The 88,151-nt window shown below is 68.3% G+C and carries 88 protein-coding genes (1 of these 88 cut by a window edge); 24 read left to right on the forward strand and 64 right to left on the reverse strand.

Annotated elements, in window-relative coordinates:
• The 3 genes in view from DID98_RS20645 to imuA are tightly spaced (at most 6 nt apart) and all read right to left on the reverse strand, a layout consistent with a single transcriptional unit that may run on beyond the window.
• Nucleotides 1–454, reverse strand: partial view of an error-prone DNA polymerase gene (locus DID98_RS20645; RefSeq protein ID WP_124571324.1) — the beginning only. 2,762 nt of this gene lie to the left of the window's left edge; 454 of the gene's 3,216 nt are visible here — the first part of the coding sequence; its start codon is at nucleotides 452–454; its stop codon lies off the left edge, out of view.
• Nucleotides 455–460: 6 nt separating this feature from the next.
• Nucleotides 461–1,957, reverse strand: coding sequence for a DNA polymerase Y family protein (locus DID98_RS20650; protein WP_124571325.1), 1,497 nt, complete (start codon nucleotides 1,955–1,957; stop codon nucleotides 461–463).
• Entirely contained in the window at nucleotides 1,890–2,597 is a 708-nt protein-coding gene (gene imuA, locus DID98_RS20655) for a translesion DNA synthesis-associated protein ImuA (RefSeq protein ID WP_124571326.1), read from the reverse strand. The genes DID98_RS20650 and imuA overlap by 68 nt, the downstream gene beginning before the upstream one ends.
• 292 nt (nucleotides 2,598–2,889) lie before the next feature.
• Between imuA and DID98_RS20660 the strand changes: the two genes are divergently transcribed.
• Complete coding sequence (locus DID98_RS20660) at nucleotides 2,890–3,198, forward strand: VF_A0006 family four-cysteine protein (protein WP_044848207.1); 309 nt, start codon at nucleotides 2,890–2,892, stop codon at nucleotides 3,196–3,198.
• Nucleotides 3,199–3,298: 100 nt separating this feature from the next.
• Here DID98_RS20660 and DID98_RS20665 read toward each other — a convergent pair whose 3' ends face one another.
• From DID98_RS20665 to DID98_RS20675, 3 genes are all read right to left on the reverse strand, one after another.
• Nucleotides 3,299–3,631, reverse strand: a complete 333-nt coding sequence (locus tag DID98_RS20665) for a DUF1493 family protein (RefSeq protein WP_124571327.1) — start codon at nucleotides 3,629–3,631, stop codon at nucleotides 3,299–3,301.
• Complete coding sequence (locus tag DID98_RS20670) at nucleotides 3,625–4,080, reverse strand: STM2901 family protein (protein ID WP_124571328.1); 456 nt, start codon at nucleotides 4,078–4,080, stop codon at nucleotides 3,625–3,627. The genes DID98_RS20665 and DID98_RS20670 overlap by 7 nt, the downstream gene beginning before the upstream one ends.
• Before the next feature lie 437 nt (nucleotides 4,081–4,517).
• The gene (locus DID98_RS20675; RefSeq protein ID WP_044848208.1) at nucleotides 4,518–5,333 is read right to left on the reverse strand and encodes a MetQ/NlpA family ABC transporter substrate-binding protein; all 816 of its coding nucleotides are present in this window, start codon (nucleotides 5,331–5,333) and stop codon (nucleotides 4,518–4,520) included.
• Between the two features lie 242 nt (nucleotides 5,334–5,575).
• Here DID98_RS20675 and DID98_RS20680 point away from each other — a divergent pair, with 242 nt between their 5' ends.
• The gene (locus DID98_RS20680) at nucleotides 5,576–5,866 is read left to right on the forward strand and encodes a YciI family protein (protein ID WP_044848209.1); all 291 of its coding nucleotides are present in this window, start codon (nucleotides 5,576–5,578) and stop codon (nucleotides 5,864–5,866) included.
• 158 nt (nucleotides 5,867–6,024) lie between these two features.
• Here the strand turns inward: DID98_RS20680 and DID98_RS20685 are convergent, their stop codons facing one another.
• From DID98_RS20685 to DID98_RS20705, 5 genes are read right to left on the reverse strand one after another with little or no spacing between them, the layout of a single operon-like run.
• Complete coding sequence (locus tag DID98_RS20685; protein ID WP_124486528.1) at nucleotides 6,025–6,642, reverse strand: SCO family protein; 618 nt, start codon at nucleotides 6,640–6,642, stop codon at nucleotides 6,025–6,027.
• Nucleotides 6,643–6,660: 18 nt separating this feature from the next.
• A complete protein-coding gene (gene cyoE / locus DID98_RS20690) occupies nucleotides 6,661–7,563 on the reverse strand; it encodes a heme o synthase (protein ID WP_006477738.1) in 903 nt (300 codons plus the stop codon).
• An 8-nt stretch (nucleotides 7,564–7,571) separates the two neighbouring features.
• Entirely contained in the window at nucleotides 7,572–8,684 is a 1,113-nt protein-coding gene (locus tag DID98_RS20695; RefSeq protein WP_124571329.1) for a heme A synthase, read from the reverse strand.
• Nucleotides 8,685–8,709: 25 nt separating this feature from the next.
• On the reverse strand, nucleotides 8,710–9,336 hold the full coding sequence (locus DID98_RS20700) for a cytochrome C oxidase subunit I (protein WP_124571330.1): 627 nt from the start codon (nucleotides 9,334–9,336) through the stop codon (nucleotides 8,710–8,712).
• Nucleotides 9,337–9,396: 60 nt separating this feature from the next.
• Entirely contained in the window at nucleotides 9,397–10,107 is a 711-nt protein-coding gene (locus tag DID98_RS20705) for an SURF1 family protein (protein ID WP_260428100.1), read from the reverse strand.
• A gap of 84 nt (nucleotides 10,108–10,191) precedes the next feature.
• Here DID98_RS20705 and DID98_RS20710 point away from each other — a divergent pair, with 84 nt between their 5' ends.
• A complete protein-coding gene (locus tag DID98_RS20710; protein ID WP_044848213.1) occupies nucleotides 10,192–10,401 on the forward strand; it encodes a twin transmembrane helix small protein in 210 nt (69 codons plus the stop codon).
• A gap of 186 nt (nucleotides 10,402–10,587) precedes the next feature.
• Here the strand turns inward: DID98_RS20710 and DID98_RS20715 are convergent, their stop codons facing one another.
• The 8 genes from DID98_RS20715 to DID98_RS20745 form a co-directional block, all read right to left on the reverse strand.
• Nucleotides 10,588–11,445 carry a cytochrome c oxidase subunit 3 gene (locus DID98_RS20715; RefSeq protein WP_044848214.1) on the reverse strand — a complete coding sequence of 286 codons (858 nt, stop codon included), beginning with the start codon at nucleotides 11,443–11,445 and terminating at the stop codon, nucleotides 10,588–10,590.
• A gap of 138 nt (nucleotides 11,446–11,583) precedes the next feature.
• Nucleotides 11,584–11,784: a DUF2970 domain-containing protein gene (locus DID98_RS20720; protein ID WP_006760730.1), complete on the reverse strand. Its 201-nt coding sequence runs from the start codon at nucleotides 11,782–11,784 to the stop codon at nucleotides 11,584–11,586.
• A 16-nt stretch (nucleotides 11,785–11,800) separates the two neighbouring features.
• On the reverse strand, nucleotides 11,801–12,409 hold the full coding sequence (locus DID98_RS20725) for a cytochrome c oxidase assembly protein (protein WP_044848216.1): 609 nt from the start codon (nucleotides 12,407–12,409) through the stop codon (nucleotides 11,801–11,803).
• A gap of 37 nt (nucleotides 12,410–12,446) precedes the next feature.
• The gene (locus tag DID98_RS35890) at nucleotides 12,447–12,587 is read right to left on the reverse strand and encodes a cytochrome oxidase small assembly protein (RefSeq protein WP_027789063.1); all 141 of its coding nucleotides are present in this window, start codon (nucleotides 12,585–12,587) and stop codon (nucleotides 12,447–12,449) included.
• 91 nt (nucleotides 12,588–12,678) lie between these two features.
• Entirely contained in the window at nucleotides 12,679–14,286 is a 1,608-nt protein-coding gene (gene ctaD, locus DID98_RS20730; protein WP_044848217.1) for a cytochrome c oxidase subunit I, read from the reverse strand.
• Between the two features lie 43 nt (nucleotides 14,287–14,329).
• Nucleotides 14,330–15,925 (reverse strand): cytochrome c oxidase subunit II, encoded by a 1,596-nt coding sequence (coxB, locus tag DID98_RS20735; protein WP_124486532.1) that lies wholly within the window; start codon nucleotides 15,923–15,925, stop codon nucleotides 14,330–14,332.
• Nucleotides 15,926–15,981: 56 nt separating this feature from the next.
• Nucleotides 15,982–16,503: a DUF2244 domain-containing protein gene (locus DID98_RS20740; RefSeq protein WP_044848219.1), complete on the reverse strand. Its 522-nt coding sequence runs from the start codon at nucleotides 16,501–16,503 to the stop codon at nucleotides 15,982–15,984.
• 195 nt (nucleotides 16,504–16,698) lie between these two features.
• Nucleotides 16,699–17,664, reverse strand: coding sequence for a methyltransferase domain-containing protein (locus tag DID98_RS20745; protein WP_044848220.1), 966 nt, complete (start codon nucleotides 17,662–17,664; stop codon nucleotides 16,699–16,701).
• 83 nt (nucleotides 17,665–17,747) lie between these two features.
• Between DID98_RS20745 and DID98_RS20750 the strand changes: the two genes are divergently transcribed.
• Nucleotides 17,748–18,560, forward strand: a complete 813-nt coding sequence (locus DID98_RS20750) for a ComF family protein (RefSeq protein WP_124571332.1) — start codon at nucleotides 17,748–17,750, stop codon at nucleotides 18,558–18,560.
• A gap of 106 nt (nucleotides 18,561–18,666) precedes the next feature.
• Nucleotides 18,667–19,137: a tRNA (uridine(34)/cytosine(34)/5-carboxymethylaminomethyluridine(34)-2'-O)-methyltransferase TrmL gene (trmL, locus tag DID98_RS20755; protein WP_044848221.1), complete on the forward strand. Its 471-nt coding sequence runs from the start codon at nucleotides 18,667–18,669 to the stop codon at nucleotides 19,135–19,137.
• A 44-nt stretch (nucleotides 19,138–19,181) separates the two neighbouring features.
• Here trmL and DID98_RS20760 read toward each other — a convergent pair whose 3' ends face one another.
• The 5 genes from DID98_RS20760 to DID98_RS20780 all read right to left on the reverse strand — a co-directional run bounded on the left by DID98_RS20760 (nucleotide 19,182) and on the right by DID98_RS20780 (nucleotide 22,107).
• Nucleotides 19,182–19,706, reverse strand: a complete 525-nt coding sequence (locus DID98_RS20760; RefSeq protein WP_124571333.1) for an O-acetyl-ADP-ribose deacetylase — start codon at nucleotides 19,704–19,706, stop codon at nucleotides 19,182–19,184.
• 106 nt (nucleotides 19,707–19,812) lie between these two features.
• Nucleotides 19,813–20,811 carry an NAD(P)H-dependent glycerol-3-phosphate dehydrogenase gene (locus DID98_RS20765; protein WP_044848223.1) on the reverse strand — a complete coding sequence of 333 codons (999 nt, stop codon included), beginning with the start codon at nucleotides 20,809–20,811 and terminating at the stop codon, nucleotides 19,813–19,815.
• Nucleotides 20,812–20,837: 26 nt separating this feature from the next.
• Nucleotides 20,838–21,320, reverse strand: a complete 483-nt coding sequence (gene secB / locus DID98_RS20770) for a protein-export chaperone SecB (RefSeq protein ID WP_014895954.1) — start codon at nucleotides 21,318–21,320, stop codon at nucleotides 20,838–20,840.
• 107 nt (nucleotides 21,321–21,427) lie between these two features.
• Nucleotides 21,428–21,688, reverse strand: coding sequence for a glutaredoxin 3 (gene grxC / locus DID98_RS20775; RefSeq protein ID WP_044848224.1), 261 nt, complete (start codon nucleotides 21,686–21,688; stop codon nucleotides 21,428–21,430).
• Nucleotides 21,685–22,107 carry a rhodanese-like domain-containing protein gene (locus DID98_RS20780; protein WP_050014781.1) on the reverse strand — a complete coding sequence of 141 codons (423 nt, stop codon included), beginning with the start codon at nucleotides 22,105–22,107 and terminating at the stop codon, nucleotides 21,685–21,687. Before DID98_RS20780 ends, grxC begins: the two co-directional genes overlap by 4 nt.
• A gap of 136 nt (nucleotides 22,108–22,243) precedes the next feature.
• Between DID98_RS20780 and gpmA the strand changes: the two genes are divergently transcribed.
• The 3 genes from gpmA (at nucleotide 22,244) to DID98_RS20795 (ending at nucleotide 25,663) form a co-directional block, all read left to right on the forward strand.
• Nucleotides 22,244–22,990 carry a 2,3-diphosphoglycerate-dependent phosphoglycerate mutase gene (gpmA, locus tag DID98_RS20785; RefSeq protein ID WP_044848226.1) on the forward strand — a complete coding sequence of 249 codons (747 nt, stop codon included), beginning with the start codon at nucleotides 22,244–22,246 and terminating at the stop codon, nucleotides 22,988–22,990.
• Between the two features lie 246 nt (nucleotides 22,991–23,236).
• Nucleotides 23,237–24,778: a S41 family peptidase gene (locus DID98_RS20790; protein ID WP_124486538.1), complete on the forward strand. Its 1,542-nt coding sequence runs from the start codon at nucleotides 23,237–23,239 to the stop codon at nucleotides 24,776–24,778.
• Nucleotides 24,779–24,910: 132 nt separating this feature from the next.
• Nucleotides 24,911–25,663, forward strand: a complete 753-nt coding sequence (locus DID98_RS20795) for a molybdopterin-synthase adenylyltransferase MoeB (protein ID WP_124571334.1) — start codon at nucleotides 24,911–24,913, stop codon at nucleotides 25,661–25,663.
• Between the two features lie 100 nt (nucleotides 25,664–25,763).
• Here the strand turns inward: DID98_RS20795 and ptsP are convergent, their stop codons facing one another.
• The 7 genes from ptsP to DID98_RS20830 form a co-directional block, all read right to left on the reverse strand.
• Nucleotides 25,764–27,536: a phosphoenolpyruvate--protein phosphotransferase gene (gene ptsP, locus DID98_RS20800; RefSeq protein WP_044848237.1), complete on the reverse strand. Its 1,773-nt coding sequence runs from the start codon at nucleotides 27,534–27,536 to the stop codon at nucleotides 25,764–25,766.
• A gap of 207 nt (nucleotides 27,537–27,743) precedes the next feature.
• Nucleotides 27,744–28,013 (reverse strand): HPr family phosphocarrier protein, encoded by a 270-nt coding sequence (locus DID98_RS20805; protein WP_006752075.1) that lies wholly within the window; start codon nucleotides 28,011–28,013, stop codon nucleotides 27,744–27,746.
• A gap of 74 nt (nucleotides 28,014–28,087) precedes the next feature.
• Nucleotides 28,088–28,558, reverse strand: a complete 471-nt coding sequence (locus DID98_RS20810; RefSeq protein WP_044848229.1) for a PTS sugar transporter subunit IIA — start codon at nucleotides 28,556–28,558, stop codon at nucleotides 28,088–28,090.
• A 231-nt stretch (nucleotides 28,559–28,789) separates the two neighbouring features.
• Nucleotides 28,790–29,746, reverse strand: a complete 957-nt coding sequence (gene gshB, locus DID98_RS20815; RefSeq protein ID WP_124571335.1) for a glutathione synthase — start codon at nucleotides 29,744–29,746, stop codon at nucleotides 28,790–28,792.
• 25 nt (nucleotides 29,747–29,771) lie between these two features.
• Nucleotides 29,772–31,061, reverse strand: a complete 1,290-nt coding sequence (gene gshA / locus DID98_RS20820) for a glutamate--cysteine ligase (protein ID WP_044848231.1) — start codon at nucleotides 31,059–31,061, stop codon at nucleotides 29,772–29,774.
• Between the two features lie 241 nt (nucleotides 31,062–31,302).
• Nucleotides 31,303–32,820 carry an ammonium transporter gene (locus DID98_RS20825; protein ID WP_124571336.1) on the reverse strand — a complete coding sequence of 506 codons (1,518 nt, stop codon included), beginning with the start codon at nucleotides 32,818–32,820 and terminating at the stop codon, nucleotides 31,303–31,305.
• A gap of 33 nt (nucleotides 32,821–32,853) precedes the next feature.
• On the reverse strand, nucleotides 32,854–33,192 hold the full coding sequence (locus DID98_RS20830; RefSeq protein WP_006398175.1) for a P-II family nitrogen regulator: 339 nt from the start codon (nucleotides 33,190–33,192) through the stop codon (nucleotides 32,854–32,856).
• A gap of 365 nt (nucleotides 33,193–33,557) precedes the next feature.
• Here DID98_RS20830 and DID98_RS20835 point away from each other — a divergent pair, with 365 nt between their 5' ends.
• Nucleotides 33,558–33,809, forward strand: coding sequence for an accessory factor UbiK family protein (locus DID98_RS20835; protein ID WP_006398174.1), 252 nt, complete (start codon nucleotides 33,558–33,560; stop codon nucleotides 33,807–33,809).
• Nucleotides 33,810–34,101: 292 nt separating this feature from the next.
• Nucleotides 34,102–35,766, forward strand: a complete 1,665-nt coding sequence (locus DID98_RS20840) for a YifB family Mg chelatase-like AAA ATPase (protein ID WP_124571337.1) — start codon at nucleotides 34,102–34,104, stop codon at nucleotides 35,764–35,766.
• Between the two features lie 334 nt (nucleotides 35,767–36,100).
• Here the strand turns inward: DID98_RS20840 and DID98_RS20845 are convergent, their stop codons facing one another.
• A complete protein-coding gene (locus tag DID98_RS20845) occupies nucleotides 36,101–36,673 on the reverse strand; it encodes a hypothetical protein (RefSeq protein WP_044846738.1) in 573 nt (190 codons plus the stop codon).
• A 163-nt stretch (nucleotides 36,674–36,836) separates the two neighbouring features.
• Here DID98_RS20845 and DID98_RS20850 point away from each other — a divergent pair, with 163 nt between their 5' ends.
• Nucleotides 36,837–37,373, forward strand: a complete 537-nt coding sequence (locus DID98_RS20850) for a peroxiredoxin (protein ID WP_124571338.1) — start codon at nucleotides 36,837–36,839, stop codon at nucleotides 37,371–37,373.
• Nucleotides 37,374–37,476: 103 nt separating this feature from the next.
• Here DID98_RS20850 and DID98_RS20855 read toward each other — a convergent pair whose 3' ends face one another.
• The 9 genes from DID98_RS20855 to DID98_RS20895 form a co-directional block, all read right to left on the reverse strand.
• On the reverse strand, nucleotides 37,477–38,832 hold the full coding sequence (locus DID98_RS20855) for a sigma-54 dependent transcriptional regulator (protein WP_044846740.1): 1,356 nt from the start codon (nucleotides 38,830–38,832) through the stop codon (nucleotides 37,477–37,479).
• Between the two features lie 72 nt (nucleotides 38,833–38,904).
• Entirely contained in the window at nucleotides 38,905–40,929 is a 2,025-nt protein-coding gene (locus DID98_RS20860; RefSeq protein ID WP_124486543.1) for an ATP-binding protein, read from the reverse strand.
• Nucleotides 40,930–40,933: 4 nt separating this feature from the next.
• Complete coding sequence (locus DID98_RS20865; RefSeq protein WP_044846742.1) at nucleotides 40,934–42,223, reverse strand: dicarboxylate/amino acid:cation symporter; 1,290 nt, start codon at nucleotides 42,221–42,223, stop codon at nucleotides 40,934–40,936.
• 361 nt (nucleotides 42,224–42,584) lie between these two features.
• The gene (locus DID98_RS20870; RefSeq protein ID WP_124571339.1) at nucleotides 42,585–44,270 is read right to left on the reverse strand and encodes a cation acetate symporter; all 1,686 of its coding nucleotides are present in this window, start codon (nucleotides 44,268–44,270) and stop codon (nucleotides 42,585–42,587) included.
• An 11-nt stretch (nucleotides 44,271–44,281) separates the two neighbouring features.
• Nucleotides 44,282–44,587 carry a DUF485 domain-containing protein gene (locus DID98_RS20875; protein ID WP_014895931.1) on the reverse strand — a complete coding sequence of 102 codons (306 nt, stop codon included), beginning with the start codon at nucleotides 44,585–44,587 and terminating at the stop codon, nucleotides 44,282–44,284.
• Between the two features lie 97 nt (nucleotides 44,588–44,684).
• Nucleotides 44,685–45,890 carry a CaiB/BaiF CoA-transferase family protein gene (locus DID98_RS20880; protein WP_124571340.1) on the reverse strand — a complete coding sequence of 402 codons (1,206 nt, stop codon included), beginning with the start codon at nucleotides 45,888–45,890 and terminating at the stop codon, nucleotides 44,685–44,687.
• Between the two features lie 30 nt (nucleotides 45,891–45,920).
• Complete coding sequence (locus tag DID98_RS20885) at nucleotides 45,921–47,066, reverse strand: acyl-CoA dehydrogenase family protein (RefSeq protein ID WP_124571341.1); 1,146 nt, start codon at nucleotides 47,064–47,066, stop codon at nucleotides 45,921–45,923.
• A 14-nt stretch (nucleotides 47,067–47,080) separates the two neighbouring features.
• A complete protein-coding gene (locus DID98_RS20890) occupies nucleotides 47,081–48,277 on the reverse strand; it encodes an acyl-CoA dehydrogenase family protein (RefSeq protein ID WP_044846745.1) in 1,197 nt (398 codons plus the stop codon).
• Nucleotides 48,278–48,306: 29 nt separating this feature from the next.
• Nucleotides 48,307–50,442 (reverse strand): 3-hydroxyacyl-CoA dehydrogenase NAD-binding domain-containing protein, encoded by a 2,136-nt coding sequence (locus tag DID98_RS20895; RefSeq protein WP_124571342.1) that lies wholly within the window; start codon nucleotides 50,440–50,442, stop codon nucleotides 48,307–48,309.
• Between the two features lie 244 nt (nucleotides 50,443–50,686).
• Here DID98_RS20895 and DID98_RS20900 point away from each other — a divergent pair, with 244 nt between their 5' ends.
• Together DID98_RS20900 and ggt are read left to right on the forward strand one after the other, a co-directional pair.
• Complete coding sequence (locus DID98_RS20900) at nucleotides 50,687–51,649, forward strand: LysR family transcriptional regulator (protein ID WP_124486547.1); 963 nt, start codon at nucleotides 50,687–50,689, stop codon at nucleotides 51,647–51,649.
• 71 nt (nucleotides 51,650–51,720) lie between these two features.
• The gene (ggt, locus tag DID98_RS20905) at nucleotides 51,721–53,613 is read left to right on the forward strand and encodes a gamma-glutamyltransferase (RefSeq protein ID WP_124571343.1); all 1,893 of its coding nucleotides are present in this window, start codon (nucleotides 51,721–51,723) and stop codon (nucleotides 53,611–53,613) included.
• A gap of 61 nt (nucleotides 53,614–53,674) precedes the next feature.
• Here ggt and DID98_RS20910 read toward each other — a convergent pair whose 3' ends face one another.
• The 6 genes from DID98_RS20910 to DID98_RS20935 form a co-directional block, all read right to left on the reverse strand.
• Nucleotides 53,675–54,640, reverse strand: a complete 966-nt coding sequence (locus DID98_RS20910) for an ABC transporter permease subunit (RefSeq protein WP_124571357.1) — start codon at nucleotides 54,638–54,640, stop codon at nucleotides 53,675–53,677.
• The gene (locus tag DID98_RS20915) at nucleotides 54,640–55,437 is read right to left on the reverse strand and encodes a taurine ABC transporter ATP-binding protein (protein WP_124571344.1); all 798 of its coding nucleotides are present in this window, start codon (nucleotides 55,435–55,437) and stop codon (nucleotides 54,640–54,642) included. Before DID98_RS20915 ends, DID98_RS20910 begins: the two co-directional genes overlap by 1 nt.
• Nucleotides 55,438–55,465: 28 nt before the next feature.
• Nucleotides 55,466–56,482, reverse strand: coding sequence for a taurine ABC transporter substrate-binding protein (gene tauA, locus DID98_RS20920; protein ID WP_124571345.1), 1,017 nt, complete (start codon nucleotides 56,480–56,482; stop codon nucleotides 55,466–55,468).
• A gap of 252 nt (nucleotides 56,483–56,734) precedes the next feature.
• Nucleotides 56,735–57,727 carry a lipoyl synthase gene (gene lipA / locus DID98_RS20925; protein ID WP_124486554.1) on the reverse strand — a complete coding sequence of 331 codons (993 nt, stop codon included), beginning with the start codon at nucleotides 57,725–57,727 and terminating at the stop codon, nucleotides 56,735–56,737.
• Nucleotides 57,720–58,475, reverse strand: coding sequence for a lipoyl(octanoyl) transferase LipB (gene lipB / locus DID98_RS20930; protein ID WP_124571346.1), 756 nt, complete (start codon nucleotides 58,473–58,475; stop codon nucleotides 57,720–57,722). The genes lipA and lipB overlap by 8 nt, the downstream gene beginning before the upstream one ends.
• Before the next feature lie 83 nt (nucleotides 58,476–58,558).
• Complete coding sequence (locus tag DID98_RS20935) at nucleotides 58,559–58,885, reverse strand: DUF2917 domain-containing protein (protein ID WP_044846777.1); 327 nt, start codon at nucleotides 58,883–58,885, stop codon at nucleotides 58,559–58,561.
• Nucleotides 58,886–58,987: 102 nt separating this feature from the next.
• On the opposite strand from DID98_RS20935, the gene DID98_RS20940 reads away from it, so the two are divergent.
• Entirely contained in the window at nucleotides 58,988–59,977 is a 990-nt protein-coding gene (locus DID98_RS20940; RefSeq protein ID WP_044846754.1) for a transcriptional regulator GcvA, read from the forward strand.
• Here the strand turns inward: DID98_RS20940 and DID98_RS20945 are convergent.
• From DID98_RS20945 to DID98_RS20990, 10 genes are all read right to left on the reverse strand, one after another.
• Nucleotides 59,961–60,269: a YbeD family protein gene (locus DID98_RS20945; RefSeq protein WP_044846755.1), complete on the reverse strand. Its 309-nt coding sequence runs from the start codon at nucleotides 60,267–60,269 to the stop codon at nucleotides 59,961–59,963. The genes DID98_RS20940 and DID98_RS20945 overlap by 17 nt on opposite strands.
• Nucleotides 60,269–61,195: a D-amino acid aminotransferase gene (locus DID98_RS20950; protein ID WP_124571347.1), complete on the reverse strand. Its 927-nt coding sequence runs from the start codon at nucleotides 61,193–61,195 to the stop codon at nucleotides 60,269–60,271. Before DID98_RS20950 ends, DID98_RS20945 begins: the two co-directional genes overlap by 1 nt.
• Nucleotides 61,196–61,243: 48 nt before the next feature.
• On the reverse strand, nucleotides 61,244–62,560 hold the full coding sequence (locus DID98_RS20955) for a D-alanyl-D-alanine carboxypeptidase family protein (RefSeq protein ID WP_044846757.1): 1,317 nt from the start codon (nucleotides 62,558–62,560) through the stop codon (nucleotides 61,244–61,246).
• A 485-nt stretch (nucleotides 62,561–63,045) separates the two neighbouring features.
• Entirely contained in the window at nucleotides 63,046–63,690 is a 645-nt protein-coding gene (locus tag DID98_RS20960) for an alpha/beta hydrolase (protein ID WP_124486557.1), read from the reverse strand.
• Between the two features lie 13 nt (nucleotides 63,691–63,703).
• Nucleotides 63,704–64,021 (reverse strand): ferredoxin, encoded by a 318-nt coding sequence (locus DID98_RS20965; RefSeq protein WP_044846759.1) that lies wholly within the window; start codon nucleotides 64,019–64,021, stop codon nucleotides 63,704–63,706.
• A gap of 146 nt (nucleotides 64,022–64,167) precedes the next feature.
• Nucleotides 64,168–65,319, reverse strand: a complete 1,152-nt coding sequence (locus DID98_RS20970; protein WP_124571348.1) for a VanZ family protein — start codon at nucleotides 65,317–65,319, stop codon at nucleotides 64,168–64,170.
• 19 nt (nucleotides 65,320–65,338) lie between these two features.
• A complete protein-coding gene (locus DID98_RS20975; RefSeq protein WP_044846778.1) occupies nucleotides 65,339–65,962 on the reverse strand; it encodes an ABC-type transport auxiliary lipoprotein family protein in 624 nt (207 codons plus the stop codon).
• Nucleotides 65,963–66,051: 89 nt separating this feature from the next.
• Nucleotides 66,052–66,987 (reverse strand): MlaD family protein, encoded by a 936-nt coding sequence (locus DID98_RS20980; protein ID WP_044846761.1) that lies wholly within the window; start codon nucleotides 66,985–66,987, stop codon nucleotides 66,052–66,054.
• Between the two features lie 27 nt (nucleotides 66,988–67,014).
• Entirely contained in the window at nucleotides 67,015–67,944 is a 930-nt protein-coding gene (locus tag DID98_RS20985) for an ABC transporter ATP-binding protein (protein ID WP_124571349.1), read from the reverse strand.
• The gene (locus tag DID98_RS20990; protein WP_044846763.1) at nucleotides 67,941–69,065 is read right to left on the reverse strand and encodes an ABC transporter permease; all 1,125 of its coding nucleotides are present in this window, start codon (nucleotides 69,063–69,065) and stop codon (nucleotides 67,941–67,943) included. Before DID98_RS20990 ends, DID98_RS20985 begins: the two co-directional genes overlap by 4 nt.
• A 331-nt stretch (nucleotides 69,066–69,396) precedes the next feature.
• Between DID98_RS20990 and DID98_RS20995 the strand changes: the two genes are divergently transcribed.
• The gene (locus tag DID98_RS20995) at nucleotides 69,397–71,466 is read left to right on the forward strand and encodes a bifunctional 2',3'-cyclic-nucleotide 2'-phosphodiesterase/3'-nucleotidase (RefSeq protein ID WP_124486561.1); all 2,070 of its coding nucleotides are present in this window, start codon (nucleotides 69,397–69,399) and stop codon (nucleotides 71,464–71,466) included.
• Nucleotides 71,467–71,480: 14 nt separating this feature from the next.
• Nucleotides 71,481–72,326, forward strand: coding sequence for a tetratricopeptide repeat protein (locus DID98_RS21000; RefSeq protein WP_124571350.1), 846 nt, complete (start codon nucleotides 71,481–71,483; stop codon nucleotides 72,324–72,326).
• A gap of 43 nt (nucleotides 72,327–72,369) precedes the next feature.
• Here the strand turns inward: DID98_RS21000 and DID98_RS21005 are convergent, their stop codons facing one another.
• Nucleotides 72,370–72,879 (reverse strand): hypothetical protein, encoded by a 510-nt coding sequence (locus DID98_RS21005; RefSeq protein ID WP_044846766.1) that lies wholly within the window; start codon nucleotides 72,877–72,879, stop codon nucleotides 72,370–72,372.
• Nucleotides 72,880–73,447: 568 nt separating this feature from the next.
• Between DID98_RS21005 and DID98_RS21010 the strand changes: the two genes are divergently transcribed.
• From DID98_RS21010 to DID98_RS21020, 3 genes are all read left to right on the forward strand, one after another.
• Nucleotides 73,448–74,368 (forward strand): biotin--[acetyl-CoA-carboxylase] ligase, encoded by a 921-nt coding sequence (locus DID98_RS21010; protein WP_124520671.1) that lies wholly within the window; start codon nucleotides 73,448–73,450, stop codon nucleotides 74,366–74,368.
• The gene (locus tag DID98_RS21015; RefSeq protein ID WP_124486564.1) at nucleotides 74,365–75,153 is read left to right on the forward strand and encodes a type III pantothenate kinase; all 789 of its coding nucleotides are present in this window, start codon (nucleotides 74,365–74,367) and stop codon (nucleotides 75,151–75,153) included. The genes DID98_RS21010 and DID98_RS21015 overlap by 4 nt, the downstream gene beginning before the upstream one ends.
• Before the next feature lie 249 nt (nucleotides 75,154–75,402).
• A complete protein-coding gene (locus tag DID98_RS21020) occupies nucleotides 75,403–75,645 on the forward strand; it encodes a hypothetical protein (RefSeq protein WP_124571358.1) in 243 nt (80 codons plus the stop codon).
• 16 nt (nucleotides 75,646–75,661) lie between these two features.
• Here the strand turns inward: DID98_RS21020 and rfaE2 are convergent, their stop codons facing one another.
• The 6 genes from rfaE2 to DID98_RS21055 form a co-directional block, all read right to left on the reverse strand.
• Entirely contained in the window at nucleotides 75,662–76,147 is a 486-nt protein-coding gene (gene rfaE2, locus DID98_RS21025; RefSeq protein ID WP_060110665.1) for a D-glycero-beta-D-manno-heptose 1-phosphate adenylyltransferase, read from the reverse strand.
• 162 nt (nucleotides 76,148–76,309) lie between these two features.
• Complete coding sequence (locus DID98_RS21030) at nucleotides 76,310–77,188, reverse strand: ferritin (protein ID WP_059451551.1); 879 nt, start codon at nucleotides 77,186–77,188, stop codon at nucleotides 76,310–76,312.
• 486 nt (nucleotides 77,189–77,674) lie between these two features.
• The gene (locus DID98_RS21040) at nucleotides 77,675–78,901 is read right to left on the reverse strand and encodes a patatin-like phospholipase family protein (RefSeq protein WP_044846772.1); all 1,227 of its coding nucleotides are present in this window, start codon (nucleotides 78,899–78,901) and stop codon (nucleotides 77,675–77,677) included.
• Nucleotides 78,902–78,925: 24 nt separating this feature from the next.
• Entirely contained in the window at nucleotides 78,926–79,675 is a 750-nt protein-coding gene (locus DID98_RS21045) for a PhaM family polyhydroxyalkanoate granule multifunctional regulatory protein (RefSeq protein ID WP_124571351.1), read from the reverse strand.
• Between the two features lie 79 nt (nucleotides 79,676–79,754).
• Nucleotides 79,755–80,582, reverse strand: a complete 828-nt coding sequence (locus DID98_RS21050; RefSeq protein WP_124571352.1) for an enoyl-CoA hydratase/isomerase family protein — start codon at nucleotides 80,580–80,582, stop codon at nucleotides 79,755–79,757.
• A 130-nt stretch (nucleotides 80,583–80,712) separates the two neighbouring features.
• Complete coding sequence (locus DID98_RS21055; RefSeq protein ID WP_059465886.1) at nucleotides 80,713–81,705, reverse strand: fumarylacetoacetate hydrolase family protein; 993 nt, start codon at nucleotides 81,703–81,705, stop codon at nucleotides 80,713–80,715.
• A 127-nt stretch (nucleotides 81,706–81,832) separates the two neighbouring features.
• On the opposite strand from DID98_RS21055, the gene DID98_RS21060 reads away from it, so the two are divergent.
• The 5 genes from DID98_RS21060 to DID98_RS21085 all read left to right on the forward strand — a co-directional run.
• Nucleotides 81,833–82,708: an IclR family transcriptional regulator gene (locus DID98_RS21060; protein WP_124571353.1), complete on the forward strand. Its 876-nt coding sequence runs from the start codon at nucleotides 81,833–81,835 to the stop codon at nucleotides 82,706–82,708.
• 146 nt (nucleotides 82,709–82,854) lie between these two features.
• Nucleotides 82,855–84,138 carry a DUF3108 domain-containing protein gene (locus DID98_RS21065; protein WP_124571354.1) on the forward strand — a complete coding sequence of 428 codons (1,284 nt, stop codon included), beginning with the start codon at nucleotides 82,855–82,857 and terminating at the stop codon, nucleotides 84,136–84,138.
• Nucleotides 84,139–84,381: 243 nt separating this feature from the next.
• Complete coding sequence (locus DID98_RS21075; RefSeq protein ID WP_006477667.1) at nucleotides 84,382–84,639, forward strand: DUF3567 domain-containing protein; 258 nt, start codon at nucleotides 84,382–84,384, stop codon at nucleotides 84,637–84,639.
• A 319-nt stretch (nucleotides 84,640–84,958) separates the two neighbouring features.
• Nucleotides 84,959–86,026, forward strand: coding sequence for a homocysteine S-methyltransferase family protein (locus tag DID98_RS21080; RefSeq protein WP_044846194.1), 1,068 nt, complete (start codon nucleotides 84,959–84,961; stop codon nucleotides 86,024–86,026).
• Between the two features lie 46 nt (nucleotides 86,027–86,072).
• Nucleotides 86,073–88,151 (forward strand): dihydropteroate synthase (locus tag DID98_RS21085; protein WP_185640883.1); only part of this gene is annotated, 2,079 nt, incomplete at its 3' end.

Genomic DNA, 88,151 nt, shown 5'->3' on the forward strand with positions numbered 1-88,151 from the left:
CGAGAATCGCGAAACAGTCGGGCATGCCGCGCAGATGAGCGAAAGCCTCCGGCGGCCTCGACAACATCCTCGACGTCAGCCGGTAGGTTCCCTTCGGCGCCTCCATCCGCCGCCATGAAATCAGCTCGGACAGGTTGCCGTAGCCCTCGCGGTTCTGCGCCAGCAACACGAGTCCGAACGCACCGGGGCCCGGATCGTGACCCGGGGCGACTTCATCCGGCGTGACGTCGAAATACGAACCGATGACGAGCGGCAGCCCTTGCGCTTTTGCCGCGACATGCATGCGCGGCGCGCCGGCGAGCGAGCATTCGTCGGTGATCGCGATCCCTCGATAGCCGAGTTCCACCGCGCGCTCGACCAGTTCCTCCGCATGCGACGCGCCATGCAGAAACGAGAAGTTCGAGCGGCAGAACAACTCCGCGTAATCGGGCAGCAAACCGAATTCCGCAACCATCGCCGCTCACCCGAACAGGCCGTGCAGGAACCAGTGCGGTTCGGCCTCGCTCCTCGCCCGCTCCCTGAACACCCAATAGCACGCGCCCTCTTCGTCCTGCGCGACGCAATAATCGCGCGCCACGTGCTGACCGTCGAACCACCCTGCCTCGATCCGTTCGGGTGACGACATCATTCTCAGCGGCGTATGAAATACCGGCCGTTCCCCGCGCATCAGCAGCGGCAGCGGTTCGGCCAGCAGCCACGCGGGACGCGGCGGCGCAGCCGGCAGTCCGTCAGCCGGCTTGCCCGCCGGTGCATCGAGCGGCAGCCAGCGGTTCGCGGCCTCGGGCCGATAGTCGGCCACCGGCGCCGCGCGCAGCACGTTATCCGCGCCGAGCCGCGCGACCAGCAGTTCGAACAGCCGCGCGCGCGTCTCGCGCGTGCCGCCCGGCTCGGGGAAGAGATCGTCGGCCGGCGGTGCGACCGATTCGACGCGCGTGGCCTTCAGCCGCACCGCGATCACCGCGGCCGGCAACTCGACGCGTGCGAGCCGCTCGCCGAGCAGCCGCATGAAGTGCGTCTCGTCGCGCACGGGCGCGGCGAACGCGAGTTCGAGCGGCGTCGGCGGCACCGCCTGGCGGCCGCGCTCGTGCTCGAGATCGAGCGTCATCGCGGCCAGCGACAGCTGCCGCGCGGCCAGCCACCCGCAGAGCTGCACGACGAGCCGCCGCGCGGCGAACAGCACGGCTTCCGCGTATTCGACGCGCTCCGGCAATTCGAGCCGCACGTCGAACACGGGCGGCACCGCCATCCACGCGAGCGGCTCGACCGCATCACCGTACGCACGATCGAGCGCGGCCAGCAGCGCGGGACCGCAGCGCCGCTGCAGCCCCGCGCGCGGCAGGCGGCGCAGATCGGCGAGCGTGCGGCAGCCGAGGCCGTCGAACCAGCCCGCATACGGGCGCGCGTCGGGCAGCAGCACGCACGGCAAGCGATCGAGCGTACGAACGAGCGAAGCCGGCCCGGCCACGCGGCGCCGGCTGCGCGCACGCGCCGACGTGCGCGCGAGCAGCCACGCGCCGCGCCCGGTCGGCGCGGCGGACAGGCGCGCCGCATAGCCGAGCGCCGCAAGCGTCGCGCGCACCTGGCGGCACAGCGACGGCAGGCCGCCGAACAGGCGCAGGCTCGGGCCGACGTCGACGATCAGCGTCGCTTCGTCGTCGAGCGCAACGCACGGCGAGAAGCGCAGCAACGCGAGCGCGACCGCGCGCAGCGCATCGGCCTCGCGGGCGGGATCGCGTTCGACGAGCCGCGTGTCGGGCGAAAGCGTCAGCACGCCGCCGCGCTTCATGCCCGCGCGCACGCCCTGCCGGCGCGCGGGCGGGTCGGCAATCAGCACGACACCCTGCTCGAGCACCGCGCAGCCTGCGTCGTCTGCGTCGTCCGCCGCGCCGTCAGACGGCGGCGGGGCGCACACGTCGAGCGGCAGGCGCGGCAGATGGATGCCGAGCAAGACGCGCATAGCGGCTCTCCACGATGGGCGACGGCAAATCGAGCGCGAGCGGCTCGCCGCGCGCGGGCCCGCGACGCTTGACGATGTCGAGCGACACGCCGCCCGGCACCGGATGCAGCGCGACGCGCAGCACGGCCGGCGACGGCTGTTTGGCCGCCGACAGCGGGCGCAGCATCACGAACAGCGTGTCGCCGGTGCGCGCGGCCGCGAGATGCAGGCGGCGCAGCGCATCGGGCCGCGCGTCCTGCCAGAGCAGCAGCGCACCGCAGCAGCCGGTCCTGAGCGCCTGCTCGGCGGCCCACAACGCATCGGTACGGCTGCCGGCGCGCAGCCACAGCAGCGCGTCGGCCGGCACGCCGAGCGCGGCCAGCGCGGTCGCATGCGGCGACTGCGGCGGCGCGACGAGCGCGAGCGGCCGCCGCGCGCTGACGGTGCGCGCGAGCGCCGGCGCGAGCAGCCGCATCTCGCCGCAGCCCGGCTGCGCGGCCAGCAGTTCGACGAGCCCGCCGACCGGCCAGCCGCCGCCCGGCAGCTCGGCGGACAGCGGCGCGAAACCCGTGTCGATCGTGCGCGAATCGCCGCGCGCGAGCTGCGAGCCGCGCCAGAGCGATGGATGAAGGGATTCGGGAGAAATGGAGGATGCGAGCATGACGCCACCCACAACTGTATGGATATACAGTATATGGCAATGCGCTCGCGTCGCACAGTACTGGTACGAAACCGGCCTTTTCGTCCGAGAAAAGCGCGGGAAAAGCCGGCGCCCCCGTCATGTGACGGCGCGCCGTCCCGGGCGCGGCTGGCTCGTGTCGGCGGAACGACCGCCGCCGCAATCCTCCGGCTCCGAAGCGACGCCGGCGCACCGCCCCGGCGCAACGCGTCAGCCGCTCTTGCCGCTTTACGTTATGCTGTCCGCCGACCCGATCCACACCATCGGAGGGCCTATGAAACGGGGGATCCGTGCGATCGCATGCGCGGCCGTCGCGCTGGCGCTGCCGGGTGCGGCATTCGCGCTGACCGACGGCTACGCGCAATACGACGACTGCATGCTGGGCGCGCTGCGCGAGAGTCGCAACGGCGTGGCCGCGCAGCTGATCCAGCGCTCGTGCGACGCGCTGTACCGCAACAACGCGATGCTGCTGCCGCGCGAGCGGCGCTTCCACGAGTGCGTCGTGCAGTCGCTGCCGGGCGTACGCGACAACTACGCGATCCAGCAGATCATGGCGATCTGCTCGCGGCGCGGCGAGATGTGAGGGGGTAGCGCGTGTCAGCCGACGCTGGACCTGCCGCGCCTCTAAAGGAGTCGGCACGATGCCGCCGCCCGGACACAGACAAATGCAAAGCGGTGAGCAGTCAGCTGTAGAGCCAGTGCCCAGCCTTGGCCGATGCAATCAACATTCGGACGTTCAGGTCCGGAACATGATGAACGACTCTTTTCTTGAACGGATTGATCAAGTCAAGAAATGAAGAGTCCTCTTCGGGGTAATATTTTTTAATGTCGAATCTACTCATATCGACACCAAACTCCTCCGAATACTCCTTCATCATTTCTCCGACTTCAGCAGCATCAAAGCCCAGGTCAACATCCAGATCGGTATTTTCGGTTATATCCACATTCCTCGACAACATGGAGAAGCCAATCCTCTTCTTCACGAAGTCAACTACTTCATCCTCAATGTCTACCATAACCTGTCACCCTCCCTCGCGACCCTATTGTAATGATTAGCTGCCTTATGAGCGATAATACAAATGTCACTCGCGAGAATTACCCAGCCTGCGACGGGTATCGTTCTCCCCACAAAAGTGCCGATGTTCCTCACCATCTTGACTTTCAGATCCTTCACCGGCCCGCCCCCCAGGGTGGGCAACTTAAGACCAAACGGAAACTGCGCCTTCTGAAAAACCCTTCTCGAAAACTGGCTTGCACGCGAGGTCCCTTTTATTGCTCCGCCGGGTTTCACACGGGTCGATAAATTGTTTTTACCAAGCAGAATCATGCCAACCGACACCGCATCGTCGACACCCAACTGATTCATGGATTCGTCGACCATTATCCAGAAGAACAATTCCCCGGCAGTCAGATTATCCATTCCATAATAATAGTAAACGCCGCCCAACTTTTCGGCCGCCCCCATTCAATATCCTCGCGTGTAATTTCCAGAACTGTTTTTCAGTCTAACGAAGACATATGGCTACCGCGCGGACAAATTCCTGCCGATCTTCCGGCCGTTCTCTATGCAACGACGGTGGAATATCCCGCGAAACTTTTGTCATGCGGCTCGACGTGAGCAATGACGGGGCACAGCGGGATACCGGCTCGAGAAAAGGCATACCGGTTCCGCACTCGAGCAACGACGCACCGGCTCGATGGCAACGTAACAGACCGTTACCAGACGGCGCTTACCAGCGAGTACGCAGCAATTGCGTTGTGTGATCTTCCCTGCGCTGGCGAATCTCGGGCATGTTAAAGCCAGCGAGGCGGCGCCTGCGCAGCGTCAATAGAACATCCCTCACCGCACAAACAAAAAAGGCCTGCGCACATGCAGGCCTTCGTTCGGTCAATCGATCGCGTTCAGAACGACGCGACCATCGAGCCCTTGAACTGCTTCTTGATGAACTCCCGCACTTCCGCCGACTGGTACGCCTTGACCAGCTTCTTCACCCACGGCTGATCCTTGTCCTTCGCGCGCACGGCGATCAGGTTCGCATACGGGCTCGTCAGCGATTCGAGCGCGATCGCGTCCTTGGTCGGCTGCAGGTTCGCGGCGAGCGCGTAGTTCGTGTTGATCACGGCGGCGTCGACGTCCGACAGCACGCGCGGCAGTTGCGCGGCGTCGAGCTCGGAAATCTTCAGCTTCTTCGGGTTCTCGGCGATGTCGAGCACCGTCGCGTTGTTGCCGCCCGTGCCGGCGCCCGTCTTCAGCTTGATCACGCCTTGCGTCTGCAGCAGCAGCAGCGCGCGGTTCTCGTTCGACGGATCGTTCGGCACCGCGAGCTTCGCGCCTTGCGGCAGGTCCTTCAGCGCCTTGAACTTCTTCGAGTACACGCCGATCGGCGAGATGTAGGTCAGGCCCGCGCTGACGATCTTGTAGCCGCGCTGCTTCACCTGGCTGTCGAGGTAGGGCTGGTGCTGGAAGCTGTTCGCGTCGAGGTCGCCCGAGTCGAGCGCCGCGTTCGGCTGCACGTAGTCGTTGAACTCGATGACCTTCACGTTCAGGCCTTCCTTCTCCTTCGCGACCTTCTGCACGACCTGCCACACTTCCGCATCCGGGCCGGCCACCGTGCCGACCTTGATGACCTTGTCCTCGGCGTGCGCGCCCGCCGACAGCGTCAGCGCGGCACCGGTGGCCAGCACGGAAAATACCTTCAGGAGACTGCGACGCTTCATCTGTTTCTCGCTTTCTTGCTAACTGAAAATGGGGCGCGATACGGGTATCCCCGGACTCGCAGGAAGGGGCAAATGGTGTCACAGGATCGGCCGGAAGTGAAATACATCCCGCTCATATGGGTATGCACGGCGGTGCTGGTGGACGATGCGCGACGACGGCCGGCACGACAGGGAACGGCCGCTGTGCTAAAAAGACCGGCCGACCGGCACACCACGCGCCGGCGACAATTCCAGGGCCATCCATGTACGTCATCGACATCCATTACAACGCATCGCTCGAGCGCATCGACGATGCACTCGAACGCCACCGCGCGTATCTTCAGCCGCTGTTCGAGCGCGGCATCTTCATCGCGGCGGGGCCGAAGGTACCGCGCGAAGGCGGCGTGATCCTCGCTGCCCGCATCGACCGCGACGAACTGGACGCGATCCTCGAGACCGATCCGTTCGTGACCGAAGGGCTCGCGACGTATCGCGTGACGGAATTCCGGATCACGCGTGCCGCGCAAGGCTTCAACGTGCCGGCGCTGCCGTAACGCGCGCAAGCGCATCAGCGCCCGAATGTTCATACGCAGCCGCCCCGCGAGGCGGCGCATGCAGATCGAGGGGGAGAAGGAGGAATGCGTGACGGCGCGTCGCGGCCGTCACGCGTAGCGCCAGGCGAGCGCCCGGGCGAACCTGCGGCGTACGCCGTTCAGTCGACCAGCAGCTTCAGGTCGTGGACCCACGGGCCGGGGCCCTGGCCGTCGCGCACGAACAGGCGCAGCTTGCCGTCGCGATCGAACACGTAGCTCGCGGCGGTGTGATCCATCGTGTAGCTGCCGGGCGTCTTGCCGGGCACCTTCGCGTAGTACACGCGGAAATCCTTTGTAACCTTCTTGAGCTGCGCCTCGTCGGCCGGCCGCAGGCCGATGAACGACGGATCGAACGCAGGCACGTACTGGCCGAGCAGCGCGGGCGTGTCACGCTCCGGATCGATGGTGACGAACAGCACCTGCACACGCTTCGCGGCATCGGGGCCGAGCTGCTTCAGCGCTTCGGACAGTTCGGCCATCGTCGTCGGACATACGTCCGGGCAGTGCGTATAGCCGAAGAACACCACGACCGCCCGGCCCTTGAAGTCGCCGAGCGTGCGCACCTTGCCCGCCGTATCCGGCAGCGAGAAATCGCTGCCGAACTGCGTGTTGCCGGTGATGTCGAGATTCTGGAATTTCGGCGCGTTGTCGCAGCCGGCGAGCAGCGTGGCTGCCGCGAATGCGCACGCGAGCATCCAGCCTTGGCGCGCGCGGCGCCCGAACCATGAATGGAGCATTGCGTTCAAACCGTGCGGTTACACGCCGAGCAGCGGGCGCGCATAGTGATCGACGAGCAGCGCGGCGAACAGCAGCGACAGGTAGACGATCGAGTAACGGAAAGCCTTGCGGGCGAGTTCGTCCGAATAGTCGCGATGGATCTTCCACGCATACGCGAGGAACACCGCGCCGAGCAGCACCGCGCTCGTCAGGTAGACGGCGCCGCTCATCCCGGAGATGAACGGCATCAGCGTGACCGCGAACAGGATCACCGTGTACAGCAGGATGTGCAGCCGCGTGAACTTCTCGCCGTGCGTGACGGGCAGCATCGGCAGGCCCGCGTTTTCGTAGTCCTTGCGGCGATAGAGCGCCAGCACCCAGAAATGCGGCGGCGTCCACACGAAGATGATCAGCACGAGGATCCACGCGTCGCCGGGCACCGCGCCGGTGACCGCGGCCCAGCCGAGCGCCGGCGGCATCGCGCCCGATGCGCCGCCGATCACGATGTTCTGCGGCGTCATCGGCTTGAGCAGCAGCGTGTAGATCACCGCGTAGCCGACGAACGTCGCGATCGTCAGCCACATCGTCAGCGGGTTCGTGAAGGTATAGAGCGTCCATGCGCCGACGCTGCCCAGCACGGCCGAGAACAGCAGGATCTGCGGAGTCGTGATCTCGCCGCGCGCGGACGGACGCCACGCGGTACGGCGCATCATCGCGTCGATCTTCTGCTCGACGAGGCAGTTGATCGCGAACGCGGCGCCGGCCAGCAGCCAGATGCCGACCGTGCCGCCGATCAGCACATGCCACGGCACCATGCCCGGCGTCGCGAGAAACATGCCGATCACCGCGCAGAACACCGCGAGCTGCGTGACACGCGGCTTCGTCAGCGCCATGTACTGCGAGAACCGGCTACCGGGCGATTGGGAAAGGGTGCTTTGCATGGGGACGGTCACGCCGGGGCGGCGTCGCGCGCGGGCTGCACGACACGGCCGGGGCGGCTTGAAAGGATGCGAAAGTTTAACATGACGACGAGCAGCAGCAGGATCGCGGCACCGCCGTTGTGCGCGACGGCGACCGGCAGCGGCCACTGCAGCACGATGTTGGTCAGGCCCGTCAGGAACTGCAGCAGAACCACCAGCAGCACGCCGTTCGCGGGCCGGCGCAGCGACTCGAAGCGGCGCATCCTCAGCGCGAACGCGACCAGGTATGCGACGACGACGAACGCGAACGTGCGGTGGGTCCAGTGGATCGCGACCAGCGCGTCCTGCGTGATCGCGTCGCCGTCCTTCGTCATGCCGAGCGCGCGCCACAGATGGAAGCCCTGGCCGAAGTTCATCGGCGGCATCCACTGACCGTTGCAGGTCGGGAAGTCGGTACACGCGAGCACCGCGTAGTTGGTGCTCACCCAGCCGCCGAGCGCGATCTGCACGACCAGCAGCACCAGTGCCGCGAGCGCGGCCGTGCGGTAGCGGCCGGCCTCCGGGTCATGCGACGGCAGCGGCGTCTGCCGCGCCGCGAGCCAGCCGAGCGTGCCGAGCAGCATGAGGCCGAGCAGCAGGTGGGTCGTGACGATCACCGGCTGCAACTTCATCGTGACCGTCCACGCGCCGAACACGCCCTGCACGACGATCAGCAGCAAGAGGCTCGTCGGCCACCACGGCGACACGTGCAGCGGGCGGCGGCGCAGCCGCGCGGACCAGGCGATCACGACCTGCGCGATGATCAGCACGCCGATCGCCATCGCGAAATAGCGGTGGATCATCTCGATCCATGCCTTCGTCATGCTGACGGGGCCGGTCGGCATCGCCTGGTGCGCGGCCGTGATCGCGGCGTGCGCGATGAACGGCGACGACGTGCCGTAGCAGCCGGGCCAGTCGGGGCAGCCGAGGCCCGAATCGGTCAGCCGCGTGAAGCCGCCGAACATCACCAGGTCGAGGGTCAGGAACGTGGTGATCCACACCAGCTTGCGGAACTTGTCGTCGTCGGCCTTCACCCACACGTACGACAGCGGCAGCAGCGCGATGCAGAGGCCGATCAGGCCGAGTTGCAGTAGATACGACATCGAATGGTTGCCTCGTCGTCTCGCCTTAGCCGATGCTCGACCACTTCAGCAGCTTGGTCACGTCCGACTTGATCTTGCTGGGATTCGGGTCCTTCGGGAAACGCATCATCAGGTTGCCGTTCGGATCGACCATGTAGAGGTGGTCGCTGTCCTTCGTGCCGGCGTCGGCCGGCAGCCATGCAGCCACCGCGGCCGGATCGGCGACCAGCCGGCGCGTGTCCGGATAGGCTTCCAGAACCTTCTGCGGAATCGCGTCCGCATCGCTGCGCAGCCACACCATCGTGATCCGGTGCCGCTCGCCCGCCTGCGTGACGCGGATCTGGCGCATGAAGTAGAGCTTTTGCGCGCATGCATCGTCGCACGCGCTGCGGTCGGTCATCACGAACAGCCACACGCCGCGCAGCGACGACAGCGGCACCGTCTTGCCGGTTTCGTCGGTGACCTGCAGGTCGGCCGGGATCGGCCGCTGCGGCTCGATCAGCGTGCCGTAGTTGGTCGAGCCACCCTTCGGCTTGATCACGTAATAGGTGAAGTACGACGCGATGATCGGCGCCGCGCACACGAGACCCAGCAGCACGAGCATCCAGCGGCCGCGCTTGCGGGCCGCGGGCGAGATCGGCGCGGCGGCCGGACCCTGACGGGAAGATTGCATGGACAAATCAGACCTCTCGAAACGAACCCGCGGCGCGTGCGCCGCGTCCTGCCATGGCGCTCACGCGCCGGCCGACTTCTTCGCCGCACGCCGCGCGGCGTACAGGCCGAAGCCGAGCGCGACCGCCGCCATGGCCCACCACTGAAACATGTAACCGTAATTGCGCTCGACGCCGGTCGTCGCCGCCGGCCAGTCGCGCACGAGCTTGTCGCCGTCGTCGCTCGTCTGCTGGATCACGAACGGCTGCAGCGGCAGCCCCGTTTCCTTCGCATACGCGGCGACGTCCAGGTTCTGCCGGATCTTCTGGTGCGCGGCCGAGCCACCTTCGCCGAGCTCGAACGCGCGCGACGCGTCGGCGCGCGCGATGCCTTCGATCTCGATCTCTCCGTCGGGCGTCGGGAACGGCTCGATCGCCGTGCGATCGGCGATGTTGCGCGGCAGCCAGCCGCGGTTCACCAGCACGGCGCCGCCGCCCGTGAGTTTAAACGGCATCACGACGTAAAAACCCGGCTGGTCGTTATACGGCCGATTGTCGAGGAACACCGCCTGCTCCGGCAGGAAGCGGCCCTTCGCCCGCACGCGGTGGAACTCGATCGACGCGAGCGGAATCGGCTGCGCACCGACGTCGACGGGCACCGCGTGCTCGTAACGCACGACGTTCGCCTGCAGCGCTTCCTTCTGGTGCGCGCGGTCGCGCTGCCAGAACCCGAGGCGAATCGTGACCGCGACGACGACGAGAATCAGCAGCGCAGGCAGCCAGCGGATCTTCATCGGGCCACCCGCGAGGCGCCTTCGCGAAAGCGAAGTGCGATAATTATCCTCTTCCTTTCGAATTGCCGTCGTCCGGTTCGTGACATGCACATCCTCGTTCCCATCGCCTTCGTCCTCATCGTCGCCAGCATGGGCTCGGCGCTCTACTTCATGATGCAAGACCGCGGCCATACGAAACGCATGGTGTGGTCGCTTGCCACCCGTGTCGGGCTGTCGATCTCGCTGTTCCTGTTCATCCTGTTCGCGAACTGGATGGGCTGGATCCATTCGACCGGCCTGCCGATCGGGCGTTGATGCCTTCACCGCGCCGGCCTCTGTAATCGCTGTGACATTTCGCCGCACAGCGGCGCTACCAAGCAAAAGCGCCGCCTGACTGAGTCGCGGCGGCGCCGGATTGGCGTTGAGCGCAAGCAGCCGGCCGCTGCCCCGTCCCCGCCAATGAAAACGGCCCGCGCATCGCTGCGCGGGCCGTTGTTGCATTTACAGCCAGTAGACGACGACGTACAGGCCGAGCCAGACGACGTCGACGAAGTGCCAGTACCACGCGGCGCCTTCGAATGCGAAGTGGTGATCAGGCTTGAAGTGGCCGCGGATCATCCGCACCAGCACCACCGCGAGCATCGTGCCGCCGAGGAACACGTGGAAGCCGTGGAAGCCCGTCAGCAGGAAGAACGTCGAGCCGTACACGCCCGAATTCAGCGTCAGGTTCAGTTCGTTGTACGCGTGGTAGTACTCGAAGCCCTGCGTGAACAGGAAGCAGACGCCGAGCACGAGCGTCGCGGCCAGCCACGCGATCGCCTTGTTGCGATGATTGTCGCGCAGCGCGTGGTGCGACACCGTCAGCGTCGCGCCCGACGACAGCAGCAGCGCCGTGTTCAGCGTCGGGATCGGCCACGGGCCCATCGTCTTGAAGTGACCGGCGAGCGCGGCCGGGCCTTCGTTCGGCCACACGGCGGAGAAATCCGGCCAGATCAGCTTGTAGTCGAGGCTGCCGAGCTGGTGCAGCGCGATTTCGCGCGCGTAGAACAGCGCGCCGAAGAATGCGCCGAAGAACATGACTTCGGAGAAGATGAACCAGCTCATGCTCCAGCGGTACGACTTGTCGACGTTCTTGCCGTAATGACCGCCTTCCGACTCGGCGATCGAATCGCCGAACCAGTGGTACAGCGTGAAGAGCAACCACAGCAGGCCAAGCAGCGCCGTGTACGGAGCCCAGTCGTGACCGTTGATCCACAGCGCCACCGACGCGAGCATGACCAGCAGGCCGCAGGCCGCGCTGATCGGATGCTGCGACGGATGCGGCACGAAATAGTACGGGGTCTGGTTTTGACCGCTCATGCTTGATTCTCCACTTCAGTCCAATTTGTGTACCGGAAACCGCTCCGGCTTTATTTCTTGCACGGCACGACCGCCGCCGCTCTTTCCCGCACGCAGCGCCCGGGCGCTACGCACTGCATTCTTTCGTGGCCGCGAGCCTCAGCCCACGACCGCACGCACGATCAGGATCAGCACGCCGATGAACACACCGGCCGCGATCAACGCGACGATCAGCACGTGCAGCGGATTGAGCTGCGTCGCGTCGGCCTCCAGGTCGCGCCGCTTGCGCACCCCGAAGAACGACCACAACACCGCTCGCAACGCCTGGCCGAACGACCCGCTCCGCTTGGTCTCTGTCACTGCCCCGTCTCCGTCGTCATGCGTCCGGCTTCGCGTCGCCCTGCGCCGCCGTCTTGCGCGGTGCCGGCGCCGGCGCGGCCGGCGTGTTCAGCTCGAAGAACGTGTACGACAGCGTGATCGTCTTCACGTCCTTCGGCAGCTTCGGATCGATCACGAACACCACCTGCATCTTGCGCGACTCGTTCGCAGCCAGCGTCTGCTGCGTGAAGCAAAAACACTCGATCTTCTTGAAGAACTCCGTCGCCTGCTTCGGCGCGTAGCTCGGAATCGCCTGCGCCACCACCGGCCGGCCCTGCCCGTTGGTCACGTCGTACACGATCGTCGTCAGCTCGCCCGGATGCACGTCGAGGCTGTTGCGCTCCGGCTTGAAACCGAGCGGGCCGCGCGCATTCGCATCGAACTCGACCGACACCGTGCGGCTCATGTCGACCTGCGAGTTCTTCACCTCGCGTTCGCTGACATCGCGCTGCACCAGGTTGTTGATGCCGGTGATCTGGCAGATCGCGCGATACATCGGAATCAGCGCGAAGCCGAAGCCGAACATCAGTCCGGCCACGACGAAGAGCTTCACCAGCATCGAACGATTGAATGCGCGATCGACGGCGCCCTCTTCCGGCTTCGACATACGACGACTTCCTCGCTACTGCGTCAGTTACTGCATATCAGTGAGTGGACAGCCACCACTGCTTGATCACGACACCCACAAAAAAAACGGCGGCGATGACGAGCAGGATGAGGCCGAGCCGCTTGTTGCCCGCGCGAATCTGCTCGGGCGTTCGTCTTTGTTGTGGATTCCGGTTCATCTGAAACTTCGCTGAAACTTCGCTGAAACATCGATTCGGCGCCCGCCGCGCCTGCCTGCGCGGCAGGCAGCGGCGGAACGCCGGGTGAAACTTATTCGACGTGCGGCGGTTGCTCGAACGTGTGGAAGGGAGCCGGGCTCGGCACCGTCCACTCGAGGCCCGTCGCGCCATCCCACGGCTTGTCCGACGCCTTTTCCAGGTCGCCGCCGCCACGGTAGGCCGGCAGCGCGACCGCGAACAGGAAGTACACCTGCGCGAGGCCGAAGCCGAATGCGCCGATCGTCGCCACCTGGTTGAAGTCCGTGAACTGCGCCGGGTAGTCCGCATAACGACGCGGCATGCCCGCGAGACCGACGAAGTGCATCGGGAAGAACGTCAGGTTGAAGAAGATCATCGACGACCAGAAGTGGATCTTGCCGCGCGTCTCGTTGTACATCCAGCCCGTCCACTTCGGCGCCCAGTAGTACCAGCCCGAGAACAGCGCGAACAGGGAGCCTGCCACCAGCACGTAGTGGAAGTGCGCCACCACGAAGTAGGTGCCGTGGTACTGGATGTCGAGCGGCGCCATCGCCAGCATCAGGCCCGTCAGGCCGCCGAACGTGAACACGAACAGGAAGCCGATCGCGAACAGCATCGGGGTCTCGAACGTCATCGAGCCGCGCCACATCGTCGCGAGCCAGTTGAACACCTTCACGCCCGTCGGCACCGCGATCAGCATCGTCGCGTACATGAAGAACAGCTGGCCGGTGACCGGCATGCCCGTCGCGAACATGTGGTGCGCCCAGACCATGAACGACAGGATCGCGATCGACGCCGTCGCATACACCATCGAGCTATAGCCGAACAGCGTCTTGCGTGCGAACGCCGGGATCACCTGCGACACGATCCCGAACGCCGGCAGAATCATGATGTACACCTCGGGGTGGCCGAAGAACCAGAAGATGTGCTGGTACATCACCGGGTCGCCGCCGCCTGCCGCGTTGAAGAACGACGTGCCGAAGTGGCGGTCGAACAGCACCATCGTGATCGCGCCTGCCAGAACCGGCATCACGGCGATCAGCAGGTACGCGGTGATCAGCCAGGTCCATGCGAACATCGGCATCTTCATCAGCGTCATGCCCGGTGCGCGCATGTTCAGGATCGTCACGACGATGTTGATCCCGCCCATGATCGACGACGCGCCCATGATGTGGACCGCGAAGATCGCGAAGTCCATGCCCGGGCCCATCTGCGTCGACAGCGGTGCGTACAGCGTCCAGCCGGCGGCCGTCGCGCCGCCCGGCGCGAAGAACGAACCGACCAGCAGCACGGCCGCGACCGGCAGCAGCCAGAAGCTGAAGTTGTTCATCCGCGCGAACGCCATGTCGGACGCGCCGATCTGCAGCGGAATCATCCAGTTCGCGAAGCCGACGAACGCCGGCATGATCGCGCCGAACACCATGATCAGGCCGTGCATCGTCGTGAGTTCGTTGAAGAACTCCGGACGCATGATCTGCAGGCCCGGCTCGAACAGCTCGGCACGGATGCCGAGTGCCATCACGCCGCCCGACAGGAACATGATGAACGAGAACAGCAGGTACAGCGTACCGATGTCCTTGTGGTTGGTGGCGAACAGCCAGCGCCGCCAGCCGTGCGGCATTTCGTGCGCGTGGTCGTCGTGCGCGTGGTCCGCGGCTACGTCGTGCCCGATGCTAGACATGAGAATCTCCTAATGCGAATACGTCGACTAACTCAGCGACACGTCAAGCCGCCGGCCCGATCTCGACCCGCCGGGCTTCCTTCGCGTCAGCCCCGCCCGTGATCGTTTCCGGCTTTTTGAGAATAATGTGGTCTTCCGCCACGCCTGCTGCCTTCAGCGCGTCGCGCACGGCCTGTGCACGATGCTTGGCCAGTTCGGCGTTCGCGTCGGCCGAGCCCGTCTTGTCGGTGAAACCCGACAGCGCGAGCTTCGCGTCCGGATGTGCCTTCGCATAGTCGGCCGCTGCGGCGATCGCCGCCTTCGCGTCGGCCGGCAGCACGCTCTTGCCCGTTTCGAAGTAGATCGTCGACACAGCCGCCGATGCCGACGCTGCCGCCGGTTGCTCGGCCGCACCCGACGCGGCTTGCGCCGGTGCCGAGGCCGCTTCGGCCGGCGCCGCGGCGCCCGCCACGTCTTCCGGCATCTTGCCGTTGCGCGCGTCGGTCACTTGCTTCGGCTGCAGCAGGTCGTTCTTGTGGTTGCCCCACGAGTTGCGCTCGTACGTGATGACCGATGCGATGTCGAGGTCCGACAGCGACGCCCACGACGGCATCGCACCCTTGCCGTGCAGCACGCGCTCGACGTGGCCGGCGATCGGGCCGTTCACGATCGGGCTGCCGTCCATCGCCGGGAAGGCGCCGAGGCCCTTGCCGTTCACCTGGTGGCAGGCCGCGCAGTTCGCCTTGTAGACTTCCTCGCCGTGCGCGACGAGTTCGGCCATCGTGTAAACCTTGTTCGGATCGACCGACGCGCTGGCCAGCTTGGCCTTCTGCGCGCTCACCCACTTCGCGTAGTCGTCGTCCGACAGCACCACGACCACGACCGGCATGAACGCGTGTTCCTTGCCGCACAGTTCGGTACAGAAGCCGCGGAACGTGCCGACCTTGTCGGCCTTGAACCACGTATCGCGCACGAAGCCGGGGATCGCATCCTGCTTCACGCCGAACGCCGGCACGTACCACGAGTGAACGACGTCGTTCGCGGTCGTGATGATGCGGATCTTCTTGTTGACCGGCACGACGAGCGGGTTGTCGACTTCCTGCAGGTAGGTCTCGGTGATCGGCTTCTTGCCCATCACTTCGTCACGCGGGGTGCTGAGCGTCGACAGGAAGCTGATGCCCTCGCCCGGACCCTTCACGTAGTCGTAGCCCCACTTCCACTGGTAGCCGGTGACCTTGATCGTGAGATCGGCGTTGGTCGTGTCCTTCATCGCGACGACGGCCTTCGTGGCCGGCAGCGCCATCAGCACGACGATGATGAACGGCACGATCGTCCAGATGATTTCGACGGTCGTGCTTTCATGGAAATTGGCGGCCTTGTGGCCTTTGGATTTGCGGTGCGCGAAGATCGAATAGAACATCACGCCGAACACGCCGACGAAGATCACCGTACACAGGATCAGCATCATCGTGTGGAGATCGTAGAGCTCCTCGGCGATCTTCGTGACAGGCGGCTGAAAGTTGATCTCGTTGACGCGGGGGCCGCCCGGGCTATCACCGACCGCCAGAGCCGCGCCGGCAAAGAGCAATCCGCTGCATGCCAGCACGCCCGTGAGGGCTCGCTTGATTGTTTTCATAGCATCCTTACCCAAAATTTCCATTCAAACCCTCCCCCGTCGCAAGGCGCCGGCCTGTTCCGGCCGGTGCCCGCGCCTCGTCAGCCGCAGCGCCTGAGCGACACGCGCAGTTCGTCGGCGAACTGCGCACGCTTGTGCTGCGCGAGATGCTGCCCGATTACGACGGTCTGCCCGCGCGATACCAGTCGAATCGGATCGCGTGGCGTCGCACCCGGCTCGACCCGCACCCAGCGCGGATTGAATTCGATCTGCGTGAGCCGCTCCGCATCCATCCGCTCGATCACGAGCCGGTGCGGAAACAGCCTGATGCGCTCGTAATCGACCGCATGACGGGCATGGATCGCAAACGCGACGCCGACCGCCAGCAATTCGATTCCCGTGAAGGGCATGACGAGCCAGGCCCCCCGCCACATCAGCACTGCCGCGATCACCAGCGAGAAGCCCGCGAGCGACGCGTAAAACAGCACGAACTGGCGCGGCGACACCGAACAGTTGCGTTTCATGAGCCAGTCTTCGAGGACCGGTTCATCGTTCGTCTCCGCCGACACCCTTGCTGCTTCCATCGCCGCCTCACGCGAATGGCATGCGATGCATGCCTGCATCGGACTCGTCGGCCCGTATTGCGGGGACCCCGGGACGACAAGCTGACGCATTATAGGCGGGTTCAATGGCATCCACAAGCAAGCGGCTATCGGCCCGCGAGCCAAGCGCCACAAGCTTCCCGGCCGTTTTTGGCGTCTATTCGACCCCGGTTTGCGCCGCTAATTTCAGACATAACAAAACCCCTCTTTACCGCTTTACCGATTCTTCGGACGCCCCTTTCCGATATCTTCGATGCGCACGATGCCGTGCCCCTCGGCGGTCGTGCGCGGCACGGCCTTCCATGCGTGGCCGTAGATCACCTCGAACGTCAGGGCGATCGTGCCGTCTGCGCGCCGGCGCGCTTCCAGCGCGTCGCCGAGCGCCGCGCGAAAGCGCCGCGCCGCATGCTGCGGCACCGCGCGGTCGAACGGATAGGCGCCCCAGCGGCGCACGTCGGCCAGCAGGGAATCGGGGGTCTTGTACGTGACCGTCAGCACTTCCTGGTCCATCACCGGAATCTCGAAGCCGCTCTCGACGAGCATGTCGCCGAGGTCGTGCATGTCGACGAAATCGACGACGCGCGCGGCCGGCGGCGCGATGCCGAGCGCCGCTTCGGCGTCCGCGCAGGCCGCGCGCAGCTCGCGCAGCGTGTCGGGGCCGAGCGTGCTGAACATCAGCAGGCCGTTCACGCGCAGCACGCGCTGCCATTCAGGGAACACCGTATCGGGACGCGAATGCCAGTGCAGCGCGAGATTCGACCAGATCAGGTCGAACGCGCCGGCCGCGAACGGCAGCACCGAGAAGTCGGCCTGCGCGACGCGCGGGCCGCGCTGGCCCAGCGCCCGGCCGAGCGACGCAGGCAGCCAGCGGCGCCAGCTCGCCTGCTCGACCTCGCGCTGGCCCGCCCGTGCGAGCATCGCGCCGGACAGGTCGACGCCGAACACCGGGGCTTCGGGAAAGCGCGCGCGCAGCGCCGGCAGGTCGTCGCCCGGGCCGCAGCCTGCGTCGAGCACGGCCGCGGGGCTCACCTTGATGTATTCGAGGCGCTCGTTCATCCGCTGCGCGATCTCGCGCGGCAGGAACGCGACCGCGTCGAACGTGGCGGCGCGGCGATCGAAGATCCGCCGCAGACGCCGGGCGTCATTGGCCGGACGGCCGGTTGAAGTCGAAGCTGGAGACATGTCGGGCACACTGGCGAAGAGCCCGAAGTATACTCGCTCGCCTCGTAGCCTTCATCGAGGCGGGGCCGCCAGGAGTGTTCGCGATGGATCGCAGTTCCGCCCCGCGCCCGATGCGCGTCGTTTTGTCGCAGGTTCGCGCGCTGGCCGTGCGCGTCATCGCACTCGCCTTGCCGAATCGGTGCGCGCTGTGCGGCAATTTGTCACATCCGGTGATTTGCAGCGCCTGCGACGCCGCGTACTGGAACGAAGCGCGGCTGCGCTGCGACGTCTGCGCGGTACCGCTGGGCGTCGGGCGGCCGCGGCCGCGCGCAGCCCGCGGCGGGCACGGCGGCGCCGGTTCCGCGTCCGCGTACCGGTGCGAAGCATGCCGCGCGACGCCGCCGCCGTTCGATGCGACGCTCGCGCTCGCCGATTACCGCGCCCCGCTCGACGGGCTCGCGCGCGGCCTGAAGTTTCATGCGCGGCTCGCGCTCGGCGCGGAATTCGCGGCCCGGCTCGCACAGCGGATCGACGACACGGACGCGCTGCGCGCCACCGGCGGCTTCGACGTGATCGCACCGGTGCCGTTGTCGCACGGGCGGCTCGTCGCGCGCGGCTACAACCAGGCGTGGGCGATCGCGCGGCCGCTCGCGCGCCGGCTCGGCGTGCGCGCCGATGCGGCGCTGCTGGCACGCGTGGCCGAAACCGCGCCGCAGTCGCGGCTCGACCGGCGCGCGCGGCGCGACAACGTGCTCGCGGCGTTCGCGGTGGCGGGCGACCTCACCGGCCGCCACGTGGCACTCGTCGACGACGTGATGACGTCCGGCGCGACGCTCGCGGCGGCCGCGCAGGCATTGAAGGCGGCGGGCGCCGCACGCGTGACGAATCTGGTTGCGCTGCGCACCGCGAGGGATTAATTAGATAGAGAGGCCGGCCACCCGCGCGCGGCGCCGGCCGTCACGAACCGGCCGGCCGGGACGAGTGCACGTCGCTCCGTCCCGGCCGGCCCAGCCAGACCCAACCATGTTCAACGTCGTCCTCGTCGCCCCCGAAATTCCGCCGAACACCGGCAACGTGATCCGCCTGTGTGCCAATACCGGCGCGCGCCTGCATTTGATCGAGCCGCTCGGCTTTCCGCTCGACGACGCGAAGATGCGCCGCGCGGGCCTCGACTATCACGAGTACGCGGAAATGCGCGTGCATCGCGACTGGGACGCGTTCGTAGCGACCGAAGCACCCGATCCCGCGCGGATGTTCGCGTTCACGACCCGTGGCTCGGGCCGCTTCCATGACCATGCATTCGTGCCGGGCGACTGGTTCGTGTTCGGCTCGGAAACACGCGGCCTGCCGGCCGAGGTGCTCGAACGCTTCGCGAACGAACAGCGCGTACGCCTGCCGATGCGGCCGGGCAACCGCAGCCTGAACCTGTCGAACACGGTGGCGGTGGTCGTGTTCGAGGCGTGGCGCCAGGCCGGCTTCGAAGGCGGCGCCTGACGCGCCCGCCCGGGCCACGCCGCGCGGCCGGATCCGCTCACGCGCTAGATACGCGCGAGCCGCGCGCGATACACGTCGTAGATGTCGGATGAAAAGCACGCGAACACCACGCGTGCGAGGTTCGGCGCCTGCGGCAGCATTTCGGCGACCGTGCCGACCGCGATGTCGACGGCCTCCTCGGCCGGATAGCGGTACACGCCGCAGCTGATGGCCGGGAATGCGATCGAGGTTGCCGCAACCTCCTCGGCCAGCTCGATCGCACGCCGGTAGCATGCCGCGAGTAGCTCGGGCTCGCCGCGCCCGCCGCCGTGCCACACCGGGCCGACCGCATGAATCACGTACCGGGCCGGCAGCCCGTGGCCGCGCGTGAGCTTCGCGTCGCCGGTCTCGCAGCCGCCGAGCGTGCGGCACTCGGCGAGCAGGCCCGGGCCGGCCGCGCGATGGATCGCGCCGTCGACCCCGCCGCCGCCGAGCAGTGAACCGTTCGCAGCATTGACGATCACGTCGACGTCGAGCGTCGTGATGTCGACGCGTTGCGCGTCGAGCGTGGTGGAACCGATCTGCAGCATGACACCCTCCCGAAACGCCGGAGACGGTTCAAGCGTAGTGCGCTTTGGCGCCGCCCGCTTTGCGCGAGCGCGCCCGGCCGCAAAAAATCGGTGTGATTCGTCGGCGTTATTCGGCGCGCGCGTCGCGCCGCAGCAGGCCGCTGACCGCATCGCGCGGTGCGACGCCGTCGAACAGCACACCGCACACGGCTTCGGTGATCGGCATTTCGATCGCCTGCGCGCGCGCGAGCGCGAGCACGGCCTGTGCGCAGCGCACGCCTTCGGCCACATGGCCGAGCGCGCCGAGGATGTCGTTCAGCGAGCGGCCGGCCGCCAGCTGCAGGCCGACCGTGCGATTGCGCGACAGGTCGCCCGTCGCGGTGAGGATCAGGTCGCCGAGGCCCGTGAGGCCCGTGAAGGTCTCCGCGCGGCCGCCGAGCGCGACGCCGAGCCGCGACATTTCGGCGAGACCGCGCGTGACCAGCGCGGCGCGCGCGTTCAGCCCGAGGCCGAGGCCGTCGGCGATGCCGGTCGCGATCGCCAGCACGTTCTTCACCGCGCCGCCGACCTCGACGCCGACCACGTCGTCACCCGTATAGATCCGCATCGCGCCGTGATGGAACGCGGCCAGCGTGCGCTCGCGGCATTCGGCGGACGTGCTCGCGACCGTCAGCGCGACGGGCAGCGCGAGCCCGACCTCGCGGGCGAAGCTCGGCCCCGACAGCACGCCGTTGCTGTGCTGCCCCGGCAGCTCGGCCGCGATCACCTGGTGCGGCAGCAGATGCGTGTCGGCCTCGAAGCCCTTGCAGACCCACACGACATGCGCGGGCACGCAGCCCGCGTCGCGCATCGCGCCGAACAGCGTGCGCAGCCCGGCCACGGGTGCTGCGATCACGCACAGTGCGTCGTCCGCGGCGCCGTGCGCGAGCGCCGCGCCGAGATCGGCGTCGTAGCGCAGCGCATCGGGCAGCGCGATGCCGTCCAGATAGCGGGAATTTTCGTGCCGGGCCTGCAGCCCGGCGATCAGCGCGGCGTCGCGCGCCCAGAGAAGCGTATCGTGCCGCGCGGCCAGATGGCCCGCGAGCGCGGTGCCCCAGGCACCGGCGCCGAGAACGGCTACTTTCATACCCAGCACCGGTCCGGAGTGAAACGTCAGTTCAGCGTCGTGCCGTTCGGCGCGCCTGCCGCACCGGCCTGCTGCTGCTGAAGCTGCGCGAGACGCTGCTCGTACAGCGCCTGGAAGTTGATTTCCGCCAGGTGGATCGGCGGGAAGCCCGCACGCGTGATCGCGTCGGCGATGTTCGAGCGCAGGTACGGGAACAGGATCGTCGGGCAGGCGATGCCGACGAGCGGGTCGAGCTGTTCGTCGGGAATGTTGCGAATGTCGAAAATGCCGGCCTGCTTCGCTTCGATCAGGAATGCGACCTTGTCCTTCACCTTCGCGGTGACGGTGCCCGACACGACGACTTCGAAGACGCTTTCCGCGAGACGTTCGGCCTTGACGTCGACTTCGACTTCAACCGACGGCATGTCCTGCTCGAGGAAGATCGCCGGCGAATTCGGCTGCTCGAGCGACATATCCTTCAGGTAGACGCGCTGGATGTTGAAGAACGGTTGGTTTTCGACGTCGGACATGGTGTTTCCCTAAAAGTGGTGACGCGGCGGCCCGGCTTCACGCCGGCCGCCTCGGTTGAATCCTGCGCGCTCATGCCGCGGCGCGGCCGGCGGCCATTCTGCCCTAATCAGGCCGCTTGCAGAAGCGGCACGAGCCCGCCTTCGCGGTCGAGCTTCGACAGATCGTCGTAGCCGCCGACGTGCGTGTCGCCTATGTAGATTTGCGGGACCGTGCGACGGCCGGTGCGCGTCATCATTTCCTCACGGCGGGCCGGATCGCGGTCGATCAGCACCTTTTCGATCTGCTCCACGCCGCGCAGCTTCAGCAGGCGCTCGGCCTGAATGCAATACGGACACACCTGCGTGCTGTACATCAAAACCTTGCTCACTTCGCCACTCCTTGTTTGACGACCGGCATCCCGGCCTGCTGCCAGGCGGCAACGCCGCCCTCGAGCACGTGTACCTCGGCATAGCCTGCCGCCTCGACCTCGCGCGCCGCCTTCTGCGACTGCTGGCCGTTCTGGCAGACGAGCAGCACGGGGGTGCTCTTGTTTTTCGCGACCTGCGCAATTTTCGCGCCGATCTCGCCGGCGGCGACCTGGCGCGCCGACGGCAGGTGGCCGGCGGCGAAGTCGGACGCGGTACGCAGGTCGATCACGACCGCGTTGCGGCGATTGATGAGCTGCGTCGCCTCCGCGGCCGACAGGCCGCCGCGGCCGCGGCGCAGGGCCGGCCATGCGAGCAGGCCGCCGGAAACCAGAAGGATCGCGATAAGGGCCAGGTTCGTGTAATTGGTAAAGAACGTCACGGAATGCCGCCGGAAAAAGAGAAATCGGATGAGGACAATCGCGCCATTATAAAATAACCGCCTTGCGCGATGGCGGACCCGGGCCGGGTACCGCGCGACGCGCCCCGCTTCCCTATCACTACCGACCGCAAGATCCATGTACAAACTCGTTCTCATCCGCCACGGCGAATCGACGTGGAACAAGGAAAACCGCTTCACCGGCTGGGTCGACGTCGACCTGACCGAACAGGGTCGCAACGAGGCCTATCAGGCCGGCGAATTGCTCAAGGAGGCCGGCTACACGTTCGACATCGCCTACACGTCGGTGCTCAAGCGCGCGATCCGCACGCTGTGGCACGTGCAGGACAAGATGGACCTGATGTACCTGCCGGTCGTCCACTCGTGGCGCCTGAACGAGCGCCACTACGGCGCGCTGTCGGGCCTGAACAAGGCGGAAACGGCCGCCAAGTTCGGCGACGAGCAGGTGCTCGTGTGGCGCCGCAGCTACGACACGCCGCCGCCGGCGCTCGAGCCGACCGACGAGCGCGCGCCGTTCGACGATCCGCGCTACGCGAAGGTGCCGCGCGAGCAGCTGCCGCTCACCGAATGCCTGAAGGACACGGTCGCGCGCGTGCTGCCGCTGTGGAACGAGTCGATCGCGCCGGCCGTCCGTGCGGGCAAGCAGGTGCTGATCGCCGCGCACGGCAACTCGCTGCGCGCGCTGATCAAGTACCTCGACGGCATCTCGGACAGCGACATCGTCGGCCTGAACATCCCGAACGGCGTGCCGCTCGTGTATGAGCTCGACGAGAACCTGAAGCCGATCACGCACTACTACCTGGGCGACCAGGACGCGATCGCGAAGGCGCAGGCCGCCGTCGCGAAGCAGGGCAAGGCGGGCTGATACCCGTCGTGCCGGGCGGGCCGCCTCGCGCGCGGCCTGCCCGGCTGCTCCGGCGCGCGGGCGCGAACCTTCGCGGCCCCGGTGCTGTCGAACCCGCTTTCGAATCCGCTGCGCATCCGGCGCCCCCGCCGGGACCGGGCTCCCGGACCATTTCGCACCGGTCCACTGAGCAATCGGGCGAACAGTTATACTTGTCCGCTACATCCCCGCTACCGCCACGCGCTTCCCGACCGCACCAGACTCTCTATGCGAATGAAATTGAAGAACATCGGCCTGATTGCCGCGGGCCTCGCCACGGGCGTATTCGCCACGCTGCAGGTTTCGGCATCGGCCGAGCAGACCGCCACGGCACCGCTTCCCCTCGACCAGCTCCGCCTGTTCGCGGAAGTGTTCGGCCAGATCAAGCGCGAGTACGTCGAGCCGGTCGACGACAAGAAGCTGCTGACGGCGGCGATCAAGGGCATGGTGTCGAGCCTCGACCCGCACTCGTCGTTCCTCGACAAGACCGATTACGACGAGCTGCAGGAGCAGACCAAGGGCCGCTTCGCGGGTCTCGGCATCGAGATCTCGCAGGAAGACGGCCTCGTCAAGGTGATCTCGCCGATCGAAGATACGCCCGCGTTCCGCGCCGGCATCCGTCCGGGCGACCTGATCACGCGCATCAACGACAAGCCGGTGCGCGGCATGACGCTCGACAAGGCCGTCAAGCAGATGCGCGGCGAGCCGGGCACCAAGGTCACGCTGACGATCTTCCGCAAGAGCGACGACCGCACGTTCCCGATCACGGTCACGCGCGCGATCATCAGGGTCCAGAGCGTGAAGATGAAGCTGCTCGACCCGGGCTACGCATATATCCGGATCACGAGCTTCCAGGAGCGCACGACGCCCGATCTCGCCGCGAAGCTGCAGGACATCGCGCGCCAGCAGCCGAACCTGAAGGGCCTGATCGTCGACCTGCGCAACAACGGCGGCGGCCTGCTGCAGAGCGCGGTCGGCGTCGCCGGCGCGTTCCTGCCGCCCGACTCCGTCGTCGTGTCGACCAACGGCCAGATCCCGGATTCGAAGCAGGTCTACCGCGACACCTACGACAACTACCGCCTGCCGTCCTTCGACGGCGATCCGCTGAAGAGCCTGCCGCCGATCTTCAAGACCGTGCCGATGGTCGTGCTGACGAACGCTTACTCGGCGTCCGCGTCGGAGATCGTCGCCGGCGCGCTGCAGGATTCGAAGCGCGCGCAGATCATGGGCAAGACGACGTTCGGCAAGGGCTCGGTGCAGACGGTCCGTCCGATGACGGCCGACACCGCGCTGCGCCTGACGACCGCCTACTACTACACGCCGAGCGGCCGTTCGATCCAGAACAAGGGCATCACGCCCGACGTGCCGGTCGATCAGTATGCGGACGGCGATCCGGACGACGTGCTCGTGACGCGCGAGGTCGACTACACGAACCACCTCGCGAACACGCAGGATCCGAACGAGAAGAAGGAACAGGAAGAGCGCGAGCAGCGCCGGATGGATCAGCTGCGCGTCCTCGAGGAGCAGAACGACAAGAAGACGCCGGAGCAACGCCAGAAGGACCGCGATCGCAAGCCGATCGAGTTCGGCAGCGCCGACGACTTCATGATGCAGCAGGCGCTCAACAAGCTCGAGGGCAAGGCGGTGCAGGAATCGAAGTCGCTGCTCGCCGAGAGCACGACGAAGAGCCCTGCGACCAAGGCCGCGTCCCCCGCGAAGGCGTCGGGCACGAAGGCCGCCGCACCGAAGCCCGCGTCGGCGCCGCAGTAAGCGCCGGCCGGCATCCGACGGGCCATCGCGGGAAGACCGCGATGGCCCGTTTTTCATGTGCGCCTAGAATACGCAGATGGACGCAGAGGCGTCCGCGCCGCCGCCGGCGGCATGCCTCACCCGACCTCTCCCATGAACGACGATCAACTCCTCCGCTACTCCCGCCACATCCTCGTCGACGAAATCGGCATCGAGGCGCAGCAGCGCTTCCTCGACGCGCATGCGATCGTCGTCGGTGCCGGCGGTCTCGGCTCGCCGGCCGCGATGTATCTCGCGGCGTCCGGGGTCGGCACGATCACGCTCGTCGACGCCGACACGGTCGACCTCACGAACCTGCAGCGACAGATCCTGCACGTGACGGCCTCGGTCGGCCGCAGCAAGGTCGAATCGGGGCGCGACGCGCTCGCGCAGCTGAACCCGGAAGTGACCGTGCATGCGGTCGCGGCGCGCGTCGACGATGCATGGCTCGACGCGCACGTGCCGCAGGCGACCGTCGTGGTCGACTGCACCGACAACTTCGCGACGCGCCATGCGATCAACCGCGCGTGCGTCGCGCACGGCGTGCCGCTCGTGTCAGGCGCCGCGCTGCGCTTCGACGGCCAGATCAGCACCTTCGACTTCCGCGACCCGGCCGCGCCCTGTTACGCGTGCGTGTTTCCGGAGGACCAGCCGTTCGAGGAAGTCGCGTGCGCGACGATGGGCGTGTTCGCGCCGACGGTCGGGATCATCGGCGCGATGCAGGCCGCCGAAGCGCTGCGCGTGATCGGCGCGATCGGCACGACGCTCAACGGGCGGCTGATGATGCTCGATTCGCTGCGGATGGAATGGACGACGATGAAGATCGCGCGCCAGGCCGACTGCCCCGTGTGCCAGGGCCGGCACTGACGCGCGCGGGATGCATGAACGCATGCGCCGGGCGGCGCATGCGCGACGTTTCGCTACCTTCGCGACGCGCACGACGGTCTCGCCGCGCAGTCCGCGCCGCCTAGGCGGCCGCGTCCGCGCGCGGTTCCGCGACCGACAGGCGCTTGAGCGCCGCCTGCACCTCCTCCGGCTCGAACGCGGCCAGCACGTCGGCCGTCGGCTTCTCGAGCGCCTTCAGGTGCGCGCGCAGGATCTCCTGCTTCACGACCAGCAACTGGCTCGGGTGCATCGAGAACTCGGTGAGCCCCATCCCGAGCAACAGGCGCGTGAGCGCCGGATCGCCCGCCATCTCCCCGCACACCGACACCGACACGCCTGCACGCTTCGCCTCGCGCAGCGTATAGGCGATCAGGTGCAGCACCGCCGGATGCAGCGGGTCGTACAGGTGGGCGACCGCGTTGTCCGCGCGGTCGATCGCGAGCGTGTACTGGATCAGGTCGTTCGTGCCGATCGACAGGAAATCGAAGCGCTTCAGGAACAGCGGCAGCGCGATCGCGGCGGCCGGGATCTCGATCATCGCGCCGACGCGCACGTTCGGATCGTATGCGAGCCCCGCGTCGTCGAGCTGGCGCTTCGCCTCGCGGATCAGGTCGAGCGTCTGGTCGATCTCCTGCGCGTGCGCGAGCATCGGGATCAGGATCTTCACCTGCCCGAACGCGGACGCGCGCAGGATCGCGCGCAGCTGCGTGAGGAACATCTGCGGCTCGGACAGGCTCCAGCGGATCGCACGCAGGCCGAGCGCCGGGTTCGGCGCCGTCTCGTAGCCTTCGTCGAGCGCCTCGAGCGGCTTGTCCGCGCCGACGTCGATCGTGCGGATCGTCACCGGCATGCCCTTCATCCACTCGACCGCGCGCTTGTACGCGGCGAACTGCTCCTCCTCCTCGGGCATCTCCTTCTGATGCATGAACAGGAACTCGGAGCGGAACAGCCCGACGCCGACCGCGCCGGCCTCGACCGCCGCCTTCGCGTCGTCGGGCAGCTCGATGTTCGCGTAGAGGTCGATCTTCGTGCCGCACAGGGTTTGCGTCGGCGAGAACTTCAGGCGCTGCAGCTTGCGCTGTTCGAGCAGCTTCTCGGACTGGCGGTACGAATATTCCTCGAGGACGATCGGCGCGGGATCGACGATCACGATCCCCTGGTCGCCGTCGACGATGATCAGGTCGTCCTGGCGGATCAGCGAACTCGCATGCTGGACGCCGACCGCGGCCGGAATGCCGAGGCTGCGCGCGACGATCGCCGTGTGCGACGTGCGGCCGCCGAGGTCGGTGACGAACGCCTGGAACGACTGCGTCTTGAACTGCATCATGTCGGCCGGCGCGATGTCGTGCGCGACGACGATCATCTCGTTCGTACCGTTCTTGGCCGCGCGATCGAGCGCCTGCGACGCCGACGGCGCACCGGCGAGCGCCTTCAGCACGCGCTCGACCACCTGCTCGATGTCGGCCTTGCGCTCGCGCAGGTATTCATCCTCGATATCGTCGAAGTGGCGCGTGAGCAGCTCGAGCTGCTCGGTCAGCGCCCATTCGACGTTGTAGCGTCGCGTGCGGACCAGGTCGATGGTTTCCTGCACGAGCATCGCGTCGCTCAGGATCATCGCGTGGACGTCGATGAACGCACCCACTTCGGTCGGGGTGTCGTCGGTCAGGTCGGCGCGCAGCGCCTCGAGTTCGCGATGCACGACCTCGCGCGCCGTGCTGAAACGCTCGACCTCGGCGTCGATCTGGTTCGCCTCGACCAGGTAATGGGCGACGTCGAGCGCCGCCGGCGCGATCAGATACGCTCGCCCGATCGCGATACCACGTGAGACGGGAATGCCATGCAGCGTGAAGGACACGCGCACCTCCTCTGTACATGTAAAGCCGCGGCACACTGCTGCGATGCGCTTATGACCCCGGTTAGCGATTATAAATTCCGCACCTCCGTGCTGGCTGCATGCAGCGCAGCATTGCGATTTCCGCATCAATGCTACGGACAAAAAAAATGCCGCGACATACGCGGCATTCTGCTTCGAAACGGCAACGATCGCGGGGCAGGCCCCGGATCACTGACCTTCGCCGAACTTGTCCGCGATCAGCTTGAGCAACGCGTCCATCGCCTCGCGCTCGTCCGGACCTTCGGTCTCGATCGTCACGCTGCTGCCGATGCCCGCCGCGAGCATCATCACGCCCATGATGCTTTTCGCGTTGATCTTGCGTCCGTTGCGCGTCATCCAGACTTCCGACTGGAAGTTGCCGGCCAGTTGCGTAAGCTTGGCCGATGCGCGCGCATGGAGCCCCAATTTGTTGACGATGGTGGTTTCTTGTTGAAGCATGGTTCTCGGTCGGGTCGGTCGAGGCCGCCGGCGACGTGCGTCGGCGGGTCGGTCTAAAACGGAAAACGGGACGGTCAGTGCGATTCGGTGCGCGGTTGCGGCTCGGGCGGAATCGGCGCGCACTGGCCGCAGCCGGTTTCCGAAGGCGGCGGCGGCGTGCCGGCAGACACCTCGTGGACGCCCTTCGCGCCGCCGGACAGCGCCTTGTCGACGAGCTTGTCGAGCGGCACGGTACGGTAGCAGACGGCGCGCACCAGCATCGGCAGGTTCACGCCCGCCAGCACGCGCACGTTGTCGAGCTTCGCGAGCTGGCCCGCGATGTTCGCGGGCGTCGCGCCGTACATGTCGGTCAGCACGACGACGCCGTTCTCTTCCCTGAGCCGCGCGAGCTCCGCGTGTGCGAACGCCATCACCTGGGTCGGGTCGCTGTCCGCCAGCACGTCGATGCAGCCGATGCGCGCGGGCACGCCGCCGTAGATGTGCGCGATGCAGTCCCGCAGCGCGGTGGCGAGCGGCGCGTGCGCGATGATCAGAATCCCGGCCATGTCAGACTGCCCCCGGCCGCCCTTGGCGGGCCGACGCCCCGCAGCGGGGCAACGAGCATAGCGAGTATGGGAAACGTTTCATGTTCAGCCTTGCAACGGTTTCGGCCCGACCGCCGGGCCTTCGGCGCGCTGGTCGCGGCACCGGGCAAGCGGGCATTGTAGCAGGCCGGTCGAACCGCTCCGGCGACGGGGGGCCTGCGCGGCCGCCGCCGGGCTTGCGCGGAAAGCGGGCTACGCGGCCGCCCGCTCCAGCGCGTCGATGAACATCGCGGCGACGTCGAAACCCGTCTGCTCCATGATTTCGCGGAAGCACGTCGGGCTCGTCACGTTCACCTCGGTCAGCCAGTCGCCGATCGCGTCGAGCCCGACCAGCAGCAGCCCGCGCGCGGCGAGCACCGGCCCGAGCGTCGCGGCGATCTCGCGGTCGCGCGGCGTCAGCGGCTGCGCGACGCCGAGCCCGCCCGCGGCGAGATTGCCGCGCACCTCGCTGCCCTGCGGAATCCGCGCGAGCGAATACGGCACCGGCTCGCCGGCGATCAGCAGAATGCGCTTGTCGCCCGCCTTGATCTCGGGAATGAACTTCTGGATCATCAGCGAGCGCGTGCCGTCGTGGCCGAGCATCTCGATGATCGCGCCGAGATTCATCCCGTCGGCCTTCACGCGGAACACGCCCATCCCGCCCATGCCGTCGAGCGGCTTCACGATCACGTCGCCATGCTCGGCATGGAACGCTCGCAGGCGCGCGGCGTCGCGCGTGACGAGCGTCGGCGCGACGAACTGCGGAAACTCGCCGATCGCGAGCTTCTCCGAGTGATCGCGGATCGACTGGGGCTTGTTGAACACGCGCGCGCCCGCCCGTTCGGCAAGCTCGAGCATCCAGGTGGCCGTCACGTATTCCATGTCGAACGGCGGATCCTTGCGCATCAGCACCGCGCCGAACGACGTCAGCTGACGCGATTCGTGCGCGGCCGCCTCGAACCACGGCTGGCGATGCAGGTCGGCCGTGTCGCCGACGATCGTCACGCGCTGCACGTCAGCCTCGACGCCCGAGCCCGTCCATGCGAGCTGGTGCGGCTGGCACGCGTACACCGCATGCCCGCGCCGCGCGGCCTCCGCCATCATCGCGTAGGTCGAATCCTTGTAGATCTTGAAGCGCTCGAGCGGGTCGGCGATAAAGAGAATGTCCATGCGGGTCCTGTACGTAGCGAAGCCGTTACACCTGGATGGCTTCGGGATCGGTCTTTTCCAGTTCGATCGACGACGCGATCAGCGACAGGCGCGCGACGACGCCGTACATGTAGAAACGGTTCGGCGGCGCGGCGCCCGGCTTCGCGCCGGCATCCGGCAGCGCGGTGTGCTCGAAGCCGAGCGGCACGTAGTGCATGCCGGGCGCGTTCAGGTTCTGGTCGCGCTCGCGGCCGCCGTGCGTGCGGTAGAAACCGCCGACCACGTAGCGGTCGATCATGTACACGACCGGCTCGGCCACTTCGTCGCCGACGCGCTCGAACGTGTACACGCCTTCCTGGACGATCACGTCGCGCACCGCGAGGCCGGCCTTCGACTCGGCCATCTGCGCGCGCTCGGCCTTCGACATGCGGCCGATCTCGGCCGCGTCGTGCACGGTCATCACGCCGCGCCCGGCGGTGCCCGCGTCGGCCTTCACGACGACGTACGGCTTTTCGCTGATGCCGTATTCGCGATACTTGCGCGCGATCTTCTTCAGCACGCCGTCGATCGCGTCGGCGAGCGCCTGCTCGCCTTCATGCGCCTGCCAGTCGACGCCTTCGACGTGCGCGAAATACGGATTCACCATCCACGGATCGACGCCGACCATCTTCGCGAACTTCTTCGCGACGTCGTCGTAGCACGAGAAGTGCGTCGACTTGCGGCGCACGGCCCAGCCCGCGTGCAGCGGCGGCAGCAGGTATTGCTCGTGCAGGTTCTCCAGCACGGCGGGAATCCCGGCCGACAGGTCGTTGTTCAGCAGGATCGAGCACGGATCGAAATTCTTCAGGCCGAGGCGGCGCTGCGAACGCTCGAGCGGTTCGAGCACGATCTTCTGGCCGTCGGCCAGCGTGATCGGCGTCATGTCGGTGATGCTCGGGTCGAGCGAGCCGAAGCGCACGTTCAGGCCGGCCTGGCGCATGATCGTCGCGAGCCGCGCGACGTTTTCCAGGTAGAACGCGTTGCGGGTCGGCAGCTCCGGAATCACGAGCAAGTTCTTCGCGTCCGGGCAGATCTTCTCGATCGCGGCCATCGCGGCCTGGACGGCGAGCGGCAGCACTTCGGACGGCAGATTATTGAACGCGCCGGGGAACAGGTTCGCGTCGACGGGCGCCAGCTTGAAACCGGCGTTGCGCAGGTCCACCGAACAATAGAACGGCGGGGTGTGTTCCTGCCATTCGAGCCTGAACCAGCGTTCGATCGCAGGCGTCGCGTCGAGGATCTTCTGCTCGAGCTCGAGCAGCGGACCGTTCAACGCGGTAACGAGGTGGGGAACCATGAATCACTCGCGAGCGGGAGAATGAAGATTGTAGAGCAATTGCCTTGCCCATTTGGGGATTGTTCCCGGCTTCACAAGGATATGGAGGAAGTTTTCGGCTATTGACCCGATAGCCTGAAGGGTTATGCGCTACGGCAGCACGCGGCAGGAGAAAAAAAGCCCGCCGGGTGGCGGGCCGAAGTCGCTGCGCTCATTCGTGGCGGGCGCCGTCTGCGCGGCGGCCCGCCGTCATCCTTGTGAGTTATTCGACATGTTCGCCGTGCAGGATCACGTCGAGGCCCTCGCGCTCTTCCTCTTCGGACACGCGCAGGCCAATCGTCAGGTCGATCAGCTTCAGCAGCACGAAGCTCAGCACGCCGCTGTAGACCAGCGTGATCAGCACGCCCTTCGCCTGCAGCAGCAGGCTGCCGTCGGCGCCGCCGATGTCCTTGACCGCGAACACGCCCGTCAGCAGCGCGCCGAGAATCCCGCCAATGCCGTGCACGCCGAACGCGTCGAGCGAATCGTCGTAGCCGAGCTTCGACTTGAGCCACGTGGCCGACCAGAAGCAGATCACGCCCGCCGCGATGCCGATCACGAGCGCACCGGCGACGCCGACGAAGCCGGCAGCCGGCGTGATCGCCACGAGACCCGCGACCGCGCCCGACACGATGCCGAGCACCGACGGCTTGCCCTTCGCGACCCATTCCGCAAACATCCAGCCGAGCGCCGCGCAGGCGGTCGCCACTTGCGTGGTCAGCATCGCGAAGCCGGCACGGCCGTCGGCCGCGACCGCGGAGCCCGCGTTGAAGCCGAACCAGCCGACCCACAGCATCGAGCCGCCGATCATCGTCAGCACCAGGTTGTGCGGCGCCATCGATTCGCGGCCGTAGCCGACGCGCTTGCCGAGCACGAGGCACGACACGAGGCCCGCGATACCGGCGTTGATGTGCACCACCGTGCCGCCCGCGAAGTCGAGCACGCCGTCGGCCGACAGCCAGCCGGTCGGCTCCCACACCATGTGCGCGATCGGCACATAGACGATCAGCGACCAGAGCGTCATGAACACGAGCATCGCCGAGAACTTCATGCGATCGGCGAACGCGCCGCAGATCAGCGCCGGCGTGATGATCGCGAACGTCATCTGGTAGACGAAGTAGACCGATTCCGGAATCGTCGTCGCGAGATGGCTGACGGTCAGCGTGGTCGCCTTGTCGCCCTTGATGTAGTTCATGCCGTGCAGGAACACGCGCGACAGGCCGCCGATGAAGCCGTTGCCCGGCGTGAACGCGAGGCTGTAGCCCACCACCGTCCACAGCACCGTGATCGCGGCGGTGATCGCGAAGCTCTGCATCACGGTCGCGAGCACGTTCTTCTTGCGGACCATGCCCGCATAGAACAGTGCGAGGCCGGGGATCGTCATGAACAGCACGAGCGCGGTGGACGTCAGCATCCACGCGGTGTCGCCGGCACTGATCTTCGACGAATCGACGGAGAACGGCTCGGTCGGCGCGGCGGGTGCGGCCGGCGCGGACGCGGCGGCGGCGGCCGATGCGTCGGTGGCGGCGCCCGAAGCGGGTGCGGCGGCAGCGGCAGGTGCCGATGCGTCGGTGGCGGCCGGCGCCGAAGCGGCGGGAGCCGCGGCTGCCGATGCATCGGACGCCGTGGCGGCGGGCGCGGACGCTGCCGCGGCGGAGGCCGCGTCGTCGGCGAGCGCGGGACCGACGCCAGCCGCGATCAGCGAGCCAGCCATCAGCAGGGACATCAGAAGTTTGCGCATCTCGGGTTTCCTCTTGTCGCTTGTCTTGGTCTGTTACAGCGCGTCTGCGCCGGTCTCCCCGGTCCGGATCCGGATCACTTGCTCGATCGGCGTGACGAAGATCTTTCCGTCGCCGATCTTGCCGGTGCGGGCTGCACGCTCGATCGCCTCGACCGCCTGGTCGACGAGATCGTCGGACACGGCCGCCTCGATCTTCATCTTCGGCAGGAAATCGACCACGTATTCGGCGCCCCGGTACAGCTCGGTGTGCCCCTTCTGGCGCCCGAACCCTTTCACCTCAGTGACCGTGATGCCCGAGACGCCGAGCGCGGAGAGCGCTTCGCGCGTCTCATCGAGCTTGAACGGCTTGATGATTGCGGTAATCAGTTTCATGGAGTCCTCTCGCAGGTTGATCCCGTCGAATTGGTTGGAATGGTGTGACCGTCTCTCCTCAGCAACTCGCATGCCATGTTCGCGCGAGCACCGCCTCGAACGGCTCCGAAACGGGGTTGCATCGGGTGCTGAAAGGTACGGAAAGATGCGGAAGCCCGGCCGAATGGCCAAAGTGGCCCAGGTTTGCTGGCGCGCCGAAAGGATCATTGCTAGAGTGCACGCACGTCCCGGATCTCCGGGCCATTCACCCATGCGGGCGCCATGCCCGGAATTCGCGCCACGCGCGCACCATTTCCGGTCATGCGTGCATCATGGGCACGTACGCAACTGAAGATGCACACTTTTTGTGCAAGGAAGGAAATCTCATGAAGCAACCCAGCGATGTTTTCAACGACCTGCAGTCGCGCGTCAGCGACCTGCTGAAAAACTCGCCGGCCAAGGATGTCGAGCGCAACGTGAAGGCCATGCTGTCGCAAGGCTTCTCGAAGCTCGATCTCGTCACGCGCGAGGAGTTCGACACGCAGGCACAGGTGCTCGCCCGCACCCGCGTGCGTCTCGAGGAACTCGAGAAGCGCGTCGCGGAACTCGAGCAGAAGCTCGCAGCGTCCCAGGCCTGACGCCCAACCCGACCGACAGGTCCGGGCGCGGGCCGCCTCGTGCGGCCCGCGCCTGACATCCGAAGTCGGCCGGTCAGCCGTTCCGTCGTTCCTCGCAATTCCCCGCTCTTCGCTGTTCCTCGCTCTTCGCTGTTCCTCGCTCTTCGCTCTTCGCTGTTTGTAGCGCTTCGCTGTTCGTCGTTCCTCGTTCTTTTCCGCGCCACGCCGGCAAGCGCGCACCGATTCCTCCGATTCCCGCGGCATGCGGCCCGAATGGCCGTTGCCCGTCCGATTCATTTAAAGGAGCCTCGCCATGTCGCTCGCCGTGGTGCGCAGTCGCGCGCCGGCGGCCGGCCGCGCGCCGGACGTCACCGTCGAAGTCCATCTTGCCAACGGATTGCCGTCGTTCTCGATCGTCGGCCTGCCCGATCTCGAAGTCCGCGAAAGCCGCGAGCGCGTGCGCGCCGCGCTGCAGAACTGCGGATTCGACTTCCCCGTCAGGCGCATCACCGTCAATCTCGCGCCGGCCGACCTGCCGAAGGAGTCCGGCCGCTTCGACCTGCCGATCGCGCTCGGCATCCTCGCCGCGAACGGCCAGCTCCCGACCGACGCGCTGGCCGGCCGCGAATTCGCGGGCGAACTGTCGCTGACCGGCGCGCTGCGGCCGATGCGGGGCGCGTTCGCGATGGCGTGCGGCGCGGCACGGGACTGGCGCGCCGCGGCGACTGGAGCGGGCTTCGGATCCTGCGCCGCGGAGACCGGATCCGGCTTCGGGCCCGCCGCCGCGGGGACCGGCGCGGGCTTCGGGTCTCGCGCCGCGGCCGTCGCGCCGTGCGGGCCAGCGGCCGCAGCCCGTCCGCCCGAGCTGTACCTGCCGCTCGACAGCGCGGCCGAGGCCGCGCTGGTGCCGGGTGTCACCGTGTTCGGCGCGCCCGACCTGCCCGCGCTGTGCGCGCATCTGGCCGGTGCGCCGGATGCCCGGCTCGCGCCGGTCGAGGCGCCCGGCCTCGAAGGCGTGCCGGCGCCGGCCGCCCCCGATCTCGCGGACGTCGTCGGCCAGCGCGGCGCCCGGCGCGCGCTCGAAGTCGCCGCCGCGGGCGGGCACCACATGCTGATGATCGGGCCGCCCGGCGCCGGCAAGTCGATGCTCGCCGCGCGCCTGCCCGGCCTCCTGCCGCCGCTGACCGACGACGAGGCGCTGGCGTCGGCCGCGCTCCTTTCCGCGAGCCGCATCGGCTTCTCGCCCGCGCACTGGCGGCGGCGCCCGTTCCGCGCGCCGCACCACTCGTCGAGCGCCGCCGCGCTGGTCGGCGGCCGCAACCCGCCGCAGCCGGGCGAGATCACGCTCGCGCACCTCGGCGTACTGTTTCTCGACGAGTTGCCCGAATTCGACCGGCACGTGCTGGAGATGCTGCGCGAGCCGCTGGAAGTCGGCCGCATCACGATCTCGCGCGCTGCGCAGCAGGCCGACTTCCCCGCCGCGTGCCAGTTGATCGCCGCGATGAATCCGTGCCCGTGCGGCTGGCATGGCGATCCGTCCGGGCGCTGCCGCTGCACCCCGGAGCTCGCCACGCGCTATCTGCGCAAGCTGTCGGGGCCGTTGCTCGACCGCATCGACATCCAGATCGACCTGCCCGCGCTATCGCCGGCCGAACTCGCGTCGCGCGCGACGGCGCCCGGCGAGCCGAGCACCGCGGTCGCCGCGCGGGTCGCCCGGGCGCGTGCGCTGCAGCTCGACCGGCAGGGCAAGACCAATCACATGCTGAGCGGGCGCGAGACCGACGACCTGTGCCGGCCGACCGACGACGGTGAGCGGCTGCTGCGCGAGGCCGGCGAGCGCTTCGGCTGGTCGGCACGCGCGTATTTCCGCGTGTTGAAGGTCGCACGGACGATCGCCGACCTGGCCGGTGACCCGTTGCCGACGGCCGCGCAGATCGCCGAGGCGATCCGCTACCGGCGTGCGCTCACGGCGCTGTGAATGCCCGCGGAGGACAAAATATGACTGTCAAGACTTGACTTATGCACAATTTCACGAATCCGGCCCCTGATCACCCGGCGCGGGCACCTCTTCGTCATGAGATTCGTATCCCTTTGTTTTTATTGATTTTTCCGAAATGGATGGCCAACCGTCAAATGCGCCGGAAGGCCGTCCGGCGCGGCTTTGCGGGCGATTCGGTCAACTTTTCAACAAAGTTATCCACATGCGCTGTGGATAGCCGAAAAATCCCCGCAAAATCCGGCGATTAGCGTCGAAAGCTGCGAATGAACTTTCAATTGTCATGAAGTGTCTGAGCGCCCTCGCCGGCCGCTGTTCAGTCGAGCTTGAACGAGCCGAAAAACTGGTCCAGCTGCTCCTGCGCGAGCGGCCCGTCGGCGATCGCGACGGCCTGGTACGCGTGCCGGCCGCGCGCCACGAGCCGCGCGACGATCGTCTTGCGCGAGCGGTCGCCGCCGCTCGCCGCGCCCGCGATGCGCAGCTCGAGCCCGTTCACCGCGCCGCCGGCCGCGAGCGGCACCGGCACCGAGGCCGTCTGCGGCACGCCTTCGAGATTGCGCGACAGCCCGGAACGCAGGAACTCGAGCGCCGCGCGGCGCGTGTCGTCGCGGTCGTCGGGCAGCGTCAGCGTGCCGACCGCGAACACCGCGCCGTCGACGTGCGCGGCCTGCATCCGCATCGGCATCGACGCGCCGCCGACCGCCACCGGCTGGTTCTCGACGGTCGGCTTCGCCGGCAGGTCGATCGTGTAGCCGGCGTCGTTGTGCAGCGTACGCCAGTCATATGACGGCGAGCACGCGGCCAGCGCCGCGCTCACGCACGCGAGCGCGGCGAAGTGTCGCAGCGGACGAAAAAGGGGGCGCAACGAATCGATGACTTCCTTCGGCATGGCAGTGATGGGGACAGGCAAAAGGCCCATTATCCGCCGAAGCCGACACCCGGGATGTGTGGCGGCCGCCGGTGCGTGCGCCGCATTCGCGCTAAAATAACCGCCGAATTTCGACGTCCTTTGCATCGATCCGCGTCATCGACCGACTCCGAGAGCACCGCAGATGAACACCACGCCTCCCGCCCAGCGCCGCACCGGCCCCGCCCGCTATATCGTCGCGGCCGTCGTCGTCGCGGCCATCGCCGTTGCCGGCTTCTTCGCGTTCAACGGCAAGGCCACCGTGCCGGACGCCACGTTCACGCTGCTGTCCGGTCAGAAGGTGTCGACGGCCGGCGACCTGAAGGGCAAGGTCTACCTCGTGAACTTCTGGGCGACGAGCTGCGCGACCTGCATGCAGGAAATGCCGCAGATGGTCGATACCTACAATCGCTTCAAGGGTCAGGGGCTGGAGTTCGTCGCGGTCGCGATGAACTACGATCCGCCGATGTACGTCGCGAACTATGCGCAGACGCGCCAGCTGCCGTTCAAGGTCGCACTCGACGACGGCAGCGTCGCGAAGCAGTTCGGCAACGTGCAGCTTACGCCGACAACCTTCGTCGTCGACAAGGACGGCAAGATCCTGAAGCGCTACGTCGGCGCCCCGCAATTCGCGGAACTCGACGCGCTGCTCAAGAAGGCGCTCGACGGCAACGCGGCCTGAGCGCCGCCTCCGCACGACACGACGCGCAGGGCCGCCCGCCGCGCCCTGCTCCACATGACGGACCGCACGACCGGCCAGCCCGGTTCCGCGGTCCGTCTCTTTTTCAGCGCTCGGTTTCGCCTTTCGCCGACAGCCCGTAGCGCTTCATCTTCTCGTACAGCGTCGCCTTGCCGACATGCAGCCGGTCGGCCGTCGCGGCGACCGCGCCGCCCGTCTGGTTCAGCGCCTCGGCGATCACCGCGCGCTCGAACTGCTCGATGCGCTCCTTCAGCGTCTGGTCGCTCTCGGCGTCGTCGCCGCTCGCACCGGCTTCCTGCGGCATGTCGGCGACGCCGAGCACGAAGCGGTCGGCCGCGTTGCGCAGCTCGCGCACGTTGCCGGGCCAGTCACGCTGCATCAGGCTCGCGCGCTGCCGGTCGGTCAGCACGGGGGCCGGCCGCCCGTAGCGCACGGCCGCGTCGAGCATGAAGTGCTCGAACAGCGGCACGATGTCCTCGCGGCGCTCGGCGAGCGGCGGCAGCGCGATCGTCACGACGTTGAGCCGGTACAGCAGGTCGCGCCGGAACGTGCCGGCCGCGACGAGTTCGCTCATGTCGCCTTTCGCGGCCGCGACGACGCGGCAGTTCACGCGGATCGGCTGATTCGAGCCGAGCCGCTCGAGCACGCCGTCCTGCAGCACGCGCAGGAGCTTCACCTGCAGCGCGAGCGGCATGCTTTCGATTTCGTCGAGGAACAGCGTGCCGCCGGACGCATATTCGAGCTTGCCGACGCGGCGCTTCGCGGCGCCGGTGAACGCGCCGGGCTCGTAGCCGAACATCTCCGACTCGAACATCGGCTCGGGTAGCGCGCCGCAGTTCACCGCGATGAACGGCTTGTCGCGGCGCGGCGACAGCTCGTGCAGGCTGCGCGCGATCAGCTCCTTGCCGGCGCCCGTGTCGCCGTTGATCAGCACCGATGCGTCGGTGGGCGCGACGTTCGCGATCAGCTTGCGCACCTGTTCGATCGCCGGACTGCGGCCGATGATGCGCGGCGCGACGATGTTCTGGCCGGCCAGCTCGCGCCGCAGCGCATGGTTCTCGAGCACGAGCTCGCGCCGCTCGAGCGCGCGGCGGACCGTCTCGATCAGCCGCTCGGCCGCGAACGGCTTTTCGATGAAGTCGTACGCGCCGTCGCGCATCGCCTGCACGGCCATCGAGATGTCGCCGTGGCCGGTGACGAGGATCACGGGCACGTCGGGCACGCGCTCGCGGCACTGCGCGAGCAGGTCGAGCCCGCTTGCGCCGGGCAGCCGGATGTCGCTGACGATCGCGCCGGCGGTTTCCGCGACGATCGCCTTGTCGGCCGCCTCGGCCGATTCGAACCCGACGACGTCGAACCCGGCGAGCTGGAGGCTCTGCACGCTCGCCCGGCGAACGAGCGCATCGTCTTCGATATAGATCACTTGCAGCCGGTTGGCCATCGTAGTCACTTGCTCCTGACAGACCGCGCGGCGGTGGTGCGCGCGGCTCTCGTTGATGCGGTCGTGCGGTGCCTAGCGCGAGCCCGCCGGCTCGGACACGGCGTCCGGATGATGCGTGCGCGCGCGCCGCAGCGTCAAGACGAACAGCGCGCCGCCGGACGGCGCATTGCGCGCGGTCAGCGCGCCGCCCGCGTCGCTCGCGATCGACGACGAGATCGCGAGCCCGAGCCCGAGCCCGCGCCCCATTTCCTTGGTCGTGAAGAACGGTTCGAACAGTCGCGGCAGCAGCTCGGGCGCGATGCCGGAGCCGTTGTCGCGCACCTCGACCGCGAGCGTCGCGACCGACACCGCGATCGTCACTTCGATCGCCGGCGCGGCGACGCCCGCGACCGCGTCGAGCGCGTTGCCGAGCAGGTTGATCAGCACCTGCTCGAGACGCAGGTCCTCGCAGCGGGCGACGAGTTCCGGATAGTCGCGCGCCAGGTCGAGCGGCGCATCCTGCGCGGGCGACACCGTCGCATCCTGCAGCGTCAGCGTGAGCGCGACGCCGCGCAGCCGGTCGCCGAGCAGCGACAGCACGCTGCGCAGCGCGCGCACGACGAGCGCCTGTTCGTTGCGCGGCTTCGCGCGGCCGACGAACAGCTTCAGCTGGTTGGTGATCTTGCCCATCCGCTCGGTCAGCGCGGCGATCGCCTCGAGGTTCTCGCGCGCGGCCGCCTGCTCGCCGCGATCGAGCAGCACGCGCGTGTTGTCCGAGAAGCTGCGCAACGCCGCGAGCGGCTGGTTCAGTTCATGCGTGATGCCGGCCGCCATCTGGCCGAGTGCGGCGAGCTTGCTCGCCTGGATCAGTTCGTCGTGCGCGGCGCGCAATTCCTGCTCCGCGCGGATCCGGTCGCCGACTTCCTTCTGCAATTGCTCGTTCGCTTCCGACAGGTCGGCCGTGCGTTCCTCGACGCGCCGGTTCAGCTCCGCATACGCCTGCTGCAGCAGCGCGCGGCCGCGGATCATCTCGCGCACGCGCGCGCGGCGCATGCGCCAGTAGAACGCGAGCAACGCGACCGACACGAAGCCGAAGCCCGTGACGATCGTCGCGTTGCGCGCGTCGGCGTCGATGGGCGCGATCGGCGCGAGCGTGACGAGCAGCCAGTCGGGCTCGCCGATCCGCCGCTTGCTGGCGAGGAAACGCGGCGCGCGCAGGCCAGGGCCTACGCCGGCCGCACCGAGGCGCACGATCTCCGCATCGGCGCCGAGCACCTGCTCGACGCGCAGCGGCAGCGGCGTGACGGGCTGCTGCGCGTACTGGCGCGTCTCGTAGATCGACGCGGCGACGGGCCCCGTCAGCGGATGCAGCGTGTGGTACTTCCAGGCGGGCACGGACGACAGGAACACGACGCCGTGATCGTCCGCGACGACGAGCGGCTCGGACGCGTCGGCGCCCTGGAACCATTCGAGATTGAGCTTCACGACGACGACGCCCGCGATCCTGCCGTCGCGCCACACCGGCTGCGAGATGTAGTAGCCGGGGTCGCGGGAGATCGTGCCGATCGCGAAGAAGCGGCCGACCCGGCCGTTCATCGCGTCGATGAAATATGGACGAAACTGGTATCCGGTCCCGACGAAGCTGTCCGGCGCGCGCCAGTTGCTGGCGGCGACGCACAGGCCGTCCGCGCCGATCACGTAGGTGACGGTCGCGTGCGCGTGTTCGTTGAGGTCTTCGAGATAGCGGTTCGCGCGCGCGGTGAAATCGGCGCGCTTCGGCTCGGCGAGCAGGTCCAGCACGTACGGATGGCTGCCGAGCAGATAAGGCAGCGATTCGTAGCGGTCGAGCGTGCTCTTGAGCGCGTTGGTGGTGCGGTCGACCCGCACCGCGGCGTTGCGCTGCAGCTCGGCGACGCCGCGCTGCCACGTGATGGTCCACGTCAGCGCGCACGCCGCCGCGAGCGCGGCGGCAAGCACGACGAGGATGAGCAGGCGGCGCTTCACGGACGTGACTTCCTGGCGATGCGGATCGCCTATTGTGTCATAGGGCGCCTCGTCGCTGCCCCGGCCGCCGCGCGGCGCACCGCCCGCGGGCGGTGCCGCCGCCTGCTCCTTCATGACGTCAGACGCCGGCCGTCTCGGTCGGCGTGACCTCGCCGCCGCCCTTCAGCGCCTGGCGCAGCTTGTTGCGGTCGAGTTCCTTCTCCCAGGCCGACACGACGACCGTCGCGACGCCGTTGCCGACGATGTTGGTCAGCGCGCGGCATTCGCTCATGAAGCGGTCGATGCCGAGGATCAGCACCATGCCCGACAGCGGGATCGTCGGCACGACCGCGAGCGTCGCGGCGAGCGTGATGAAGCCCGCGCCCGTGACGCCGCTCGCGCCCTTCGACGTCAGCATCGCGACCGCGAGCAGCGTGAGCTGCTGCATCCACGTGAGTTCGATGTTGGTCGCCTGCGCGATGAACAGCACGGCCATCGTCATGTAGATGTTGGTGCCGTCGAGGTTGAACGAATAGCCGGTCGGCACGACGAGGCCGACGACCGAACGCGAGCAGCCGGCTTTCTCGAGCTTTTCCATCAGTTGCGGCAGCGCGGCTTCCGACGAGCTCGTGCCGAGCACGATCAGCAGCTCTTCCTTGATGTACGACACGAAGCGGATGATCGAGAAGCCCGTGAAGCGCGCGATCGCGCCGAGCACGACCAGCACGAACACGACCGACGTCAGGTAGAACGTGCCGATCAGCTTGAGCAGCGGCACCAGCGAGCCGACGCCGTACTTGCCGATCGTGAACGCCATCGCGCCGAACGCGCCGATCGGCGCCAGCTTCGTGACGATGTGCACGATGCCGAACAGCACGCGCGTGAGGCCGTCGATGAAGTCGGTCACGACCTTGCCTCGTTCGCCGAGGTGCGCGAGCACGCTGCCGAACAGCAGCGCGATCAGCAGGATCTGCAGGATTTCACCCTGCGCGAACGCATCGACCATCGTGTTCGGGATGATGTGCATCAGGAAGTCGACCGTCGACTGTCCGTGCGCCTTCGCCGCGTACGATGCGACTTCCTTGCCGTTCAGCGTCGCCGGATCGATGTTGAAGCCGACGCCCGGACGCAGGATGTGCGTGGCCGCGAGGCCGAGCAGCAGCGCGAAGGTCGACACGATCTCGAAGTACAGCAGCGCCTTGCCGCCGACGCGGCCGACCTTCTTCATGTCCTCCATGCCGGCGATGCCGGTGACGACCGTACAGAAGATGATCGGTCCGATCACCATCTTGATCAGCTTGATGAAGCCGTCGCCGAGCGGTTTCATCTCGGTGGCGAGCGACGGATAGAAGTGGCCGAGGATCACGCCGACGATGATGGCGAAGATCACCTGCACATAGAGCACTTTGTAGAAGGGTTTCTTCTTCACGATGGTTCCTGCTGAAGTAGATGATGAGCCGGTGGAAACGGCGTCACGCGCGCAGGCGAATGTCTCAGGGGAGAAGGCATTCGCCCGCGCGGCTGCCGTGCCGCAACAAGCGATGCCTCAGGACATCCGGAGGGGGAGGAAGGCATTGGTCATCGGTTGTCTCCTTGCTTGCTGTAGTAGTTCGGCCGGGGGATGGCCGTGCGCTTTATATCGCAAGGTCGATGCCAGGTTTCCGGAGCCCCTCAAGCCGTTGTTTTCATTGTATTTCTCATAATGCGGCAGGCAAGGAAATCCGGGATTCCGGATTTCCGGAAAATATCCGTCCGGCGATCCGGACGGAGCGATCGTTTCATCAGACGAATCAATGCTGCACGGCTTCACCGGCCAGCACGCCCGTCTGCGCATAGAACTCCTGCTGCGCGAACGCGTCGCGCTCGCGACGCGCGCGCTCGCCGCGGTCCGCGAGCGAGCCGACGACAATCCCGACGAACGCGAGCGGCACCGACACGAGCGCCGGGTTGTCGAGAAACACCGGCGCGTGCGCGTGGTGCAGCACGTCGACCCACACCGACTTCGACAGCACCGTCAGCGCCACCGCCGACGCGAGGCCGAGGCCGCCGCCGAGCACCGCGCCGCGCGTCGTCATCCCGCGCCAGAAGATCGACATCGCGAGCACCGGGAAATTGGCGCTGGCGGCCACCGCCGCGACGAGGCCGACCATGAACGCGACGTTGACGTGCTCGAACAGGATCGACAGCGCGATCGCGACCGCGGACAAGCCGATCGTCGCCGCGCGCGAGATGCGCATTTCCAGCCGCTCGTCGGGCTTGCCGCGCGCCCACATCTGCGCATACAGGTCGTGCGAGATCGTGGTCGCGCCGGCGAGCGTCAGCCCGGCGACCACCGCGAGGATCGTCGCGAACGTGACGGCCGCGATGAAGCCGTAGAACCAGTTGCCGCCGACCGCCTGCGCGAGCTTCACCGCGACCATGTTCGAGCCGCCGAGCAGGTCGTGCGTCAGGTTGAACGTGCCGTTCGCGCCGAGCCGGAAGAATTCCGGATGCTGCGCGAGCAGCACGATCGCCGAGAAGCCGATCACGAACGTCAGCAGATAGAAATAGCCGATGAAGCCGGTCGCGTAGAGCACCGACTTGCGCGCCTCCTTCGCGTTCGGCACCGTGAAGAAGCGCATCAGGATGTGCGGGAAGCCGGCCGTGCCGAACATCAGCGCGATGCCGAGCGACAGCGCGTTGGCCGGATCGCGGATCAGCTTGCCGGGCCCCATGATCGACAGCGCGCCCGGATGCACGGCCACCGCGCGACGGAACATCTCATCGACGCTGAAGCCGAATTCGGCGAGCGCGAGCAGGACGAGCAGCGTCGCGCCGCACAGCAGCAGCACGGCCTTGATCACCTGCACCCAGGTGGTCGCGGTCATCCCGCCGAAGAACACGTAGACGACCATCAGCACGCCGACGATCAGCTCGGCCGTGCCGTACGACAGCCCGAACAGCAGCTGGATCAGCTTGCCCGCGCCGACCATCTGCACGACCAGGTACAGCACGACGATCGTCAGCGCGTTCGCGGACGTCAGGAGCCGGATCGGCCGCTGCGCGAAGCGGTACGCGACCACGTCGACGAACGTGAACTTGCCGAGGTTGCGCAGCGGCTCGGCGATCAGGAACATCACGAACGGCCAGCCGACCAGGAAGCCGATCGAGTAGATCAGCCCGTCGAAGCCGAACATGAACACCATCCCCGACAGCCCGAGGAACGACGCGGCCGACATGTAGTCGCCCGCGATCGCGAGCCCGTTCTGCAGCCCGGTGATGCCGCCGCCGGCCGTGTAGAAGTCGCGCGTCGAACGCGTGCGGCGCGCGGCCCAGCGCGTGAGCGCGAGCGTCGCGAACACGAACGCGAAGAACATCGCGATCGCCACCGGGTTCAGCTCGACCTTGTCGGGCATCGGGCCCGCGACGCCGGTCGCGTGCGCGGTGGAGGAAACGAGAACGGCCAGCGCGCCGAGCGCGCTCGAAGTGCGTCGCATGTCGGCCTCCGTCACGAACGCTGCAGGATCGCGTCGACGCGGCGGTCGAACGCACGGTTCGCGCGCAGCACGTAGCACGCGGTCAGCCCGATCGCGACCAGGATGATCGCGACGCCCGCGGCGATCCCGACCGTGGTCGTCGCACCGCGGTACAGCGGCGCCGCAAGCACGTGCGGCGCGAGCGCGACGAGCAGGATGAAGCCGTAGTACGTGGCGATCATCAGTGCCGTGAGCGTGAAGCTGAAGCGGCGCCGTGCGCGCACGAGCTGCTGGTAGTCACGGCGCGCCGTGACCGATTCGATGACGGAAAGCTCCATGGTGTCTCCAATGTCTCCTCGTCGTTTCGCGAGAAGTGTCTTGTGGATGGCCGGCGCGCCCATCGATCCGCCCGCGCCGTGGCGGCACGTCAATGCGTTACACGACGCGATCCGCGCGCAGTCGCGCGACCTCGTCCGCCGACATCCCGAGCCAGCCGCCGAGCACGTCGTCCGTATCCGCGCCGAGCACCGGCGGCGCGCCGCGCACCGGCAGCCGCGCACCGTCGAAGCGATACGGCGGCGCCAGCACGTCGACGCCGCCCGCGACCGGGTGCGGCTGCCGCGTGACGAGCCCCGCCCGGGTCGCGCGCTCGGAGGTCAGCGCCTCGTGCAGCCCGAGCACTTCGCCGCACGGAATGCCGCCGGCGGCGAGCGCCGCGAGCAGCGTCGCGCGCGGCCGCCGCGCAAGTTCGCCGCGAATCTCCGGCAGCAGCGCGGCGCGGTTCTCCGAGCGGCCGAGATTGGTCTTGTAGCGTTCGTCCGCGGCGAGGTCGGGCCGCTCGATCGCATCGCAGAAACGCGCGAACTGCGTGTTGTTGCCGACCGTGATCACGAGCGGGCCGTCGGCCGCGTCGAACACGCCATACGGCACGATCGACGGATGCGCATTGCCGTAGCGCGGCGGATCCTCGCCCATCAGCAGCGCATCGAGCCCGTAGTACGCGGTGATCATCAGCCCGCAGTCGAACAGCGCCATCTCGATGCGCCGCCCGCGCCCCGTCGCATGACGCTCGTACAGCGCGGCGAGGACCGCCTGCGCCGAATACATGCCGGTGAACAGGTCGACCGCCGCGACACCGAATTTCAGCGGCGGCTGGCCGGCCTCGCCGTTCAGCGCCATCAGCCCGGCCTCGCCCTGCACGACGAGGTCGTAGCCGGGCCGCGCGGCTTCCGGGCCCGAGCGGTCGTAGCCGGAAATCGCGCAATGCACGAGCCGCGGATTGAGCGCGGCCAGCGCGTCGTAGCCGAGCCCGAGTTTTTCCGCGCCGCCGAACTTGAAGTTGTGCAGCACCACGTCGGCCTGCGCGGCCAGCTCGCGCGCGAGCCGCCGCCCTTCGTCGGTCTGCAGGTCGAGACAGATCGAGCGCTTGCTTCGGTTCACGCTGTTGAAGTAGGTCGTTTCGGTGTCGCCGATCCGCAAGCCCCAGTCGCGCGTGTCGTCGCCGCGCGCCGGATGCTCGACCTTGATCACTTCCGCGCCGAAATCGGCAAGCACCATCGCGCACCACGGGCCTGCCAGCACACGCGAGAAATCGAGCACCTTCACGCCGGCCAGCGGCAACGCGCGCGATTCGTTCGTCATCCTCGTCTCCTCCATTCGCGTCGTTCGTCTTTATTGTTTCGACAGCGCGATGTAGCGCGCGAGATGGTGATCCTCGTCGCCGAGCTGGTGATCGATCATCACGAGCCGCTTCGCGTAATGCGACAGCGGCAGCTCCCACGTCATCCCGATCCCGCCGTGCAGCTGGATGCTCTCCTCGGCGACCAGCGTGCCGATCCGGCCGATGGTGTACTTGGCCGCCGCGAGCGCGCGTTCGCGCACCGCGCGCGGCGCATCGAGCTGCGCGGCCGCGTTGATCACCGCCGAGCGCGCCTGCTCGACTTCGAGCAGCAGGTCGGCCATCCGGTGCTGCAGCGCCTGGAAGCTGCCGATCGGCATGCCGAACTGCTTGCGCGTGCGCAGGTAGTCGAGCGTCGCTTCCTTCGCGACGTCCATCGCGCCGAGCGCCTCCGCCGACAGCGCGAGCAGCCCGTAGCCGAGCACGTGTTCGAGCAATGCGGCGCCTGCTTCGTCGTCTTGCGTTTCCGGCACGGCGAGCGCCGCATCGCCCGGCAGCACGACGCGCTCGAAGCGCACCTCGGCCGCGCGGCCGCCGTCGATCTTCTTGTAGTCCCGCAGCGACACGCCCGGCGCGTCGGCCGGCACGACGAACAGGCCGATGCCGGCCGCGTCGTCGTCCTGACCGGACACGCGCGCGCTGACGACGAAGAACGCCGCCTGCGCGGCCTGGTCGACGACGCCTTTCGCGCCCGTCAGCACCCAGCCGTCGCCGGCACGCTCGGCGCGCGTGCGCACGGTCGTCAGTTCGTAGTGCGAGCCCGGCTCGTCGTGCGCGAACGCGGCGCTCGCGCTGCCGTCGATCAGCGCGGCCAGCCGCGCGCGATGCGCGTCGCCGCCGGCCAGCGCCAGCGCGCGACCCGCGAGCAGCGTGCCGAGGAACGGCTCGACCACGAGCCCGCGGCCGAGGCATTCGAACACCACGGCGATGTCGAAGCCCGCGCCGCCGAAGCCGCCGTCGGCTTCGGAAAACAGCGCGCCGACCGCGCCGAGCTCGGCGAAGCGCCGCCACATCGCGCGATCGAAGCCTTCGGCCGACTGCGCGATGCGGTCGCGCACCGGGAACGCATACCGTTCGGTGATGAAGCGGTTCAACGTGTCCGCCAGCATCCGGCGGTCTTCTGTGTGCTGGAAATCCATCGTCGCGTCCCTCGTTACAGCCCGAGCATCATCTTCGCGATGATGTTCTTCTGGATCTCGTTCGAGCCGCCGAAGATCGACAGCTTGCGGTTGTTGAAGTACTGCTGCGCGGCGCTCGCGGCCTCGTCCGGGCCGACCGGCTCGCCGTCGTAATCGGCATCGAGTGCTGCGTCGACGAACGGCTGCGCGTACGGCCCCATCGCGCGGCGCATCAGCGCGGTGATCTCCTGGCGGATCTGCGTGCCGCGGATCTTCAGCATCGAGCTTTCCGCGCCCGGCACGCCGCCGCCCGCGACCGCGGCGAGCACGCGCAGGTTGGTCGTGCGCATGTTCTCGAGTTCGATCTCGACGCGCGCGATGCGCGCCGCGAAGAACGGATCGTCGGCGAGCGGCCGGCCGTTCTTCGTGACCTTCGCGGCCACCGCGCGCAGCCGCTCGAGCGCGGCCGTCGAGAAGCCGATCCCGGCGATGTTGGTGCGCTCGTACGTGAGCAGGTATTTCGCGCAGGTCCAGCCTCGGTTTTCTTCGCCGACGAGGTTCGCCACGGGCACGCGCACGTCGGTGAAGAACACTTCGTTCACTTCGTGCTCGCCGTCGAGCGTGATGATCGGGCGCACCTCGACGCCCGGCGTGTTCATGTCGATCAGCAGGAAGCTGATGCCCTCCTGCTTGCGCACGTCGGTCGCGGTGCGCACGAGGCAGAAGATCATGTTCGCGTAGTGGCCGAGCGTGGTCCAAGTCTTCTGGCCGTTCACGACGTAGTGATCGCCATCGCGCACCGCGCTCGTCTTCACCGATGCGAGGTCGGAACCGGCGCCCGGCTCCGAATAGCCCTGGCACCACCAGTCGGTGCCGTCGAGAATGCGCGGCAGCCAGTGGCGCTGCTGCGCTTCGCTGCCGTACTTGATCAGCACGGGCCCAAGCATGTTGACGCCAAACGGCACGATGCGCGGCGCACCGGCGAGCGCGCATTCGTTGTCGAACAGGAACTTCTGCGCGACGCTCCAGCCGGGGCCGCCGTATTCGCGCGGCCAGTGGCTCGCGAGCCAGCCGCGGGCGTTCAGGATTGCGTGCCATTCGCGCATGTCGTCGCGCGTCAGGTGCAGGCCGCCCTTCACCTTGCGCGCGGTGCGCGCGGGCAGTTCGGCGGCGAGGAAGCGCTGCACTTCGGTGCGGAACGCTTCCTCTTCGGGAGTGAAATTGAGGTCCATCGTGGGTCCGTTGCGAATGCGGTGGGCGTTCAGTCGATACGGTTCAGGCTCGCGAAATCCGCGCCGCGCCCGACTAGCTCGACGAGCAGCGGCGACGGTTTCCAGAACAGCGGATCCTCCTGCGCGAACGCGCGGATGTCGGCGAGCACGTTCGCGAGGCCGACCGTGTCCGCGTAGTGCATCGGGCCGCCGCGATGGCGCGGGAAGCCGTAGCCGTACAGGAACACCGCGTCGACGTCGAGCGGGCGCAGCGCGATCTTCTCGTGCACGACGTTCGCGCCTTCGTTGATCATCGCGGCAAGGTAGCGGCGCAGGATCTCGTCGTCGGTGAACGTGCGCGGTGCGATGCCCTTCTTCGCGCGTTCGTCGGCGACGATTGCCTCGACTTCCGGGTCCGGCGTGCCGACGCGCGCGCCGTCCGGATACAGGTAATAGCCGCGCCCCGTCTTCTGGCCGAACCAGCCGCGCTCGCACAGCCGGTCGGAAATCTCCACGTAGCGCGCGCGCGGGTCGCGCGTGGCCGCGCGGCGCTTGCGGGTCGCCCAGCCGATGTCGCCGCCCGCGAGGTCGACGACCTGGAACGGCCCCATCGGGAAGCCGAATTCGCGCACTACGCGATCGATCTGGTACGGCGATGCGCCGTCCTCCATCAGGTAGTCGGCCGCGGTGCGATAGACGGCGAGGATCCGGTTGCCGATGAAGCCGTCGCACACGCCGGCGCGCACCGGCGTCTTTTTCAGCTGTTTGGCCAGCGCGAACGCGGTCGCGACGACGTCATCGGCGACGCGCGCCGGCACGACGATCTCGAGCAGCTTCATCACGTTCGCCGGCGAGAAGAAATGCAGGCCGATCACGTCGGCCGGCCGGTCGATGCCGGCGGCGAGCTCGTCGATGTCGAGATACGACGTGTTGGTCGCGAGCACCGCGCCCGGCTTGCACGCGCGCGCGAGCTCGGCGAACACCGCCTTTTTCACGGCCATGTCCTCGAACACCGCCTCGATCACGACGTCGGCCTGCGCGAGCGCGTCGTACGACGTGCTGCCCTTGAAGCGCGCGAGCCGCGCCGCGTGCGCGGCCGGCGTCATCCGCCCCTTCGCGACGAGCCCGTCGTACACCTTCTCGACATGCGCGCGGCCGCGCGCGAGCGACGCTTCGTCGCGTTCGATCATCGTCACCGGCAACCCGGCGTCGAGTGCCGCGACCGCGATGCCCGCGCCCATCGTGCCGCCGCCGACCACGCCGATCCGCTCGACCGGACGCGCGCTCGCGCGGCGCGCCTCGGGCGCCTTCGCGGCCTCGCGTTCCGCGAAGAACGCGTGCACGAGGCCCGCGCGCTGCGGGCTGTCGACGCACTGCAGGAACAGGCTGCGTTCGAGCTTCATCCCCGCGTCGAACGACAGCGTGAGCGCGGCCTCGACCGCGTCGACGATCTTCGCCGGCGAGAACAGGCCGCGCGACTTCTTCGGCAACTCGGCGCGCGCCGCGTCGATCGCGGCCTGCGCGGCCGCGCGGTCGGCGAGCCCCTGCGCGTCGCGCGTGCGCCGAGCCGGCGCGCCGAGCGACACGAGTTCCTGCGCATAGGCGAGGCCTTCGGCGAGCGTGTCGTCGCTGTGCGCGACGCGGTCGACCAGGCCGAGCGCGAGCGCCTCCTCGGCGCTCGCATGGCGGCCCGTCATCATCAGGTCGAGCGCGGCCTGCGCGCCGATCAGGCGCGGCGCGCGCTGCGTGCCGCCCGCGCCGGGCAGCAGGCCGAGCGTGACTTCTGGCAACCCGAGCTTCGCGCCGGGCACCGCGAGCCGGTAATGCGCGGCGAGCGCGACTTCGAGGCCGCCGCCGAGCGTCGCGCCGTGCAGCGCCACCACGACCGGCTTCGCACTCGACTCGATCCGCTCGCAGACGTCGGGCAGCGACGGCGGCACGGGCGGCTTGCCGAATTCGCGGATGTCGGCGCCCGCGATGAAGTTGCGGCCGGCGCCGACGATCAGCACCGCGCGGATCGCGGCGTCGGCCTGCGCGGCGTCGAGCGCGTCGGCGAGGCCGCGCCGCACATCGGCGGACAGCGCGTTGACGGGCGGATGGTCGATCGTGACGACGAGCACCTTGTCGCGCCGTTCGCGCGCGACGGTGCCGGTCTGGGCGGGTTCGGGGGAAGCGGTTGAATTCATCGTGTCTCCATTGCGGTGCGCCATGCGGGCGGGACCGGTCGCCAGGCCGGCGAGCGGCGCCGCTTCCCGATCCCGCGCGGCGGGAAACGATCCGGCGCATGTGCCGGGCATGACTCGATTCTCGATTGATCGAGATTCATTGACAATTCCCGCTCGACTTTACAAGCTGTCAAGTCTGACTTGACATTGAATGCTTTCGGACCGCTTCGGGTCCTTAAGCGGGACGGATCAGGAGACACCGGGCATGGACCTGAACGCGCTGACGCTGCTCGTCGAGATCCTCGACGCGGGCAACCTGAGCAAGGCCGCGCAGCGGCTCAAGATGAGCCGCGCGAACGTCAGCTATCGGCTGAACCAGCTCGAGCGCTCGATCGGCCAGCAGCTCGTGCGCCGCACGACGCGCCGCATCGAGCCGACCGAAATCGGGCTGAAGCTGTACGAGCACGGCCGGCGCATCCGCAACGAACTGCTCGCCGCGCAGGAATCGGTGACGACGCTCGGCCAGGACCTGCAGGGCCGCGTGCGGCTGTCGGTGCCGAGCGGCTATGGGCAGATGGTGATGTCCGACTGGCTGCTCGCGTTCAAGCGGCTGCATCCGGGCATCGTGCTCGACGTGGTGTTCGAGAATCGCGTGGAGGACCTGATGCGCGACGAAGTCGACATCGCGATTCGCGTGATGTCCGAGCCGCCGCAGAACCTCGTCGCGCGCGACATGGGCGCGGTGCGCTACGTCGCGTGCGCGTCGCCCGCGTTCGCGGCCGCGCACGGCATGCCCGCGAGCCTCGGCGCGCTGGCCGCCGCGCCGGTCGTCACCGCGACGGTGCTGGGGCGGCAGCTGCGGATCGCCGCGTACCTCGGCGACGAGCGCCACGAGGTGCTGCTCGAGCCCACGCTGATTTCGGAGAACTTCCTGTTCCTGCGCCAGGCGATCCTCGCCGGGATCGGCGTCGGCATCGTGCCCGACTACGTGATGCAGGACGACATGCGGCGCGGCACGGTCGTCACGTCGCTCGACGCGTATCGTCTCAGCATCTTCGGCACGCACATGTACATGCTCTACATGCCGAACCGGCACCACACGCGTGCGACCGCGACGTTCATAGAGTTCATCCTCGAACAGGCCGGAAAGGCCGGCCGGGGCGGGCCCGGCGGGATGCGTCAGGGTTTCCTGTCGGATGACAATCCGCCGGCCGCACGGCGACAATAGCGCGCCGTCCGTGCGGAGCGCGTGCCGCGCACACGCCGCCTCCTTCGAATTCACTGTTGCCGAGGGTTTCAATGTTCGACCGGATCCGTCCGCATTCGCGTCCCCGGACGCTCGTCGCCACGCTCGCGCTCGTCGCGCTCGTCGCGCTCGTCACGTTCGGCGCCGGCTGCACATCGCCGTCCGCGCCGTCGGGCGCCGTCGTCCCGGTCGCTGCCACATCGGGCGCCGCGGTGCCGCTGCCCGGCGTTCACGCGCCCGAACTGTCGTCCGGCTGGACCGACAAGCCGGGCTGGACCTCGCAGCGCTTCATGATCGCGGCCGCGAACCCGCTCGCCACGCAGGCCGGCTACGAGATGCTGAAGGCCGGCGGCACCGCGATCGACGCGGCGATCGCCACGCAGATGGTGCTCGCGCTCGTCGAGCCGCAATCGTCGGGGCTCGGTGGCGGCGCGTTCATGCTGTACTTCGACGGCCGTGCGACGCAGGCGTACGACGGCCGCGAGACCGCGCCGGCCGCCGCGACCGACCGGCTGTTCTACGGCCCGACCGGCCAGCCGATGGGCTTCTACGAAGGTGTCGTGGGCGGCCGTTCGGTCGGCACGCCGGGCGTGCTGCGGATGCTCGACGCCGCGCACCGCGCGCACGGCAAGCTGCCGTGGCGCCGGCTGTTCCAGCCCGCGATCCGGCTCGCCGAGCACGGCTTCACGATCAGCCCGCGCCTCGCGATGCTGATCGCGAACGACAAGTACCTGATGAACGACCCGGCCGCGCGTGCGTACTTCTACAACAAGGACGGCACGCCGAAGGCGGCCGGCACGGTGCTGAAGAACCCCGCGCTCGCGACCGTGCTGCGCCAGGTTGCCGATCGCGGCGCGAATGCGTTCTACACCGGCGCGATCGCGCGCGACATCGTCACGAAGGTGCGCAAGCACCCGACCAATCCGGGCCTGCTGTCGCTGCAGGATCTCGCGCGCTACAAGGCGAAGGTGCGGGCGCCGCTGTGCACCGGCTACCGGCGCTCGGTGGTGTGCGGGATGCCGCCGCCGTCATCGGGCGGCCTGGCGATCGCGCAGATGCTCGGCATCCTCGAGGCGATGCCCGACTGGCAGCAGATCGGCGCGCAGAAGCCGGTGCGCAACGAAGTCGGCTACGAGCCGACGCCGTTCGCCGCGCACCTGTTCAGCGAGGCGGGACGCCTCGCGTATGCGGACCGTGCGCGCTACGTCGCCGATCCGGATTTCGCGCCGCTGCCGGGCGGCAGCTGGGCGAGCCTCGTCGACCGGACCTATCTCGCGCAGCGCGCGCGCCTGATCGGCGACACCAGCATGGGCGTCGCGCAGGCCGGCACGCCGCAGGGCGCGACGCTCGCGCTGGCCGACGACCGCAGCCCCGAATTGCCGTCGACGTCCGACATCGCGATCGTCGACCGCTACGGCCAGGCGCTGTCGATGACGACCAGCGTCGAGGACGCGTTCGGTTCGCGGCTGATGGTGCGCGGGTTCATGTTGAACAACCAGTTGACCGATTTCTCGTTCGTGTCGAACGAGAACGGGCGGCCGGTCGCGAACCGCGTGCAGCCGGGCAAGCGGCCGCGCTCGTCGATGTCGCCCGAGCTCGTGTTCGACCAGAAGACGAAGCAGGTGACGATGATCGTCGGCTCGGCCGGCGGCCCCGCGATCATCAATCACGTCGCGAAGACGATGATCGGCGTGATGGACTGGGGGATGACGATGCAGCAGGCGATCGCGCTGCCGAACGTCGGGTCGATGAACGGGCCGACGCAGCTCGAACGCGGCCGCGTGTCGGACGCGCTCGTCGACGGGTTGAAAGGGCGCGGGCACGACGTGCGGGTCGTCGAGATAAATTCGGGACTGCAGGGGATCCAGCGGCTGAACGTGCAGGGGCAAACGGTGTGGTTCGGCGGGGCCGACCCGCGGCGGGAAGGCGTCGCGATGGGCGAGTGACGCGACTGGCACGACCGGCACGGGCGGTGCGCATGCGCCGCCCGCGGGTCTCATCCGGGCATCACCCCCGCCCCTTCCACGGCACCACCCGCCGCTCGACCCACCGCATCGCGAGATCGAACAGCCATGCGATCGCGCCGATGATCAGGATCCCCATCACGACGAGATCGGTACGCAGGAAGCTCGACGCGTTGAGTACCATCTGCCCGAGCCCGGCCGTCGCGGCGACCATTTCGGCCGCGACCAGCGTCGTCCAGCCGAACCCGATCGCGATCCGCAGCCCAGTGAGGATTTCCGGCAGCGCGGCCGGCAGCACGACATGGCGCACGATCTGCGCGAAGCTGCCGCCGAGCGAATACGCGGCGTTGATCTGCTCGACGGTTGCCGCGCGCACGCCGGCACGGGCGGCCATCGCGATCGGCGCGAAGCATGCGAGGAAGATCACGACGAGCTTCGCCGTCTCGTCGATGCCGAACCAGATCACGACGAGCGGCAGATACGCGAGCGGCGGCAGCGGCCGGTAGAACTCCAGCAGCGGATCGAGCACGCCGCGCGCGATGCGGCTCACGCCCATCAGGATCCCGGCCGGCACGCCGATCGCAGTGGCGAACACGAAGGCGCCGAACACGCGCGCGGCGCTCCACAACAAATGCTCCGACAACGGCAGGCCGCCCTGGATGCGGCCATGCCACGCGTCGACGAACGCGGCCCATACCGCTTCCGGCGCGGGCAGGAACAGCGGCGGCAACCACTGCCGGTGCGTCGCGACCCACCACAGCACGGCCAGCGCCGCGACCGTCACCGCGCTGAGCGCGGCCGTCCGCCCCTGCCCCGGCAACCGGTAGCGATGCGATGCGCGAGCCGGACGCACCGCGTGACGCTGTTGCGTCGCGCGTTGATCCTGCCCGAACTCCGAGGCTGCTCGATCGGCTGCCAACGATTCCTGCGTGCTCATGTCGACCTGCCTGTGCAAAGTACTGATCCGGCCGCGCCCGACGGACGCGCCCCGTCGCGCGAACTCATGCATCACGCGCGCTCCGCCACCGCCTCGTCGCGATGCAGATACGCGATCAGCCGCTCGCGCCACGCGATGAATTCCGGCGACGACTTCACCGCGCGCGCATCGCGCGATTCGACGTAGCGCCGCGCGAACGGCAGCTCGAACGTCTCCGCGATCCGGCCGGGGCCGGGCGTCATCACGACGAGACGCGTCGCGAGGAACAGCGCCTCCTCGACGTCGTGCGTGATGAAGAACACCGTCTTGCCGGTGCGTGCCCACACGTCGAGCACGAGCGCCTGCATCGTGCCGCGCGTCATCGCGTCGAGCGCGCCCATAGGCTCGTCCATCAGCAGCACGCGCGGATCGCTCGCAAGCGCACGCGCGATGCCGACGCGCTGCTGCATCCCGCCCGACAGCTCGTACACGCGCGCGTGCGCATGCTTGTCGAGCCCGACCAGCGCGAGCATCTCGCGCGCCCGCGCTTCGCGTTCGGCCTTCGACACGCGTGCGAAGCGCAACCCGAGCGCGACGTTCTCGAGCACGTCGAGCCACGGCAGCAACGCGTATTTCTGGAACACGACGCCGCGATCGGCGCCGGGGCCCGTGACCGGCACGCCGTCGACGCGCACGTCGCCGGTCGTCGGCGCGACGAAGCCGGCCATGCAGTTCAGCAGCGTCGTCTTCCCGCACCCGGACGCGCCGAGCGCGACGACGAATTCACCGGCTTCGATGCGCAGGTCGACGTGCGCGAGCGCCTGCGTCATCGGCCGGCCGCGTTCGCCGGGATAGTCGACCGATACCTGACGGACTTCCAGCGTGCTCATGCTCGGGACTCCGCGATGATCGCCGCGTTCAGCGCGCGGCCTTCTGCACGAACTGCGGATCGACGCCGACCGAATAGTCGGCGAGCACCGCCTGGATCGTGCCCTGCGATTTCAGGAACGCGGCGGTGGCCGCGAGCGACTTCGCGGCGCCCGACTGCGCGCCGCCGCCGAGCCACGTCGGCGACGCCTGCTCGGCCGGCGTCGGGAACGCGTAGAGCGCGAGGCTCGCGGGCACGTCCTGCGCGTCCGCACCCGATACCTTCGCGACCGCCGCGACCTGCGGCGAGCCGACCTTCCACGCCGCCGCATGCGCGCGGTAGTCGGCGTCGGCGGCCGCGAGCACCTTCACGAAGCGCGCGACGAACTCGGGATTTTCGCGCGCGAACTTGCGGCTCACGACGAAGCCGTCGAAGGTCGCCTTGCCACTTTCTTTCGCGACCTTGCCGGACGTCGTCAGCACGGTGCCCGACTGCTTGACCTTCGCGAGCACCGGATCCCAGATGTAGGTCGCGTCGATGTCGCCGCGCGTCCACGCGGCCGCGACTTCGGGCGGACGCAGGTTGACGATCTTCACGTCGTTCGGGTTCACGCCCGCGGCCTGCAGCGCGACGAGCGTATGGAAGTGCGACGTCGACACGAACGGCACGCCGATCTTCTTGCCCTTCAGTGCGGCGACGCTGGTCACGCCCGAGCCGTTGCGCGCGACGAGCGCCTCGGCGTCGTTGATGTTGTCGAGCACCCAGAACAGCGAGATGTCGAGCCCCTGCGACAGGCCGGCCGCGATCGGGCTGGAACCGGCCTCGCCGAGCTGCACGGAGCCCGACGCGAGCGCGCGGATCACGTCGGCGCCGCTGTCGAGCTTGCGGAACGTGACCTTGTAGCCGGTCGCCTTTTCGACTTCACCGCTCGCCTGCGCATAGCGCCACGGCACGACCATGTCCTGGTACGCGATCACGACCTCGCGCGATTCGGCGTGCGCCGCGCCCAGCGCGGCAAAGGCGGTCAGCGCGATGACGGCGCGGCGGACGAAGCTGAAACGGGACATGCGGCTCTCCTTCGGAATGCGGGCATTGCTGCGGGAGAGCCGACTTTACGAGCTTTGCGCGCGGCGGGAGCGAACTTATCCTGCGAAGCTATCGATGCCGTTTCAGCTTTGCTTTCCATGCTCGACCGGATTGCGTGTCCGGTCGGGTGACGATTGCCGTGCGCATGCGCGGATGGCCGCCGCGCCAACGAAAAAGCCCGCATCGCTGCGGGCTTTTTTCGACTGCGCGAGACAATCGCGGCATCGCGACGCTCAGACCACCCCGGCCCCATGCGCCTGCAGATCGGCGTGATAGCTCGAACGCACCATCGCGCCGACGGCCGCGTGCGTGAAGCCCATCTTGTACGCCTCTTCCTCGTACATCTTGAACGTATCCGGATGCACGTACGCACGCACCGGCAGGTGGTGCTCGGACGGTTGCAGGTACTGGCCGATCGTCAGCATGTCGACGTCGTGTGCGCGCAGGTCGCGCATCACCTGCAGGATTTCCTCTTCGGTCTCGCCGAGGCCGACCATCAGGCCCGACTTCGTCGCGACGTCCGGATGCAGCGCCTTGAAGTCCTTCAGCAGCTTCAGCGAGTGCGCGTAGTCCGAACCCGGGCGCGCTTCCTTGTACAGGCGCGGCACCGTTTCGAGGTTGTGGTTCATCACGTCGGGCGGCGCGGCGTTCAGGATCGAGATCGCGCGGTCGAGACGGCCGCGGAAGTCCGGCGTCAGGATCTCGATGCGCGTGTCCGGCGACTGCTCGCGCACTTCACGGATGCACTCGACGAAGTGGGCGGCGCCACCGTCGCGCAGGTCGTCGCGGTCGACGCTCGTGATCACCACGTACTTGAGCTTGAGCGCCGCGATCGTGCGCGCGAGGTTCTTCGGTTCGTCCGCGTCGAGCGGATCGGGACGGCCGTGGCCGACGTCGCAGAACGGGCAGCGGCGCGTGCACTTGTCGCCCATGATCATGAACGTCGCGGTGCCCTTGCCGAAGCACTCGCCGATGTTCGGGCAGCTCGCTTCCTCGCACACGGTATGCAGGTTGTGCTCGCGCAGGATCGTCTTGATCTCGTTGAAGCGCGAGCTGCCGGTGGCCGCCTTCACGCGGATCCACTCCGGCTTCTTCAGCTTCTCGATCGGAACGACCTTGATCGGGATGCGCGCCGTCTTCGCCTGCGCCTTCTGCTTGGCGGTGGGATCGTAGGCAGCGGTCGCGGCCGAGTCGGCCGGTGCGGGGGAAGCGGTAACGTCAGTCATTCGAATGTTCCAGTGCCTGCGGCTTGTCGGCGGCCGCGGATGCGCCATCGAGGTTGGCAATCAGACGACCCACCAGCGTGTGGGCGACGTCGTTCCAGTCGGCGGCAACCTCGAGGCTCGCCATGTCGACGGTTTCCAGTCCGGCATAGCCGCACGGGTTGATCGCGAGAAACGGGCGCAGATCCATCTTCACGTTCAGGCTCAGCCCGTGATAGCTGCAGCCGTTGCGGATCTTCAGGCCGAGGGCCGCGATCTTCGCGCCTTCGTGCACGCCGGATGCCACGTAGATGCCCGGCGCGCCCGCCTTGCGGACCGAAGCGAGATTATACGCCGCGAGGGTTTCGATCACGGCCTCCTCGATCTTCGTCACGAGCGTGCGCACCATCAGCTTGCGCCGGCGCAGGTCCAGCAGCAGGTAGGCGACGATCTGGCCGGGGCCGTGGTAGGTGATTTGCCCGCCGCGGTCGACCTTCACGAGCGGCACGCCGCTGTCGGCCACCAGCAGGTGGGCCGGGTCGCCGGCCTGGCCGAGCGTGTAGACGGGCGGATGCTCGACGACCCAGATTTCGTCGCCGGTGTCGGCCGTGCGCGTGTCGGTGAACGCGCGCATCGCGTCGAAGCTCGTCTCGTAGGCCTCGCTGCCCCGCCAACGCACGGTGACCGGCACGACGGGCTGGACCGGAGACCCGGCGGGCGATTCGGAAACAGCGACAGGCGTGGACACGATGGCAACCGGCGAGACGGACATGGGCGCTAGTTTACCGAAAACCCATGCGTCTCGCCGGCCCGGGAAGGGGACGGATCGCGAGCATCCGTCGGAGGAAAGGTCGGTCAGACGGTGCGCCAGCCGTCGTGGAACAGCGCATTCACGCGGTTGCGCAGCCGCGCCAGCGCGCCGCGCGCCACTTCCCCGGCCGGCCGCGACACCGAGAACGCGACCTGCGCGCCCTGCCGGCCTTCCGCACTGAGCCACAGCCGCTCGCCGCGACGCAGCCGGAGCGTCTCGCCGTCGACCAGGAAGTAGTCTTCGACGTCGTTGCTGCGCGTCGCCCACACCGGCCCGCATTGCACCGTCAGACGCGTGCTGCGCTGCACCTTCATCGGCACGGTCTCGCCCGCGGGGATTTCGAACGTGATGCTTGAAGAAATTTCTTGCATGATCGACTCCGCCAATAAATGCTTCGATGGCTACAATCGTAGTCACTTCAAGGCACCCGACCAAACGACCAATTTTCACGTCGATGTGAGGAAAATTAGCAAATGGACCTCCGCCAGCTGCCTGCGCTGAACGCGATTCGCGCGTTCGAAGCCGCCGCCCGTCACGAGAATTTCTCCCGCGCCGCCGACGAGCTGTACGTCACCCACGGCGCGGTCAGCCACCAGGTTCGCGCGCTCGAGGAGGAGCTCGGCGTGCAACTGTTCACGCGCAACGGCAAGCGGCTGTGCCTGACCGACGCCGGCATGCGCTACGCGCAGCAGGTCCGCACCGCGCTGATGCAGATCGCCGATGCGACACGCGAGGTGCGCGCGAGCGACCGCGGACGGCGGCTGGTGGTGTCGATGCTGTCGTCGTTCGCCGCGCGCTTCATCACGCCGCGCATCGGCACGTTCATCGAGCGGCATCCGGAAATCGACGTCGAGCTGCAGTCCACCAACTCGCTCACCGACTTCGCGCGCGACGACGTCGATCTCGCGATCCGCTTCGGCTCCGGCAGCTATCCGGGGCTGCACGTCGAGCCGCTGTTCGAGGAAGTGTTCTTTCCGGCGTGCTCGCCGACGCTGAACGGCGGCAAGCTGCCGCAGACGCCCGCCGATCTCGTGCACTACAACCTGTTGCGCTCGGACGACGAGCTGTGGCGGCCGTGGTTCGACGCGGCGGGGCTCGATACATTGACCGAGCCGAAACGGGGGATTCTGTACCAGGATTCGTCGAACCTGCTGCTGGCCGCGATCGACGGCCAGGGCATCGCGCTGGTGCGCCGCTCGCTCGCGGTGCACGACCTGCTGGACGGGCGCCTCGTGCGCCTGTTCGACATCGACGGGCAGAGCCCGTGGCACTATTTTTTCGTGTGTCCGCCGCCGCTCGTGAACACGCCGCGCGTGCAGGCCTTCAGGACCTGGCTGCTTCAGGAAGTCGCGGAGTACCAGCAGCTGTGCGACGAGCTGGACGCGCGGCGCGCGGCGGGGAAAACCCCCGCCGAGTGCGCGCAGGAAGGAGGATGGAAAGCGGCCCTCAGAGCACGACCTTGACCATCGGATGGCCGGTCAGTGCGCGGTAGATGTCGTCGAGCTGTTGCTGGCTCGTGGCGCGCACGGTGATCGTGAGGCCGGTGTAGTTGCCGCCGCTCGAGGCACGCTCCTCGATCTTCTCGACGTCGATCTCGTTGTCGTGGACGGCCACGACCTTGAAGATCGTATCCTTGAACTCCGGGTGCGCCTTGCCCATGATCTTGATCGGGAAGTCGCACGGAAACTCCAGCAGCGACTCCTTCCGGGCATCGATCGCGCCGGTGACCTCGATGGTTTTGGTCGGTTCGCTCATCACTTTCTCCGGGTTAGGTCAAACTGTTCAAACTCGCGTGCCTTCGCACGCTGGTACGCGTCGTACAACGCCGCGAACACGGGGCCCGGCTTGCCGCCCTGCACGGGCAGGTCGTCGAGCGACGTGACGGGCAAAATCTCCTTCGTGGCCGACGTGATCATGATCTCGTCCGCCGAGCGCAGCTCGGCTTCGCTGATCTCGCGCGCGACGAACGGAATGCCGCATTCGTCGGCCAGCTGCTCGACCAATGCGTAGCGGATCCCTTCGAGGATCCTGTTGCTGCGCGGCGGCGCGTACAGCTCGCCGTTCTTCACGACCCACACGTTCGACGACGAACCTTCGGTCACGTTGTCGTCGCGCAGCTGGATCGTCTCGAACGCGTCGCGTTCGGCCGCATGCTGCGCCATCAACACGTTGCCGAGCAGCGAAATCGACTTGATGTCGCAATGCAGCCAGCGGCGATCCTCGGCCGTCACGCAGCGCACGCCCTGCGCGCGCTCCTGGTCCGACGGCAGGCGCAGCGGGCTCGTCATCGCGAACACCGTCGGCACCGTATTCGCCGGGAACGCGTGGCCGCGCTTCGCGACACCGCGCGTCACCTGCAGGTAGACGAGCGCATTGCCGTCGCCGAGGCCTTCCGCATTCGCGGCGACCACGCGCTCGATCAGCGCGCGCCAGCCGGCCGCGTCATGCGGATTGTCGATGCCGATCTTCTTCAGGCTGCGCGCGAGCCGGTCCAGATGCTGTTCGATCCGGAACGGCACGTGCGCGCCGTCATGCGCATAAACGGGGACGACTTCATACACGCCATCGCCGAAGATGAACCCGCGGTCGAGCACCGGCACGCGGGCTTCCGACAGCGGCACCAGTTCCTCGTGCGACGACACGCTGAGGTAGACGATCGGTTCGAATTCGGCTTGGCTCATGGCAATGACAGATGGGGATGAAGTCGTGAAAACAAAGGCCCGTCGCGCTTACTTCTTCTTGCTGAACATCAGCAGGATCGAGTCCCAGATACGGCCGAAGATACCCGCTTCCGGCACGGCCTGCAGCGCGACGACCGGGAACTCCGACAGCGTCTTGCCGTCGGCGACGATCTTCACGGTACCGACCTGCTGGCCTTCCGCGAGCGGCGCGATCAGCGGCGCGTTGACCTCGACTTCCGGCTTGACCTTGTCGCCCAGGCCGCGCGGCACGGTCACCCACTGGTCGCCCTTCACGCCGACCTGCACGGTGTTTTCCTTGCCCTTGTAGATGCGCGGCGTCGACATCGCCTGGCCGCCCTTGAACAGGCGCACCGCGTCGAACGCGCTATAGCCGTAGTTCAGCATCTTCATGCTGTCCTGCGTGCGCTCGCCTTCCTTCTGCTCGCCCATCATCACCGACACGAGACGCCGCTGGCTGTCGACACCCGGGATCGCGCGCTTCGCCGACGCGATCAGGCAGTAGCCGGCCGCCTGCGTATGGCCCGTCTTCAGGCCGTCGACCGTCGGATCCAGCCACAGCAGGCGGTTGCGGTTGCCCTGGCGGATGTTGTTGTACTTGAATTCCTTCTCCGAGAAGATGCTGTAGTACTGCGGAAAATCGCGGATCAGGTGCGCGGACAGCTTCGCGAGGTCGCCGGCCGTCGTGTAGTGGTTCGGGTCGGGCATGCCGTTCACGTCGGCGAAGTGGGTGCCCTTCATGCCGAGGCGCGCCGCCTCGTCGTTCATCAGCGTGACGAACTGCCCTTCGCTGCCGCCGACGAGTTCGGCCAGCGCGATCGCGGCGTCGTTGCCCGACTGGATGATCATCCCGTACACGAGGTCGTGCACCGACACCGGCTTGTTCGCCTCGATGAACATGCGCGACTCGTCGGTGCCGACACGGCGTACCGCGACGCTCGGCGTGACGATCTGCTCCATCGAGATCTTCTTCTTGTCGAGCGCCTCGAACACCAGGTAGGCCGTCATCAGCTTCGTCAGCGATGCGGGCTCGACGCGTTCGTCGGCGTTGCCCGATGCGAGCACCGTGTTGCTCGTCGCATCGACGAGCACCCACGAGCGCGCGTTCACGCCCGGCGGCGGCACCGCGCCCGGCATGAAGGTCGCGGGCGCGCCGGTGAACTGCTCGGCGGCGGCGGCCGGCGCGGCATGCGCGGCCTTGGCCTTGGCGGCCGGCTTCGCCTCGGCGACGACGATCGTCGACGCGAGCGCGACGGGCAGCATCACGCCCAGCGCGACGTTGCGCGCGGCGGTGCCGAAGGCGATGGAAGAAGCGAGGGACTTGAGGCCTTGGGGAGACAGACGCATGATCGATTCAGGCTGATGGCAGAAAGTGCGGCGCGAAACGCGCAAGGGTTGAACGGCAAGGCGGCGGGCGTTCCGGCGTTCGTCCGACTGCGTCGGACGGCGCGAAACGCGCCGGTTGGACTCGTGCGGACGCGTTCGGTTCGCGGCCGTCGCGAGCGGGCGGACAGGCGGCGAAACGAGCGCCGCATGGGCCCAGCCGGGCCGCGGGCGACGCGAATTGCGGCCATTATACGTGGCTGCGAACGGCGTTTTCGGGAACCGTGGCCCGGGCGGCCGCACGCCGACTTCGAGAGGATGGCGAGGCTTCGCTGCGAGAGAGGGTGATCGAAGCCGCGCGAAAGGCGTGCGCAGGCGCCGTGCAAGTCGGATTGCGCCGCGCCGCAGCGGGCATGTGCGACCGTGCCGTGACACGATGCGGCGCGATGTCGCGCGAGCGGCGACATCGCACGCGTGCGGCAGCGGCGCCGCACGCCGGGTTCAGCGCATCAACGCCACGCGTCGACGATGATGCGCTTCAGCACGTGCAGCTTGCGATGGAAGAAATGCTCGGCGCCGGGGATCACGACGACCGGCAGTTCCTGCGGCCGCGCCCAGTCGTACACCGACGCGATCGGCACCGTGTCGTCGGTTTCGCCGTGGATCACCAGCGTGTTCTCCGGCACCTCGGCGACCTGCCAGCGGCTCGCGGCCGTGCCGACGAATACCATCCGCTCGATCGTCTCGCCCGCGTCGCGCAGCCGCTTCGCGACATGCGACAGCACGAAGGTGCCGAACGAGAAGCCCGCGAGCACGAGCGGCAGGTCCGCACACGCGGGCTGCGCGCGCATGTGCGCGAGCACGGCGAGCAGGTCGTCGGCCTCGCCGATGCCGTTGTCGTGCACGCCCTCGGTCGCGCCGACGCCGCGGAAGTTGGACCGGTACACCACGTAGCCGAGCTGGACCAGCGTGCGCGCAAGGGTTTGCGCGACCTTGTTGTCCATCGTGCCGCCGAACAGCGGATGCGGGTGCGCGACGAGCGCGATGCCGCGCGGCGCGGCGCTGCCGTCGCGCATGGCGTCCGGCAGGTCGACCGCGATTTCGATCTGCCCGACCGGGCCGGCGATCAGCGACTTCTGCGTATGAACGTTCATTCTGCCGGCCCGCTCAGATCTTCAGGCGCTCGACGACCTTGCCGTCGCGCAGGTGCGATTCGACGATCTCGTCGATGTCGGCCTGGTCGACGTACGTGTACCACGTGCCTTCCGGATACACGACCATCACGGGCCCTTCCTCGCAGCGGTCGAGGCAGCCGGCCTTGTTGATGCGGACCTTGCCGGGCCCCGCGAGGCCGAGTTCCTTCACGCGCTTTTTCGCGTATTCCTGCATGGTCTGCGCATCGCATTGCGCGCAGCTCGGACGCTCGGCGCCCGGGTCGCGCTGGTTCAGGCAGAAGAAGACGTGGTGCTGGTAGTAGGAATCCATGATGGTGACGAGCGGCCCGGCGCGGTGCCGGGCGGAAAGAGGGGCGATCGCCGTTGCGCGCGGCAACGGATGTGCGGACGATTATAACGAGCGGCGCGCGCCGCTGCCCGCGACCGAACCGTGGCCGCCCTGCCCGGCGTGCCGCGTCAGCGCCGCGGCGCGGCCGGCAGCCACGCGTGCTCGACGCGCTGGCCGAGCCAGATCAGCGCCGCGTAGGGCCAGATCCACGCGAGCCAGCGCGCGATGCTGTTGAAGTGCACGTAGCGGCCCTGCCGCCAGCCCGACAGCGTGAAGTCGAAGAACGGGTTGACGGGCAGCAGGTTGACGAGCGCCACGCCGGCCAGCAGCGCGAGCGCCGCGAGCAGCGCGCGCCACGCGGCCGGCACGCGCAATGCGAGCAGGGCCGCCGCGAAGCCGAGCTCGATGCCGAGCCGCGCACCGGGCGTCGCCCACACGACGACGAGGCCGGTGCTCGACTGCATGAAGGTCGCAGCCGCCTTCAGCGCGAGCGTCGCGACGACGAACCCGATCAGGAGCCGCACGCGCGGCGCGCGCTCGCGCATCGCGAGCGACGCGATCGCCAGCGCGGCGAACAGCATCAGGCCACCGAGCGCGGCTTCCCACGCGGAGTCGGACAGCCAGCCGTCGACACGCTCGGGCCATTCGCTCACGCGCCACGCGGCCGGCAGCCACGCGAGCAGCGCGTCCTGCATCGAGCCGTCGGCGCGTTCCCACAGCGCGGCCGGCCAGTCGCCGATGCCGAACAGGAACGGCGACGGAAACAGGATCGCGAACGGCCACAGTCCGGCGAGCAGCAGCGGCGTCGCGCCGTCGGGCTCGAACCACGCGAAGCGCAGCCGGCGCAGCGCGCCGCGCTCGAGCAGCGCGCCGGTGGCCGGTGCCGCGAGCGCCGCGCCGAGCAGCGCGCCGAGCGCGTTGGCCGCGAGGTCGAGATTCGACGCGACACGCGTCGGCAGGTAGGTCTGCAGCGCCTCCATCGACCCCGACAGCAGCACGCCGAGGCCGCCGATGATCAGCGTCGCGACCACGCCGCGCCAGCGCGGATGCAGCGCGAGCACGCCGAGCGCGCCGAACGGCAGGTAGCCGAGCACGTTGGTGACCACGTCGAACGCGGTCACATAGCGCTGCATCGGCGCGAACAGGTAGTCGAACGGCCCGATGCCGAGCGACACCCAGCCGTCGAACGGATACAGCGATGCATAGACGACGAGCGCCGCATACGCGGCGAACGCCTGCCGCGCCAGCGACGACGCGCGCGACGTGCCCGGCGCGCTCATCGCGGCTGCGCGTGGTGCGTCACGGGTTGCCCGCGTACGCCTGCACGCCGACCCACGCGGCGATCTGCGACACGAGCTCGTCGCTCGCGGCCGCGAGCGCACGCGCGCCGCCTTCCGCATCGGGCGTGCTCGACGGCGCGCGCGCGACGAAGGTGCGCTGGCCGAGCACCTTGCCGTCCTGCATCAGCGTCGCGCGCGCGGTGACCGCGCCGTGGCTCTGCGACTGCCCGTCGAACACCTGCTCGAATTCGTTCAGGTCGACCTTCAGCGTCGGCGCGCGCACGCCGTCGGTACCTTCGAGCACCGCGCCGCGCGACGACAGCGCGCCGCGCAGCCGCTGCGTGAGCAGTTGCGCGGGTGGCGCGGTCCAGCGGCTGTCGCGATAGACGGCCATGCGCTGCGCATCCGCATACGCGAGGCGGTAGACGAACTTGTCCGTGTCGAGCGCGTCGGGCGCGGCGACGTCGAGCACCTTCAGCGCGGGCCCGGTGCCGGCCGTGACGACCGATGCGGCCGGCCCGAGGTCGTAGCGGACGTTCGACAGCGCCGCGGCGTTGCCGGCGCAGCCGGCGGCGAACGCGAGCGTCAGCACCGCGAGCGCGGTCGCTGCCGGACGCAGCGCGCGGTCAAGGATTCGTGGCATGGCATGTTCCTGCATGATGTTTCCGGTTTCGATGGCGTGATGGCCCGGTCTCGCGCCGGGCCGGTCGAGCGGCGGGCTGGCGATGCGCTTCATTTCCCGGCCGCGGCACCCGCCCCCGGCCAGACGAAGCCCGCCTCGCCGGGCCCGGGCGCGGAGCCGGGCGAGCCGAACAACAGACTGCGCGGGTTGCGGCCGAGTTCACCGGCGACGTCCTTCAATTGCCGCGACGCATCGCCGACGCTGCCGGCCAGCGCGTTGAAACGCGGCAGCGTGTCGTACTGGACCCGCGCGTTCAGGTCGTTCAGCGCGACGCCGACCTGCTCGGCAGCCGAGCCGGCCTTGTTCAGGTTCGACACGAGCGGCCCGTTCGGCTGCAGCAGCGTGTTCGCCGACGCCATCGCGCGATCGACCTGGTGCATCGTCTCCGGCAGCGCGGCCACCGCCGGCGCGAGCTGCTTCGACAGCGTCGCCGCGCCGTCCGCCGCGTGCTGCAGGCTTTCGGCCGTCGCGCGCAGCTGCTCGCGCATCTCCGGCGACATCAGCGCGTTCGCGCTTTTCGCCGCCAGCTCGAGCTGCCGCAGCAGCACGTCGCCGCGCTCCTGGATCTGGTCGAACAGGCTCGGCCGCATCGGGATCTGCGCGATCGCCTTCGGCGACGACGGCAGCGGCGCCAGGTCGCGCCCCGTATCCTCGAGCTGCACGAACGCGATGCCCGTCACGCCCTGGAAGCCGAGGCTGCCGTAGGTCGACTGCGTGATCGGCGCGTCGCGATCGACGAGGATCCGGATCCGGATCTGGCCCGGATGCGCGCGATCGAAGCCGATCGACTGCACCTTGCCGACGTCGAGGCCGCGAAAACGCACGGCCGCATCGGGGAACAGGCCCGTCACGTTGGTGCGCGCGAGCAGGTCGTACGGCACGCGCACGGTACGGTCGACGTTGAACCAGAACACGGTGCCCGCGATCGCGAGCGTCAGCGCGATCGTGAACAGGCCGGCCCAGAACGCATGTGATTTGTTTTCCATTCGCGGGTTCCTTGCTTCTTGCCTTGCTTACAGATCGACGCTCGACGGCGCCGGTTCGAGGGCCGCCTGCGGCAGCTTCGCGCGCCGCTCGGGCGGCAGCGCCTGCAGTGCGCGGCGCCCGCGCAGCCCCAGGAAATATTCGTGGATGAACGGATGGTCGACGTTCGCGGCCTCCTCGACGGGGGCCGCGACCAGCACCTTGCGGTCGGCCAGCACCGCGACGCGCGTCGACAGCGCGACCATCGTGTCGAGATCGTGCGTCACCATCACGACCGTCAGCCCGAGCGTGCGGTGCAGCGTCGCGATCAGCTCGACGAATTCGTCGGACGCCTGCGGGTCGAGGCCGGCGGTCGGCTCGTCGAGGAACAGCAGTTCCGGCTCGAGCGCGATCGCGCGCGCGATGCCGACCCGCTTCACCATCCCGCCCGACAGCGCGGCCGGCATCTTCGACGCGTGCTTGCACGGCAGCCCGACCATCTCGAGCTTCAGCATCACGATGTCGTGCAGCAGGTCGGGCGGCACGCGGCCGAGCTCGCGCAACGGCTGCGCGACGTTGTCGAACACCGTCATCGACGAAAACAGCGCGCCCTGCTGGAACAGCATCCCCGAGCGCGTGCGCATCATCCGCGCGGTCGCGTCGTCGATCTTCGACGTGTCCTCGCCGAACACCTTGATCGTGCCCGACGTCGGCCGCTCGAGGCCGAGGATCTGCCGCACCAGCGTCGTCTTGCCCGAGCCCGAGCCGCCGACGATCGCCACGATCTCGCCGCGCCGCACGTCGAAATCGAGCTTCTGGTGAATGATGTTGCGCCCGTAGCGCTTCGTCAGGTTGCGCACCTCGATCACGAGGTCGTCGCCGGGCACGGCGGCGCCCGGCGGCGTGCCGACCGAGCCTGCGCCGATTGCCGCGGCATGCGCGCTGGCGGCACCGGCCGCCGGTTCGTTCGACGCGTTCATCCGAGCCCCACGTTCTGGAACAGGATCGCGAACACCGCGTCGGCGAGGATCACGACCGTGATCGACGAGACGACCGAGGTCGTCGTCCCTTCGCCGAGGCTCTGCGAGTTCGCCTTGATCCGGAAACCGAAATGACAGGCGACCAGCGCGATCAGCATGCCGAACACGACACCCTTGCCGATGCCGATGTACAGGTTCGCGATCGGCACGACGCCCGGCAGCGAGCGCACGAAATAGTTGACGTCGATGCCGAGCACCAGCTTCGCGGCGAGCGCGCCGCCGGTGAGCGCGATGATGTTGGTCCACATCACGAGCAGCGGCATCGCGACGCCGAGCGCGAGCACGCGCGGCAGGATCAGCCGCAACCCGTGCGGGATGCCCATCACGCGCATCGCGTCGAGCTCCTCGGTCACGCGCATCACGCCGATCTGCGCGGTGATCGCCGAGCCCGAGCGGCCCGCGACGAGGATCGCCGACAGCACGGGCCCCAGCTCGCGGATCACCGACAGCCCGAGGATGTTCACGATGTAGCGGTTCGCGCCGAACATCTGCAGCTGCTGCGCGGACAGGTAGCTCAGCACGATGCCGATCAGGAACGCGACCAGCGCGGTGATCGGCAGCGCCTGGGCGCCGGCGCTGTAGATGTTCGCCGAGGTTTCCTTCCACGGCATCGTCTGTGGGCGGCGCAGCACCGACAGCGCATCGAGGATCACGAGGCCGAACATCGCGATGCCGCCCTGCAGGTGTTCGGCGAACGCGAAGATCGCCTGGCCGAGGCGCGTGACGGGATCGAACCGCACGACGCGCTCGGGCGCCTCGCGCTGGCTGTCGAGGCGTTCGATCCGCTCGAAGATCGTGCGCTGCGTGGCGGACAGCTCGACGCCGGCCGGCAGCTTGCGGCCCCACACGCGCCACAGCGCCTGGCCGCCGACGTGGTCGAGTCGCTCGATGCCGGACAGATCCCATTCGTTCACGCGCCCGGACGCGATGCCCGCGATGCGGCGCGCGACCGCGCCGCGGTTGCGCGCAAGCGCGAGTGCGGTCCATTGGCCGTACAGGCGCACCGTCTGACCCTGGCCGCCGGCGTCGACCGACAGGCCGGGAGGAGTCTCGAAGTCCAAGGGCGGATTGTTTGCAAAAGGATGACAGCGGCCATTGTAGCGAACCGCCCGGCGCCGCGACGTGAGGATTGCCGTCGGGGCGCGCGGCCGGGAGCGCGTGGCGGGGCACGCGTGGCCGGCGCGTCGGGCCGCGGGCATCCAGTTGCGGGTGCCCGGCCCGCCACGGCGCACCGTTCGCCGCCGGACCGGCATGCCGGGCGCGACCTTTCATTCTTCCGTCACGTTTCCTTTCGATACTCTCACGCGCCGCACATCAGGCCGTCGGCGCCCGCGCCGCCATCTCGCGGCGCGCCTCGCGATTCATAGAACAGAACACCGAACAGGACAATCGATGCGTCTCCCCCCGCTTTCCCGCCGCCGCGCGACCGCCGCCGCCGCGCTCGCCAGCCTCGCCTTCGCCCTCGCCGGTTGCGGCGGCGACGACGTCACCGCTCCGCCGTCGTCGCAGACGCAGGCCCAGGCGCCCGCCGGCACGACCGCCACGCTCGCGCTGCTCGAAACGACCGACCTGCACACCAACGTGCTGTCGTACGACTATTTCAAGCTCGCCGCCGACAAGTCGCTCGGTTTCGAGCGCGTGTCGACGCTGATCGCGCAGGCGCGCGCGCAGTACCCGAACACGCTGCTGCTCGACAACGGCGACACGATCCAGGGCACCGCGCTGTCGGACTACCAGGCGCTCGTGAACCCGATCGGCTGCGACCAGACGCTCGCGATCTACAAGGTGATGAACGCCGCGAAGTTCGACGGCGGCGGGATCGGCAACCATGAGTTCAACTACGGGCTGCCGTACCTGTCGCAGGTGACCGGCAACACGTTCGACGTCGACGGGCTGCCGGCCCCCGCACAGCAGAAGAAGTGCGCGGGCCCGAACTTCCCGCAGGTGCTCGCGAACGTGATCAGCGCGAGGACCAACGCGCCGCTGTTCACGCCGTACACGATCCTCACCCGCACGGTGACGGCCGTCACGCCCGACGGCAAGACCGTCAGCGCGCCGGTGAAGATCGGCATCATCGGCTTCACGCCGCCCGCGATCATGAGCTGGGACAAGCGCTGGCTCGACGGCAAGGTCTACACGACCGGCCTGAAGGAAGCGGCCGAGAAGTACGTTCCGGAGATGCGCGCGAAGGGCGCCGACCTCGTCGTCGCGATCTCGCACGGCGGCCTCGACAACACCGCGTACTCGCCGACGATGGAGAACGGCAGCTGGTGGCTGTCGAAGGTGCCCGGCATCGACGCGATGCTGATCGGCCACTCGCACCAGGTGTTCCCGGACGCGAACAGCACCGTCGCGCAGTTCAACCTGCCGGGCGTCGACAAGGCGAAGGGCACCGTCAACGGCGTGCCGACCGTGATGGCCAACTACTGGGGCAAGCATCTCGGCGTGATCAAGCTCGGTCTTGAGTTCGACGGCAAGACGTGGACCGTCGACAAGTCGCAGACGACCGTCGAGGCGCGGCCGATCCAGAACGCGGACAAGAGCTACGTCGCCGCCGATCCGTCGGTGTCCGCCGCGATCGCCGCCGAGCACCAGGCGACGATCGACTACGTGAAGACGCCGATCGGCTCGACCGACTACCGGATGAACTCGTACTTCGCCGACGTCGGCGATCCGGGCGCGATCCAGATCGTCAACGAGGCGCAGGCCGACTACGTGAAGACCTACGTGCAGGCGAACCTGCCGCAATACGCGTCGCTGCCGGTGCTGTCGGTCAGCGCGCCGTTCAAGAGCGGCTTCGGCGGCGGCAGCGACTACACCGACGTCGCGCCCGGCGCGCTCGCGATCAACAACGCGGCCGACCTGTACCTGTATCCGAACACCGTGTACGCGGTGAAGGTGAGCGGCAGCGACGTGAAGAACTGGCTCGAGACGGCCGCGAAACGCTTCAACACGATCGACCCGACCCAGGCGACCGTGCAGCCGCTCGTCAGCAGCTTCCCCGGCTACAACTTCGACATGTTCACGTCCGCCGATCTCGCGTACGAGATCGACGTCACGCAGCCGGTCGGCAGCCGCATCAGGAACCTGACGTACAAGGGCGCGCCGATCGACCCGAACGCGCAGTTCATCGTCGCGACCAACAACTACCGCGCGAGCGGCGGCGGCAACTTCCCGGGCCTCGACGGCAGCAAGACGATCTTCGCGTCGCCCGACGCGAACCGCGACGTGCTGATCGCATTCATCAAGAAACGCGGCGCGATCACGCGCGCGGCCGACGGCGCGCAGCGCAGCTGGCGCTTCACGAAGCTCGCGAGCTCGGTCGCGCACGTGCGGTTCACGTCCGCGCCGAACCGGCTCGGCGACGCGGCGGCTGCCGGCCTGAGCGGCCTCACGCAGGTTGCGGCCGACGACGGCTCGGGCAAGAACCTCGCCGTCTACGAGATCGACCTCACGCAATGACCATGAGACCCGCGATGCAACCGATCCGGACGATGCGGCCGGCCGAGGCCGGCTTCGCCGCCGCCGCGCGGCGCGTGCTGCGCGCGAAACTCCCGCCGGCCGCGTTGCTCGCGGCGGCGGCCGTGACCGTCGCGGCCGTGGTCGCCGCGACCGGCTGGCGCGCCGCCGGCCCCGCCCCGAGCGCCGCGCAGCTCGACGAATGGCAGGCGATGGTCGCGCAGGCCGTCGAGCCGCACGCGCTCGCGCAGTTGCGCGCCCTCGCGCGCCGCGGTTCGGGCGACGCGCAGGCGGCGCTCGGCATCGCGCTCGTCGATGCGCGCGAGCCGGGGCTGCGCGACGAGGGACGCGGCTGGCTGGAAACCGCCGCGCAGGCGGACACGAAAGCCGGCACGCACGCCGCACGGCGCGCGCGGCTCGCACTCGGCAAGGCATTGCTGCTGGGCAGCGGCGACATCCCGAAGGACTATGTGCGCGCCCGCGCGCTGCTCGGCGAAGCGGCCGGACAGGGCGATCCGGCCGCCGCGTATTACCTCGGGCTGATCTATCGCAGCGGCTACGGCACCGCCGCGGACGCCGTGCAGGCCGCGCACTGGTTCGAGCTCGCGTCGCGCGCGGACCTCCCGGCCGCGGACTTCATGCTCGCGAACGCGTACCGCGAAGGCAGCGGCGTGCCGCGCGACGAAGCGCGCGCGCTCGCGCTGTATCGCCGGGCGGCGGAACACGAGCTGCCGGAAGCCGTGCAGACGCTCGCGATGGCGTATCGCAACGGCGAGCTGGGGCTCAAGCCCGACGCGGACGAATTCCACGCGCAGTGGATCGAAACCGCGCATGCGCTGAAGCACCCGGTCATCGCGCCGTGATGCGCGCGAGCCGCCTGGCCGGGTGCCGTCGCGGCATCCGGCGTCAGGCGGCGCCGCTCCGCGCGGGTCGTTCCAGGCGCATGTACGAGTCGGACACGATCAGTCCGAAGACGATGTGATCGAGCGCGCTCACCCAGCCTCGCGCGTCGGCGAACCACGGAAACAACTGCGTCATCCCGTAGTAGTTGACGACGTACAGCAGCACGCCGAACACGGCCCCCGCCACGCTGGCCATCCCGATGCTCGAATCCAGGCTGAAACACGCAATGATCACGGCCAGGACCAGCGCAAATACGATCGACAACGCGAAGTGCACGCCCAGCGCGGCCAGCAGCGTCCCCACTTCGACCGTGGCCGACGGCGCGAGCGCGTCATCGCCGAAGTAGATGGCCGCGATCATGCGCAGCGGCGCCCACGCGTCGTGTCCGATGATTGCCGCCGCGACGACCTGGACGACGAGGAAAACCGCACCGGCCACGCACCCGCCGATCACGGCGGCTCGCCACACCGGAATGCGGCGCACGTAATGGTGCGAATGCATGTGGAGTTGCATGGCCACCTCCTTGAAAACGGTCGGCCGCCGCATCAGCGCCGGTGCCTATGCTACGTACCCGCTCGCACCGCCGACCATGCCGACTCGAGCGAGTTCATCAGCCGGCGACAGGCACACGTCGTCGGGAGCCCGGCGGCATCGGCGATCCGGCGCGTCCTGCGGTGAAGGCGCGCGAACAGGCTGGACGGGCTCGAACCCGAATGAAGCGGGTTCATCGCCATTTCCGTCGATGCGGCAACGACGAGGACGCGCCGGCGCGCGCCGATTCGTCTGCGTTACTGCCGGCAACACCGTCGAACGCGCCGCCAGAGCGGATACTTCGAACGTAGTCGTGCCGGTCTCCAAATTCAAGATGCCGGCCGGCGGCGGTACGCGACTGTGCCGGGTTCGGCAGGCGAAAGCGGCAACAGGCCCGCGGTCAAGCAGGACACCGACCGCGAGCATTCGCGCGTCCGTGCAAGCCGAGCCTGAAAAACAGGTAGCCGCGCCGGATGCGCGGCCATCATCGTCGATATTGCTGCCGGTGCTTCCACGCGCCCCTTGCGCCCCTGTCGCTACAATAGCCACCATGAACGCCCCCACCTCCTCCGACACGCCCGATTCCGGCGACGCGCACATCGCGCGCAACCGGCTCGAGGCGCACCTGGATGCCGCGCCGCGCGCGTGGCCGCTCGACATCGTTGCCGCCACCGGCTCGACCAACGCCGACGTCGCGACGCGCCTCAAGGCGCTGCCGCGCGCCGCGAACGCGCTGCCCGCGCCGCTCGTGCGCGTCGCGTTCGAGCAGACGGCCGGCCGCGGCCGGCAAGGCCGCCCGTGGTTCGCGCAGCCCGGCAACGCGCTGCTGTGCTCGGTCGGCTGCATCGTGCCGCGCCCCGTGGACGCGCTCGGCGGCCTCAGCATCGCGATCGGCGTCGCGCTCGCGGAAGGGCTCGCCGCGCTGCCGCTCGACGCCCGCACGCGCGTCGCGCTGAAATGGCCGAACGACCTGCTGCTGACGGTCACCGACGACGGCACGCCGCGCATCGTCGGCAAGCTCGCCGGGATCCTGATCGAAACCGTCTGGACCACCGCCGACGCGACCGCCGTCGTGATCGGCTTCGGCATCAACGTGCGCGGCGCGGAAGCCGTCGCCGCGCAGGTCGACGCGCTGCGCGCGCGCGAAGCGACGCTCGCGAGCGGGCTGCCGCCGGCCGCGCTGTCGGCCGCGTGCGCATCGGCCAACCTCACCGATACGCTCGCCGCCGCGCTGAACGCGCTCACCCCCGCCCTCGCGCAGTTCGGCACCGACGGGCTCGCGCCGTTCCTGCCGCGCTGGCACGCGCTGCACGCATACGCGGGGCGCGAAGTCGTGCTGCTCGAACAGGGTGTCGAACGCGCGCGCGGCATCGCGACCGGCATCGACGCGACCGGCCAGTTGCTGCTCGACACGCCCGATGGCGTGCGGGCGATCGCGGCCGGCGACGTATCGCTGCGCGAAGCGCAATGAACGAACCGCATCTGCTGATCGACGCCGGCAACAGCCGGATCAAGTGGGCGCTCGCCGACGCGCAGCGCACGCTCGTCGACACCGGCGCGTTCGGCCATACGCGCGACGGCGGCGCCGACCCCGACTGGTCGGCCGTGCCGCGTCCGCGCGGCGCATGGATCTCGAACGTCGCGGGTGCCGACGTGGCCGCCCGGCTCGACGCGCTGCTCGACGCCCGTTGGCCCGGCCTGCCGCGCACGACGATCCGCTCGCGGCCCGCGCAATGCGGCGTGACGAACGGCTATACGACGCCCGAACAGCTCGGCAGCGATCGCTGGGCCGGTTTGATCGGCGCGCATGCGGCGTTTCCGGGCGAGCATCTGCTGATCGCGACGTTCGGCACGGCGACGACGCTCGAAGCGCTGCGTGCGGACGGTCGTTTCACCGGCGGGCTGATCGCGCCGGGCTGGGCGTTGATGATGCGCGCGCTCGGCACGCACACCGCGCAATTGCCGACGCTGACCACCGACATCGCGAGCGGGCTGCTCGCGGGTGCGCAGGCCGAGCCGTTCCAGGTCGATACGCCGCGCTCGCTGTCGGCCGGTTGCCTGTACGCGCAGGCGGGGCTGATCGAACGCGCGTGGCGCGATCTCGCCGATGCGTGGCAGGCCCCCGTGCGGCTCGTGCTGGCAGGCGGTGCGGCCGACGACGTCGCGCGTGCGCTGACGCTGCCGCATACGCGGCACGATGCGCTGATCCTGTCCGGGCTTGCGCTGATCGCCGTGGAAGCGGCGGCGCAGGATTGACGTAAAACCGGCCGGCATCGCGCCGGCCGCATCGACGGATGCCCGGCTGCGGGCTTCGTCGCGGTGACGATGGAAAAACGGGCGCCGGTGCCTGGCGCCCCTGCGGAGAGCCCGGCCGCATGCGGCCCCGGCCGACGCGAACGATCGCCGGCGACGACGACGCCCGCCGTGCGACCGTCCCGACTGAACGACTGAACGACTGAACGACTGAACGACTGAACGACTGAACGACGACGGGGAGTGTCGACGATGCTGCGCTGGCTGATCGCTGTTCTCTTTCTCGCGAACCTGCTCGCGTTCGTCGCCGTGCGCGGCGTGTTCGGGCCGCTGCCGGCGGCCGGTCCGCGCGAACCGGGCGTGCTGTCCCGGCAGGTGCGGCCCGAGGCGCTGCATGCGATGCCGCTCGCGCAGGCGGCCGATCAGCCCGTGATCGGCGGCCCGATCGGCGCGCCGGCCGTTACGGCCGAGCCGTTCGCGGCATCCGCGCCCTGACGGCGCGGCACCCGCATCAGGACTGCTGCGCGCGCACCTTCTTCAGCAGCGCGGTGGTCGAGCGGTCGTGCTCGAACGGAATCGCGAGCGCCCGCCCGCCCCAGCCGCGCACGATCGCCGATTCCGGCAGCGCGTCCATGTCGTAGTCGCCGCCCTTCACGAGAATGTCCGGACGGACGGCCTCGATCAGCGACACCGGCGTCTTCTCCTCGAACTTCACGACCCAGTCGACGCTTTCCAGCGCCGCGAGCAGCGCCATGCGGTCGTCCTCGCGGTTGATCGGCCGGTCGTCGCCCTTGCCGAGCATGCGCACCGACGCATCGCTGTTCACGCCGACGATCAGGCATGCGCCGAGCGCCTTCGCATCGGCGAGATAGGTGACGTGGCCACGGTGCAGGATGTCGAACACGCCGTTCGTGAACACGACGGGCGAAGGCAGCGAAGCGCGCAGCGCAACCAGGGCGTCACGGGTGATCAGCTTGCGTTCGAAGGTAGCGGACATGATGGATTTCGGATGGCGTGAGCGGCGCGCGGTGCACGTCGCGACGGAACACGGCGGCGCCAGATAAAAAGCCCGCCGGATCGCCGGGCGGGCTTCATGCGGGAATACGGGGCGGCGAGCGCGGCCGGCGGCGCTTCACGCCGGCTGCGACGCCGCGCGGCCTCAGGCCGGTTGCGCGGCCGACGACGGGCCGCTTTCGGACTGCAGGCGGCCGGTGACTTCCTTGCGATAGCGGTTCAGTTCCTGCGCGGTCGCGAAGGTGCGCTCGAACAGGATCGACAGGTTGTGCAGGATCCGCTCGACGACCTTCTTTTCCCACTCGCCGTCGAAACGGATCTGCTCGTCGAGCCAGCGCTCGAGCCATTCCGGATCGGGCAGGCGCGACTGCACGGTGTCGCGCGGGAACAGCGCCTGGTTCACGTGCAGGTTGGTCGGGTGCAGCGGCTTCTCGGTGCGGCGCGCCGACGCCATCAGCACGCCGATCTTCGCGAACGCCGCGCGCGCGACGTCGCCGCAGTTGTTCAGCGCCTTCTTCATGTAGCGCAGGTAAGCGCCGCCGTGGCGCGCTTCATCGCGCGAGATCGTTTCGTAGATGTGCTTGATGACCGGCTCGGTGTGCCAGTCGGCCGCGCAGCGATACCAGTGGTTCAGGCGGATCTCGCCGCAGAAGTGCAGCATCAGCGTCTCGAGCGGCGGCGCCGGGTCGAACTCGAAGCGCACCGCGTGCAGTTCCTCTTCGGTCGGCACCATTTCCGGCCGGAAGCGGCGCAGGTATTCCATCAGCACGAGCGAATGCTTCTGCTCCTCGAAGAACCACACGCTCATGAACGCTGAGAAGTCGCTGTCGTGCTGGTTGTCGCGCAGGAACATTTCCGTCGCGGGCAGCGCCGACCATTCGGTGATCGCGTTCATCTTGATCGTCTTCGCCTGCTCGTCGGTGAGCAGCGAAGCGTCGAACTTGTCCCACGGAATGTCCTTCTCCATGTCCCAGCGGACAGCTTCGAGCGACCTGTAAAGTTCCGGATAAAGCATGGTGTTCATGATGGTCCCACCCCTGTTCTGCGCAATGCGACTTCTCTAAACGTGACTGTTGCCGCGCGGGCGCGCGAACGCGCTTTTTGCAGCCAAGACTCTAATTTTACGCGTGAATCCAGCCCCCGGACGCAGATTCCGCGTTCGGCAGCCGGGCGGCCGCGTAGCCGCCTTGAAGCACGCCGCGACCCCGCTCCGCTCGAACGGAACCGACCGCGCGTGCCTGATGTGGGGGCCGGCGCAGGCCGGCTCGGTGGCGAGCCCGCCCGGCGCCACGCGGTCCCCGGACGGGTTCCCGTGCGACCGCCGGACCGGCGGGCTGCTCGATATGGTGTATACGGCGGCGGCCATGATAGCACGCACACATGACGGTTCCGAGACGCGGAACCGGTCGCGGGCCGCCAACGGCGGTGCGGCGATCGGTCGCAGGCCCCGTCGCGAAAACGCAACCGAAATGTAAGCTGAGTCGCTTTCGGGCCTGCCCGGGCCTGTCGGTCAGACCCGTATTTCGCCTGTCGCGAGACCGCCTTCGGGCGGCGTGCCGGCCGCCGGCGCGCTGCCGCCGTCGGCCCGGGCGATCCAGTCCGCCAGCGTGTCGCGCTGCGCGCGTCCGTCGCGGTAGCCGAGTTCGATCAGCTCGCGCGTGAACGCCTCCTCGAACAACAGGTAGCTCGCGAACGACGCGCCGGCGGGCTGGCTGCCGCCGATCGCGCCGAGCAGCCCGCGCATCGTCGCCGGCATCTGCTTCAGGTGTTTCGCGGCGATCAGCTCGATGCGCTCGGACGGCGCGATCGCGAGCACGTCGACGTGCCGCCAGCCGCTGTCGACTTCGACCTGGTGCGGCAAATGCTCGATCATCCGGTTGATGTGCTCGATCCGCTCGATGTCCGAGCCGATCGAGTCGAGAAACACGCTCGCGAGCACCTGCTGGCCGATCTGCGCGGGCGTCGGGTAACCGCGCACCAGCCCCGAGCCGTTCGCGGCGGGAATTTCGGGCCGCGGATCGGCCGCGCCGACGACGACGATCCGGTCCGCGCCGAAGTGGATCGCCGGCGACAGCGGCGCGACCTGGCGGATCGACCCGTCGCCGAAGTATTCGATCTGGCCGTCGAGCACGAGCGGCACGGCCGGGAACACGAACGGAATGGCCGACGACGCGAGCAGGTGCGACGCCGACAGATCGACGAGCCGTGCGGTGCGCTGCGCGCGCCGCCATGCCTGGATCGGCTCGGCGGCCTGGTAGAAGGTCAGGTGCCGGCCGCTCGAATAGCTGAGCGCCGTCACCGACAGCGCATGCAGCAGGCGGGCCTCGAGCATCTGCTCGATCCGGTGGAAGCTCAGCTCGCGCTGCAGCAGGTGCGCGAGCGGCGCGTTGTCGAGCAGCCCGCGCGGCGAGCGGCGCGCCGCCCAGCCGAAGGTCATCGTCGCGAGCCAGCGTGCGCCCGCCGCGGCGATGCCGAGCCAGTCGGTGCGATACACGTAGTCCGCGCGCAGCGGCTCCCAGAATTCGAGCAGGCGCCGCACGCCGTGCGAAAAGTCGTCAGCATGGCTTGCGATCGACGTCGCATTGATCGCGCCGGCCGATGACCCGCAGACCACCGTGAACGGCACCGTCTGCCGGTTCGGATCGGCCTCGCGCGCGATTTCGGCCAGCGCCTTCAGCACGCCGACCTGATAGGCGGCGCGTGCGCCGCCTCCCATCAGCACGAGCGCGAGCCGCATGATCGACCTGCTATCCGGTTCGCGTCACGTCGAGCGCTTCGGCGGACGCGTTTCGGGCGACGAAGCGGCTGCCGCGCGCGCCGCGGCCGAATCGGCCGGCTTCGCGCGCTTCGCGGCCGGCTTGCGCGGCGCGGCGGCCGCGGCCGGCGCGGGCTGTGCCGCCCGCGCGGCCGGTGCGGCCTGCTCGGGCGGTGCTGCGTCGTCCGGTGCCGCGGGCTGCGCCCCCGGCTGCGTCATCGCGAGGCTCGCGAGCTGGTTGAACTGCGCCTGCAGCAGATTCCACCAGCCGGCCGGATCGAACGCCTGTTGCGCGGCGTCGCCAGCCGGCGGCGCGTCCGCGGCGGCGTCCGGCGCTTGCTGAGCGTCGGCGCGCGGCGCGGACGCCGCTTGCGCGGCCGCAACCGCGGCCTCCTCGGCCGCCGACATCGAGCTTTGCGCGAACGCGCCGAACGCGCGCAGCGTCGCGAGCGTCGCGCGCTGCACCTCGAGTGCCTGGATCGCGGACTGCAGCATCCCGAGATTGAGCTTGAGCCATTGCTCGACCGCACGCAGATCGGTGATCCGCTTGTCGAGTTCCTCGACTCGCGTGAGCGGCGCCATCATGTCGGACATGCTCGACAGCGAAGGCGGCAGCCCCGACGCGGTGCCGGGAAACGACGCCATCCCGCCGAACGGCGTCATCCGCATCATGTCCCACATCCGGTCGAGCATGTCGGCAGGCTTGAAACCGGCAAAGCCGGCGAAAGGATTGGAGCCGGGGGCATCGGTCGTCATACGGGCGTCCTGGTTGACTGGGGGAGCGAAGCGGCCGGCACGGATCGAGCGGCCGCCTTTGGTTCGATCATAACGCGCGTCAGAACGGTGCGTCGCCGGGGAAGTCGGGCGGGCGCCGCTCGCGCAGCGAGCGGATGCCTTCCTGCACGTCGGGCCCGGAGAAGCCCATGAATTCGAGTGCGAGCGACGTATCGAACGTCGGCCCGGCGCTGCGCAGCCAGTTGTTCAGCGCGTACTTGGTCCAGCGGATCGCCGACTGCGATCCGTGCGCGAGCCGCTCCGCGACTTCGTACGCCTTCGGCAGCAGGTCGGCCGGCTCGACCGCGAGCGACACGAGGCCGATCCGCTCGGCCTCCTCGCCGCTCACCGGTTCGCACAGCAGCAGGTAGTACTTCGCCTTCGCCATCCCGCACAACAGCGGCCACACGATCGCCGCGTGATCGCCGGCCGCGACGCCGAGCCGCGTATGGCCGTCGATGATGCGCGCGTCCCTCGCGGCGATCGAGATGTCGGCGAGCAGTCCGGCGACGAGCCCCGCGCCGACGGCCGGGCCGTGCATCGCGGACACGATCGGCTTGCTGCAGTTGATCACGTTGTAGACGAGGTCGCGCGCCTCGCGCCACACACGCGCGCGCACGTCGAAGTCGTTCGCCATCGCCTCGACGAGCGCAAGATCGCCGCCCGCCGAAAAGCCCTTGCCCTCGCCGCGGATCACCGCGACGCGCGTGTCGGGATCGCGGTCGACGTCGCGCCAGATGTCGGCGAGCTCGCGATGCATGCGCTCGTTCGCAGTCGCGAGGCCGCTGCGGTTCGCGCCCTCGCCGCTCATCACGATGTCGAGCACGCCGTGATCGCGGCGTGTCACCTTCAGTGCTTCGTAACCGCCGTATGCGGCGAGATCGGCCATGCGCAGCTCCGGGGTTCTCGAGACGCCTGAAGCGCCTGAATCGAGTGTAGCCAAGCCCGCGCGGGCAAACATCAGGCGAAACCCGGCGCGCGGGCCGGGACCGGGTTTCGCGTCGACTGGCGCGTTTGCGTCAGGCCGCGCCGTCGGGCGGCGCGACCGCCTGCTCGATCGCGCCGAAGATCGACTTGCCGGCCGCGTCGAACATCTCGATGCGCACGGTGTCGCCGTAGCGCATGAATTCGGTCTGCGGCGCGCCGTGCTCGATCGTCTCGAGGCAGCGCTTCTCGGCGATGCAGCAGTAGCCGCGCTTCGCGTCCTTGTTCGACACCGTGCCCGAGCCGACGATCGAGCCGGCACGCAGGTTACGCGTCTTCGCCGCGTGCGCGATCAACTGGCCGAAGTGGAACACCATGTCGGTGCCCGCGTCGGGCTGGCCAACCTTCCTGCCGTTCCAGTGGACGATCATCGGCCGGTGCACGCGGCCTTCGCGCCATTCGTCGCCGAGCTCGTCGAGCGTCACCGCGACCGGTGCGAACGCGGTGGCCGGCTTGCTCTGGAAGAAGCCGAAGCCCTTCGCGAGCTCGGCCGGAATCAGGTTGCGCAGCGACACGTCGTTCACGAGCGTGACGAGCCGCACGGCCTTCAGCGCGTCGTCCGGCGACGCGCTCATCGGCACGTCGCCGGTGATCACCGCGACTTCGGCCTCGAAGTCGATGCCCCATTCCTCGGACGGACACACGATGTCGTCGCGCGCGCCGAGGAAATCGTCGCTGCCGCCCTGGTACATCAGCGGATCGGTCCAGAACTCCGGCGGCATCTCGGCGCCGCGCGCGCGACGCACGAGCTCGACGTGGTTCACGTACGCGGAGCCGTCGGCCCACTGGAACGCGCGCGGCAGCGGCGCCATGCAGTTCGCCGGATCGAACGCGAATGCGTTGCGTGCGCGGCCGTGGTTCAGCGCGTCGTAAAGGTCGCGCAGTTGCGGCGCGTAGAACGCCCAGTCGTCGAGGACGCGCTGCAGCGTCGGTGCGATCGCATCGGCGATCGCCGCGGTGTGCAGGTCGCGCGACACGACGATCAGCTGGCCGTCGCGCGTGCCGTCCTTCAGCGATGCAAGTTTCATGGGGTATCTGCCGTTTTAGTGACGATGGAGGGAATCTATTTTACGATGGTGAATCCGTGCGGCGCGCCACGATCGTGCGCGCCGTTTTCGTCCCGACCCTTGCCGCCTTGTCGCGCCCCCGTTGCCCATGCCTGCCAACACGCTTCCCGACGACGATCCCGCCGATTCCGACACCGACGACACCGGCGCCGGCGAACACGGTGAAGGCGGCGAGAAGCTCCGTTCCGGCATCCAGTCGATCGAGGTCGGCTTCCGCCTGCTCGATGTGCTCACGAGCGAGCCGCGCGCGATGATGCTGCGCGACCTCGCGCAGCGCGCGGGCATGAGCCCGGCGAAGGCGCACCGCTACCTGGTCAGCTTCTCGCGGCTCGGCGTCGTGTCGCAGGATCCCGTGTCGGGCCGCTACGAGCTCGGCGGCTTCGCGCTGCAAATGGGGCTCGCGCGGCTCGCGCGCGTCGACGGCGTGAAGCTCGCGCGGATCGCGCTGACGGAGCTGCGCGACCGCGTCGACCAGACGGTCGGCATCGCGGTGTGGGGCAACCAGGGGCCGACGATCGTGCACTGGATGGAATCTAGCCATCCCGCGAAGGCGTCGCTGAAGCTCGGCGACGTGATGCCGCTGCTCGGCTCCGCGACGGGCCTGCTGTTCGCCGCGTACCTGCCGCGCAGCAAGACCGCGGCGATGCTCGAACGCGAGCTCGCCGACACGCGCCGCTCGCCGCATCACGGCGGCCCGCGCACGCTCGACGAGGTCGAGGCGGTGCTCGCCGACGTGCGTGCGCATCAGGCCGCGCGCGTCGAAGGGATGCTGCTGCCGACGATCCATGCGTTCTGCATGCCGGTGTTCGACGCGGTCGGCGAACTCGCGCTCGCGATCGTCGCGCTCGGCCAGGAAGGCATGTTCGACATCGCGTGGGGCGGCGAAATCGACACCGCGCTGCGTGCCTGCGCGCAGAAACTGTCCTACGAACTCGGCTATAGTCCGGACGCGCGCGACGCCTGACACGCCTGACACGCCTGACACGCCGGGCGCGCTACACACGTGCGACACCCGCGCGATGTACCGCGAACGCGCGGCGCATCCGGCGGTCCGACGGCTGTGACGCGCGCTGCGCGCCGCGACCGCCCCAACCCTGTACCGTTTCGCCGATGCCGCCTGCCGACACCCGTCCTCGTCACGCCCCGCCCCGCCGCTGGCTGCGCGTGGGCATCGCGCTCGTGGTCGTGCTGGTGCTGCACGCGCTTGCGGCCTTGTGGCTGACGCGCAGCCGCGACGCGTTCACGCCGCCCGCGCCCGCCGCGATACCGGTGCAGATCGAATTGCTGAAGCCGCAACCGATCGAGCGCCAGCCTGCACCCAAGCCGGCCGAACATCCGATAGAACATCCGGCCGAGCAGGCGCCGGCGAAACCGGCTCCCGCCACGCCGAAGCCTGCACCGAAGCCCGCGCCGTCGCCCGAGCCGGTCCTCACGTCGACGCAGACGGCCGAGCACGGCGAGCCGCCGCCGGCCGCCGCCTCCGCCGCGAGCGGCACGACAGGCGCATCCGGCGCGCACGCGGCATCGTCCGGCGATGCCGCCGGTGGCGCCAGTGCCGCGACGCCGGGCTCCGCGACGAGCGGCGTGAAGTTCGCGGCGCCGCCGCCCGGCGACCTGCAGTACGACACGTTCTACAACGGGATGCAGAACATGATCGGCACGATCCACTGGCGCACCGACGGGCGCACCTACGATCTGTCGGTGTCGATGCCGGTGCCGTTCGTCGGCCCGTTCTCCTACCACAGCGAAGGCCGCATCGACGCATTCGGCGTCGCGCCCGACCGCTATGTCGAGAAGCGCGGCAAGCGGCCCGAGGACATCGCGATCTTCAACCGCGAGATCCGCCAGGTGGTCTTCACGCGCACGCCGAACAACGCGCCGCTGCCCGACGGCGTGCAGGATCGCTTCAGCATGCTGATGCAGCTGTCGGGGCTCGTGCGCGGCAATCCGGCCACGTACAAGCCGGGCGTCACGCAACAGTTCTTCGTGATCGACAACAACAGCGGCGAGACCTGGCCGATCACGGTGATCGGCGACGAGGACGTGCAGACGCAGGCCGGCATCATCCGGGCACGCCATTTCATGCGGCTGCCACGCCGCGACGGCGACACGCGCCGCATCGACATGTGGCTCGCGCCGTCGCTCGACTGGCTGCCCGCGAGGCTCGTACAATCGGAACCGAACGGTTCGCAGATCGAGCTGCTGTGGCACGGCCGGCTCGCCCCGCCGGATGCACCGACCGCCGGCGCGACGCAAGGCGCAACGAAGGAAGGCGCAACCAACGCGCCTGCCAGCACACCGGCCGCGGAGCCGGCACAACCCGCCCCGCAGCCGGTCGTGCAACCGCCCGCATCCGCGGCTGCATCGCCCGTCTCGGCGCCGTCCGCGCCGTGAGATCGACCAATCGGCAATTTCGACCGATTAAAGGACTCGCCGAAATGGCCGATGACACTCTTTAACAACTATTTCAGTCCACGGGATCACAATAAGAAACGTTTGATAGACATTGGTTTCTAACCGATACACCCCACGCAAACGGGAGAACGGGGTGTGCAGCGCAAGCCCCTTGAAACCGGCACAGCCCGCCCCACCTACGGGACAACAAGGCCAGATGCCACTGCGAAGAGGAGTGCCGCCATGCAAATGATCTACAACAGCCCCAACTACTGCGTCGTCGAATTTGCGCCGCAGGCCGGCCACCATCTGATGAATGCCGGCGGATACGAAATCGTCGACAAGAACGCCCAGCGCGAGATCTTCATCGACGGCGAGCTCGCCGAACGATTCCGCGCACACGTGAAGCAGCTGATCGAGGATGAACCGTCGCTCGACGAAGTGGACGAATTCCTCGGACAGTTCGACAGCCTGATGATGATGCCCGTCGTCCTGCACTGACGACCCGCGGCCCGGCGCATCGCCGGGCCATTCGCCGCACTGAAGCGGCGCCGCGAGCACTCCGATCCAAGCCCCCGTCCGGTTCGCCGGGCGGGGGTTTTCGTTTGATGCGGCCGGTGCGCGACCCGCATACGGGTACGCACGTTCATTGCGCGCAGACCGCACGCACGCAGGCATCGGGCCCGCACCGTTGCCTGCACCACGACCGTGCGCGCCACCCGCATGCCGCGCCGGCCGGCTGCGCGCCGCGCGAGGCCGGGCGGCGCCCCGGCGCACCGGCTACAATGACGGTTTTCCCGTCTTCGCCGGTCTCTCGCCCATGTCTGCGACTCCTCTCGCCGCTTCCGCCCCGCTCGACGCGCCCTACACGCGTGGCGCCGCACTGCCCGCGCTGCTGAAATCGCGCATCCTGATCCTCGACGGCGCGATGGGCACGATGATCCAGCGCTACAAGCTCGACGAGGCCGCGTATCGCGGCGAGCGCTTCAAGGATTTCCCGCGCGACATCAAGGGCAACAACGAACTGCTGTCGCTCACGCAGCCGCAGATCATCAGCGAGATCCACGACCAGTACTTCGCGGCCGGCGCGGACATCGTCGAAACCAACACCTTCGGCGCGACGACGGTCGCTCAGGCCGACTACGGGATGGAAGACCTCGTCGTCGAGATGAACGTCGAATCGGCGCGGCTCGCGCGCGAATCGGCGGCCCGCTACGCGACGCCCGACAAACCGCGCTTCGTCGCGGGCGCGATCGGGCCGACGCCGAAGACGGCGAGCATCTCGCCGGACGTCAACGACCCGGGCGCGCGCAACGTCACGTTCGACGAGCTGCGCGACGCGTATTACCAGCAGGCGAAGGCGCTGCTCGACGGCGGCGTCGACCTGTTCCTCGTCGAGACGATCTTCGACACGCTGAACGCGAAGGCCGCCCTCTTCGCGCTCGACGAACTGTTCGAAGACACCGGCGAGCGCCTGCCGATCATGATCTCGGGCACCGTCACCGACGCATCTGGCCGCATCCTGTCGGGCCAGACGGTCGAGGCGTTCTGGAATTCGCTGCGCCACGCGAAGCCGCTCACGTTCGGCCTGAACTGCGCGCTCGGCGCGGCGCTGATGCGCCCGTACATCGCCGAGCTCGCGAAGCTGTGCGACACCTACGTGTCGTGCTACCCGAACGCGGGCCTGCCGAACCCGATGAGCGACACCGGCTTCGACGAGACGCCGGACGTCACGTCGGGCCTCCTGAAGGAATTCGCGCAGGCCGGGCTCGTGAATCTCGCGGGCGGCTGCTGCGGCACGACGCCCGAGCACATCGCCGAGATCGCGAAGGCGCTCGCCGACGTGAAACCGCGCCGCTGGCCGAGCCAGTACAGCGACGCCGCCTGACCGACCGCATCAACGCCCGCCCTACCTCATACGAATTCGCACCGCCATGACCGATCACATGATGCGCCTTGCCGGCCTCGAGCCGTTCAACGTCACGTCCGGAACGCTCTTCATCAACGTCGGTGAACGCACCAACGTCACCGGCTCGAAGGCATTCGCGCGGATGATCCTCAACGGCCAGTTCGACGAGGCGCTCGCGGTGGCGCGCCAGCAGGTCGAGAACGGCGCGCAGGTGATCGACATCAACATGGACGAGGCGATGCTCGATTCGAAGGCGGCGATGGTGCGCTTCCTGAACCTGATCGCGTCCGAGCCGGACATCGCGCGCGTGCCGATCATGATCGACTCGTCGAAGTGGGAAGTCATCGAAGCCGGCCTCAAGTGCGTGCAGGGCAAGGCGATCGTGAACTCGATCTCGCTGAAGGAAGGCGAGGACGCGTTCCGCCGCCACGCGAACCTGATCCGCCGCTACGGCGCGGCCGCGGTCGTGATGGCATTCGACGAGACGGGCCAGGCCGATACCTACGCACGCAAGACCGAGATCTGCAAGCGCTCGTACGACTTCCTCGTGAACGAAGTCGGCTTCCCGCCGGAAGACATCATCTTCGACCCGAACATCTTCGCGGTCGCGACCGGCATCGAGGAGCACAACAACTACGCGGTCGACTTCATCGAGGCGACCCGCTGGATCAAGCAGAACCTGCCGTACGCGAAGGTGAGCGGCGGCGTGTCGAACGTGTCGTTCTCGTTCCGCGGCAACGACCCGGTGCGCGAGGCGATCCACACCGTGTTCCTGTACCACGCGATCCAGGCGGGCATGGACATGGGCATCGTGAACGCAGGCCAGCTCGGCGTGTACGCCGATCTCGACCCGGAGCTGCGCGAGCGCGTCGAGGACGTGATCCTGAACCGCCGCGACGATTCGACCGACCGACTGCTCGAGATCGCCGACAAGTTCAAGGCGGGCGGCGCGAAGAAGGAAGAGAACCTCGAGTGGCGCAACCAGCCGGTCGAGAAGCGGCTTTCGCATGCGCTCGTGCACGGCATCACGAACTTCATCGTCGAGGATACCGAGGAAGTCCGCGCGAAGATCGCCGCGGCCGGCGGACGCCCGATCAACGTGATCGAAGGCCCGCTGATGGACGGGATGAACATCGTCGGCGACCTGTTCGGCCAGGGCAAGATGTTCCTGCCGCAGGTCGTGAAGTCGGCGCGTGTGATGAAGCAGGCCGTCGCGCACCTGATCCCGTTCATCGAGGAAGAAAAGCGGCTGCTCGCGGAAGCGGGCGGCGACGTGCGCGCGAAGGGCAAGATCGTCATCGCGACCGTGAAGGGCGACGTGCACGACATCGGCAAGAACATCGTGTCGGTCGTGCTCCAGTGCAACAACTTCGAAGTGGTCAACATGGGCGTGATGGTCCCGTGCAACGAGATCCTCGCGAAGGCGAAGGTCGAGGGCGCGGACATCATCGGGCTGTCGGGCCTCATCACGCCGAGCCTCGAGGAAATGGCGTACGTCGCGTCCGAAATGCAGCGCGACGACTACTTCCGCGTGAAGAAGATCCCGCTGCTGATCGGCGGCGCGACGACCTCGCGCGTGCACACGGCCGTGAAGATCGCGCCGCACTACGAAGGCCCGGTCGTCTACGTGCCGGACGCGTCGCGCTCGGTGTCGGTCGCGTCGAACCTGCTGTCGGACGAAGGGGCGGCGAAGTACCTCGACGAACTGAAGTCCGATTACGACCGGATCCGCGACCAGCACGCGAACCGCAAGGCGCAGCCGATGGTCACGCTCGAGCAGGCGCGCGCGAACAAGACGAAGATCGACTGGGCGGGCTACCAGCCCGTGAAGCCGAAGTTCATCGGCCGCCGCGTGTTCAAGAATTACGACCTGAACGAACTCGCGAACTACATCGACTGGGGCCCGTTCTTCCAGACCTGGGATCTCGCGGGCCCGTACCCGGCGATCCTGAACGACGAGATCGTCGGCGAATCGGCGCGGCGGGTGTTCTCCGACGCGAAGTCGATGCTCGCGCGCCTGATCCAGGGCCGCTGGCTGACCGCGAACGGCGTGATCTCGCTGCTGCCGGCGAACACGGTCAACGACGACGACATCGAGATCTAC

It is taken from the genome of Burkholderia sp. Bp8984 (assembly GCF_003853755.1).
In the GTDB taxonomy this organism is placed as follows: Bacteria; Pseudomonadota; Gammaproteobacteria; order Burkholderiales; family Burkholderiaceae; genus Burkholderia.

Bases quoted from the DNA above. Each gene is read 5' to 3' on its own strand.
- DID98_RS20650 (WP_124571325.1), bottom strand. From the start codon at position 1,957: ATGCGCGTCTTGCTCGGCATCCATCTGCCGCGCCTGCCGCTCGACGTG.
- imuA (WP_124571326.1), bottom strand. From the start codon at position 2,597: ATGCTCGCATCCTCCATTTCTCCCGAATCCCTTCATCCATCGCTCTGG.
- DID98_RS20660 (WP_044848207.1), top strand. From the start codon at position 2,890: ATGAAACGGGGGATCCGTGCGATCGCATGCGCGGCCGTCGCGCTGGCG.
- DID98_RS20665 (WP_124571327.1), bottom strand. From the start codon at position 3,631: ATGGTAGACATTGAGGATGAAGTAGTTGACTTCGTGAAGAAGAGGATT.
- DID98_RS20670 (WP_124571328.1), bottom strand. From the start codon at position 4,080: ATGGGGGCGGCCGAAAAGTTGGGCGGCGTTTACTATTATTATGGAATG.
- DID98_RS20675 (WP_044848208.1), bottom strand. From the start codon at position 5,333: ATGAAGCGTCGCAGTCTCCTGAAGGTATTTTCCGTGCTGGCCACCGGT.
- DID98_RS20680 (WP_044848209.1), top strand. From the start codon at position 5,576: ATGTACGTCATCGACATCCATTACAACGCATCGCTCGAGCGCATCGAC.
- DID98_RS20685 (WP_124486528.1), bottom strand. From the start codon at position 6,642: ATGCTCCATTCATGGTTCGGGCGCCGCGCGCGCCAAGGCTGGATGCTC.
- cyoE (WP_006477738.1), bottom strand. From the start codon at position 7,563: ATGCAAAGCACCCTTTCCCAATCGCCCGGTAGCCGGTTCTCGCAGTAC.
- DID98_RS20695 (WP_124571329.1), bottom strand. From the start codon at position 8,684: ATGTCGTATCTACTGCAACTCGGCCTGATCGGCCTCTGCATCGCGCTG.
- DID98_RS20700 (WP_124571330.1), bottom strand. From the start codon at position 9,336: ATGCAATCTTCCCGTCAGGGTCCGGCCGCCGCGCCGATCTCGCCCGCG.
- DID98_RS20705 (WP_260428100.1), bottom strand. From the start codon at position 10,107: ATGAAGATCCGCTGGCTGCCTGCGCTGCTGATTCTCGTCGTCGTCGCG.
- DID98_RS20710 (WP_044848213.1), top strand. From the start codon at position 10,192: ATGCACATCCTCGTTCCCATCGCCTTCGTCCTCATCGTCGCCAGCATG.
- DID98_RS20715 (WP_044848214.1), bottom strand. From the start codon at position 11,445: ATGAGCGGTCAAAACCAGACCCCGTACTATTTCGTGCCGCATCCGTCG.
- DID98_RS20725 (WP_044848216.1), bottom strand. From the start codon at position 12,409: ATGTCGAAGCCGGAAGAGGGCGCCGTCGATCGCGCATTCAATCGTTCG.
- DID98_RS35890 (WP_027789063.1), bottom strand. From the start codon at position 12,587: ATGAACCGGAATCCACAACAAAGACGAACGCCCGAGCAGATTCGCGCG.
- ctaD (WP_044848217.1), bottom strand. From the start codon at position 14,286: ATGTCTAGCATCGGGCACGACGTAGCCGCGGACCACGCGCACGACGAC.
- coxB (WP_124486532.1), bottom strand. From the start codon at position 15,925: ATGGAAATTTTGGGTAAGGATGCTATGAAAACAATCAAGCGAGCCCTC.
- DID98_RS20740 (WP_044848219.1), bottom strand. From the start codon at position 16,503: ATGCAGGCATGCATCGCATGCCATTCGCGTGAGGCGGCGATGGAAGCA.
- DID98_RS20745 (WP_044848220.1), bottom strand. From the start codon at position 17,664: ATGTCTCCAGCTTCGACTTCAACCGGCCGTCCGGCCAATGACGCCCGG.
- DID98_RS20750 (WP_124571332.1), top strand. From the start codon at position 17,748: ATGGATCGCAGTTCCGCCCCGCGCCCGATGCGCGTCGTTTTGTCGCAG.
- trmL (WP_044848221.1), top strand. From the start codon at position 18,667: ATGTTCAACGTCGTCCTCGTCGCCCCCGAAATTCCGCCGAACACCGGC.
- DID98_RS20760 (WP_124571333.1), bottom strand. From the start codon at position 19,706: ATGCTGCAGATCGGTTCCACCACGCTCGACGCGCAACGCGTCGACATC.
- DID98_RS20765 (WP_044848223.1), bottom strand. From the start codon at position 20,811: ATGAAAGTAGCCGTTCTCGGCGCCGGTGCCTGGGGCACCGCGCTCGCG.
- secB (WP_014895954.1), bottom strand. From the start codon at position 21,320: ATGTCCGACGTCGAAAACCAACCGTTCTTCAACATCCAGCGCGTCTAC.
- gpmA (WP_044848226.1), top strand. From the start codon at position 22,244: ATGTACAAACTCGTTCTCATCCGCCACGGCGAATCGACGTGGAACAAG.
- DID98_RS20790 (WP_124486538.1), top strand. From the start codon at position 23,237: ATGCGAATGAAATTGAAGAACATCGGCCTGATTGCCGCGGGCCTCGCC.
- DID98_RS20795 (WP_124571334.1), top strand. From the start codon at position 24,911: ATGAACGACGATCAACTCCTCCGCTACTCCCGCCACATCCTCGTCGAC.
- DID98_RS20805 (WP_006752075.1), bottom strand. From the start codon at position 28,013: ATGCTTCAACAAGAAACCACCATCGTCAACAAATTGGGGCTCCATGCG.
- DID98_RS20810 (WP_044848229.1), bottom strand. From the start codon at position 28,558: ATGGCCGGGATTCTGATCATCGCGCACGCGCCGCTCGCCACCGCGCTG.
- gshB (WP_124571335.1), bottom strand. From the start codon at position 29,746: ATGGACATTCTCTTTATCGCCGACCCGCTCGAGCGCTTCAAGATCTAC.
- gshA (WP_044848231.1), bottom strand. From the start codon at position 31,061: ATGGTTCCCCACCTCGTTACCGCGTTGAACGGTCCGCTGCTCGAGCTC.
- DID98_RS20825 (WP_124571336.1), bottom strand. From the start codon at position 32,820: ATGCGCAAACTTCTGATGTCCCTGCTGATGGCTGGCTCGCTGATCGCG.
- DID98_RS20830 (WP_006398175.1), bottom strand. From the start codon at position 33,192: ATGAAACTGATTACCGCAATCATCAAGCCGTTCAAGCTCGATGAGACG.
- DID98_RS20835 (WP_006398174.1), top strand. From the start codon at position 33,558: ATGAAGCAACCCAGCGATGTTTTCAACGACCTGCAGTCGCGCGTCAGC.
- DID98_RS20840 (WP_124571337.1), top strand. From the start codon at position 34,102: ATGTCGCTCGCCGTGGTGCGCAGTCGCGCGCCGGCGGCCGGCCGCGCG.
- DID98_RS20845 (WP_044846738.1), bottom strand. From the start codon at position 36,673: ATGCCGAAGGAAGTCATCGATTCGTTGCGCCCCCTTTTTCGTCCGCTG.
- DID98_RS20850 (WP_124571338.1), top strand. From the start codon at position 36,837: ATGAACACCACGCCTCCCGCCCAGCGCCGCACCGGCCCCGCCCGCTAT.
- DID98_RS20855 (WP_044846740.1), bottom strand. From the start codon at position 38,832: ATGGCCAACCGGCTGCAAGTGATCTATATCGAAGACGATGCGCTCGTT.
- DID98_RS20860 (WP_124486543.1), bottom strand. From the start codon at position 40,929: ATGAAGGAGCAGGCGGCGGCACCGCCCGCGGGCGGTGCGCCGCGCGGC.
- DID98_RS20870 (WP_124571339.1), bottom strand. From the start codon at position 44,270: ATGCGACGCACTTCGAGCGCGCTCGGCGCGCTGGCCGTTCTCGTTTCC.
- DID98_RS20875 (WP_014895931.1), bottom strand. From the start codon at position 44,587: ATGGAGCTTTCCGTCATCGAATCGGTCACGGCGCGCCGTGACTACCAG.
- DID98_RS20880 (WP_124571340.1), bottom strand. From the start codon at position 45,890: ATGACGAACGAATCGCGCGCGTTGCCGCTGGCCGGCGTGAAGGTGCTC.
- DID98_RS20885 (WP_124571341.1), bottom strand. From the start codon at position 47,066: ATGGATTTCCAGCACACAGAAGACCGCCGGATGCTGGCGGACACGTTG.
- DID98_RS20890 (WP_044846745.1), bottom strand. From the start codon at position 48,277: ATGGACCTCAATTTCACTCCCGAAGAGGAAGCGTTCCGCACCGAAGTG.
- DID98_RS20895 (WP_124571342.1), bottom strand. From the start codon at position 50,442: ATGAATTCAACCGCTTCCCCCGAACCCGCCCAGACCGGCACCGTCGCG.
- DID98_RS20900 (WP_124486547.1), top strand. From the start codon at position 50,687: ATGGACCTGAACGCGCTGACGCTGCTCGTCGAGATCCTCGACGCGGGC.
- ggt (WP_124571343.1), top strand. From the start codon at position 51,721: ATGTTCGACCGGATCCGTCCGCATTCGCGTCCCCGGACGCTCGTCGCC.
- DID98_RS20910 (WP_124571357.1), bottom strand. From the start codon at position 54,640: ATGCATGAGTTCGCGCGACGGGGCGCGTCCGTCGGGCGCGGCCGGATC.
- DID98_RS20915 (WP_124571344.1), bottom strand. From the start codon at position 55,437: ATGAGCACGCTGGAAGTCCGTCAGGTATCGGTCGACTATCCCGGCGAA.
- tauA (WP_124571345.1), bottom strand. From the start codon at position 56,482: ATGTCCCGTTTCAGCTTCGTCCGCCGCGCCGTCATCGCGCTGACCGCC.
- lipA (WP_124486554.1), bottom strand. From the start codon at position 57,727: ATGACTGACGTTACCGCTTCCCCCGCACCGGCCGACTCGGCCGCGACC.
- lipB (WP_124571346.1), bottom strand. From the start codon at position 58,475: ATGTCCGTCTCGCCGGTTGCCATCGTGTCCACGCCTGTCGCTGTTTCC.
- DID98_RS20935 (WP_044846777.1), bottom strand. From the start codon at position 58,885: ATGCAAGAAATTTCTTCAAGCATCACGTTCGAAATCCCCGCGGGCGAG.
- DID98_RS20940 (WP_044846754.1), top strand. From the start codon at position 58,988: ATGGACCTCCGCCAGCTGCCTGCGCTGAACGCGATTCGCGCGTTCGAA.
- DID98_RS20945 (WP_044846755.1), bottom strand. From the start codon at position 60,269: ATGAGCGAACCGACCAAAACCATCGAGGTCACCGGCGCGATCGATGCC.
- DID98_RS20950 (WP_124571347.1), bottom strand. From the start codon at position 61,195: ATGAGCCAAGCCGAATTCGAACCGATCGTCTACCTCAGCGTGTCGTCG.
- DID98_RS20955 (WP_044846757.1), bottom strand. From the start codon at position 62,560: ATGCGTCTGTCTCCCCAAGGCCTCAAGTCCCTCGCTTCTTCCATCGCC.
- DID98_RS20960 (WP_124486557.1), bottom strand. From the start codon at position 63,690: ATGAACGTTCATACGCAGAAGTCGCTGATCGCCGGCCCGGTCGGGCAG.
- DID98_RS20965 (WP_044846759.1), bottom strand. From the start codon at position 64,021: ATGGATTCCTACTACCAGCACCACGTCTTCTTCTGCCTGAACCAGCGC.
- DID98_RS20970 (WP_124571348.1), bottom strand. From the start codon at position 65,319: ATGAGCGCGCCGGGCACGTCGCGCGCGTCGTCGCTGGCGCGGCAGGCG.
- DID98_RS20975 (WP_044846778.1), bottom strand. From the start codon at position 65,962: ATGCCACGAATCCTTGACCGCGCGCTGCGTCCGGCAGCGACCGCGCTC.
- DID98_RS20980 (WP_044846761.1), bottom strand. From the start codon at position 66,987: ATGGAAAACAAATCACATGCGTTCTGGGCCGGCCTGTTCACGATCGCG.
- DID98_RS20985 (WP_124571349.1), bottom strand. From the start codon at position 67,944: ATGAACGCGTCGAACGAACCGGCGGCCGGTGCCGCCAGCGCGCATGCC.
- DID98_RS20995 (WP_124486561.1), top strand. From the start codon at position 69,397: ATGCGTCTCCCCCCGCTTTCCCGCCGCCGCGCGACCGCCGCCGCCGCG.
- DID98_RS21000 (WP_124571350.1), top strand. From the start codon at position 71,481: ATGCAACCGATCCGGACGATGCGGCCGGCCGAGGCCGGCTTCGCCGCC.
- DID98_RS21005 (WP_044846766.1), bottom strand. From the start codon at position 72,879: ATGCAACTCCACATGCATTCGCACCATTACGTGCGCCGCATTCCGGTG.
- DID98_RS21010 (WP_124520671.1), top strand. From the start codon at position 73,448: ATGAACGCCCCCACCTCCTCCGACACGCCCGATTCCGGCGACGCGCAC.
- DID98_RS21015 (WP_124486564.1), top strand. From the start codon at position 74,365: ATGAACGAACCGCATCTGCTGATCGACGCCGGCAACAGCCGGATCAAG.
- DID98_RS21020 (WP_124571358.1), top strand. From the start codon at position 75,403: ATGCTGCGCTGGCTGATCGCTGTTCTCTTTCTCGCGAACCTGCTCGCG.
- rfaE2 (WP_060110665.1), bottom strand. From the start codon at position 76,147: ATGTCCGCTACCTTCGAACGCAAGCTGATCACCCGTGACGCCCTGGTT.
- DID98_RS21030 (WP_059451551.1), bottom strand. From the start codon at position 77,188: ATGAACACCATGCTTTATCCGGAACTTTACAGGTCGCTCGAAGCTGTC.
- DID98_RS21040 (WP_044846772.1), bottom strand. From the start codon at position 78,901: ATGCGGCTCGCGCTCGTGCTGATGGGAGGCGGCGCACGCGCCGCCTAT.
- DID98_RS21045 (WP_124571351.1), bottom strand. From the start codon at position 79,675: ATGACGACCGATGCCCCCGGCTCCAATCCTTTCGCCGGCTTTGCCGGT.
- DID98_RS21050 (WP_124571352.1), bottom strand. From the start codon at position 80,582: ATGGCCGATCTCGCCGCATACGGCGGTTACGAAGCACTGAAGGTGACA.
- DID98_RS21055 (WP_059465886.1), bottom strand. From the start codon at position 81,705: ATGAAACTTGCATCGCTGAAGGACGGCACGCGCGACGGCCAGCTGATC.
- DID98_RS21060 (WP_124571353.1), top strand. From the start codon at position 81,833: ATGCCTGCCAACACGCTTCCCGACGACGATCCCGCCGATTCCGACACC.
- DID98_RS21065 (WP_124571354.1), top strand. From the start codon at position 82,855: ATGCCGCCTGCCGACACCCGTCCTCGTCACGCCCCGCCCCGCCGCTGG.
- DID98_RS21075 (WP_006477667.1), top strand. From the start codon at position 84,382: ATGCAAATGATCTACAACAGCCCCAACTACTGCGTCGTCGAATTTGCG.
- DID98_RS21080 (WP_044846194.1), top strand. From the start codon at position 84,959: ATGTCTGCGACTCCTCTCGCCGCTTCCGCCCCGCTCGACGCGCCCTAC.